This is a genomic window from Amycolatopsis sp. NPDC039088 (assembly GCF_055598845.1).
The window spans coordinates 173,241-288,583 of record NZ_JBVKAE010000004.1 but is presented as its reverse complement, the minus strand read 5'-3'; the positions used below and the strand labels follow the sequence as shown (position 1 = coordinate 288,583).

Here is a 115,343-nt window from a genome sequence, read left to right as displayed (position 1 = left end):
CGAACCGTGTCCATCGGGTTGGCCCGCTCGTGCTGATCATCGGTATGGCACCGGACGAGGCAGCGCAGTGCGGTGTCGAAATCGCCGTCCACGCACCGCAAGAAGGCTCTGTGCAGCAGGCTCTGCCGGTGCTCCCAGAAGCTCGTTGGGGCTTCGTCCGCCAGGTCCAGCTGCTCCTCGGCGGCCGCGAATTCCCCCTGGGCCACGAAGACTTCGGTCAAGGCGAGTCGCGGCAACGCCCACGCCCGGCCCGCCGCGAGTCCGGTCGCCGCGGCCGCCGAGGCCACCGCGCTGGGAAGATCACCGATGGCCAGCAGGATGTAGGTCCGCAGGGACTCCTCGTGGCAGCGCGGCCAGGCGGCGTCGGCAGGCCGGGCGGTGGCGAGCGCCGAAAGCGCCTCATGCGGACGGCCCGCCAGGTACAGCGCGCAGGCCGCGTCGATGACGCCCTCGTCCAGCTCCCCACCCGACGGGGGGATGGCGAGCGCGGCCCTGGCGATCCTCCGGACCTCCCACCCCGGCCTGCCCCCGATAATCGCGGCGGTGCTCAGTTTTCCGAGCAGGAAACGGTTCGCCGGATAGCCGACGCCGGGCGACTCGATGAGCTGTGCCCGCTCGAGTGCCGACCGGACGGTCGCCCCGTGGCCGAGGCCCGCGTTGAGCACCGCGCCTTGCCCGCGGGCTCGCAGTTCGGGATCGATCTCCGCGAGCCCGGCCTCCTTTGTGGACAACACGGCGTCGATGACCTCCGCCAGCCGCTCATAGGCCGCCGAACTCGGTGGAGCGGACAAGGCGGCTTCGACGAGCCAGCCCATGGCCGTCGCCCGCAGCTGAGCGGTTTCCACTCGGTCGACCACCCGGAGGAGGTGGTCCCGTGCGGACTCGGGATCGACCGCCGAGAGCGCTCTGGCCAACGTGAGGGTGGTGGGCACGTCGTCGGGTGAACAGGCGAGGGCACGGTTCAGCAAGCGGGCGGCTTCGGCCGGTTCGCCGGACCGCTCGGCGTCGACCGCGGCGTCCCACAGCGTCGCGGACATCCACGGTTCGTCGAGCGCCGGCAGTCGGGCGAGCAGATCGGCGACCTCGCGCGGCGGCCGTCCTTCGCAATGCAGCAGCCGCGCGCCGTGGGCACACAACCCGTCGAGTTCCTCGCTCGCGAGTTCGGCGAGAATCGCCCGCGATACGGCCTCGTGGGCGAAATCCCCTTGGCCAGACCGAAGGACGTGATGTTCGCGGAGGGAAGCCACTGCCGCCTCGACCGCGATGGCGGACAGGCCGAGCAGCGCACCGAGCACGGAAGTCCCGGCCGAGCCCAACAGGGCCACCCCGGCCGCGACCCGGCGGATCGGCTCCGGCCGGTCGCGCAGCCAGCCTGTCGCGGCGACGGCCAACGCGTCACCGCCGATGTCCTCGGCTTCCCGTGCGCCCCCGGCGTCCGGTGACAGTCCGTGCCGCTCGAACGCGTCGAGCAGTACGCGCAGTACCCGAGGGTGATCTCCGCCGAGTGCCAGGCAGACGTCGAGAAACGGCTGCTCGGGCGGGTTGCCGAGGCGTCTGCCGACGAGCAGGGCCACTTCGGGCTCACCGAGGGGGCCGAGATCCACGGTCGTGGTGAGGTCCCGCGCGGCCAGCGCCGCCAACGCCTGGGAGCGCTCCTGGGTCTCTGGCCGCAGGCTCAGTACGAGGAGCAGCGGGAGCCCGGCAGCTCGTCGACTCAGGAAGCCGAGCCAGCGCAGCGTACTCTCGTCGCAGTGCTCGGCGTCGTCGACGAACAGCGCGAGCGGGCTCTCGGCCAGCTCGCCGATGGCGAGCCTGGTCAGGTTCTCAAAGCTTGCGTAATCGTCCTGCGCTGCGGAGGTCAGCGCGGCCCGGAAATCGGACCGTCCCGAGAAGAACTCTCGGACTCCGTCGTACGGTTCCACGGGAGGACGCGAAGCGGTGTGCAGGACCGTAATACCGTCGGCGAGTTCGGCACGGGCCAGCGACAGCAAAGCCGTCTTGCCTATTCCAGCAGCACCGCTGATCACCACGATCCGCACCCCGGAAGTGCGCGCGTTGTCCGCAGCGGTGCATAGCACGCGGAGTTCCGCGACGCGTCCTACTAAAGGGGGATCGCACGCACGAAAAGCCGGGACGCCGGTCATCTTCGCGGCTCCCTCGGAACGGTCTTCCAGCCGAGAAGTGTCCGGCTCTCGCCCCTTACCCGCGATTCATGAGACGTTTTCATGAATCGGCCTCCTCCGGCGGCGCGACTTCTCACGAAAACGCGGCATCGTCGCCCCCTTTCGCCCCTCGCCGGAAACAATACTCATTCCGGGCCGGGCGATGCGAATTTGGGACGGACGACACGATCAAGATCGTCTTCGAAGTCGCCCCCGTCTCGCTGTCACGCGTGACAGGGGAACACGCCGGTCAAGAGACGGGGGCTATCGCGCTTTCCAGAATGCCGCCACGCGCGACGGCGCGGGCGGTCAACGCGGTCGACAGGATCGACAGGTCCCGCGCACTCGTCGGGTCCAAGCCGGTCAACTCGCGGATTTGACGCAGGCGATAGTCGAGCGTGCTGTGGTGCACCCCGATATCGACGGCGGCCTTGCTGCGATTGCCGTCCGCGGTCGCCAATGCCGTCACCGCGGCCCGCAATACGGGCCGGTCGGCGATCGGCTCGATGAGCGCACCGAGCCCGCGCAGCACCGACGGCTGCCGGACGACCGCGTACTCCACCGGAAGATCGGTCATCAGGTACAGACCGGGCGGTCGCCCGGCGGCCACGGCGATCGCCGCGATCTCGCGGACCTCCCGTTTCCCCTCCTGGAACCGCGTACGCCTCCGAGTCACGGCCACCCAGCCGGGAAAGGACAGCCGCCGGCTCAACTCTCCAGCGCGTCGCAGGCCGTCCTCGTCGTCTTCGGCCGGAATCAGCACATAACCGAGCGGGCCCGCGTCCACGCCGAGCAAACCGGGACCGGCGATGCGGACGAGTTCCTCCCGCAACCGGTCTTCGGACACTTCCGGCCCGCAGTGCACACCGATCAGCACACAAGCTTCACCGACACGGTCCACTGGCTCCATCGGCGCCTTCAACGCCTCGGATCCGGCCAAGTCCATATCAACCCCCTGGCGCCGATCGGCTCAGTTCATATTAGGCCGACCGAAAGCCGATCGCCATCGCGAAGCGAAACCTCGGTAAAATCCGGAACGAGCACCGGACAATTCCACCGGCTCACGAGCGAAGATTCGCTTTCGCGCCACACGTTCGCCATCGAAGACCGGTAGCCCCACCGGCACGGGGCCAAGAATGTCCCATATTCGTCTTTCGCAATACATCACGAGGCGGCGAGTCGACATTACGCCGGGAAGTGGCCGTCCTCACTTCACCACTTCACCGGACCGAACCAGCCACCCGTACCGACCGCGTCCACACCGAACCCGGCGCCCATCCGGACCACAAGGTTGACCCCGCGCCACCCAAGACACGTTGACCCGTCCGATCACACGTGATTAATCTTCACAGTGCACCACACCAGCAGGTCACCCGAATAATCCTGCCATTCAGGCCGATTTCCGGGCTCACGAAACTCTTCTTCCGCTGCTCTTCCCGTGAGCGGTACGGGCGATTCCGATTCCGTCCTCGCCACTCACGGGAACCTGCCGATCCGAAAGGGAGGCGGCCCTGTGCTCGAGGTCATCACCGACGATATCCCCGCACAGGAGAAAGACCGGCCACGGCCTGCCCCCCGCCCGGACGAGGCGGGAAGCATCGTCGTTCTGGCCGTCGGCCGGGTCCCGGTCGTTCTCGCCAGGCAAGCCGAACGGGTCGCCTCCGAGATCGTGCCGCTCTACCTGCAAGCACTTTCCAAGCCGGTGGAACTGACCGCCGAATGCCGGACCAGGCTCCGCTTGTCCGGGGAGTCGTGGTCGGCCAGCAGGCTGCCGCTCGAAGACGTGCTCGCCTCCTTCAGCGACCTCACCGGCGCAGTGACCGACCTGGTCCTGGCACGGGCTCGTCCGACGAACCGGCTGCCGATCAACGGCATCCTCGGCCTGACGAATCAAATCACCCGGGAGTTCTTCATCGGCGTCAGCGGTGCCCGGATGAGCGGACCGGCGCGCCACACCGAGCGCGAGACGCCGAATCCGGCGGCCGACCTGCTCGCGGGCAGGCGGCTGCCCGCCGACCTCGAATCGCGGCTCGCGGCCAGGTACGTGATCGCGATCGTCCGTCACGCATCGGACCTCGCTGGCTCCCGTGCGGTGCGCATGCTCCAGACCGCGGGCGGTGACGGCACGTTCGTCCTGCCCGGCGAGACCCGAACCGTCGCATTGATCCCCTGCCGTGGCCTGAAGGACAACCCGCGGATGGGCGAGGACCTCGTCCGGCTCTTCGCCGGGAAGGCCTGGATCGCCATGGCCGAACGGGAGCGGGCGAAGATCCCCGACGGTCACCGTGAAGCGGCCGACATCCTCGACCTGGTGTGCGCCGCCCAGCGCGAACCCGGGGTTTACCGGCTGGAGCACGTACTGCTGGAGTACGCCGTCCTGCACGAGGACGAGGCGGCGGACACGCTGTCCGCCGTCGTCGAGCCGCTGCTCGCGCATCCGGCGCTGTACGAGACCCTGACCGCGCTGGTCCGGTCCGATTTCAACCGCAACGCGGCCGCCAAGAACCTGTTCATCCATCGCAGCACCCTGGATTACCGGATCGACCGCATCCGTGAACTCACCGGCCATGACCCCATGAGCAGTTCGGGCGTCCGGATGTTCGGCATCGCGGCCACTCTCCACGCCGTGACGACCGCGACCAAGCGCCGGAAAGGCGCCGAACCGGCTCAGACAGCGCGGTAGGGACTTGTCAGTCCGTCCACGGCAGCGCGAAACCCGCTTCCTGGGCGAGAATCGCGGCCTGTACTCGCGAGTGCAGGCCCAGTTTGGCCAGCACCTTGGACACGTGGGTCTTCACCGTCGCCTCGCCGATGACCAGCCGGGAGGCGATCTGCGCGTTGGACAGCCCTCCCCCGAGACAGACCAGCACTTCCCGCTCCCGGTCGGTCAGTTCGTCCAGGCTCGCCAGGGCCCGGGGCGGTGGGCCGGATTCCTTCTCCTCGGCGAAGGCGCAGATCAGCTTACGGATACTGTGCGGCGCGAGTACCCCGTCACCGGACGCCACCGATCGCACGGCCTCGATCAGCCTCGCCGCGTCGACCGATTTCAGGAGAAATCCCGCCGCTCCGGCGCGAAGGACCTCGAACAGGTACTCGTCCACGTCGAAGGTGGTCAGCACGAGCACCTCGCACAAGCGCTCGGACACCAGGACCCTGGTCGCCGCGACGCCGTCCAGCACCGGCATCCGGATGTCCATCAGCGTCACATCCGGACGGAGCTCCCTCGCGAGGGCGACGGCCTCGGCTCCGTTCGCCGCCTCTCCCACCACCCGGACACCTTCGGCGTTGTCGAGCATCAACGCCAGCCCGGCTCGAACCGTCCCATGATCGTCGGCGACCAGAACCTCGATCGTCACGGGCCCACCGCCGCGGCCGGCAGGACCGCCCGCACCAGCCAGCCCGTCTCCGAGGGACCGGCGAAGAACGAACCGCCGACCGCGACCGCGCGCTCGCGCATGTTCAGCAGACCGGTTCCGGTGTCACGAGTGGTCCCCGGCTGTCCAGTGAGCGCGTTCGCCACTTCGACGGTGAGCGTGCCGTCCACGTGGCGGATCTCGACCTTCGCCGTGCTCCGGGGCGCGTGTTTCATCGCGTTGGTCAGCGCTTCCTGTGCGATCCGGTACGCGGTCAGATCCACCGCTGCCGGTACCGAGACCGACTCGTCGATCTCGATGCGGACCTCGATCTCCATCCCGCTCACCCGCGCCGAGGCGATCAGTTTCCCCAGATCCGACAACCTGGCGGGCGCGGCCGCCTCGTCCTGCGCCTCCCCGTCCGCCCGCAGCAACCCGATCATCGCGCGCATTTCCGTCAGCGCGCGCACGCTGCTCTCGCGTACCGCGGCGAGTACCGTCCACGCCGTTTCGACGTCGCCCCTCGCCGACAACGCGGCCTCCGACTGGATCGCGATCGCGGACAGATCCCCGGCGATCACGTCATGCAGATCGCGCGCCATCCGCGCGCGTTCCGCGGCCACCGCGGCCGTCCGGTCGAGTGCGCCGATCCGCACCACCTGCGCGGCGTTCGTGCGTTCCGCGTCCGCGATCTCGCGGTGCTGGCGGATCTTCGCCGCCCACCACACCGGGATCATGACGAACGGCAACACGACAAGACAGGCTAGGACGGTCTCCCGCCAGCCGGGCGCGAAGATCAGCGCCGCCACGACCGCGCCCACCGCGCCCATGGCCGCCATCGGGATCATGTCCTTGCTGAGCCGCCGCGATCCGTACAGCGTCGCCGCGTACAGCAGGTCGGCGAACACCGTCAGCATCGGCACACTCACCCCGAAAAAGCAGTCGACGGCGACCAACGCGCACCCGACCGCCAGCGCGAACGCGGGTGCCCGCCGCCGAAGCAACTCGACCAGGCAGATCGCGGTGAACAATGTGGGCCGCAACCAGCCGGGCGTCAGATCCGCGACCCCGGTCACATACAGCGGGGACATGCCGATCGAGTACATCAGGATTCCCGCCGCGACCGAACTCGCGACGATCAGCGCGTCCTGCTGCCATTCGGGCAGGTTCCGCAGCCGGGCCACGGCGAGGTTTGTTTCGGCGAACACATTTCATATCCCAGCACCCACCGGATCCCGCCGCATCCTCCGAATTGATGAGGCGGCTTTAGTTCCTTTCGGCGATGCGCGCGAAGAGTGCGCCGACCATCGTCGAAGAGGACAGTTCACCACACTGCCGAGATTGCCGGCAGCCGAAGGAAGAGCGGATCACAAGATGCGAATCGCACTGGCGGTCATGGCAACGGCGGGCGCGCTGACACTGAGTTCCTGCAAGGTCGCTTCGACGGCGCCCACCAGCGAAGAGAGCAAGCCGCCTGCCGACCAGAAGGAAGTCATCTGCACCGTCGCACGGTCCTGGATTTCGGCCGACCCGGCGGTCAAGAGCCAAATAGGCGTGAGCCTTTCGGCGTCGGTCCGGAAAGCCGAGCAGTTCATTCCGGAAGCCAACCGCTCCGAAGACTTGAAAGCGGTCATCGGGGCAGCCAAGGGACTACTCGGAAACAACGGCACCGACGTGACCGATGCCACGCGCACGATCGAGCAGAACTGCTGAGCGGACGTCAATCCGAAAAATGAGGAAAAACATGAGTGAAGGCAAGAAGAACGAGGGAAAATGGGCGCCGTGGTACATCTACGCCGTGCTCATCGCCGGGACCAACCTGGCCAAACAGGAGCTGATCGCGGACTCGGTGCCCGTCTGGGTGAACGCCGTGGCCACCCTCGCGCTCGTCGGGGCGATCCTCTTCGTGGTCACCGCCGTGTACCGGTCGATGTCCAAGACGGGACAACGACGGTAACGGGTTCCGGCTGCGGATGGTCGCAGGCTCAGTCCGTGAAGGACTCTTTGAGGGACTCTGGGTCCCTCAAAGAGTCCTTCACGGACTCGATGTCGGCCACGTTCGCCCCACCTGGCGTGCCGTACCCCTCAATAACGTGGCGATAGGGCGAACAGGGCGCACAGAACGTGGAGACGGGGGCCGACTCGCCAAATCGACCCAACCCCCTCACGACCAGCCCCACAGGACATCTTTCGCCGCAAAGTGCCCGTTTCGGGTGGTTTGCATGGTTTCGCGCGAGGGTCGTGAGTGCCGAGTAGCGTTCTATTTCAACCCTGCTTAGCACTCACGACCCCGATCCAAACCGCACATACAGGCAGCGATCAGACGCCTGGTCGGCGACAGGTGTCCCTTGTGGACATATAGGGCACGACTCGCCCCGTCACCCGGCCCAGAACCACACCGCGAAGCGAGACCACAGCCACTTCCCGCCGGTGCCCCCAGATTCGGCACCACCCTCCAAGACACCAGGGAAACGCGACCGCGCCACTGGCCGGAATGCCGCACCCTCAGCGGGAAACCCGCCGATAAGCCCGCATGCTCAACGGGACGAAGATCGCGATGATGACCGCGGAGCACAGCAACGCGTAGATCGCCGCGTTCTCGGCGGGCCAGCCGGACGACAACGGCGCCCCGACCGAAGTGGGGTTGCCGAACAGACCGCGAGCGGCGTTGATCACCGCCGTGATCGGGTTCCATTCCGCGACCACTCGCAGCGGCCCCGGCATCGAGCCGGCCGGTACGAATCCGGACGAGACGAAAGTCAGTGGTGTCAGCCAGATCAGTCCCGCGCTCTGCGCCACCTCCACGCTCGGCGCCAGCAATCCGATGAGCGCGCCGACCCAGGACATCGCGAACGCGAAAACGAGCAGGACCAGGTAGGCGAGCGCCGCGTCCAGCACGCTGCCCCTGATCCGCCAGCCGATCAGCAGTCCGCAGAGCGACATCACCAGCAGGGCCACCACACTGACCGCGAGATCCGAGAACGTGCGGCCGACCATCACGGCCGCTCTGGACATGGGCAACGTCCGGAACCGGTCGATCACGCCCTTGCCCAGATCCGTGGCCAGCCCGACCACGGTGAACGCGGAATTGAAGGCGAGGCTCTGCGCGATGATCCCGGCGAGCAGGAATTCACGGTAGGCGGCGCCGCCCAGCATGCCACCGAACACGAAGCCGAACAGCAGCACGAACATGATCGGCTGCACCACGGCGGCGAAGAGCCAGTCCATGCTGCGGCGGACGTGCAGGACGTTGCGCCAGGCGATCAGGTAGCTATCGGTGACTCCCTTGACGAGTGTGGTCATCGTCCGACCTCGTTCTTCCGGCCGCGGAACCATCGCCGCTTCGCTTCCTTGACTTCTTCTGACCGCGAAGGGGTTTCCGCGTCGGGTTCGGTAAGGCTCAGGAACACGTCGTCCAGGCTGGGCCGGTGCAGCGATACGTCCAGCACCCGTACCCCGCGCCTCTCCAGCCTGTTCAGTGTCTCGACCACCGCTCGCGTGCCCGCGTGCACCAGTACGTGCGCACGACGGAGGTTCTCGTCGACGACCGGTTCCGCGGCCCCCACCGCCTTGAGCGCCTCCCGCAGGGCCGGCAGCTCGGCGACCGAAGACACCACCAGTTCCAGCTTTTCGCCGCCTGTCCGTGCCTTCAGTTCGTCGGCGGTGCCCTGTTCGATCACCCTGCCCTGGTCGATCACCGTGATGGTGTCCGCGAGCTGATCGGCCTCCTCCAGATACTGCGTGGTGAGCAGGACCGAGGTTCCGTCGGTGACCAGTTCCCTTACCAGTTCCCAGGTGTCGATCCGGGAACGCGGGTCCAGTCCGGTGGTCGGCTCGTCCAGTACGACCACCGGTGGGCGCACCACCAGCGCGCCGGCCAGGTCCAGTCGCCGTCGCATCCCGCCGGAGTAGGTCTTGGCCAGCCGGTCGGTGGCGTGTTCGAGCCGGAACCCGGCGAGCAGTTCCCTCGCCCGTTCCGCGGCCCGCGTGCGGTTGAGGCCGTACAGCCTCCCCACCAGATACAGGTTTTCGTAACCGGTCAGGGTTTCGTCCACCGCCGCGTACTGCCCGGACAAGCCGATCGACCGGTGGACGTCTCTCGGCTCCGTGCGCACGTCGTAGCCCGCCACGGTGGCGGTGCCCTCGTCCGGTTCCAACAGCGTGGTCAGCACTCGCACCATCGTGGTCTTCCCGGCACCGTTCGGGCCGAGCAGACCGAGCACCGCGCCTTGGGGGACGACCAGGTCCACCCCGTCCAACGCGACATGATCGCCGAACCGTTTACGGATGCCCCTTGCCTCGATGGCGTATCCGACACGTGTTCGTTCTTCCCGCTTGACCAGGTCAACCGCGGTCATGCTGTCCCACCTTTCCCGGGGGAAAGAGCATGACGCGGATCGGTCCCGCGAACAGCCAGATCCCGGTCACCATCGCGAGCTGGAGCTGAAAGTTCCACAACGTCAGCGCGTTCGCGCTCTGTTCGGCCAAGAAGTACATGCACAGGGTCAGCGCCACGGAGATCATCAGCGCGGCGAGACATCGGCTCCACATCTTCCATTCGTCGCCGACGTTCCTGGACGACCGAGCTGGTTTCGGTCCGTTGTCGAAACGGTGGGCGAACCAGTCGTCGGCCCGTCTCACCAGTTCCGGTCCGAAAGCGACGGTCAACCCGAGATAGACCGCGGCGAGGCTGTGCATCAACCCCGCCGTGCCCCCGGTGCGCAGGTCGATCACGGACGCGGTGATCAGCACCAGGTCCACCAACGGCACGCACAGCAGGAGAGCCCCGCCCAAGCCCGGCCGGCGCAGGACATACCTGGCCACCAGTCCGGCCAGGAGGATCACCCAGAAGCCGATCTCGCAGGCCACGATCACGCCGAGGAGCACCGTGCTCCGTTGCCCGCTCTCCTGCGCCATCCAAGCCGCGAGGGTCACGACGCCGCGCCGACCGGTGGCGAGGGGGCCGGAGTCCCCGGGCGGTCACCGATCGCGTGGACGCCACCGTCCACGTGCACGATTTCTCCGGTGGTGGCGGGAAACCAGTCGGACAGCAGCGCCACACAGGCCCTGGCGACCGGATCGAATTCCTGGTCGTCCCAGCCGAGTGGCGCGCGGGCGTCCCATCGTTCGCCTTCGGTCCGCAGGGCCTCGCCCCCGCCCGCGCTGATCGCCTTCGCGGCCATCGTGCGCAGCGGACCCGCCGCGACCAGGTTCACCCGGATTCCCGCGCCGCCGAGGTAGGAGGCGAGATAGCGGTTGCAGGACTCCAATCCGGCCTTGGCGACGCCCATCCAGTCGTACTCGGCGAAGGCCCGGCACGCGTCGAAATCCAAGCCCACGACGGAGGAACCGCGACCGAGCATGGGCAGCACCTCCCGCACGATCGCCTGCATCGAGTAGGTGGAGATCTGGAACGCCGGCGCTACGTCCTGCCAGTGCGCGGTCATGAAGTTGCCGCCCATCGCCTCAGCCGGCGCGAAGGCGATGGAATGCAGCACCCCGTCCAGCTGCCCGACGTGCTCGGAAACCCGCTCCCGCAGCCGTGCGAGGTGTTCCGGGTCGGTCACGTCCAGTTCGATCACCGGCGCGGGCTGGGGCAGGCGCTGTGCCATCCGCTCCACCAGCCTCAGCCGTCCGTAACCGGTCAGCACCACCCGGGCGCCCTGTTCCTGCGCCATCCGCGCGACGTGGAACGCGATGGACGAGTTGGTGAGCACCCCGGTGACCAGGATGTTCTTGTCCTTCAGCAAATCCATCTCAACCCCTAATACGAGTGGTGCAGTGAGCCGATTTCCGCGGCGATCGCCGCCAGCACCTCGTTTTGGTGCTCGGCCAGGTAGAAGTGACGACCGTCGAACACGCGATGCGCATGCAGTTCTCCTTTCTTCGTCACCTCCGCCCAGGCTTCCGCCTGCGCCTCGCTGACGTCCTCGTCCTGCGCGCCACGGAAAACGGCGAGTGGCGCCAGCACCGGAGCGAGCTCCCCGGTCTCATAGGTCTCGATTAGCCGGTAGTCCGCTCTGATCATGGGCAGGAGCAGGTCCCGCAGATCGGGATCGTCCAGCGCGGCGTGACCGGTGCCCGAATGACGGCGTAGGTCGGCGACCAGCTCCTGGTCACTGCTCTGGTACAGCTTCTTGGGCACTCGTCGGTGCGGGGCGGGATGGCCGGAGGCGATCAGCAGTACGGGATGCCGTCCCGCCGCCTCACCGCGCTTGGTCACCTCGTACATCAGCGAGGCACCCATGCTGTGTCCGAAAAGGACGGTCGGCCGGTCGAAGAACGGCCGGATCACCTCGGTGACCGCGTCCGCCAGTTCGGTCATGGACAGGATGCACGGTTCGGCCAACCGATTCTCCCGGCCGGGATACCGCACGACGTGGACCTCCACGTCATCCGGCAGCCGGGCACCCCACTCGCGGTAGAAGCTCGGCGAACCTCCCGCGTGCGGCAGGCACACCAGATTCATCCGTGCGTGCGGTCTCGGCGTGCCGGTGTGAATCCAGTCGGACGCCGGGGAATTTCCCTTGTCGGCCATGGCCGTCCACCCCATCCATCGGGCTCGGTTACGCGCTCATCGCTTCGATGAGGCTCTTCGGTCGCATGTCAGTCCAGTTCCGCTCGATGAAATCGAGGCAGGCCTGCCTTGCCTCCGCCCCGAACGCGACGGTCCAGCCCGCCGGCACCTCGGCGAAGCTCGGCCACAGCGAGTGCTGGTTCTCGTCGTTGGTCAGCACGTAGTAGGAGCCCTCGGCGTCCTCAAAGGGGTTCGTCATCGCTTTCCTTCCTCCTTCACACGGACCACGGCTTCGTTGATCACCGCGGCTACGACGTCGAGCGTTTCTCGACGGGTCATTTCCTCGTGGTCGCAATCGGTCTCGTGCACCGTGACCGGTCCGTCCACGTAGGGGGCCCAAAGCCCGGGATCGCGTTTGCCCATCGGGTCGTCTGCCTTGAAGAGGATCAGCTCACCCCGGTAGGGCCGCGGGCGGTGCGCCAGCATCGCGCCGGTGTTGGCGAGGTAGTTCTCCAGCACGATTTCGGCCACCTCGTCGGTGACCCAGTCGTGGCCACCCAATTCCTGCCGGATGACCGCGAGCACCTGCTCTTTGCCCTGTGCGGTGTAGAGATCGGCAGCTTCGAGTCCCACGCCGCTGAACGCGTCGGCGAAGATCCGCTCACGGGTCACCGGGCCGATTCCGGAATCCGGATAGGAATCCAGCACGACCAGCAGGTCGACCTGTTCGCCTTTCTCCTGCAGCAGCACCGCGATCTCCTGGGCGAGATGGCCGCCGACCGACCAGCCGAGCAGGCGGTACGGACCCTGCGGCCGCACCGCGCGGATCTGTTCGACGAAGTCGGCAGCCTTCTCCGCGAGCGAGACCGGGGCCAGTGCATCGCGCGGATCCCGTGACTGCAGCCCGTACACCGGGATGTCCGGATCGAGCTCCCCGAGCAATCCGGCGTAACACCAGGACAATCCGGCCGCCGGGTGCGCGCAGAACAACGGCGGGGCGTCACCGCCTCGACGCAGCGGGAGCAGTACGTCCAGCGCGTCGCCACCGGGTTCGCCGCCCGCCAGCCGGTGCGCGAGCGCGGCAGGCGTCGGCGCTTCGAAGACGGTCCGCACACTCAGTTCGGTTCCGAGCAGCGAGCGTACGGTTCCGGCCAGCCGGGTGGCCAGGAGCGAGTGCCCGCCGAGGGCGAAGAAGCTGTCTTCGGCGCTGACCCGATCGATGTCGAGCACCTTGGCGAAGGCCTGGCAGAGCAGGTCTTCGGTGACCGTCCTGGCACCGCGGCCGGTGCTCGTGGTGATCTCCGGCGCCGGCAGCGCACGCCGGTCGAGTTTGCCGTTGACGCTCACCGGAAGTGCTTCGAGCATGACGAACGCGGACGGCACCATGTACGCGGGCAACGCCGCGGCGGCGAACTCGGCCAGTGCCTCCGCACTCGGAGCCGCGATCTGCGACGGGACGACATAGGCGACCAACCGCTGATCCCCCGGCCGATCCTCGCGGACGATCACGGCGGCCTGGCCCACCTCGGCATGGCGGGCCAGCACCGTCTGGATCTCACCCAGCTCGATCCGCTGCCCACGGATCTTCACCTGGTCGTCGACCCGGCCCAGATAGAGCAGCGCGCCGTATTCCGTCCACCGGGCCAGATCCCCGGTGCGGTACATCCGCGAACCCGCCGGGCCATACGGATTCGCCACGAACCGCTCCGCGGTGAGTCCGGCACGCCCCAGATAGCCACGGGCGAGCTGGTCCCCCGCGAGGTACAGCTCCCCCGGAACGCCCGGCGGGACCGGTCGCAGATTCGCGTCCAACACGAAGGTCTGCGTATTCCAGACGGGTTTGCCGATCGGGACCGCGGCCTCGTGCCGACGGCAGGCCCAGTAGGTCACGTCCACCGCGGCTTCGGTGGGGCCGTAAAGGTTGTGCAGTTCGGCGTCCAGCAGGTCGAGACAGGCGTCCTTGGCGGCCGGGGACAACGCCTCGCCGCTGCACACGATCCGGCGCAAGACTCCCCGGCACTCCACGGCGGTGGGTTCGCCGAGGAAGACCTCCAGCATCGACGGTACGAAGTGGACGGTCGTCACGTTCCGTTCGCGGATCAACCGGGCCAGATACGCGGGATCCTTGTGTCCCTCCGGCCGCGCCACCACCAAACCCGCACCCGTCATCAACGGCCAGAAGAACTCCCACACCGATACGTCGAAACCGAACGGCGTCTTCTGCAACACCCGGTCGCCGGCGGTCAGGCCGTACTCGGCCTGCATCCACTCCAGCCGGTTGACGATCGCCGAATGCGACACCCCGACACCCTTGGGTTTCCCGGTGGAGCCCGAGGTGTAGATCACGTAGGCCAGACCGTCCGGGGTGAGCGGGGCGCCTCGTTCCGCGTCGGTCACCGGCCCGGCGGTAACACTGTCCCAGTCGACGAGCAACGCGTGGTCGTCCAGTACCAGCAGCGGCGACTCCTCCGGCAACGCGGCGACGAAAGCGGTCTCGGTCACCACACACGCCGGCCTGGAATCCTCCAGCATCATGGCGATCCGCTCGGCAGGCAGTTCGGGGTCCACCGGGAGATACGCCGCGCCCGCGTTCAGCACCGCCAGCAACGTCACGACCAGATCGGCCGACCGCGGCAACGCCACCGCCACCAGCCGCTCCGGCCCCGCGCCTCGCGCGATCAGCAACCGCGCCAGCCGGTTCGCCCGCGCGTGCAGTTCGGCATAAGTCAGCGTTTGGTCCTCGGCGAGCACCGCGATGGCGTCCGGAGTACTCACCGCCTGCTCGGCGAGCGACGTCGTCAGTGTGCCGTCACTTCGCGGGTGGAGGGTGGCGTTCCACTCCCAGAGCACCCGATCCCGCTCTTGTGACGCGATCAGTTCCGCCGCACCGATCGGTGCGTCCGGCTCCTGGGCCACCCCTTCCAGCAACCGTTCCAGCCAGCCCGCCAGCCGGGAGACCAACGCCGGTTCCAGCACGTCCGGCCGGTAGTCGAGGCGGAACTTGAACCCGCGACCGGGGATCGCCAGCACGGTCAACGCGTAGTGCGTGGAGTCGCGGCCCTCCATCCCGACCGCCCGCACGCCGCCGGGCAGTTCGGCGGCTTCGTCGCCGAGCGCGTCCACCGGGTAGCTCTCGAAGACCAGTGTGGTGTCGAAGAGATCGCCGCGGCCGGCCTGGCGCTGGATCTCGGCCAGTCCGATGTGCTGGTGAGCGAGCAGCTCGGCCTGCCGCCGCTGCACCACGTCCAGCAACGCGGCCAGCGACTGCCCCGGCTCCCAGGCCACCCGCACCGGAAGCGTGTTGATGAACAGACCGACCATCCGCTCCACGCCTGCCAGTTCCGGGGGACGACCGGACACCGTGCCGCCGAACACCACATCCGAACGACCCAGCAACCGGCCCAGCACCAAGCCCCAGGCCACCTGGACAACGGTGTTCAACGTCCAACCCCGGGATCTGGCCGCAGTGGACAGACGCTCCATCAGCTCCTCGGACAGCTCCACGGTGTACGAGCGGGGCGCCAGGCCCGCGCCCCGGTCGGCGGAAGCGACCAGCGACGGTTCCACGCTGCCGTCCAGCACCCTGCTCCAGGCGGCCAGCGCGGCCTCGCGGTCCTGTTCGGACAACCAGCCGAGATAGTCCCGGAACGGTGTCACGCGCGGCATCCCCACCGGGCTCCCGCCGCGCTCGTAGAGTTCGAACAGCTCGTCCAGCAGTACCGGCATCGACCAGCCGTCGACCAGGATGTGGTGCAGCGTGAGCGAAAGCCGGAACACCTCACCGGGGAGCCGGAACAGCACGAACCGCACCAGCACGTCCTCGTCCAGTGCGAACCGCCGCAGCCGCTCGGCGTCGTAGCGGGCGACGAATTCCGCGTCCGCCACCGATTCGTCCACTGTGGACAGGTCGACGACGTCCCATGGCAGCTCGACCCCGGCCCGGATCACCTGCACCGGTTCGTCAAGACCGTCGTGGACGAACACCGCGCGCAGATTGGCGTGCCTGTGCAGCAGCGCCTCGGCTGCCGCGCGCAGGGCCACCTCGTCGACAGCGCCACACAGCTCGACGTAGAGCTGGACGGTGTAGAAGTCCAGTCCGTCGGTGTCGTAGAGCGCGTGGAAGAGCATGCCCTGCTGCAACGACGAGAGCGGGAGAATGTCCTCGATTTCGGATCGTGTCATGACTTTCGCCCTGCCTTCCGCAGCTTCGCCTCGAGTTGGTCGATCTTGTGCTGGGACAGCGACACCATCGAGACGTCGGACGGGGTGAGCCCGCCGGCCTCGGGAGCGCGGGCATGATCCGCCAGCGCGCCCAGTGCGGCACGCCACAGCTCGCCGAGTTCGGTGACGTCGATGTCGGTGAGCAACGCGGCAGGCCAGGCGAGATGCGCCACCAGCCGCTGTCCCTCCGGCGTGTCTTCGGTGACCGCGTTGATCTCCAGCACGTGCCCGAACGGCAGCGATTCGTCGCCGACCATGCCCTCCGCGAGCATGTCCGGCACCGGCGTCCAAGGCGCCTTGCCCGCTCCGGCCGTGGACATCCGGCCCAGGTAGTTGAAGCCGATCAGCGGATGCGCGCAGGCGGCGAGCTTGTCCGCGGTCTCCGGATTGAGATAGCGCAACAACCCGTAGCCGAGACCGTGGTCGGGGACCGCGCGCAGCGACTCCTTGACCCGCTTGAGCGCCTGCCCGACGGCCGGTCCCGAGCCGGTGACCTCGGCCCAGGACAACGGCGCCACGTCCAGCCGCACCGGGTGGAGCGCGGTGAACCAGCCGACCGTGCGGGAAAGGTCCATTCCCGGCGCGAACGACTCTTCGTGCCGCCCGTGTCCCTCCAGGTCCACGAGCAAGGCTCCGGAAAGACTCTCTCCCCGGACGGCCAGCCATTCCCGGACGGCGAGCCCGAGTCCGGTCAGCAGGACGTCGTTCACCCCGGCACGGAACGCGGCCGGGACCGTGGTCAGCAGTTCGGCGGTCCGGGCCGACTCCAGTTCGACGGTCACCACCCGAGCGGTGGCCACCGTGTCCCGACGCGGATCCAGCGGGCCGGAACCGAATCGCGGCTGCGCGGTGTCGACGACGTCCAGCCAGAACCGCAGCTGGTCGGTCCACCGGTCGCTCACCGAGGCCTCGGTGAGCGACCGGGCCCAACGGCGCAGCGAGGTGCGCACGGGTTGGAGGACCGGTTGAGTGCCCTCACGCGCCGCGGCCCAGGCCTCGGCGAGGTCGGGCAGCAGGATCTGCCAGGAAACCTCGTCCACCACCAGGTGGTGGGCCATCACCAGCAGCAGCCCCGGGTGCGCACCGGCGTCGAACCAGACCAGCCGGATCATCCGGCCCTGATCGGGGTTCAGTTCGCGCCGGGCTCGCTCGCCGTGCCGGGTCACCAGCTCGGCCAGTTCCGTCCCGGTGCTCCCGCGCACGTCCACCCGGCGCACCAGTTCGGCCGCGGACACCGATCCTTCGGGCAGGGTGGCCAACGACCAGCCCGCCTGGTCACCGCCGTCCCTGGTCAACCGCATGCGCAACGCGTCGTGGTGGGCCAGCACCGCGGCGAACGCGGTGACCAGGTCCTGTTCGGTCAGTTCGGCCGGGACATGGACCAGCTTGGACTGGTTGAAGCCGTCGATCGCGCCGCCGCCCGCCCGCAGCCATTCCGCGATCGGGGTCAGCGGCAACTCGCCGACGCCGTCCTGGGCGACCTGCTCGTCGCCGTCGAGCGGCTTGGCCACCTCGGCGAGGGCGCGCACGGTCTTGTGCTCGAACACATCGCGTGCGGTGAACACGAAGCCCGCCTTGCGGACGCGGCTGACGAGCTGGATGGAGACGATGCTGTCGCCGCCGAGGTCGAAGAAGCTGTCTTCGACGCCGACCCGGTCCAAGCCGAGGACGTCGGCGAACACCGCGGCGAGCACCTTCTCGGTGGCGGTGGCCGGCTCGCCGTCCCCGACGGTGGCCTCGCGTTCCGGCGCGGGCAGCGCCTTCCGGTCCACCTTGCCGTTCACCGTGATCGGCAGCGTGTCCAGTACCACGAACGCGGCGGGGACCATGTAAGCGGGCAGTGCGGCGGCGGCGTGTTCGCGAACGCCGTCGATGGCCGCGTCGGATTCCATGACCAGGTAGGCCACGATCCGACGGTCTCCCGGCCGATCCTCCCGGACCATAACGAAGGCCTGTGCCACCCAAGGATGTGCGGTGAGCGCGGCCTCGATCTCCCCGAGCTCGATCCGGAAGCCGCGCACCTTCACCTGGTCGTCGGCGCGGCCGAGGAACTCCAGTACGCCGTCGCTCCGCCGACGCACGAGGTCTCCGGTGCGGTACATCCGCGAACCCGGCGGACCGTACGGATCGGCGACGAACCGCTCGGCGGTGACCCCGTACCGGCCGTGATAGCCACGGCCGAGGCCCACCCCCGCGACGTACAGCTCACCGGGGACACCCGGCGGCACCAGTCCGAGATGGCGATCGAGCGCGTACACGCGGGTGTTGTCGCGCGGTGAACCGATCGGCACCACGGCGGGCACCGGCTCGTCCGGCCGCAGGAAGTAGCGCGTGACGAAAGCGGTGGTCTCGGTGGGACCGTAAGCGTCCACAATGGTCAGTTCGGGACAGTGCTCACGGACCCGGCTCACCGCGGCCGCCGGAACCGCGTCACCGCCCAGCCACAATTCGCGGACTCCGGCGAGGCTTCCCGGCGCCTCCTCGGCGACAAGCCGGAACAGGCCGGCCATGAGCAGCACCACGGTGAGTTCGTATTCGGAGACCATGCGCGCCAGGGTCGGGATGTCCAGCTCACCCCGCGGTGCCACCGCCACCGTGCCGCCACCGAGCAGCGGGATCCACAGCTCGTAGGTCGCGCCGTCGAAGGCGTGCGAGGAATGCAGCAGCATCCGCTCGTGCGCACCGGCGGTCACGGATCCGTCGGTGGCCATTTCCGCCACGTTGGCGTGGGTGACCCCGACTCCCTTGGGCCGCCCGGTGGACCCCGACGTGTACATCAGGTACGCCAGCTGGTCCGGGTCGATCGTCCGGCCAGGGGCGTGGTCGGGTCCGTCGCCCGGGTCGTGGAGTACGCAGCCGGGTGCGACCAGGTCCGCGGGCAGTTCCCGGTCGGTGATCAGCACCGGGGCCGCGACCTCATCGAGGATGAGGTTGAGCCGCTCCACCGGATACGAATCGTGCAGCGGGACGTAGACGCCGCCCGCCTTGAGCACTCCGAGCATCGCGATGATCAGCTCGGGCGAGCGGTCCAGCAGCAATGCCACCGGCGTCTCCGTACCGACCCCGGCGTCGATCAGCCGATGCGCCCACCGGTTCGCCAGCGCGTCCAGCTCCCGGTAACTCAATGCCCCGCCACCGTCCCAGCGAACCGCGACGGCCTCCGGCGTCCTGGCCACCCACTGCTCGAATCGATCCACAATGGACAGACCGAGCGCCGGGACCTCGGTGTCGTTCCAGGTCACCAGGAGCCGCTTCCGCTCAGCGGGGCTGAGCAGGTCGATCCGGCCGAGCGTGGTCTCCGGTCGCTCGGCGACCTGGTCGAGCAGCCGGGCCAGCCGATCGCCCAATGCCTCCACCGTCGAGCTGTCGAACAGATCGGTGGTGAAGCCGATGGTGCCCTCGATCCCGGCGGCCTCACCGTCGGCGTCGAAGGTTTCGTTGAGACTGAAGAAGAGATCGAACTTGGCCTGCCCCGCGAGGTCGAAGTCGGCGAGGTCGAGGGTCAACCCCGGCAGGTCCAGCTCGGGGTCCGGGGTGTTCTGCAGGGCCAGCATCACCTGGAAAAGGGGATGCCGCGCCAGCGACCGGTCCGGTTTGAGGATCTCCACCAGCCGGTCGAAGGGCAGATCCTGGTTGGCGAACACGGCGAGGTCGTCTTGGCGCACGCGGTGCAGCAGTTCGGTGAAGCTCGGATCCCCGCCGGTGTCCGTGCGCAGCACCAAGGTGTTCACGAAGAACCCGACCAACTCCTCCAGCGCCCGGTCGGTCCGTCCGGCCACCACCGTCCCGAGTGGAATGTCGGTACCGGCGCCGAGACGCGACAGCAGCGCCGAGATCCCGGCCTGCAGCGCCATGAACACACTCGCCCGGTGTTCCCTGGCCAGTTCGGCGAGCCGCCGATGGGTGCGGGCGTCCAGCCGCCAGCCGACACTCCCGGCACCGTGGCGGGCCACCTCGGGCCTGCTCCGGTCGGCGGGCAGTTCCAGCGCGTCCGGCAAACCGGCCAGCCGCTTCCGCCAGAAGTCGAGCTGCCGGGCGAATCCGCTCTCCGGGTCCTCTTCGGACCCGAGGAACTCCCGCTGCCAGAGGGTGTAGTCGGCGTACTGCACCGGCAACGGCGTGAACTCCGGTGCCGCACCGGCGATCCTGGCCCGGTAAGCCGCGCCGAGGTCCCGCATCAGCGGGGTGAACGACCAGCCGTCACCCGCGATGTGGTGCACCACGAGCAACAGCACATGCCGGTCCTCGGCCAGCCGGAACAGCCACACCTTGACCGGCAGTTCCCGGCCAAGGTCGAACCGGCAGCCCGAGGCCTCGGTCAACCGCACGCCGACCTCGGCTTCGGTGACGGTCGCGCTGACGACAGCCGAGGCCACCAGCTCGCGTGCCCGCTCGGTATCGAGAATCCGCTGACTCGGTTGACCGTCGGCCGTGGGGAACACCGTGCGCAGGGACTCGTGCCGCGTCACCACATCGGCCAGTGCTTCGGTCAGTGCCGGGGTGTTCAACTCGCCGGACAAGCGCAGGGCGATCGGAATGTTGTACAGGCCGCCGGCCTCGTCCAGCTGGTCCAGGAACCACAGCCGCCGCTGCGCGAACGACAGCGGCATGACCTCCGGCCGTTCCCGCGCCGCCAGCGCCACCCGTGCCGTGGCGGACTCGTCCACGATCCTGGCAAGCCCGGCCGGGGTGGGTGCTTCGAACACCGCCCGGATCGGGACCTCCACGGCCAAGGCGGACCGGATCCGGCTCACCAGCCTCGTAGCGAGCAGTGAATGCCCGCCCAGGTCGAAGAACCCGGCCTCCACCCCGACACCGTCGAGACCGAGCACCTCCGCGAACACCGAGCACAGCACCTCCTCGGTGCGGGTTCGCGGTGCCCGCCCGCCGGAGGTGTCCGCGAATTCCGGCGCGGGCAGCGCTTTGCGGTCCACCTTGCCGATCACGGTCAAGGGAAGGGTGTCCAGCACGACGAACGCGGCGGGAACCATGTACGCCGGCACCAGACCGCCCACGAAGGCACGTAATTCGGTCTCGTCCAGTCCGGCGCCGACCACGTAGGCGACCAGCTGCTTGTCCCCGAGCCGGTCCTCCCGGATCAGCACCAACGCCTGCGCCACCCGGGGGTGGGCGGTCAGGGTCGCCTCGATCTCGCCCGGTTCGATCCGGAACCCGCGCAGCTTGACCTGGTCGTCGGCGCGGCCGAGGAACTCCAGCGCGCCGTCCGCCCGCCGTCGCACCAGGTCTCCGGTGCGGTACATCCGCGAACCCGCCGCGCAGTACGGATTGGCCACGAACCGTTCCGCCGTCAACGACGCCCTGCCGTGGTAGCCGCGACCGAGCCCGGCACCGGCGACGTACAACTCCCCGGGAACGCCCTGCGGCACCAGTCCCAGCCGCCGGTCCAGCACGTAGGCGCGGACGTTGTCCAAGGGTGCGCCGATCGGCATCACCGCCGGCACGGGCTCGTCGGGCCGCAGGAGATGGCGGGTGGCGGCGACGGTGGTCTCGGTGGGGCCATAAGCGTCCACAATGGACAGCTCGGGGCAGTGCTCGCGGACCCGGGCCACCGCGCCGGCCGGGACCACGTCCCCGCCCGTCCACACCTCGCGCAAGCCGCGGAGGGAGGCCGGTGCCTCCTCCGCCACCAACCGGAACAGCCCCGCGGTCAACAGCAACGCGGTGACCCCGTGGTCGGCGATCACCCGCTCCAGCGTCGGGAGGTCCAGGTCGCCGGCCGGTGCCACGACGAGGGTTCCGCCGCCCAGCAGCGGTGCCCACAGCTCGTACGTGGTGGCATCGAAGGCGGGTGAGGAATGCAGCAGCACCCGTTGGTGCGCTTCGGCGGAGAAACACCGGTCCGTCGCGAACTCCACCACGTTGAAGTGGGTGATTCCGACGCCCTTGGGCCGCCCGGTGGATCCGGAGGTGTACATCAGGTACGCCAGCTGATCCAGCTCGATCTCGCGGTTCGGCGCGTGGTCCGGACCTTCGCCCGGGTCGCGCAGCACCTGCGCCGGCACCGCGAGCCCGGCAGGCAATTCGGCCCGGTCGGTGATCAGCACCGGGGCTCCCGAGTCGACGAGGATGAGGTTGAGCCGCTCCACCGGATACGAATCGTGCAGCGGGACGTAAACCCCGCCTGCTTTGAGCACGCCGAGCACCGCGGCGACCAACTCGGGAGAACGGTCCAGCAACAACGCCACCGGCGTCTCCGTGCCGACCCCGGCGCCGATCAGCCGATGCGCCCATCGGTTCGCCAGCGCGTCCAGCTCCCGGTAACTCAGGACCTCGGTGCCGGACACGACGGCGGGCGCGTCCGGTACGAGGGCGACCCGATCCTCGAACTGCTCCACAATGGACCGTCCGGAAAGCGGCGCCTCGTCGCTGTTCCAGAGCACCAGCTCCCGCTCCCGCTCGGTGGCGTCGAGCAGGTCCACCTCGCCGATGCGCGTGGCCGGTTCGGCGAGCACCGCGTCCAGCAGTCGGACCAGCCGGTGCCCCAGCGCCTCGACGGTGCCGTGGTCGAACAGATCGGAGGCGTATTCGATGCCGCCCTCGAGCCCGTCCGGCCGGCCATCGGGGTCGAACGATTCCCGGAGGTCGAAGGTGAGGTCGAATTTGACGGCCCCGGTCGAGGTGTCTTCGATCGCGATGTCCAGCCCCGGCAGGTCCAGGTCGGGCTCCGGCGCGTTCTGCACCGTCAACATCACCTGGAACAAGGGATGCCAGGCCAGCGAACGCTCCGGGTTGAGCACCTCCACCAGCCGTTCGAACGGCATGTCCTGGTGGGCGTAGGCGGACAGGTCGGTCTGCCGTACGCGTTCGAGCAACTCACGGAAGGTCGGCTCGCCCGAGGTGTCGGTCCGCAGCACCAGCGTGTTCACGAAGAACCCGACCAGGTCCTCCAGCGCCTCGTCGGTACGACCGGCGACCACCGTGCCCAGCGGGATGTCCGTACCCGCGCCCATCCTGGTCAGCAGCGCGGAAACCGCCGCCTGCAACACCATGAACACACTGGTCGCGCTTTCCCGCGCGACGGTGAGCAGCCGCTCGTGCAGGACGCCGCCGAGCCGCAGGTCCACCCGGTCACCCCGGGACGAGGGCACCGCGGGCCGCGGCCGGTCCGACGGCAGCGCCAGCACCGACGGCGCGTCGTCGAGTTGCTCGCGCCAAAAACGCACCTGGCGGGCGGCGAGACTGGCACCGTCGTCCTCGGTCCCGAGCAGCCCGCGCTGCCACAGGGTGTAATCCGCGTACTGCACCGGAAGCGCGGTGTACTCGGGAGTCCCGCCGTCCAGGCGGGCACGGTAGGCACGCTCCAGATCCCGCAGCAACGGCGTGAACGACCAGCCGTCCCCGGCGATGTGGTGCAGCACCAGCAGCAGCACCTGCTCGTTCGCGCCGAGGCGCAGTACGGAAGCCCGGATCGGCAGGTCGGTGGCGAGGTCGAATTCGCGGGCGGAAAGTCCACTGAGGACCCCGGGCAGTGCTTTCTCGTCGGTCTCGGAGTCCAGCCATTGCCCGGCGAGCAGGGACCGGGCCTCGTCCGCGTCCAGCACCCGCTGCCTGGGTTCGCCGTCGACCTCGGGGAACATGGTGCGGAGGGACTCGTGCCTGGCGATCACGTCTCCGAGCGAAGCCCGCAATACCGAGACGTCCAATTCGCCGGTGAGCCTCAAGGCGATCGGGAGGTGGTAGTTCTCTCCCGCCTCATCCAGCTGGTTCAGGAACCACAGCCGCTGCTGGGCGAACGACAACGGCAGCACCTCCGGCCGCGTCATCACCCCGAGCCCGTGCCGGGCGCCCTGCGCGGTTTCCACCTCGCGGGCCAGCCCCGCGACCGTGGGGGCGTCGAACACCGAACGGATGGACAGCTCGACGTCCAACGCCGACCGCACCTTGCTCACCAGCCGGGTCGCCAGCAGGGAATGCCCGCCCAGATCGAAGAAGCTGTCGTGGGCCCCCACCTCGTCGAGGCCCAGTGTCTCGGCGAACGCCGCGGCGACCAGCTCTTCGACCTGTCCCCGCGGGGGACGGCTCGCCGCGCCCGACGCGCCGGCGAGATCGGGGGCGGGCAGGGCTTTCCGGTCGAGTTTTCCGTTGAGGCTCACCGGAAGCGCTTCGAGCGCGACGAACGCGGTCGGCACCATGTACGCGGGCAACGCCGCGGCGGCGAACTCGGTCAACGCGGCCGGACTCGGCGCGGATCCCGGCGACGGGACGAAATAGGCGACCAGCCGCTTGTCTCCCGGCCGGTCCTCGCGGACGATCACCGCGACCTGACCGACCTCGGCGTGGCGGGCCAGCACCGCCTGGATCTCGCCCAGCTCGATCCGCTGCCCACGGATCTTCACCTGGTCGTCGACCCGGCCCAGGTAGTCGACCGCGCCGTATTCGGTCCACCGGGCCAGATCCCCGGTGCGATACATCCGTGAACCCGCGGGGCCGAACGGATTGGCCACGAACCGCTCACCGGTCAACCCCGGACGGCCCGCGTAGCCACGGGCGAGCTGATCGCCCGCCAGGTACAGCTCCCCCGGCACCCCCGGTGGCACCGGTGCCAGATTCGCGTCCAGCACATAGGCCTGCGTGTTCCACAGCGGCCTGCCGATCGGCACCTCGGCCGAATCGCGCTCGCAAACCCAATAGGTGACGTCGACCGCGGCCTCGGCGGGCCCGTAGAGATTTTGCAGCTCGACGCCCAGCAGGTCGAGACAAGCGTCCTTTGTGGCCGGAGACAGGGCTTCTCCGCCGGAGATGACACAACGCAGCACACCCCGGCACGCGGCGGCACCGGGTTCGGTGAGGAACACCTCCAGCATCGACGGTACGAAATGGGCCACGGTCACCCGCTGCTCGTGGATCACCCTGGCCAGGTAGGCGGGGTCCTTGTGGCCCTCCGGCCGGGCCACCACCAGCACCGCACCGGCGACCAGCGGCCAGAAGATCTCCCGGACCGACACGTCGAAACTCAACGGGGCCTTCTGCAGCACCCGGTCATCGGCGGTCAGCAGGTACTCGTCCTTCGCCGCCTCCAACCGGTTGACGATCGCGGAATGCGACACTCCGACACCCTTGGGCTTGCCGGTGGAGCCGGAGGTGAAGAGCACGTAGGCCAGCCCGTCCGGGCTGAGCGGGGCACTGCGCTCGGCATCCGTCACCGGTTCGCCCGGCATGGCGTCCCGCTCCGCGCGCACGGCGGAGTCGTCAAGCAGAAGCAGCGGCGCTCCCTCCGGCAACACGGCGGCGGAGGCGCTGTCGGTGACCACGCAGACGGGCGTCGCGTCGCCGAGCATCGTGGCGATCCGCTCCACCGGCAGACCCGGGTCCACCGGCAGATACGCCGCACCCGTGTGCAGTGCCGCCACCAGCGTCACCATCAGTTCGGCCGACCTGGGCAGGGCCACCGCCACCAGCTGCTCCGGCCCGGCGCCCCGCGCGATCAGCATCCGCGCCAACCGGTTCGCCCGCGTGTGCAGTTCGGCGTAGGTCAACGTGGCGTCTTCGGCGATCACCGCGAGCGCGTCAGGTGTGCGTACCGCCCGCTCCGCCAGCAACTCCGGCAACGTGGCATTACGGCGCGGGCGCGCCGTCGCGTTCCACTCCCGCAGCACCAGTTCGCGATCCGCCGGGGAGATCGACTCGACCGCGTCGATCGCGCGATCCGGTTCTTCGGCCACCGCCTCCAGCAAGCGTTCCAACCAGCCCGCCAGCCTGGAGACCAACGACGGCTTCAACACGTCCGGCCGGTATTTGAGGCGGAAGGTCAGCCGCTCGCCGGGCAGTCCCAGCACGCTGATCGGGTAATGCGAGGCGTCCAGGACCTCCAGATCGGTGATCCGCACCCCGCCGGACACCTCCGGCGCGGTCTCCGCGTCCACCGGATAGTTCTCGAACACCAACGCGGTGTCGAACAGCTCGCCCAGCCCGAGCCGCTGCTGCACCTCGACCAACCCGATCTGCTGATGAGCGAGCAGCTCGGACTGCCGCCGCTGCACCACGTCCAGCAACCCGGACAATGACTGACCTGGCTCCCAAGCCACCCGGACCGGCAGCGTGTTGATGAACAGACCCACCATCCGCTCCACACCGGGCAACTCCGGCGGGCGACCCGACACCGTGCCGCCGAACACCACATCCGAACGACCCAGCAACCGGCCCAGCACCAAACCCCACGCCACCTGAGCGACCGTGTTCACCGTCCACCCGCGGCTCCTGACCACAGTGGACAGACGATCCGTCAGCTCCTCGGACAGCACCACGGAAACGGTCTCCGGGATGGTCGAGTCGTGGCCGTGCGCGTCGGCACCGACGAGCGTGGGCTCTTCCAGCCCAGCCAACGCGGTGCCGAACGCGGTCAGCGCGGCCTCGTCGTCCTGCCTCTTCAGCCAGCCGAGGTAGTCGCGGAACGGTGTCACACGCGGCATTCCGGCCTGGCTGCCACCACGCTCGTAGAGCTCGAACAACTCTTCCAGCAACACCGGCATCGACCAGCCGTCGACCAGGATGTGGTGCAGTGTCAGCGAAAGCCGGAACACCCCACCGGGGAGCCGGAACAGCACGAACCGCACCAGCGGCGCCCTGCTCATGTCGAAGCGGTGCGTCCGTTCGGCCGCGGCCGCGGCGGCGAACTCGGCTTCCGGGTCGTCGTACCCGGTCAGATCGACCTCGCGCCACGGCACGGTTACCTCGCGGCGAACCACCTGCACCGGGTTGTCCAGACCTTTGTAGCGGAAGCCGACCCGCAGGTTCGCGTGCCGCCGCACCAGTTCGGCCGCGGCCGCGCGCAGGGTCTCGGTGTTCACCGCACCGGTCAGCTCGATGAGTACCTGGACCGTGTAGACGTCCAAAGCGTCGCGGTCGTAGAGGGCGTGGAAGAGCATTCCCTGCTGCAACGAGGTCAGCGGCAGGACGTCTTCGATGGCCACTTTCTTCTTTCCCGGCATAGCGTCTAGCCCTCGCCCTCGTACTCGTTTTCCTCGTCTTCCAGGAGGTCGATGTCCTCCTGGCTCAGCTCCACCAACGACAGGTCCGACGGGGTGAACCCACCGTGCCCGGCGTCCTGGGCGGCGAGCGCCCGCAACGCCTCGAGCCAGAGCTCCCCGAGTTCGGTGACCTCGGCTTCGGTAAGCAGTTCTCCGGGCCACGTCAGCGACGCGCTGAACCGCGGGCCATCCGCGGTGTCCTCGGTGACCGCGTTGATCTCCAGGACGTGCACCAGCGGCATCCCGTCGTCGCCGACCGCCGTGAGCTCCTCGGTTTCCGAATCGGGCAACCACAGTTGCGCCTCGCCCGGCGCGGACGTTTCGAACCGGCCGAGGTAGTTGAAGGCGATCTGTGGCGCACCCCGGGCCGCGAGCTCGTCACGGGTGACCGGGTTCAGGTATCGCAGCAGACCGAATCCCAGTCCGTTCTCCGGTACTTCCCGCAGCTGTTCCTTGACCCGTTTGAGGGCGTCCCCGATCCGGGAAGAGCCGGCACGGACCTCGTCCCAGCCGACCCGCCCGGGGTCGAGCCGCACCGGGTAGAGACTGGTGAACCAGCCCACCGTGCGGGACAGTTCCACCCCCGGGAGCACTTCTTCCCGGCCGTGCCCCTCGACTTCGAGCAGCACCGAATCGTCCCCGCCCAGCCCGCGCCGCTCCCGCCACTGCCCGACCGCGAGGGCGAGCGCGGTCAGCAGGACGTCGTTGACCCCGGCGCGGAACGCCGCCGGAACCGTGGTGAGCAGCGCGGTGGTGTCTTCGACCGGAAGCGTGACGCCGATCGAGCCCGCCCCGCCAACCGTGTCACGACCGGGGTCCAGCGCGCGGCGGCCCAGCATCGGGTCGGGTCCGTCGAGGGTGGCCGCCCAGAACGGCAGCTGCGCCACCCGCTCAGGAGCCCGCGAGGCCTCGGTGAGCGACCGCGACCAGCCCCGGTACGAGGTCCATACCGGTTCCGGCGCCGGCTTTCCGCCCTCGGCCAATGCCTGCCAGGCGGAAGCGAGATCCGGCATCAGGATCCGCCAGGACACCCCGTCCACCACCAGGTGATGGGCGAGGACGAGCAGTCGCCCGGCCTCGTCCGCGCCGGCGTCGAACCACACGAACCGCACCATGCGGCCCGCTCGCGGCGCCAGTTGTGCGCGCGCCGTGTCGGCTTCCGCGACGAGCACCGTGGCACGTTCCCCGGAGGGGAGGCCCGTGATGTCGACCCGGCGCACGCAGTCCTCAGCCAGGACGGTCCCCGGCTCGGAGACGTCCATCGCCCAGGTTTTCTCGTCTTCGCCCCGCAGACGCGACCGGAGAACGTCGTGGTGGTCCACCAGCGCCTGGACCGCGCCGAGCAGCCGTTCCCAGCCCAGATCGGCCGGCACATTGACCAGCTTCGCCTGGTTGAAGCCGTCCACCGGACCGCCCGCCGCCAAGAACCAGTGCATGACCGGCGTCAGCGGCAGTTCACCCACCCCGTCTTCCGCCGCGACCAGGCTCGTCTCTTCGAGCGTCCCGGCCACCTCGGCCAGCCCGGCCACCGTCTTGCGTTCGAACACGTCCCGCGGGGTGAAGACCAGCCCGGCCGCACGGGCCCGGCTCACCAGCTGGATGGAGACGATGCTGTCGCCGCCGAGGTCGAAGAAGCTGTCGTCCACCCCGACGGTGTCCAGACCCAGTACGTCGGCGAACACCCCGCACAGCGCTTCCTCGCGGTCGGTGGCAGGCGCCTGCCCGGACGACACCGCGGCGAAGTCCGGGGCGGGCAGCGCCTTGCGGTCGAGTTTTCCGTTGACCGTCAACGGGAATCGGTCCAGCGCGACGAACGCGGCCGGAATCATGTACTCGGGCAGGGCCTCGCGCAGTCCGGTCCGCAGAACGTCGGGAGCCGCCGCGCTTTCCGGTGTCACGTAACCGACGAGCCGCTTTTCCCCGGCCCGGTCCTCGCGGACGATCACCACCGCGTCGGCGACCGACGGCAGGGCGGCCAGCGCGGATTCGATCTCGCCGAGCTCGATGCGGAACCCGCGGATCTTGACCTGATCGTCGGCGCGGCCGACGAATTCGAGCTGCCCGTCGGCCCGCCACCGCACCACGTCGCCCGTGCGGTACATCCGAGTTCCGTTGTCACCGAAGGGATCGGCGACGAACCGCGTCGCGGTCAGCGGGGTCTGGCCGAGGTATCCCCTCGCCAAACCGGCACCGGCGACGTAAAGCTCACCGGCCGTGCCCGGCGGCACCAGGTTGAGGTGATCGTCAAGGACGTACAGCCGGAGATCGCCGATCCCCACCCCGATCAAACTGCCCTTGCCCGGCTCTGCGTCCTCCGCCCGCAAGGGCACATAGCTGACGTGCACGGTCGTCTCGGTGATGCCGTACATGTTCACCAGCACCGGGGCGTCGTCGGCGTGGCGGGCGTACCACGACGCGAGCCTGCCGAGGTCCAACGCCTCGCCGCCGAAGATCACGTAGCTCAGGGCGAGGTCCGTACCGGGTTCGGCGGCGTCGGCGGCGATGAGCTGGTAGAACGCCGACGGTGTCTGGTTGAGCACAGTGACCCGCTGCTCGCCCAGCAGCCGCAGGAACTGCTCCGGCGACCGGCTGATGTCGAAGGGCACCACCACGAGACGGCCGCCGTAGAGCAGCGGTCCCCACAGCTCCCACACCGAGAAGTCGAACGCATAGGAGTGGAACAGGCACCACACATCGGACTGTCCGAAGTGGAACCAGTGGTCGGTGGCGGAGAACAGGCGTTCCACGTTCTGGTGCGGCACCACCACGCCCTTGGGCTTCCCGGTCGAGCCGGACGTGTAGATGATGTACGCCGGATGCTGCGGCTTCAGCGGCGCGATGCGGTCCGCGTCGACGAGGTCGGCGTCCGGCTGCTCCGACAGTTCCGCCTCCGTGGCGGCCGAACCGAGGACGACCCGCGGCGTGTCCGACGCGACCGTCCGCACCTCCGGGGTCGTCACGGTGAGCACCGGCCGGGCGTCGAGGAGCAGATACGCGATGCGGTCGGCCGGATAGTCCGGGTCGATCGGCAGATAGGCGGCACCCGCCTTGAGCACCGCGAGCAGCGCGACGACCAGATCGGCCGAGCGCGGCAAGGCGAGGGCGACGACCGACTCCGGTCCGGCCCCGCGTCCGGCGAGCAACCGGGCGAGCCGGTTCGCCCGCGCGTTGAGCTCGGCGTAGGTCAACGACTCGCCGCCGCTGGTCACCGCGAGCGCGTCCGGGGTACGCGTGGCTTGCGCCTCGAACAGTTCGGGCAGGGTGTGCCCGCCCTCGGCGATCGGGGTCGTCCCGTTCCAGCCGGACAGGAGGTTGTGGCGCTCCTCGTCGTCGAGCAGTTCGACCCTGGACAGCGGCACGGCCGGATCCACGGTCACGGCGGCGAGCAGCCGTTCCAGCCGGCGGCCCAGCAGCTCCACCGTCCGGTCGTCGAACAGGTCGGTGGCGAACTCGATGACACCTTCGATCCCGTCCGGTGCGCCGTCCGCGGTGAAGGTCTCGGTGAGGTCGAAGGTCAGGTCGAACTTCGCCAGCCGGGTTTCGAGCTCGACCACCGCCGAGGTGAGACCGGGCAGGTCGAACTCGGGGGCCTCGGTGTTCTGCAGTACCAGCATCACCTGGAACAACGGATGCCTGGCCAGCGACCGATCCGGGTCGAGGATCTCCACCAGGCGGTCGAACGGCAGGTCCTGATGCGCGAACGCGGCGAGGTCGTCACGCCGGACGCGGTGCAGCAGTTCGGTGAAGTTCAGATCCCCGCCGATGTCCGTGCGCAACACCAGCGTGTTCACGAAGAAGCCGACCAGATCGTCCACCGCCCGGTCGGTCCGGCCGGCCACCACCGTCCCGAGTGGAATGTCGGTACCCGCGCCGAGCCGCGACAGCAGCGCGGACACCGCCGCCTGCACCACCATGAACACACTCGCCTGATGCTTTCGCGCCAGCGCGGCCATTCCGGCGTGCAGGTCCGCGCCGATCCGCCAGGACAGGGCGGCGCCCCGATGCGTGGCGATATCCGGCCGGGGCCGGTCCGCCGGCAGTTCGATGGCGTCCGGGATCCCGGCGAGCCGGTCCTGCCAGAAGCCGAGCTGCCGGGCGAACTCGCTGCCGGAGTCCACTTCGGACCCGAGCATCTCGCGCTGCCACAACGCGTAGTCCGCGTACTGGACCGGCAGCGGTACGAACAGCGGATGCTGCCCGGCCACCCGCGACCGGTACGCGGCGCTCAGATCGCGCAGTAACGGCGTGAGCGACCAGCCGTCACCGGCGATGTGGTGCACCACCAGCGCCAGCACGTGTTCGGTGGGGCTCAGTTCGAACAGGGACGCCTTGAGCGGAAGCTCCACGGCCAGGTCGAAGCGGGCACCGGCGGCCGTCCGCAGCCGGGCGGGCAGGTCGGTCTCGCTGATCGGGTCCACGGTGAACCCCTCGATCAGCTGCAGTACGGCGGCAGCGGCTTCGAGGACTTCTTGGACGGGTTGACCGTTCTGGTCGGGGAAAACCGTGCGCAGGGCTTCGTGCCGGGCGACCACGTCCGTGATCGCTTCGAACAGGGCCATCCGATCCAGTTCACCGGACAGCCGCACCGCGATCGGGATGTTGTACATCCCCCCGGCCCGGTCCAACTGGTTCAGGAACCACAGCCGCCGCTGCGCGAACGACAACGGCACGAGCTCGGGCCGCTGCCTGACCTCGATCCCTTGCCGCGCGGCGCCTGCCCGCCGGACGGCGCGGGCGAGCCCGGCGGGGGTGGGTGCCTCGAACACCGAACGGATCGGCAGTTCCACCTCCAGCGCGGACCGGACCAGGCTGATCAACCTGGTGGCCAGCAGCGAATGCCCGCCCAGATCGAAGAAGCTGTCTTCGACCCCGACGGTTTCCAGGCCGAGTATCTCGGCGAACACCGAACACAGCGCTTCTTCGACCTGGTCGGCGGGAGCACGTCCCCCTGTCGCGCCGACGGCGAACTGCGGCTCCGGAAGTGCCCGCCGGTCCAGTTTTCCGTTGGCGTTCAACGGGAATTCGTTCAGCACCACGAAGGCCGCCGGAACCATGTACCCCGGCAGCGACGCACCGGCGAAGGCCCGCACGTCGGTCATGTCCAGGCCGGTACCGGTCAGGTAGGCGACCAACTGCTTGTCCCCGCGCCGGTCCGCGCGCACCACGACGGCGACACCGTCCACATCGGAATGCCGGGACAGCACGGATTCGATCTCACCCAGTTCGATCCGGAACCCGCGCACCTTCACCTGATCGTCGGCACGACCGAGGTAGTCGATGTCCCCCGTGGCCGTCCACCGCACCAGATCGCCGGTGCGGTACATCCGCGATCCCGGGGCGCCGAACGGATTCGCCACGAACCGCTCGCCGGTCAACCCCGGACGACCGAGGTAGCCCCTGGCCAGTCCCGCGCCCGCGATGTACAACTCCCCCGACACCCCGGCGGGTACCGGACGCAGACCCGCGTCCAGCACGTAGGCCTGGTGGTTCGACAGCGGCTTGCCCGTCAACGCCGCCCGGGTGAGTTCCCCGTCCCCCGCCGACCGCCACTCCAGGCAGTACACCGTCGCCTCGGTCGGACCGTAGATGTTCGCGATCTCCGCGTCCGGAACCGACCTGCGCACCTGGTTGAACACCTTGGCGGGCAAGCCTTCGCCTGCCAGCACCACGGCACGCGCGTCCAGTTCCACCCCGGCGGCGAGCACCTGCGCGAACACCGACGGCACCCCGGAGACCAGACCGCCGGACCAGCCGCCCCGCTCCAGCAAAGCCGGCAGGTTCTCCACCAGCTCCACCCGGCCACCGGCCGCCAGCGGGGCGAACAGCTCGAACACCGACACGTCGAAGTTCAGCGAAGTCGACAGCAACACCGAGGCGAGCTGGTCCGCTGGGAAGTACTCCAGCGCCCAGCACACCAGGTCCACCACACCGCGGTGGTCGATCGTGACGCCCTTGGGCAGGCCGGTCGAACCCGACGTGTAGATGACGTAGGCGAGGTTGCCCGGCGACACCGGGCCACGACGGTCGGCGTCGGTCAGTGTCGAGGCGGACTGTCGCCGAAGTTCCCCGGCCAGCGCGGGATCGTCCAGCGCCACCAGCGCGGTTCGCTCGGGCAGCGGCGGAAGGTGCGCGCCGAGTACCGAATCGGTGAGCACGCACACCGGCTCGGCGTCGGCGAACATGAACGAGATCCGCTCCGCCGGATAGCCCGGGTCCACCGGGAGGTAGGCCCCGCCCGCCTTCAGCACCGCCAGCAACGCCACGACCGCGTCCGCCGAACGCGGCAACGCCACCGCGACCAGCGACTCCGGACCGACTCCGCGGTCCACCAGCACCCTGGCCAGCCGGTTCGCCCGCTCGTGCAGTTCGGCGTGGGTCAGCGAATCCTCACCGCAGACCACGGCGGTCGCCTCGCCGTGCCGAAGCGAAGTGGTCTCCAGCAACGCGGTCAGCGTGGTCAGCGGGAAGTCCCGTGCCGTGTCGTTCCAGGCGACGGTGATCCGTTCGCGCTCGGCGGGTTCGAGGATCTCCAGCGCGTCGATCGGGGCGTCGGGATGGTCGGCCACCGCGGTGAGCAACCGCTTCAGTCGCGCACCGAGTGAGCCGGCGGTCTCGGGATCGAACAGGTCGGCGGCGTATTCGATGGCGCCGGCCAGCCCGTTCGGCACACCCGAGTCGTCCCGGGTCTCCTCGATGTCGAACCAGAGGTCGAATTTGGACACGGTGGTGCGCATCTGCTCGAGGCTCGGCCGGAGACCGGGCAGGTCCAGCTCGGGCTCGGGGGTGTTCTGCAGCACCAGCAACACCTGGAACAGCGGATGCCAGGCCAGCGAACGCTCCGGGTTGAGCACCTCCACCAGCCGCTCGAACGGAACGTCCTGATGGGCGTAGGCGGACAGATCCGTCTGCCGCACGCGCTCCAGCAACTCACGGAACGTCGGCTCGCCCGAGGTGTCGGTCCGCAACACCAGCGTATTCACGAAGAACCCGACCAGATCGTCCAACGCCTCGTCGGTACGCCCGGCGACCGGAGTGCCGATCGGGATGTCGGTACCGGCGCCCATCCTGGTCAACAGCGCGGAAACCGCCGCCTGCAGCACCATGAAGACACTGACCTGCGACTGCCTGGCGAGCGCGGTGAGCCGGGCGTAGGTGTCGCCGTCCAGCGCCCAAGGCACCCGGCCGCCCCGGTAGGAGGCCACCGCGGGCCGCGGCCGGTCAGCGGGCAGTTCGAGGACGGACGGCAGTCCGGCGAGCCGATCCCGCCAGTACCGGATCTGCTCGGCCTGCACACTGTCCGGATCCGCGTCGGAGCCGAGCATCTCCCGCTGCCACAAGGTGTAATCCAGGTACCGCACCGGAAGCGGGGCCTGCGCGGGCGCGTCGCCCGCGAGCCTGGCCCGGTAGGCGACCTCCAGATCACGCAGCAACGGCGCCAGCGACCAGCCGTCCCCGGCGATGTGGTGCAGCACCACGAGCAGGACGTGTTCGTCGGCGGCCAGTTCGAACAGCCAGAGCTTGATCGGCGGTTCCGTGCCGAGGTCGAACCGGCACGAGGAGGCCGAAGCGAGCCTCTCGGCCAGCGCGGCCTCGGTCACCCGCTCGGTCGAGGTCGCCGCGGCCAACCGGGACACCGCGTCCTCGACGTCCAAGAGCAGCTGACCCGGTTCGCCGTTCTCCTCCGGGAACAGGGTGCGCAGCGGTTCGTGCCGGGCGAGCAGATCCCCGAACGCGGCGAACAGTGCTACTTCGTCGAGGTTTCCCTTGAGCCGCAACGGCAGCGGGATGTTGTAGACACCGCCCGCCTCGTCCAGCCGGTTCACGAACCACAGCCGCCGCTGGGCGAAGGACAACGGCGGCACTTCGGGCCGTTCCCTGGCGGTGATCTTGAGCCGGGCGCGTCCGGCGTTCTCGACCAGCCGGGCCAGCCCGGCGACCGTGGGCGCCTCGAACACCGATCGGATCGACAGCTCCACGTCGAGCGCCGAGCGCACCTTGCTGACCAACCGGGTGGCCAGCAGCGAATGCCCGCCCAGATCGAAGAAACTGTCGTCGACACCCGGCCCCTCGTCGAGACCCAGTACGTCGGCGAAGACCCCGACGAGCAACTCCTCGACCGGACCTCGCGGAGCGCGGCCGCCGGAGTCCGCCGCGCCACCGAAGTCCGGTGACGGCAGGGCTTTCCGGTCCAGCTTGCCGTTCGGGGTGAGCGGCAGCGCGGGAAGCACGACGAACGCGGCGGGAACCATGGAAGCGGGCAGCGCGGCCTCGGCGTGGGCACGCAGCTCCGAACCGTCGACAGTGTCCATTTCGGACTGTGGCGGCACGACGTAGGCGACCAGCCGTTTGTCTCCCGGCCGGTCTTCGCGGACCACGACGGCGAGCTGCGCGACGGCCGGATGGCGGGACAGGACCGACTCGATCTCGCCGAGCTCGATCCGATGCCCCCGGATCTTCACCTGATGGTCGCGGCGCTCCAGGAACACCAGCGCGCCGTCCGGGAAGGCACGCACGTAGTCACCCGTGCGGTACATCCGGGCGCCCGGCCGCGGGCTGTACGGGTCGGCCGGGAAAACCGCCGCCGTCCGCGCCGGATCGGCCAGATACCCGCGGCCGACACCGGTTCCGCCGACGTACAGCTCGCCGGGGCTGCCGATGGGCACCGGTCGCAGCCGGTCGTCGAGGACGTAAAGCCGGGTGTTGCGCAGTGCCTTTCCGATCGGCACGACGTCCGTGCCGACCACGTCCGGCCGGTCGATCACCGCGTGCGTGACGTCGTCGGAGCATTCGGTCGGCCCGTAGGCGTTCATCATCGGGATAGCCGGGTAGCGCTCCAGCCAGCGCGCGCACAGGTCGGCGGGCAACGCCTCCCCGGTCACCAGCAGCCAGCGCAGCTCCGGCAGCCCGAGCAGGCTCCCGTCGGCCTCCCAGGCGTCCAGCACCGCGCGCAGCAGCGACGGCACCACTTCGAGAATAGTGACCTTTTCCTCGGCGACGCGGCGGAAAAGGGCCCTCGGGTCCACGGCCAGCGCCCGGCGCACGACACGGGTGCGACCGCCGACGACGAGCGCGGCAAGCATCTGCCAGATGGAGATGTCGAAGGTGAGGGGTGCGTTCTGCACGATGACGTCGTCCGAGGTGAGGCCGCAGTCGTCCACCTTGGCCAGCAGGTGGTTGACCATGCCGCGGCGATGCACCATGGCGCCCTTGGGCTTTCCGGTGGAGCCGGAGGTGAACAGCACATAGGCCAAGTCGTCCCCCGCGCCGAGGACGGGCAGCAGGTCGGTGAGCTCGTCGCGGGAGCCACCGGTCACCACCACCTCGGCGGCATGCCCGGCCTCCGCGACGAGCGACTCGCCGTATCCGGCCAGCGCCGGTGAGCAGAGCACCAGCCGGGCGCCACAGTCTTGGAGAAGGGCGGCGGACCGGGCGATCGGGGCGTCGACGTCGATCGGCACATAGGCCGCGCCCGCGCCGAAAACACCGAGGACCGAGGTGATGAACCCGGCGCCCGGTTCGGTGGGCAGCGCGACCAGCGTGTCCGGCCCCGCGCCCGCCGCACGGAGCTCGCGGGACAGCGCGCTTGCCCTCGCGACAAGCTCGGCGTAGGTGGTTTCGCCGTCGTCGTCGACCACCGCGACCGCGTCCGGGGTGTGGCGGGCGAATTCCCGCACGCGTTCCACCACGTCGGTGAACTCCGCCGGTTTCGCGGTGTCGTTCCATTCGACGAGCATCCGGTGCCGATCGGCCTCGGAGACCAGATCGAACCGGGACAGCGGGACGTCCGGCTCGGCCACCAGCGCTTCGAGCAGCCGCAGCAGGGCCGAAAGGTGCGCCTCGATCTCCTCGTCCCGGTACAGCGACTCGTTGCCGTCGAAGTCGATCCGGACGCCGCCGCCGTCCATCCGGTCGTAGGCGGTGATCTCGATGTTGTCGAGGACCCCGTTGGACAGGTTGTGCGCGGTGACGGGATGTCCGCCGAAGGTGACGTTGTAGTCGAACGGCATGATGTTGACCACGACGTCGGCCAGCTGATCCGCGCCGCCGACCAGGTTCAGGTCCCGGAGGATGTCCTCCTGCCGGTACCGCTGGTGCTTCAACGTCTCGCGGGCCTCCCGGGTGGTCCTGCGCAGGACTTCGCCGAAGGTGATCGCGGGGTCGATGTCCAGCACCAGCGCCAAAATGTTGGACGCCATGATCGGCGTGGTCTTGAGGACCTTGCTCGTGCGCGCCGCCACCGGGAACCCGACGGGCACCACTCGCGCGCCGGTGAGCAGGTGCAGGTACACGCCGACGGCCGCGGTCAGCGCGACCGACCAGTTGCTCGCGTGCGCCCTGGCCACCGTGCGCAACCGGGCCAGCAGGTCCGGGTCGAGGTAGGCGGTGCGGCGCACCGGACGGGCGCTGGCGGGCGCGCTGCCTGCGGTCACCCCGACCGGCGACGGCCGATCGGCCAGCCGCCGCGACCAGTACCGCCGATCGCGTTCGAAGGCGGGCGAGGACCGGTATTCCGCCTCGTCGGCGAGGCACTCGTCCAGCGAGGCGAAGTAGGGCGCCCGGTACTCGGTGCCCGTGACCAGCGCGGTGTAGATCTCGGCCAGCCGTCCGGCGAAGATCCGGCCGCTGACACCGTCCGAGGTCAGGTGGTGGGTGCGCTGGTAGTACAGGAACTTCTCGTCGGCGACCTGGAACAACGCGTCCACCGCGAGCGGGACGTCCGGTTCGAACTCGCGGTAGAGGTCCTCCCGCATCCAGGCTTCCGCGTCGGCCGACGGATCGGCGTGGCCGCGGTAGTCGAAGCTGAGCAACGGCCCGTGGTCCACCGGGTACTGCCAGACCCCGTCGTCGTCCTCGACCACCCGGACCCGGGCCGTCTCCGCTTCGAGCGCGGTACGCCGCAGCGCCTCGTCGAACAGCTCCACGTCGATCGAACCGTGGATCTCGAGGTACTCGGACATCACGAAAAGGTTGTCCGGGTTCAGCTTCTGCGCGTACCAGATTCCGCGCTGGGCGGCTGAGAGCGGCCGAAGTCGACCTCGTGGAGCTTTCTGCATCGCTACGTTTCTCCGTCTCGCTTCTCCGGTTTCACCGACCACTTGCCGAGAACCGGCGAAGGCCGGTTCCGTTCGAGCTACCGCGTCCAGCGGCGCAGCACGACGACGGCGTTGTGCCCGCCGAATCCGAAGGAGTTGCTCATGACCACGTCCACGTCGTGCCGCTGCGCTTCGTGGGGCACGAAGTTCACCTTGTCGTCGATCGGCCGATGACAGTTGATCGTCGGTGGCACGATCCCGCTGTTGATCACCATCGCGCCGACCATCGCCTCCACCGCGCCGGCGGCGCCGATCATGTGCCCGGTCATCGATTTGGTGGAACTGATCGGGATCTGCTCGGCCCGTTCGGCGAACACCGCGCGGATCGAGTCCAATTCGGACTTGTCGTTCAGCAGCGTGCTGGTCCCGTGCGCGTTGATGTAGTCCACATCGGACGGTGCGATCCCGGCGTCCGCGAGCGCGCCGCGCATCGCCGCCCGCACCCCGCGGCCCGTCGGATGCGGCGCGGTCCAGTGATGGGCGTCCGAGGTCGACGCGTAGCCGAGCACCTCGGCGAGCACCGTCGCCCCGCGGGCCAGCGCGTGTTCGGCCGATTCCAGGATCAGCACGCCGGCACCGGCGCTCATCACGAAGCCGTCCCGGTCGGCGTCGAAGGGCCGCGACGCCTCGGTCGGCGTCCCGGTCCTGGTGGAGAGCGCCTTCGCGTTCCCGCTACCGGCCAGGTCGATCCGGGTCAGCACATGTTCGGCGCCGCCCGCGATCACCGCGTCCACCACCCCGCTCCGGATCCAGCGAGCGGCTTCCCCGATCGCGTCGGTCCCCGAAGCACAAGCGCTGCTCATCGCCCTGGTCGGCCCCATGACCCCGAACGCCAGGCTGATCTCGCCTGCCGCGCTGTCGATCGCACCGGTGATCGGGGCGAACGGGCTCACCGCGCGCGGGCCCTTGCTTTCGAGTTCGGTCACGTGTTTGACCATCGAGCTCATCGGCCCGTACCCACTGCCGATCAGCGCGCCCACCCGGGCGCCGTTCTCCTCGTCGATGTCCAGCTTCGCCATGCGGAGCGACTCGCTGGCCGCCGCGAAGGCGTATTGCGCGTAGGGATCCATGCGTCGAAGCTGTTTGTGCTCCAGATACCGCTTGGGGTCGAAGCCGGTGACCTCTCCGGCCAGATTCGTCGGCAGATCATCGGCCTCGATGCAGGTCACCGTGCCGATCCCGCTCTTCCCCGCGATCAGCGCCTGCCAGGTCTCGTCGGCGGTGAGGCCCACCGGCGTCACCGCACCCCAACCGGTGATCACGACCTTCCGGCCCGCTTCGTTGCCAGGAACGGACATCATCTGCTCCTTTCGGTAGATGGCCACTGCTCCGCCGCCTCGCCCGTCACGCCGGGCCGGACAGCACGGGAAAGTCGCCGCCTGCCTTGGCTCCGCCGAACATCGAGTCCGCCAGGCGGACGGGCATGTTGAGCACGACGGTTTCCCCGGCGGCGCAGAGCTTCGCCGCCTCCGTCACCTGGGAAACGAGGGTTTCCCGTTCGGCCACGGTGAACTGGCGCAGACCCGGCAGGTCCGGCGCGCCGACCCGGGTCATCGCTTGATCCACGAAAGAGGTCTCGGGGATCGGCTGATCGCGCTGGTCCAGTTGAGCCTGCAGCCAGCCGTATCCACCGTTACGCAGCACCACGTAGAGCACGCCCCGGTCCATCGCGGTCGGCAGGTCCGCGGCGAACAGGCCGAACGCCCCGTCACCGACGAAGGCGACCACCGGCCGGTCCGGCGCGGCCTCCTTCACCCCGATGGCGGCGGCGGCACCGAAACCGAGGCTGGTCTGCTCCGAAGGCACCACCGAGCTCGCCTCGCCGTCACAGGCGTAAAGCGGGAACCGATAGGACCACATGTCCTGCAAGCCGTTCTCCTGCACCAGGATCCGGTCGCCGGGCAGCACCGTGTCCAGCGCTTCGAGCAGCTCGGCGATCGCCGGTTCCGGCTCGGCGCGCAGCTTCACCAGCGCTTCCTGGTGCGCCGTACGCAGTTCCCGGTGGACCGCGCCTACCCGCTCGGTCCACGCGGTACCTCCGGCGCGTTCGGGCGCGTTCGCGAGCAGGGCGTCGATCACCGCACCCGCGTCGGCGAGCAGTGCCGGGCCGTCGAATTCGGCGCTCAGCTCCGCCGCGTCCACGTTGACCTGGATCACCGGGACGTCCTTGCCGATCCGCTCCGGCCAGCCGAAGGTCGCCGTCTCCTCCAGCCTGCTTCCCAGCGCGAGCACGCAGTCCGCGTCCGCCCACAAGGGACCGGACGGCTCCGGGGTGTACAACCCGGACAGTCCACAGTAGAGCGATGAAGTCTCGTCAACCACGCCGCGTCCACTCGCGGTACAGGCGATCGCGGCACCGAATGCCTCGGCCAGCCGCTCCACGCGGCGGTCGGCGTTCCGATGCCGCATCCCGCCGCCCACCAGCAGAATCGGCCGGGCCGCGGCGCCGAGCGCCGCTGCCACGGGCGAGTCACCGGCCAGCGTGATCGTGGCCGGGCGTTCCGGCTCCGCCCCCGCCACCACGGCCGGGAGCGGGATCTTCTTGGTCAGCAGGTGATCCGGCAGTTCCAGGTACACCGGACCCGGGGTGCCACCGCGCGCGACGAGTATCGCGCGGCGGAGCATCGGGATCAGCCGACCGGGATGATCCACCCTCGCGGCCCACTTCACCAGTGGCCGGACCACGGAGAGCTGATCCAGTTCCTGGAACGCACCACTGCCCTGGCGGTCGGTCGAAGTACCCCCGGACAAGACCAGGACCGGTGCGGCCGAACCGCGCGCCTCGAGCAACCCGGTCACCGCGTTGGTCACCGCGGGCCCCTTGCCCAGCACCGCCACGCCGAGGTCACCGGACTGGATGGCGTAACCGGTGGCCATGAACACGGCGTTGCGCTGATCGCGGCACAGGACGAACCGGATACCGGCGTCCGCCATCGCGCCCAGCGCGTCGAGATCGTCACCCGGCAGGCCGAAGACGGTCCGTACCGCCGACCCGCCGAGCGCGAGGGCGGCCGCGTTCCAGCAACCCTCGATCGTTCGGTCCGATGCCGCGCTCATCTGCCGCTCCCCGTGTTCCATGGCCGGCTCAAGCGATCTGCTCGGCCGCGATATCCGCTACGGACAGGTGGTCGGCCACCGCTTTGCTGAGCAACAACGGCTGCGCGTACCGCTTTTTACCGATGGCGGCGTAGTTGGCCCTGATCCCGGTGCCACCGAACGGGCTGTTGCCGCTCTCCACCTCGATCAGGGTTTCGTTGACGCTGACGGTGTGCCGACGGCGGAGCAGTTCCACGGTCTCCGGCATCCGGCCGAACACGGTGGCCGCCATCGCCCGCTCCTCGAAGTACGGGTGATCCACCATCTCGTGCAGCCACTCCTGCGAAGTGAACGGCACCACGTTGAAGATCGGCGCGAACAGTTCGGGCGGGTTCACCTTGGTGTCCGCCTGCCGGATCAGCACGGTCGGCCGGAGATGGTTGTCCACGAAGTTCACATCGCCGCCCGCGGCGAGGAACTCCCGGTTCTTGCGCAGGTATTCCAGCGAGGCGTCGAAGGCGTCCAGATAGAACATCGAACCGTACTCGGCGAGCGGATCCTCGAACCGGCCGTGGCGCAAGCCGGATACGCGGCGGCAGAGCAGATTGCAGAACTGAGCGCTGATCGAGGTGTGCACGAACACCACGTCCGGGCCGAAGCAATCCTGTCCGGAGTTGAGCATGCGTACCCGCAGCAAGCCGTCGACCGCCTTCGGAAGATCCGCGCCCGGGCCGACGATGAACGGGTTGACACCCTGTCCGAAGTAGAGGAACAGCTGATCGCGGCGCAGCCCCATCCGGATCTTTTCGGCGTTCTTGTACGTGCCGGTGAACACCAGCACGTCGGACCTGGCGCCCTCGCCGTTCAGGAACTCCGCCTGCTCGCTGTCGTCCAGCACGATCGGCAGACCGTGCGCCCCGGCGAGCAGTTCATGCAGTTTCCGGGTCTGGTCGTCGATCCGCCGGGACGGCCGGAACACCACTCGCTCGCTGTAGAGACTGGGGATCAGGAGGTACAGAACGTAGCTGTAGAGCGGAATGTTCGACGGCATCAGCACGCCGACCTGACCGATCGCGCGCGGCTCGTGTTCCGCCACTTCGGCCACCGCGCCTTCCAGCGCGCCGATCGAGGCGTCGACCTCTCCGTAGGCGGTCTTGTAGTTGCAGACCTCGGTGAGTACCTCGATCACCTCGGACCGCCGGTTCCGCAACACCTCCACCACCGCGGCGAGGCGATCGACCCGGTCGGGGAACGGGATCGACGACAGATCCTCCGCGGAAGCACCGACACGTCCCACTGAACGGAATCCTTTCACTCCTTCGAGCGCGACCGCGCTCGAAGCCATGTCTCTGAGCGCCTGCAAATCCACTTTGTCGTTGCTCTTCACCGGGAATTCCGGAAGGACCACGATCCGGTTCGGCCGCTCGTACTCGGCGAGGAACTTGCCCGTGGCCCGGCGCCAGTGCGCGACCGGCCGCTCGTCCGGATCCGCGACGAGCAGCACCAGCTGCGTCCCCCGCGCTTCGTTCTCCACCGGGACGAGCCGGACCGGTGCCCCGCAGTCACTGAGTTTGTCCGCGATCGCGTCCGGATAGAGGGTGTGCCCGAACCGGTGCACCGCCGACTTCCGGCCCAGTACCCGGAGGTTGCCTTCCTGATCCAGGAAGCCGATGTCGTCGGTGTGGTAATCGAGCTGGTCGACCGGGCGCACCAGCCCGCCGGGCTCAAGCGTGCCCGACATCAGGTCCGGCGTGCGCACGACCACCTCGCCGACCACGCCCGGCGGAACCGGCCTGCCGTTGTCCCCGAGCACCTGCACGGCGATACCGGGCAGCGGAGGTCCACAATGGACAGGGCAGTCCGGGCCCGCGATGGCGATGTTGCCGGCCTCGCTGCTCCCGTAACCGTCCAGCAACGGCTTGCCGACCCTGGCGGCGAAACGGCGCCGCAGGTCGTCTCCCAGTGGTTCGCCGCCCACGCACCACATCCGCACCGAATCGACGAACGAGGCCATGGACCTGCGCCCCTCCGTCATCCGGAGCATGGTGCGATAGGCGGCGGGGACCGCGTCCACCACCGTCACGCCTCGCCGGGTGATGGACTCCAGCGCCCGGTCGATCCGGTTGCTGGGCACCACGGTCAGCGTGGCGGCGGAACGCCACCACAACAGCAGCATGGAAAGCCCGTACTGGTGAGTGAAGGGCAGCAGCGGCAACAGCACGTCGTCGGCCGTGTACCCCATCCGTTCGTGAGTCCGCCGCACGTTGTTCAGCACCGACGCGCCGCCGCGGAAGATCCCCTTAGGCACACCCGAACTGCCGGAACTCCACACCAGCAACGCGTCCGGCCGGGCGGCCCAGCGTTCGAAGGTGAGCTCGTCACCGCGCTCGATCTCGTCGCCCGACTCGTCGAGTGCCTTGGCGCGCGCACTCAACTGGTCAAGGGGCAGCCAGCCCTCCTGGATCTCGCCGAAAGCGGGGTCAAGCCGGCTGTGGTCGGAGAGGAACCAGCGGGCACCTGACTCCGCGACCAGCTGGGCGCACGCCGCCTCCGGGATCTTCCGGTCGATCAGCCCGACCGAGACACCCAGCTCCATCAGCGCGAACAGGGTCAGGACGAACTCGGCGGAGTTTTCGGCCGACAGGACGACACGGTCCTTTTCGGACACGCCGTGCTCACGCAGTACGTGGATCAGGGTGAAACAATCCCGCACTGCCCGGGTCGACGAGATCTCCTGATCTTGCTCGTTGACAAGCATGGCTAATTCGACTCCCGATGCCTCGTACTGACAGTGGATGGCACTTCGCAACAGAGCGGGCAAAGGACGCGAGTCCGACCTTCGGCACCACATCGATTTCGGCGAGATCGTTACTTCCGCAGAACTACGACCTTCGGATGAGGACCACCTACCGGTGTCCCACGAAAGGAGGATAAATACAGCCAAGATGGGGTGTCAAGACACTTATTGCAATTTTTTCCGCTCATCGCGCAGACCGCAAAATGCGGAAAAACGCCAATGGCCGCAATTATTTCGGGCAGCTTCAGCCACCCGAAACAATCACGACCACCAGTACGCGCGATTCGGCGCGCGCCACCTCAAACCACGTTGCCGTAGACCTCTTCCACCCATTCACTCCGGTACACCGTGCCGAGATAATGTGTTCCGAAATCCGGGGAAACCGCGACCGTCACCAAGTCCCCGCCGTCCCACCGGTCCAGCCAGGACAGTGCTCCCGCGACCACCGTTCCGGTGGAGCCGCCGAACAGGAACCCCTTTCCGGCCAGCCGGCGGCACATGCGCACGGTGGCCACCTCGTCGACCACCACCACGTCGTCGACCAAGGACTCGTCGAAGATGCCCGGGCGGATCCCATTGCCGAGTCCCGGAATGGCACGGGGCTTCGACGGCCCTCCGAACAGCGTCGAGCCGACGACGTCGATCGCGACGATCTTGGTCTGCCGCCTGAATTCCCGGAAATAGCGGGCACACCCCATCAGCGTCCCGGTCGTCCCGGCGCCGACGAAGAGCACATCCAGGTCGGGGAACTGTTTGGCGATCTCCGGTCCCGTGCCGGTGAAATGCGCACCCCAGTTGTCGGGATTCCCGTACTGGTTCAGCCACACATAGCCGGTGTTCCGCGCACACAACCGGCGGACGAGATCGATCCGCGCGCCGACCAGGCCCCGTTCGCCGTCGGGCTCGGTCACGACATGCACCTCGGCGCCCAAGGCGAGCATCTGCAGACGCATCGTCTCGTTGCACCGGGAATCGGTGACACAGATGAACTCGTAGCCCCGGCTCGCGGCGATCATGCTGAGCGCGACACCGAGGTTTCCCGAGGACGACTCGATGATCGTGGAACCGGGCCCGAGCAGCCCCCTGTCCTCCGCCCCGTTCACCATTTCCTGCGCGGCCTTGAACTTGATGGAACCTGCGAAGTTGAAGCCCTCGCACTTCAGGTGCAGGGACCGGCCCAGCGCGTGCCCGAGATCGATGTAGAGGTCATTGGCGTTGAAGTCCTCCGCACGAGTAATGAGTGTCACCCCTGCCGCCTTCTCTTGTAGTCGTCACTGAACCCGCGTCCGCCTCGCGCCCCCTCAGCCATGGCGGCTGAGTTCGGAGAAGAATCCGTCGATCGGCGTGAGGCGACCCGCCGTCTCGAGTTCGCCATAGACGTACCGGCCGACGGCGAGGTCCAGGACGCCGAGACCGAACGGCGAGAAGACCACCGTCCCGTCACGGGGTACCGAGAGGCTCCCGGTGAGTACGTCATGGAGCGTGCCGCCGAGGAAGTCGCGGTGCTTCAGCCGCTGTTCGAGCAGGTGGACGGAGGTGTTCGCCTTGAGGCAGTGCTCGATGTCGTCGACCACGTTGAACGAGGACTCGATGACCTCGGGCGACAGGTCGCGCAGGGAGATGTGCAGCACGAGGGGGTGGTGGTCGAACCAGCTCGGGTCATCGAGGTACGGCTCGGCCGCGGTGGTCGTGAGCACGACGAGATCGCTGGCCCGGATCAGCTCCTCGCTCGTCTCGTACACGGTGGTGGTGCCGCCCGGCCCCGACCGCTCGAGATAGTCACGGAAACCGGTCGAGTACTCCGGGACCTGGTCGTGCACGCCCAGTTCGGCGAAGGACCAGCCGGTGTCCACCAGGTATTGGTGGACGTACCTGGCGATCAGCCCGGCACCGAGGAAACCCACCCTGGCCGGACGTGACCGGTCCTTGCTCAGCACCTCGGCGGCCAGCACCGCGGACGCGGCCGTGCGTGCCGCGCTGATGATCGAGGACTCCATGCAGGCCAAGGGATATCCGGTCACCGGGTCGTTCAGTACCAGTACGGCCGACGCGCGCGGAATCCCCTTTTCCAGGTTGTCGGGAAAGCTGGAAATCCACTTCATCCCGTCCACGGGCTCGGCTCCACCCAGCGACGCGGGCAAGGCGATTATGCGCGCGTTGGGACGGTCCTCGAACCGCAGGAAATATGAGGGCGGATTGACCGTTTCGCCGCCTCCGTGCAGCCGGTAGGCATTCTCCACCACCGAGGTCAGCGCCTTCGCCTTGCCCTCGAGAGCCCACTGCACCTGGACACCTGGCACCACTACGAAGGCGGGGACTTCCACCGGAATCGAGTTCAAAGGAATGCCTCCACACTGTCCGAAAAAACCGTTCGAGAAGAAGAACGCAGCACAATGCCCGCTCCGCCGCTCTTGATCGGACGCGCCCTCTCGACAGGCCCTGCCCGTGTTGTTCCGCCATCGCCGAAGCGGCGTCTCGAGCACGAGTCAACCGGAACCGACAGCGCATCGCCACTGGCCGAAATTCACCCAACCAAGGGATAGCGAGACCATTTCGATGCACACAGCGTCACTCCAATGTCTGCTTCGGTGACACTCAAGGGTCATCCGACCCGAAGCTCTCGTCCAGGCGGTTTACACGCTCCGTATTCGAGGGAAGAGGTGAAGATCCGCCCACAATGGCATCTTCCACACGGATTCGCCGGAGCCAGGGGAGCGCTCCCAGCGTTCATCATCACAGAGCGCTACCATCGGCCGCGTAAAGATTCCGCTAACGCCGTGAATTGCGCAAACATGCGACAGTCAAGTCACCGACTCCGCTCGCAGACCCCGGTTTCCTAAGAAGTCGGAGGCCTCGTCACCGCGAATATCGGAATCCGATATCCCGATCGCGCGGCACGGACGAGCGCTGTGCATTCCGGCCGAAAGGATTTAGAATTCGACCGTGATCGAGCAAACGTTCATCGGCCTGCGGTTGCCGCCGTTCACCACCGGAGTCGACCGGGATCGAGTACACCGGTTCGCCCTCGTGATCGGCGAGAACGACCGGGTTTTCCACGACCTGGCGGCGGCCCGCGCCGCCGGGCACCCGGATATCCCGCTGCCGCCGACGCTGCTCTTCAGCGCCGAACTGGACCGGCCGGGCGAGGGCATACTGGAATTGCTGGGCGTCACGGTGGAGCGGGTGATGCACTCCGAGCAACGCTTCACCTATCACGCGCCGGTGCACGCGAACGAGGAACTGACCTTCGCCACCACGGTCACCGACCTCTACACCCGGTTGGGCCGGACCTTCCTCGTGCAGGAAACGGCGATCACCCGCGCCGGCGAACCGGTGGCCGACCTGCGCCAGGTGCTCATGGTCTCCCCGGCGGAGGTGACGTCTTGAACGATTTCCCCTCGGCAGGCGAGGAGCTCCCTCCGCTGTCCGCGCCACGGGTGAGCGAAGAGAAACTCGCGGAATTCGCGGCGGCCTCCGGCGACGACAACCCCATTCACCTCGACCCGGCGGTCGCGATCGCGGCGGGACACGAAAACGTCATCGCGCACGGAATGCTCGCGATGGCCTACCTCGGCCGGTTCGTCGGCGACTGGGCCTGCAGGGACCGGATCCGTTCCCTGCAGGCGAGGTTCGTCGCGCCCATCCCGCTCGGCTCCGTGCCGACCTGCACCGGACGCGTGCTCAAAGTGACCGACGGCGAAGGGGAACGCCTGGTCAGGCTCGCACTCACGGTGATGGTCGAGGACGGCACCACCTCGGTCCGCGGTGAAGCCGTGGTGGCCTTTCCCCTGGCGGTGCCGTCAGTCGCTCAGTGACAGAGGCCGCCGTCGACAGCCAAGACCGCGCCGTTGACATAGGAGGCCTCTTCCGAGGCGAGGAAGCGCACCGCGGCGGCGATCTCGGCCGGATCCGCGTAACGACCGGCCGGGATCTCGGCGAGTAGCCGCTGTTTCCGTTCCTCACCGACTTCTTCGAACATGTCGGTCTGGACGCATCCCGGCGTGACGACGTTCGACGTGATGGCGCGCGAGCCCAGCTCCCGCGCCAACGACCGCGAGAAACCGATCAGCCCGGCCTTGCTGGCGGCGTAGTTCGCCTGGCCCGCCGCGCCGCTGAGCGCGACGACCGAGGAAATGAACACGAACCGGCCCCATTTGCCGCGCAGCATGCCCCTGGCCGCGCGTTTGGCGACCCGGTAGGCGCCGGTCAGGTTCGCGTCGACGACCCGTTCGAACTGGTCCTCGCTCATCCGCACCAGCAGCGTGTCGTCGGTCAGGCCCGCGTTCGACACCACGATCTCGACCGGGCCTTGATGCTCCTCCACGAGCGTGAAGGCCTCGTCGATCTGTCCGGAGTCGGTGACGTCCGCCTTGACGCCGAACAGGCCGTCCGGCACACCGGAACCGCGGTGGGTGACGGCCACCTGATGGCCCTGAGCCGCGAGATCCCGGGCGATCGCCAACCCGATACCCCGGTTTCCGCCGGTGACCAGAACCGACCGGCCCATGACCAGCTCCCTTCGCCGCGGACCCCCGTCCGCTCCACCGCTACCGTCCACTGTGGCCGGACGTCCGGTCAATCACTCACGGCCCGATGTTGTGGCCGGACCGCGAGAAGGTTCGGTCGATGCGGTGCGCTTGGGTTCCCCAAGTACGGTCACGCCCCCTGTTGACACCTACCCTCGGTTCGCTATAGCTTCTAACTGCAGATAGAGCTTGTAACCGACCTGAGGAGAAAGCCCATGCTCGGCATCCACTCGACCTCCCGTCGCCGGACCGGCGCCCGCGCCGCACTGCTCGCGGTACCACTGGCCATCGCCGGGATCCTCGGCACCACGACGCCAGCGCAGGCCGCTCCCGCTCACGACAGCAGACCGGCTTCGCTTACCTGCCAAGGCAAGGGCATCGATCCGGCCGCCAAGGTGCACTACCGGACCGAGACGTTCATCAAGGCGCCGCTGCGCACCATCTGGAACCTGCAGACCGACGTGGAAGCCTGGCCGTCCTGGCAGAACCCGGTCATCCCCATCACCATGAAACGCCTGGACCACGGCCCGCTACACAAGCACTCCCAGTTCCAATGGACCATTCCCGTCCCGCCCGGCACCCCCTACCCGCCCGGTGACGTCGTCATCGTCTCCACCGTGCGGCAACTCCAGCCCGGCAAATGCCTTCGCTGGACCGGCCCGCTCGACGGCCCCGGCGGAACGCATATCGACGGCGTGCACGTCTGGAACTTCGTCAAGATCCCGGGCGGGGTCATCGTCCGCACCGAAGAGAGCCACACCGGACCCCAGGTGGACAAGGACGTGCCCAACTCCACCGAGATGCTCGGTCAGGGCCTCGAAATCTGGCTGAAGGACCTCAAGACCGCGGCCGAGTCCGATCCTTGCCGCTGACCGCCCGGGTCGCCTCCCCGCCGCCCGGCGCTCATGTCGTGAAAGCTACTTTCGGGACACCACATGTCTCGAAAAGTGGCTTTCACGACACGGCGGGCGGCATGGCTCCGCTAGCGGAGGTTCCGAACACGCCAGACCACGCCGAGACCGGGGTCCTCGGTGGAGCTCGGCTCGATCCGCTCCACCGTGAAGCCCTCGCGCTCATAGAAGGCACCTGCGCGCTCGTTGGCCACGAAATGCTCGATGTACAGCCGCTCGGCGTCCGGGGGGAGCTGGCCGATGAGAGCGTCGAGCAGCCGCGGACCCAACCCGCCACCACGATGCGCAGGGTGCACGTAAAGTTTGTAGATCACGTGGTCGTCGCCGTCGCGTCCGCGCTGTCCGACACCGACCAGCCGCCCGCCGTCCTCGGCGACCACGACCGAACCTCGGGCCACGGCCCCGCCCACGTTCGTCTCGTGCCACCACATCCGCACCTGCTTGGCCGCGGCTTCCGCGCCGATCAGTGGCGTGTAGTGGCTTCGGACATGGACGTCGCCGAAACGGCAGATGGCCATGACGTCGTCTCGCTGGGCGTTCCGTACGACCGGTCCGGTTCCCATCGCGCCGCCTTTCCCGCACCTTTGGCCTGATCTGTCGTTCCCGGCGGCCCATTCGGGCAGTTCCTGATCACCGGGGTTGCCCTGGTTCCCACGCGGTGGTACCGATACGAAGCGAACCAGCTCGCGGCCGATCGTGAAAGCTTCGCAGGGGTCCGCGGCGAACCCCCCTTCGTGCCCGAACCGAGCCAAGGCGACGCATGCAACCCAATTTCGACGCAGGTGAGGACTTCGCGCTCCTTCTGGAGCGAGAGGCCAAGAAACTCGAAGAGAAAGCCAAGGCACTGACCGCGGCGTTCACCGCCTCGGCGTCCACGGTGCAATCCCCCGACGGGTCGGTGAAGGTGACGGTCGAGGCCAACGGCTCGCTGAGCGCCATCGAGTTCGGCAACCGGGCGACCGCACTGGGACCGGCCCGGCTCTCCTCGCTCGTCATGCAGACCGTGCGACAGGCGCAGCGCCAGACCGTCGAGAAGGTCACGGAGTCGTACACCGAGATCAACGGTGAGGACGAAGCCGCCCAGCTGGTCCGTACCTTCCTGCCGAAGGTGGAGGAAGAAGAAGGCGCCCCGGAGAACCCCGAACAGAACAAGTGGGCCCCGGAGGCACACGACGAGGACCCACGTTCGCAGGCCGGGTACCGGACACCGCCACCACCGGCCGGGTACCGGCCCCCGCCGCCGTCGGGCTTCCCGCCGCCACCGCACCCGGGCCGTCCCGCACAGCCGCCTGCACCCCGGCCCCGGCGGCCTGCCACTCCCGACGACGATGAAATGAGCCCCTGGTGAGCGGATTCGGTGTCAAGACAGAGGCCATGACGGAGTTCGCCAGTCACCTCGACAAGCTCGAGGACGCGCTGCGGAAGAGCGCCGACATGGTGGGCAGCTGCGTGGCGGACCCCGGCATCTTCGGCATCTTCGGCGGCCAGATCTACGGTGCCGGCGCGAGCATGCACTGCGGGAAGGCTCGGGACCACCTGAACAAGTATTCGGAGAACGTGAAGGAGTTCTCCGACAGGGTGCGCGAGGCCGCGAAGAAGTACGACGCCAACGAAGCGGAAACGGAGAAGCTGATCAACGCGGCGGGCGACGGCATCGAGGAGGTGAAGGTCAAGTGAGCGACGAGTACCACCGGGGCGACTTCGGGAACGGCAGCGGCACCAAGGCCGAAGACTTCAAGGACGAGAAGAACAACTTCCTCGCGGGCAGTGGCGACACCGCGGGAGCGGGCTTCTTCGATTCGGCGTTCGCGCTGAAAAAAGCCGTCGACTCCGGCGACCAGCTCAGCGTCGGCCTGGCCTCGGCCGGGATGGCGATCGAAATCCTCGGCATGGTCGTCGATCCGATCGGGTCGTTGCTCACCGCCGGGATCGGCTGGCTGATCGAGCACATCGTCATCTTCCGCTGGCCGCTGGACTTCCTGCTGGGTGACCCGAAGGGCATCGAGGCGGCCAAGACGGCGATCTACAACGAGGGCAAGGCCGTGAAGGAGTGGTCGGACGACCACGCGGCCGCCACCAAGAAGTTCATGGAGCAGTGGGACGGCGAGGCCGCCGACCGCTTCCGCTCCGACATGGAGGGCGTCACCGCCCAGATCGACGCGCTGTCGGAGTACCTGAATCTCGCCGGCAAGCAGATGGGGATCGCCGGTGCCATCATCGGCGCCGTCCGCGGGATCGTCCGAGACATCATCGCCATGACCTTGGCGGGCATCCTCAAGGCCGCGATCGTGGCGGTGGCGCTCGCGCCCGTCACCTTCGGCGGTTCGATCATCGCGGCGATCACCTCCATCATGACCACGGTCGGCGTGGCGATCGCCAAAATCGCCAAGGCCATCGCCGACTGCGCCAAGAGGCTCGGCGAGATGATCAAGATTCTCGCCAAGACGCGCGGGGCGGCCGACGACGTCGTCAAGCTGACGCTCGGTGGCGGCAAGGTCAAGCTGCCCCAGCCGAAACCCAAGCCCAACCCCGGCGCGCACCCGATGCCCGGCGGCAAGAAGCCGATCGAAGGCCCGCCCGGCAAACCGGCCGACGGCACTCCGGACGGCGGGAAACCCGAGGTTCCACCGGGCGGCAAGCCGGAGAAGCTCAGCGACATGCCACTCAGGGTCGTGCGCGAGAAGCTGACGAAGTCGCTGGAGAAGCTGTCCAAAGCAGACCGGGACGCCATTCTCGGGAAATTCGACTACTGGAACGCCTTCCCGATCGGCGACCTGCACAGGAAGTACCCCAAGGTCGCGGACGCTCTCGAGAAGACGGTCAAGGTGCTCAGCGACCCGACTTACGGCGCGTCGGGCATGGCCGGGAAGACCATCGTCGAGCTGACGAAGAACATCCCTCCGGCCGCGAACGAAAAGCCGCCCGAGGGCGAGGAGTGATCTCCAGGTACCGAAGATCGACGACTCGCTACTGACTGTCCATTAGGGACACTCCTCGCGAAAGTCACACGTGTCGTGGCGTGGGGCCGGTGTCGCTCCCGTGTACGCGTTCTTCTGGTCGTGAAGGCCTCCTTGCCTACTCTGACGGTAGGGAAGGTGGCTTTCGCTACCGTCGGATGTGATCCCTGGTGACAGCGGGACGGCTGCGACCTCGGGTGAAGTACTCCATCGCCAGAGCGGGACAAGGCGAACGGACTCGGCGGGAGCGGGCTCACGCAAAGGGCCCTCACCTGGCTCTTGACTGTCCATAAGGGACACTTTCGAGACAAATGTGTCCGATTTGGGCGAGTTGCGGGGTTTCACGAGGGGGTCGTGAGTGATTTGGGTCGTTCTATTGAGGGGTAAGTCAAACGTGTCGTGTCGCGGGCTGTGGTCGCTGCTGCCTACGCGTTTCCCTGGTGGTGAAGGCTTCCTTGCCTACGCTGACGGTAGTGAAGGAGCCCTTCACTACCGTCAGGCGTGATCCCTGGTGACAGTGGGACGGCTGTGACATCAACGTCCCGTCTTGAAGTCCGTGAAGGCCTCCTTGAGGGACCCAGAGTCCCTCAAGGAGGCCTTCACGGACTTACCACCCACCACGCCACCTTTGCCTTACCCCTCAATAACCCTCATCAACACTCACGACCCCGCGCAGAAACGTATATAGCGACATCAATTGGACACTCGATCGGCTGGCGGTGTCCCTTGTGGACACTGAAGCCCGACTGGCGTCCAGAATCACGCCTGCCCTACCTCGGCTCGCCCTTGATCAACCTCCACCACCGGCACATCCGGCCCCGCGACAGTGCAGGAATAGTCGACTGACCTGCAAGATCGCGATTTTGCCGGGACCCTGACCTTGAGAGTAGGGAAGGAGGCCTTCACGGCCACGCCACGCGACGCTCGACCTCCACGAACGACATCAGCCGGGCTTCAGAGAGACTGATCAACTACCTCCCGAACGAGCCGACCAGTGTTTCAGGTGTCTCGCGGGTGGCGTAGAGCTTCCAGAAGGCGTCCGCGAAGACGTCCGGATGGATCACCTCGGGTTCGAAATCCAGCGGGCCCGCCGTCAGTGTCCGATGTGGAACGCTGCCCTCGATCAGCGCGCCGACATTGACGGCTCCCACGTAGACGCCCTTCTCGGCGAGTACCGAGTTCAGGTTGTGGAAGTAGTTCCGCAGCGCGGCCTGTGCCATCCCCGCGTTGCCGAGGAACGGCGCCGGGTGAAGACCGGATTGCCCGGCGGTGAACAGGATCGCGCCGTCGCCGCGTTCGGTCATGGCAGGCAGTACGGCCCGCACCAGCGCCACCGCGGACACCACGAACCGGTCGAGGATCAGCCGCAGGTTCTCCGGATCGACGTCGAGCACCGACGCGATGCCCTCGCCCATGTTCCCGCCGCCGGGATTGAAGGCGACCGCGTCGATCCGGCCGATGGCGGCGACGGCGGTCGCGATCTGAGCGGATTCGTAGACGTCGGCGACGAACCCGCTCGCTTCGATGCCGTCGCCGTCGAGTTCGGCGACGAGCGCGTCGAGGTTTTCGGTGGTCCGCGCGACGAGGGCGACGCGGAAGCCCTCGCGGCCGAAACGGCGGGCGAGCGACAGCCCCAACACCGGTCCGGCGCCGAAGATCGCGAGCGTCTTGGTCATGTGTCCTCCCAGAAGGATAAAGTTGAGGGTGTCCTCAACTTCTTCGAAGGTACACACAACTTGAGGCCACCTTCAACTTGGCTAGGATGCCGTCATGCCCAAACCCCTGCGGAAGGACGCCCAGCGCAACCGGGACCTGCTGGTCGAGGCCGCCAGGGGGCTCTATGCGGCGCGCGGCCTCGACGTCGCGCTCGAAGAGATCGCCAAGACCGCCGGCGTCAGCATCGGCACGCTGTACAACCACTTCCCCCGGCGCGCGGATCTGGTGAGCGCCGTGTTCGCCGACCGGACCGAGACGGTCGTGAGCATCGCCGAACACGCGCTGAGCCTCGACGACGCGTGGGCCGGGTTGACGTCTTTCGTGGAACGGATCTGCGAGCTGCAGGCCGCCGATCGCGGCTACAACGAGCTGGCTTCCACCCGGCCGCCGCAGACCGGGGATCACGAACGCGGGTACGAACTGATGACCCGCGTCGTCGAGCGCGCCAAGGAGAGCGGGGCGCTGCGCCCCGACTTCACCCTCGAGGACATGGCCTTCGTGACCTGGGGAATCGCGCGCACCGTGGAGGCGACCGCGGGCGTCCGGCCGGAGGTCTGGCGCCGCCATCTCGCCCTGCTGTTCGACGGGATGCGCGCTTCCGCCGCGAGCCCGTTGCCGGAACCGCCGCTGGGCCGCGAAGAGCTGGCGCGGCTCATGGGAAATTGCGACTGAAAGCAGGCAACCCCCAGCCCCTCCGGAACGTGTTTCCCGCGAGAGGGGAGATTCGATGAAGACGAAACTGCTGCTTGTTGCCCTGGTGGGGGCCCTGTTCACGACGGCGGCCTGTTCCGGCGAGCCGACGGCGGCACCGGCCACGGTCACCGTCACGCCGCCGTCCTCGGCGCCGGCTTCGCCCGCCGCGCCGGACACCAAGACCGTAGCGTGGCTCGACGGGGTGTGCGGCGCGGTGTACGGCTACCTGAAGGCCAGCAACGACTACACGACCAGCACGCGGTCAGGCACGGAAGTGACACGCGCCTCGATGAAGGAAGAGCTCGGAATCCGCGCGGGATTCGCGGGCAAGGTCGTCGACGAGCTGACCGCGCTGCCCCCGTCGCCGATTCCCGGCGGTGACGCGGTGAGGAAGTCCCTTGTGGACCGATACACCGCGGCGAGGGACGCGGCGGCCGCCGGGAAGCAGCGACTGGAGAAGTCCGGGAACCAAGCGGCCATGGACGCCGCGATCCAGGCGATGGACGCCACCCAGAAGCCGCTCTCGGAAACTTCGGATCTCATGCCGTCACTCAAAATCGAGACACAGGAACTGATGGCCGCCGCCGCGGCCGCCAAGAAGTGCGTTCCCGCCTGAACTCAGCCGGGCGGCGTGAACCCGGGCGGCATCACCATCGGCCGCCCGGTGTTCAGTCCGCCGTCCACGAGGACGGAAGTCCCGGTCAGATAGGCGAACTCGGGTGACGCCAGCGCGAGCACGGCCGAAGCGATCTCCGTGGCCTCCCCCATCCTCGGCAGGCCATGGACGTTCAGCGGGCCCCAGGCCTGCTTGAACCGCGCCCACAGGTCCTCCGGGATACCCGGCGGGCGCACCAGCCGGGTGTCGGTCGTGCCAGGGTCGATCGACAGCACCCGGATCCCTTTGGCGCCGTAGTCCAACGCGGCCGCGCGCACCAAACCCTGCACGGCGCGTTTGCTCGACGTGTAGGCGGCGTGTCCCGGCCTGGTCTGTTCGGCCTGCGCGGACGCGGTGCAGACGATCACCCCTCCACCCGCCTTCAGCAGATGCGGCACCTCGTACTTGATCGAAAGGAAGACGCCGCGCGCGTTGGTGCGCTGGACGTCCTCCCACTCGTCGATCGTGATCTCGTGCAGCGGTTTGCCGAGGTGGATCCCGGCGTTGTTGAACGCGATGTCGAGCCTGCCGTACCGGCGGGCGACGTCGTCCACGAACGCCTGGACCTGCTCGGGCACCCGGACATCCGCCTTGAGGTAGGTCGCTTCCCCGCCCGCTCGCCGGATCTCCCGCTCGACCTCTCGGCCGAGTTCTTCCCGCCTGCCGCAGAAGCCGACTTTCGCGCCGGCCGCGGCAAAGGCGATGGCCGCCGCCCTGCCGATCCCCGAGGTCGCCCCGGTGATGATCACGACCTTGCCCGCGAACCGCCACTTGCTTCGCTGGGCCTCCTGCGCCGTCGCGGTATTCGCGGCCAGCATCGCCACACCGGCCGCAGCCGCGCCGCCGAGCACCGCGCGTCTGCCCACTGCCTCGCCCACAATCCCTCCAGATGGATAGTTTTACTTCCCGAAACAGAAAGTAGAACTATCCATCTGAGAGAACTCTCAAGAACGGGGGAAGGGCTCGATCTCCGGGGCGATCCCGCCGGCCGCGGCGAGCGCGCGATGCAGGGCTAGCTCCGCCGTCGGCCCCTCGGCCAGCACGATCCCGGTGCAGGACCGCTGGTCCGCGAGGTGCCGGAGCTCGTCACCGGGGCTCGCCGTCGGATACCACTCCGGCGCGCCCGGGAGGCCGGGAAGCCTGTCGAGCCCGGACCAGCCCTTCAGCACGCCTTCCGCGGCCGGATAGGACAGGACGAACCCGATCCCGGGCCCACCACCGACTTCCTGGGTGAGCAACGCGGGTTCCTCACCCAGCGCCATCGAGATCATCGCGGAATAGACGTTGGTGCCCAACGACCGGCACAGCGCCTCACCGAGCATCGCCCCGCCGATCCGGATGTTGATTTCGACGACCTCCGGCCCGTCGGCGGTGAGGACGAACTCGGTGTGCGCGAAGCCTTGTTCGTGTCCGGCGGCCTTGAGCACCTGGCCGATCCAGTCGGCCAGTCCGGCTTGCTCGGGATGCGGGAAGGCAACCGGGAACGCGGCGGCCTCCTCACGGCGCACGGGTTCCGGCGACAACTGACGGGACAGGATCCCGAGCAGCCGGGTCCGTCCTTGCCAGGTGACGGTTTCCGCGCTGTACAGCGGCCCGGCGAAATAGGGCTCGGCGATCAGATGCCCCTTGAGCGGCGTGTCCTTCGCTTCCAGCCTGGCTCGCTCCAGTTCGGCCGCGTCGCGGACGAGCCATACTCCGCGTGACGACGTTCCCGAGGAATCCTTGACCACCAAGGGAAAACCGAGTTCTTCGGCGACCATGACCGGTACCGGACGGCCTCGGGTGAGCCCGTGTTCGTACAGCAGATCGCGCACCGCGCCCTTGTCCCGCAGCACGCGGACGGCCGCCGCGTCGGGGCCGGACAGGCCGAGCCGGGCGGTGAGTTCCGCGCCCGGCAGTGCCCAGGTGTCGGTCGAGTTGATGATCCCGGCGAGGTCCGGGATGGCACGCAACGCGGCTTCACAGGTTTCGATGTCGGTGGTGTCGATGTCGACGACCTCGACCCTGCCCGGCGCGAGCGTGCCGAGTTCGTAGCGGTAGATGTCCCGGTTTCCGGTGAACAGCACCAGCTTCCGCCCGGCTTCCGCCGCCGCGTCGGCCAGCCTGCCGAGGCCGAAGGTGAGTGCTTCCAACAGGACGACGCTCATGACGCCCGCTCCTTCCCGTACAGCGACTGTGTGGGTATGCCGAATCGGCGGCGGTTCCAGTCCATCGCCGCCCACGGCGGTGCCAGGTCGTCCAGTGACGCGATTTCGCGCGGTGCGAGGCCCGCCGGGTCGAGTGCCTCTCGATGCCGGGCGAACACCCTTGCCGTGTAACGATGTCCGGTGTCGGCACCGATCACGACATGGGTCCGGTCCGGATTCCGGGCGGCCTCCCAGCCCGCGACGAGATACGCCGCACCGGTGGAGAGCCCGGCGAACACCGCGTGGTCGCGCATCAGGCCGATGGTCGCGGCCATCGCGTGCACGAAGTCCAGCCAGTGGATCCGGTCGTACAGCTCGTGATCGACGTTGTCGAACGGGATGGCCGAACCGATACCCGCGATGATCGCGTCCGGATCGGTGAACCGTTCGCTGCCGAAGGTGACGCTGCCGAACGGCTGGACGCCAGTCAGGCGGACGTCCGGATCGCGTTCGCGCAGCGACCGCGCGATCCCGCCGGTCGAGGCGCCGGTGCCGACGCTGCCGACGACGGCCAGCGGCCCGGACGGCAACGCGCGGGCAACGAGGTCGGCGACCTCGCCGTAGCCCAGATAGTGCACGGGATCGTGGTACTGGCGCATCCAGTGCATGTCCGGATGGCGCTCCAGCAATTCGTGCACGCGTGCGACGCGGCGGCGCTGGTCGAGCCGGAGGTCCTCCGACGGCGGCATCTGGTCCACGGTCGCGCCCAGGATCTCCAGCTGTGAACGCAGGGTGAGATCGACGGTGGTGGACGCGACGATATGGCAGCGCAGGCCGTGCCGGTGGCAGGCCATCGCCAGCGCGAGCGCGTAGATCCCGCTGGAACTGTCGATCAGCGTCTGTCCTTTTCGGACGACGCCGTCGGCGAGCAGCGAGCGGACCGCGCCGAGTGCCGCGTAGACCTTGAGGGTTTCGAACCGGAGGAGTACGACGTTGGGCGCGAGCCGGATGAGGGCCGGGGTCTTTATCGCGTCCGTGACGTGCTCGTGGACCAGCGGGACCGTCTCGACGGGCATCGCGTTCACCGGCCGATCGAGCGCAGGTAGGTGGCCAGCGACTCGGCGCCTCGCGCGTTGCGCGGACCGCTCACGAGGTCGCCGTAGGAAATGACGTGGAACCGGTTGTCCCGCACCGCCGGCGTGTTCTTCAGTTGCGGCGCGGATTTGATGAAGGCGATCTTGTCCTGCGCCGGCTGGTCGGCGTAGTCCACCACCACGATCACCTCGGGCTCGGCCTTCACCACCGCTTCCCAGCCGACGCTGCCCCAGCCGTCTTGGAGGTCGCGGAAGACGTTCGTGCCGCCCGCCGCGTCGATGATGTCGTTGGGAGCGGCGTGTTTCCCGGAGGTGAAGGGCTGGTCGGTCCCCGAGTCGTAGACGAACACCTTGGCGGGCGGGGTCTTCGGCGCTCCGGCGCGGACCTTGTCGAAGCGCCCCTTGAGTTCCGCGACCAGTTCGTCGGCACGCTGCCGGACACCGAAGATGTCGCCGAGGTTGCGCAAGTCGGTGTAGAGCGCCTCCAGCGGAGTCACCTCGGCCTTCGCGGTGGGGTATTCCCAACAGGTCTCGGTGTGCAGATAGCTGCGGATACCGACCTGGTCGAGCAGTTTCGGGGTGATCCCCCGTTCCTCGCTGAACCCCGAGTTCCAGCCCGCGATCACCCAGTCCGCCTTGGCGTTGACGAGGATCTCGCGCGTGATCCGCGAGGTGCCGAGCCGTTCGACCCGCCCGTAGTCGTCTTTCCACGGCGATCCGGCGATCGAGGGGTCGCCGAGCGAGTTCATGACGTAACCCCGCATCCGGCCGGCGAGGCCGAGCGCGAACATCTTCTCGGCACCGGAGACGTCGTAGGCCACCGGACGCTGCGGCGCCGGGAAGGTGACCTGCGCGCCGCAGTTGGTCACCGTGGCCTGCGCGGCCGCGGCCGGGCCGGCCTCGACCTGGGCACCACAGGCACTCAAAAGCAGTGCCGCGGCAAGGAGCGCGGTCACCCTGGACGGCTTCATCGTGAGATCCCCTCGGTTTCTTCGGCGGGAAGGTCGTAAAGCAGCTGGAGCGCACCGGTCACGGGATGGGTCACCTGGGTGACCTCGACGCCGAACACCGCGCGGACCGTTTCGGGCGTGAGCACTTCGGCCGGGGTGCCGCAAGCGGCGAGGGATCCGTCGTGCAATAACGCGATCCGGTGACAGACTGCGGCGGCGAGGTTCAGGTCGTGCAACGCGACGAGCACGGTGAGCCCGCAGTCACGCAGGAACTTCAGCAGTTCCACCTGGTGGCGGACGTCGAGATGGTTGGTCGGCTCGTCGAGGACGAGCACCTCGGGTTCCTGGACGAGCGCCCTCGCCACCAGTGCCCGCTGGCGCTCGCCGCCCGAGAGCGTCAGCACGCTGCGCTGGGCGAGATGGGTGATGTCCAGGCGCCGCAACGCTTCCCGGCACACCGCGCGTTCGCGAGCCGAGAGCCGGAGATTGCCGCGCTGATGCGGCGACCGGCCGAGCGCGACGACCTCCTCGACGGTGAAGTCCAGATCCGCGCGGCTGTCCTGGGTGAGCGCGGCGATCCGGCGTGCGGTGTCGCGCAGGCCCTGTTCCGCGAGGTCGGCGCCGTCGAGCAGGACCGCGCCGCCGGACGGCGTCAAGGCCCGGTAGACGCAGCGCAACGCGGTCGACTTGCCGCTGCCGTTGGGCCCGAGCAGGCCCACGACCTCGCCCGCGCCGACGTTCAGGTTCAGCGCGCGGATCAACGTCGACCCCGCGACCTCGACCGACAGTTCACGCAGCGACAACATCAGCGGCCCCCGAACGCGTAGCCGCGGCGCCGCATCACCACGAGGAACACCGGAACTCCGATCAGCGCGGTGATCACGCCGAGCGGCAGTTCCTCCGGCGCGACGAGGGTGCGGGCGAGCAGATCGACCCATACCAGGAAGACCGCGCCCACCAGCGGCGCGAGCGCGAGCACGCGGCGGTGTCCCGAACCGGCGACCATCCGCACCACATGCGGCAGCACCAGCCCGACGAACCCGATCGATCCGCTCACCGCCACCAGCAACCCGGTGACGATCGCGGTGAGCAGGAAGAGCCAGCGGCGCAACGCGGCCGCGTCGGTGCCGAGGCTCATCGCGGTCTCGTCGCCCATGGACAGGACGTCGAGCGCGGTGCCGTAACGCAGCAGGACCACGACCGCGACCGCCACCCCGAGCGCGGCCAGCGGCAAGGACGCCCAGGTCGCCGCGCCGAGGCTGCCGAGCAGCCAGAACAGCACGGTTTGCGCGGCCTGACCGTTCGGCGAGAGGTAGACGAGCACGCTCATCACCGCCTGGAAGGCGTAGGTGAGCGCGACCCCGGTGAGCACGAGACGCAACGGCGTCAACCCGAATTTGCTGCGGGCGGCGAGGTAGACCAGCGCCGTCGCGCACAGTGCCCCGAGGAACGCCGCCGTCGACAGCGCCAACACGCCGAGGCCGGCGAACAGGCCGAACACCACGACCGCGGCGGCACCGACCGAAGCGCCGGAGGAGATCCCGAGCACGAACGGATCGGCGAGGGCGTTGCGCACCAGCGCCTGTACCGCGACCCCGACCACCGCGAGCCCCGCGCCGACCACGGCCGCGAGCAGCACGCGCGGGGTGCGGACCTGCCAGACGATCGAGTACCCGGTGACCTCCTCGCCGGAAATGGTGCCGCCGGTGATCGCTTTTCCGAGGTAGCGCAGGACATCCGGAAGGGCGACGGTCGTCGGGCCGAGCGCGATGCCCGCGACCAGGGAGAGCAGGAGCGCCGCGGCCAGCAGGATCACCGGGCCGGTGAGCCGGAGCGAACGGGCCGTCTCATCGTCGGGCTCCGCGAAGAGGCGGAGAGACTCAGACGGCACGTTCACCACGCACGATCAGGCGGCGCGCGTGGTCATCGTACGGCGAGCCGTCGAAGTCACCGAAACACTCGACGCCGGTGAAGCCCGCCGTCTCGAACAGCGTCTTCAGTTCCGCGGCGCTGTAGAGGAAGGACAGAATCGACGCCTGCTTGGCTTCGCCGCCGCGGACCAGCGTCCAGTCGGTCCTGAGGCGGGTCCAGTCGTCGAGAATGGTGTCGCGCATGAACACCGTCCCGCCGTCGATGTCAACCGCTTGGGGGCGGCCGACCCACCCGGCCAGCACCTCCTTGCCGAGCACGTCGATCAGCAGCCTGCCGCCGGGCGCGAGGCTGCTGAAGGCGTTGCGCAGCACCGTGAGGTTGTCGCCGGGCTCGGTGAAGTAGCCGAACGAGGTGTACATGTTGATGATCAGGTCGTACGCGCCCGGCTCGACGTACTCGAGCATGTCGGCCTGGATGAGTTTCGCGGCGACTCCGGCGCTTTCGCAGGCCTCACGCGCGCGTTCGAGCATGGCCGGGCTGAGGTCAACGCCGGTTACGTCGGCGCCCCTCTTCGCCAGCGGCACGACGTGGATCGCCGGGCCACAGGCCAGATCGAGCACCTTCGTACCGTCGGTGACCTTGAGCAGCAACGACGTGGCCATCAGGCGTTCGGCCTCGCCGGCCCGGCTGGGCGGGAACATCACGTCCGCGAAGCCGACCCACAGGTCGTCGTCCTCGTACCAGTGCATCTCTCTCCGCTCGCCCAGTCGCATGATTCAGCCCCACAAGTCGTCGAGAAGCCGTCCTCGGTTCCCGGCGTTCCGACCTTTCTCGTGGAGTGATCACGAGGGGTCGGTTCGCCACGCTGCGTGCACCGCTGCGAGGTGAAGGTGTCCCCGACGCTGCGTCGGCCGGCCACGAGGGTCACCGCGTTTAGTCCTCTAAATGCGGAATTCCGCACGGTAGCCGTGTTACTTGGCGACATCACCCTTCAGTGGTCAATGCGACCGGTTCATTGTCGCTTAAAATTACGAACACACGTTCGATCAGATTTGGTATTATCGAGAGGTGTCCGAGACCTTCCTTCCCGAACTCCCGCAGGAGTTGTGGCGTGCCGGCAAGTTGGAGCTTGGCCATGGCGTGCAGCAGTCCTTGCAGGTGATCCGGGTGGCTTCCGCCGCGTTGGGGCGGTTTCTGGCGGAGATTGAGTCTCGCGGTCCGAAAGACTTGTACGGCTATGGTTCCACGGTGTCGTGGTTCGCCGATGTCGCGGGATTGACCCGAGGTGAGGCGGGTCCGATCGTGCGTCGCGCGATCGCACTGAACCCGACCCGCGCCTTGGACGGTACGGAAATTCCGGCGTTCGCGCCCGCCACCGCCGCGGCCGCTGCTGATGGGGCGATCGGAAAACACCGCATCGATCAGATCCTGGAGTTCCTGAAGAAGATCCCGGCGGAGGTGTCTCCGGAGGATCGGGAGTGTGCGGAAAAGATCCTCGCTGATCTTGCTCGCGAGGCCGGGCCGAGACAGCTCAGACAGGCCGAAGAAAACCTGCTGGCCTGGCTCGATCCTGACGGCAAGGAGCCGAAGGATCCCGAACCGGCCCAGCCCGCGCGGGAAGTCACGCTGGAACGCCGCAAAGACGGCTTCTGGAAACTGACCGGCCTGCTGGATGACGAACTCGGTGCCCGCACCGCTGCCGTTCTCGATGCCTACGCCAAACCACGCCCGGTCGACGAGTTCGGCCAAGCGGACCCGCGCACCAAACCGGAGCGCCAGGGTGACGCCTTCGCCGAGATCTTGGATCTGGCGATCGCGTGCCCGGATCAGCCCGGCACCTCCGGGTATCGGACGATGGTGCATGTCACTGTCGGTCTTGAGGAGTTGAAGTCCGGGATCGGGACCGCGTGCCTGGACTTCGTCGGCCAGATCACCGCCCGCGAAGCACGACTCGCCGCCTGCGACTGCCTGATGCTGCCGGTAGTGATGAGTGCCGCTGGTGAACCCCTCGACATGGGGCGCTTGAGACGGTTTGTCACTCCCGGGCAACGACGAGCGCTGAACATCCGGGATCGAGGCTGTGCCTTCCCCGGCTGTCATCGGCAACCTAAGCACTGCCACGCTCACCATATTGATCACTGGGCAGACGGGGGACACACCGACCTCCGGAATCTGACCCTGCTGTGCGGCTTTCACCATCGCTTGATTCACCATGGGGATTGGGAAGTCCGGATGGCCCCCGACGGCCTACCGGAGTTCACACCGCCGCAGTATTTGGATCCGTTACGAAGACCCAGGCGCAACACGCTTCATCGCGCCGCCGCCTAACCCCGCATCACCCGAGGAGCCCGCCAGCCACGTAGGCGACGGGCCCCTCGACATGCCCACAGACCGTCACCGAGCCATGTGCCATTATTCGAGACAGTGCGAAATCTGGGGTCCTTTATGGACGTTCTATTATCGAGTGGTAAGGCAAAGGTGTCGTTGCCGACACCTCGACGGCACATTCTCCCGAAGCCGTCTCTGCCGCTGCTACTCATGTCGCGAGAGCCACTTTCGCAACACCTCGTCGAGGCCCCCCGACCGATATGCCCAGTGCTCGTCGATCGAGAACACGTAGCCGAGTCCCCCGGACCAGCCCAGCTCATCACCGGCCCCGATCGACCCAGCTCGCTAACATGCGACGCATGGCCATCAAACTCGAGAACGTCGGCATCACCGTTCACGACCTCGAAGCAGCGATCTCCTTTTTCACCGACCTCGGTCTCACGGTCATCGGCCGTGACACGGTCAGCGGTGAGTGGACCGACACCGCCGTCGGCCTTGACGGCAACCACGCCAAAATCGCGATGCTCCAGACTCCAGACGGGAACGGTCGCCTGGAGCTCTTCGAGTACATCCACCCCGACGCGATCGAGACCGAGCCCACTCGCCCCAACGAGATCGGCATGCACCGCGTCGCCTTCTCTGTCGACGACATCGACAAAGCTCTTGAGATAGCCGCGAAACACGGATGTCATCCGCTTCGCGGCGTGGCCACCTACGAGGATATCTACAAGCTCACCTACCTCCGCGGCCCCAGCGGCATCCTCGTGATGCTCGCCCAGGAGCTGAAGAAGAACTGACCAATTAAGCCGGAGGTCGCCCGCCCGGCCGGGCAGATCGAGGCCCACCCAGTCACCGGAGACCAGCACGAGCCGTAGCGAAGGGACCGAAGGCGCGACGACCAGCAGCATGTCCAGCAGCGCGGGCACGGTGTTCCAGATCGTCACCCCGTGCTCGGTCACCAGCTCGTGCCAGCACCGCGCGTCGCGGCGGGCGTCCTCGTCGATCGTGACGATGGCGCCACCCGCCGACAGCAGGCCGAAGACGTCGTACACCGAAAGGTCGAAGTCCAGCGCGGACACCGCGAGCCCCCGGTCGTCCCGGCCGACGTCGAAGCGTGCGTTGAGGTCGTCGATGGTGTTCAACGCCGCCCGATGGGTGATCTCGACCCCCTTCGGCTCGCCGGTCGAGCCCGACGTGAAGATCACGTACGCCAGTTCGTCGGGATCGGGGATCGCCGGGGCGGAGAGCGGCGCGAACGACATCGCGGCCGTCGGCACGACGGCGACGGCCGTGCCTGCCCGCGACGTGTCGTCGGTGATCGCCAGCCGGGCGTCCGCCAGTTTCAGGATGCGGTTGCGTCTCGCGGGTGGCTGGTCGACGTCGATCGGCACGTACGCGCAGCCCGCGGCGAGCACCGCGACGATCTGCTCCGGGCCCTTCGGCAGGACGACCGCGATCCGGTCGCCGGGTTTCGCTCCCTGGGCGATCAGCGCGGACGCCATCCGCAGAGCACGCTCCGCGAACCGGCCGACGCGATGAACACCGCGGCCGACCGCGGCTGAGGAATAATTCCCGGCGAACGATGTCCGGTCGTGTCCGGTGGCTCCGACGTCTCCGGTGAGAAGGCACCGAGGCGGTGCCTGCCGAGAGGAGAAGCCATGAAGTACATGATCATGATGTTCGGGTCGCAGCACGATCTCGAAACCATCAGCGGCAGCTGGAGCGCCGACGACGTCACCGCGCTGCACGAGTTCATGGCCAAGTGGAACAACGACCTGGTCGAATCCGGCGAGTTCGTCGACGCGCAGGGCCTTTCCCAGCCCGCCCACGCCCGCCGGATCTCCCTGCGCGACGGCGCGCCCGTCGTGACCGACGGACCGTATGCCGAAACTCAGGAGGTCCTGGTCGGTTACACGACCGTCGACTGCGCGAGCTACGACCGCGCGACCGAGATCGCGGCCAAGCTGGCGGCCACCCCGTATCCGGAAGGCACCGACCTCGGCCGGGCGTGGTACGTCGACATCCGGCCGTGCGCCGACAGCTTCGAAGAACTGGAGCTCTAGTGCCGGACAGCGGCGTCGAGGGTCTGCTGCGCGAGTTGTCGCCGCAGGTCCTCGGCGCCCTCGTCCGCCGCTACGGCCATTTCGACCTGGCGGAGGACGCGACGCAGGAAGCACTGCTCGCGGCCGCGACGCAATGGCCGGGCGAAGGGCTGCCGGACAATCCGCGGGCGTGGCTCATCACAGTCGCCTCACGACGGCTGACGGATCTGCTCCGCGCCGAGCAGGCACGGCGCCGTCGCGAGGACACCGTCGTCCAGTGGACGTTGCCGGAGGAGCACCTCGCCCCCGCGGCGGACCGGCGGGCGGCCGACAGCGACGACACGCTCATCCTGCTTTTCCTGTGCTGCCACCCGTCCCTGTCGCCGGCGTCGCAGATCGCGCTGACCCTGCGGGCGGTCGGCGGTCTCACCACGGCGGAGATCGCGCGGGCGTTCCTGGTCCCCGAGTCGACGATGACCCGGCGGATCAGCCGCGCGAAGACCGGCATCAAGACCAGCGGTGTCCCGTTCGGCATGCCGCCGGACGCCGATCGCGCGGCGCGGCTCGACGCGGTGCTCCACGTGCTGTACCTGATCTTCAACGAGGGCTATGCCAGCACGTCGGGACCGGACCTGGTGCGGAGCGAGCTTTCCGCCGAAGCCATCAGGCTGGCCAGGGTCGTCCACCGGCTCTTGCCGGACGACAGCGAGGTCACCGGGCTGCTCGCGCTGATGTTACTCACCGACGCCCGGCGTCCGGCGAGGACGGCTCCGGACGGCACACCGATCCCGATGTCCGAACAGGACCGAAGCCGTTGGAACACCGAGTACATCGGCGAAGGTGTCGCGCTGTTGTCCGAAGCGCTGCCACACGGGCCGACCGGACAATTCCAGATCCAGGCGGCGATCGCCGCGCTGCACGACGAGGCCCCGCGCGCCGAGGAGACCGATTGGCCGCAGATCGAGGCCCTGTACGAACTTCTGCTGCGGCTCTCCGACAATCCTGTGGTGGCGCTGAACCACGCCGTCGCCGTCGGGATGGCCCGAGGTGCGCGAGACGGGCTGGCGGCAGTGGAAAAACTCGGCGACCGGATCTCCGACGACCACCGGTTCCACGCCGCGAGAGCGCATCTGCTCGAAATGGCCGGAGACACCGCCGAGGCCGTCGAGTCCTATGTGGAGGCCGCGCGACGGGCGACCGGCCTGCCGCACCAGCGTTATCTTCATGGCCGCGTCGCCCGGCTGCGCGAGATCGTGAGTGGCGATCCGGGTTATTGAGGGGTAAGTCAAATGTGTCGTGGCGTGGGGCCGGTGTCGCTCCCGTGTACGCGTTCTTCTGGTAGCGAAAGCCTCCGGTCGTGAAGTACATGAAGGCCCCCTTCCTTGCGCTAGGCACCAACGAAGGGGGCCTTCATGTACTTCGGCAACACGCTAGATCCGGGTCAGAACCCGAATCGCCCCTCACGAGGTGCCTAGCAGCTGAGCAGGAGCCCGGTGATCGCGGTGCAGGTCGACGACGCGGTGTTGTTGGCCGCGTTCGGGTCGGCCACGGAACTCTGCACGATCTTCGCGGTCGTCTTGACCGGTCCGAGGGTCAGCAGTCCGGCGGCCACCGAGAACTTGGCCGTGGCGCCGGCACCGACCGCGAGCGACGAGAAGTCACAGTTGACGACCTTCGTGCCGCTCGGGTTCGAGCAGGTGGACGAGCCGGTGAAGCGCAGCCCGTTGCCGAGGGTCGACGCCACCCGGATCCCGGACGCCGTCGCCGGGCCCGCGTTCGTGACCTTGACCGTGTACTCGACCGACGACGTCAGTATTCCGCGCGGGGACGCGGTCAGCGTGACGCCGAGGTCCGCGGTGCTCGGGACGTCGGTGATCGTCAGCACGGGACCGTCGAGGATCTCGAAACTGTAGTTGTCACCGACGAACTGGTGCTGCAGGGTGACATTGCCCAGCGGCGCGTCGTCCTTGACCCGGAAGGTGAACAGCACGGTCTTGCTCTGACCGGGCGTCACGGTGCCGACCCCGCCGCGGATACTGCCGCCGAGCATGTCGCAGGCGAACGCGCCGGGACAGGACACCAGGTCGACGATTCCGGGCAGCGAGGATTCCTTGCCGTAGAGCGTCGCCTTGCCACCTTCGATGGTCGACGTCGCGTCGGCGTTGTAGACGGTCTGCGAAACGGCGAATGTCTGTCCACGTTGGATAGTGGTCGGCGAGACCTCCACCGCGCTCGTCGGCGGGGCCGCGAGAGCGGAGGACGGCGCAACTAGCATGATCGTGGCCACAGCGGCCACCAGAGACAGAAGTGAGGCTCTTCGAAGCTTCATCGGTTCTCACTATTCCGGTCGGGGGGCGTCGCGCCGATCGGTGCGGACAACGATCAGTCGCCGAGGAACGGACATTCGTTACCGCTGTCCCCGCCAAGTGGGCCCGAAGGCCTCACCCGCTCGGAGTAACGGCGTCACATTTCCCTCGAGAATCCCCCCGAGATCGTGAGCGGGGAGGCGCACCCATCTCCAGCAGGTCCAGGTCGGTCATGGCGACATCGTGCCGGCTCCACGCAGTGCCGGAAGCAGATTCGCCTCCTCGTAAGCGAAATGCTCTTCGAGTCCCTTCGCGACCCGTTCGAACTCCTCGCGCAGGGCGGCGCTTTCGAGTTCTCCCTCGCCCTGAAGCAATTCATCGAGGTCGAGCAGCGCACGGGACACGGCTTTGTGCTCCTCGCGCAGCCTGTTCAGCGCCGGCGCGAGTCCGGGATGGGCCTTTTCGATCGCGGTGAACGCACCGTCCTCGCGGATGTGGTGCATACGCAGGCCGTTGCAGAAGGTCACGCAATGACCGAGCAGTTCGCGCCGCAGCGCCTGCCGTTCCGCAACCGGCCCGCCGTCGAGTTCGGCTCGCGCGTCCGCGAGCGCCTTGCGAAGTTCGCCGTGATGGACGAGCAGCTGATCGGCGATCGCCCGCCCACGGGCGGCGTCGATCTCCAGCGGATACAGCGCGACACCCCGCTCCCGGCCGTCGAACGGCACGGCACGCGCGGCCTGCGGGACCTCGTCGACCTCGAGTGTCGCTTGTGGACTGACCAGGAGGTCGTCGTACCACCGCGAATCAGCGTCCGACGCCGACACCAGGTACCGGCTCCCATCTCGCCGATAGGTGACAGTGGTCGTACGCGGACGTCCCGTCTCGGCGTCCGCGGTGGTGATCAGCAACTTTTTCACGGCACTCCCCAGGTATCATCACACCGAAAGCTATTTTGCTTTGCAAGCAAAGCCTCTTTGCTCGCAAAGGTATCCAGGAGGGTGCCCGGTGTCAACCGAGGACATGGAAGTCGACGACGCCGTCCGGGCCTTGCTGCTGCTCATGCCGCGGATGGTCGGACGCGCGAAGCGGATCAAGATCCCCGACGAGCTCCAGTCGCTGTCACTGGCGCCGCGTCATCTCTCGCTACTGTCGTACCTGCTCTTCGACGGACCGATGACGGTGAACGAACTGGCCGAACGGCTCGAAGTGGCCCCGACGACGGTGAGCCTGATGGTCGGTGAACTGACGAAAAAGGACGTTCTCGACCGGCGCGAGGACGAGGCCGACCGGCGTCGCCGGATCGTCGGCATCACCGAGCGGATGCGGCCGGCCATCGACGGATGGCTCGCGCGGGGCGCCAGGGCCTGGCAGAAGGCACTCACCCCACTGACCCCGGCGCAACGCCGTTTGTTCATCGATACGCTGCGGGCTTACGAAGACGGGCTCGCCGATTAGAGGCCGATCTCCGCTCGCGAACCGTTTCAGCCGGTGATCCGCACGGTGACCTGGTTGTCGGCGTAGGTATAGGCCACGTAATCGAATTCGACGCCGGTACGTTCGACGTATTCCAGCCACGCCTTGTGTTCGTGACGCTGCCAGCCGGGATAATTGAAGAACTCGTCGAAGTGCACGATGCTGCCCGGTCGCAGTCGCGGACCGGCCAGGTCGAGCACGGTTTTCGCCGAACTGTACAGATCGCCGTCCACGTGCAGGAAATCGACGACGCCTTCGTGTTTTTCGAGAAAACCGGGCAACGTGTCGGCGAAGAGGCCGACGACGAGTTCGGCGCCGGGGACGTCCGGCAGGTCGTCACGCGCGAACGAACCGGCGGGCATCCCGTTGAGCCAGTTCTCCGGCAGCCCCTGGAACGAGTCGAAGCCATAGGTCTCGGCTCCGCCGCGCGCCTTGGCGATCACGCGGAGCGTATTTCCCGTCGCCACACCGAATTCGAGGGCCATTCCCCCCGACGGGGCAAGGGAAAGCGCGTATGCGAGAGTCTCTTGTGGACGGGCGAAGTGCCGGGTCCCGGTCAGGTGTTCACGAGCGAACCGGTTGCTGTCCCGCGCCGCGTCCTGATCGCCGGCGTAGATGATGTCGCGACGGCTCCGGATTTCGAACTCGATGACGCGGTCGTAACAGCGATCCCCTTGCCGGACGATCTCCGCGCGTAATTCCGCGGCGACCCGGTTCAGTTCATCGGTATAGGGATCGTGGAATCGCCGGGCAAGCCGGTGCAGGCCCCGGCCGAGTGTGCCTCGAGCCGATCGACTCAAGGTCTTCAGGGCCGAGTGAGGTACCAGGTGACGCATTCCGGGACGATACACCAGCACCATTCGAGTGAACGGGTCCAGAACACCGGAGCCGGTTTCGTTGCGGTAACCGAGGGGTCCGCTCCTACCATCGCGTTCGTCGCCGGTGTTCGAGGGCCGGCGCGGAAAAAGGAGTGCGATGAGCAGGATCGTCATCTTCGGGGCAGGCGGACGTGGCGGACGCCGTGCCGTCACCGAAGCCGTCAGCCGAGGGCACCAGGTGACCGCCGCCGTCCGGGATCCCCGCCGCCACGCGGATCTCGCCGGGGACAACGTCACCTTGATCGCCGCCGACGTCACGGTCGCGGACGACGTCGCGAAGGCCGCCGCCGGGCACGACGCCGCGATCAGTTCCATCTACCGCGCGGATCTCCCGTCCCAGGTGTACTACCCGGCCGCCGCACGCGCGCTGATCGACGGCCTCGGGCGGGCGGGGGTCGCGAGACTGGTCGTCGTCGGCGTCGGATCGGCGCTGGAGATCGCACCGGGTGTCGCGTTCCACGACCAGCCGGGCTGGCCGTCGGCGCACCGCGAGTTCTCCCTCGGGCACACGGCGGAACTGGAGGTCCTCCGTACGTCCGGCGACGGGCTGGACTGGGTGGTCATCGCGCCGCCGCCCGCGATGATCGACGAACACGCCGACCGCACGGGCGAATACCGCACCGGGGACCACCGGGTGCTGCCGCGCGCGGAGGACGCGGGACCGTTCTCCTACGCGGATCTCGCGGTCGCGCTGATCGACGAGATCGAACGGCCGGAACACTCGCGGTCGATGGTCGCCATCGACCACTGACCTGATGCGCGTGAAGGTCCCCTTCCCTCGGCTGACCCCAGGGGCCCGGCAAAGTCGCATAACTGCTGGTCGGCTCCGCCGCTAGAGCGGGACAGGGCGAACGTGCCGTGGTGGCCCCGGCGGGAGCGGGCTCACGCAAAAGGCCTCACCCGGCTTCTGACCGTCTATAAGGGACACTTTTCGAGTCAAATGTGCCCGATTTGGGAGACTTGCACGGTTTTGAGAGGGGGTCATGAGTGATTTGAGTCGTTCTATTGAGGGGTAAGGCAAAGGTGGCGTGGTGGGTGGCAAGTCCGTGAAGGCCTCCTTGAGGGACTCTGGGTCCCTCAAGGAGGCCTTCACGGACTTCAAGACGGGACGTTGATGTCACAGCCGTCCCACTGTCACCAGGGATCACGCCTGACGGTAGTGAAGGGCTCCTTCACTACCGTCAGCGTAGGCAAGGAAGCCTTCACCACCAGGGAAACGCGTAGGCAGCAGCGACCACAGCCCGCGACACGACACGTTTGACTTACCCTCAATAACCCTCATTATCACTCACGACCTCGCGCCGAAACGTACATAGCGGCATCAATCGGACATCTCATCGCCCGGTGGTGTCCCTTGTGGACATTGAAACCTCTCCGGCGTCCAGAACCAGGCCTGCCCTACCTCCGCTCGCCCTTGATCCACCACCGATGCGTCCGGCCCCGCGACAGTGCAGAAATAGTCGACCCACCTATGCGACTTTGCCGGGCCCCTGCGGCTGACCCGAGGGAAGGGGACCTTCACGCGCTTGGGGGCCTGAGCGCTACCGCTCGGGCGTGTCGCCACCGTTCTGCTGCTCGGCGAGGAAGCGCTCGAACTGGGTGCCCAGCTCCTCCGCGGTCGGCATGTGCTCGACCGACTCCGCGAGCAGGCTCTCCTTGCCGGACGCCTCCATGAACGTGTCGTACTGCCGCTCCAGCGCGCGCACGACGTCGGCGACCTTGTCCGACTCGGCGACCTGGCGGTCGATCTCGGCGTCCGCCTCGCGCGAGGCCTCCCGCAGATCCTCGTCCGGCAGGTTCAGCCCCGTCGCCCTGGCGACCGCCTCGAGCAGGTGCAGCGCCGCACTGGGGTACGTCGACTCCGCCAGGTAATGCGGCACGTGCGCGGCGAACCCGGCCGCGTCGTGCCCCCACTCGCCGAAGCGGAACTCCAGCAACGCGGCGACGCTGCCCGGCACCTGCATCCGGTTGGGCAGCGGACGGTGTTCGCCGACCAGTTCGTCCCGCGTCGCGTGCGCGGTCACGCCGAGCGGGCGGGTGTGCGGCGCGCCCATCGGGATGCCGTGGAAACCGGTGGTGAGCCGGACGTCCCAGCGTTCGACCAGCCCGCGCACCGCCGCGCAGAACCGCTCCCAGTCGTGGTCCGGTTCCGGGCCGGTGAGCAGCAGGAACGGCACGCCGTCGGCGTCGTGCAGCAGGTGGACGACCAGTTCGGGGGCGTCGTAGGCCTCCCAGTGGTCGATGGCATAGGTCATCATCGGGCGCCGCGAGCGGTAGTCGATGAGGCGGTCGACGTCGAAGCGCGCGATCACGCGGTGCTCGGAGGAGTTCAGGAGGTGCTCGGCGACGAGCTTGCCGGCCGAACCCGCGTCCATGAATCCGTCGAAGTAGTGCAGGAGCACGGCCCCGCCGAGGTCAGGGACGTCCGAGTCCACCTCGTACAGGTCCTCCGGGTCCAGCGCCACCAGATCCTCCAGCTTTCGTGGTTACAACCGTCTATGGGTGGCAACGCCCCGATAGGGGGCATCCATTCCGCCGTTGGTGGCCGAGATCCTATCCGGGCCGTGACGGTTGTCGTGGGCAGTCCGCCTCGGGGTGGGGCAGGGTGGAGGGGTGACAGAGGAGACAGCACCGCCTGAACGGCTCACCCTGCGCCCGCCCGCCAACCGGGTCAGCCGTCGCGCCATCGGGTACTGGACCGTGTGGGCAGCGGTCGGCTGGGCCGTGCTCATCGGCGTCCAGGCGGTGTTCGTGCTCACCAGCGACGACGCGCCGACGTGGCTCACGGTGACGCTGCTGATCTCGTGCGTGCTCGCCCCGCTGCATCTGCTGGTCATGCCGCAGTGGCGGTACCGGATCCACCGCTGGGAGGTCACCGGCGAGGCCGTGTACACCCAGGAAGGCTGGCTCAAACAGGACTGGCGGATCGCGCCGATCTCACGGATCCAGACCGTCGACATCGAACGTGACCCGGTCGAGCAGCTGTTCCGGCTGGCGAAGATCACCGTGACCACGGCGTCGGCCTCGGGTCCGGTGAAGATCGCCGGTCTCGACCACACCGAAGCGCTGGCGCTGGCCGCGGAACTCACGAAGACCACTCAAGCCACCCCTGGCGACGCGACATGACCATCGACACGGCTCCGGAAGCCGAACTGGAGCAGTGGCATCGCCTCGACCGCCGGATGCTGCTGATCCGGCCGGTGCTCGACGTCGTCAAATCGCTGCCGGTGCTGATCGGGACGGTGATCCTCGGCCGGGGCAACGGCTGGGAGTGGATCGGGCTGGGCATCACCGCGGTGACCGTGCTGGTCGGGATCTCGCACGTGCTCACGTCGCGGTATCGCGTGGCCGACGGCCAGGTGGAATGGACGACGGGCCTGCTGCTGCGCAAACATCGCGCCATCCCGCTGGACCGCGTGCGCACGGTCGACGTCACCTCGGAACCGAAGCACCGCCTGTTCTCCCTCAGCGCCGTGCGCATCGGCACCGGACGGCATTCGCACGGCCAGGGCTCCGACCAGCTGGTGCTCGATGCCGTCAGCGCGACCGAGGCGCACCGGCTGCGCACGGTTCTCCTGCACCGCAAGGAAGTCGTCACCGAATCCGAGTCCTCGCCGCCGCCGGAGCAGGTCGTGGCGGAGGTGGACCGGAAATGGCTTCGGTACGCGCCGTTCACGCTGTCCGGGCTCGCCGTGGTGGGCGCGGTGTTCGCCACGGTCTGGCATTTCGCGCATCAGCTGGACATCGCGCCGGAGAACGTCGGCCCGCTGCGGGAACTCCTCGACGGGCTGGCCGGTACCGCGGTCTGGCTGATCGTCGTCGTCGCGGCGGCCGTCCTGCTGGTCGTCGTCTCGCTGCTGTCCATTGGCGGCTACGTCCTTTCGTTCTGGAACTTCAAGCTCACCCGGGAAACGGAGGGCACCTTGCACGTCCGGCGCGGGCTGATCACCACGCGTTCGGTGTCCATCGAAGAGGACCGGCTTCGCGGCGTCGAGGTGAAGGAACCGTTGCCGCTGCGGATCGCGGGCGGGGCGCGGCTCATCGCGATCGCGGGCGGGCTGCGCGAGGGCAAGGGCGGGGACAAGGGCGGCGGTCTCCTGCTGCCGCCCGCGCCGGTCGGCCGGGTCCACGAGGTCGCGGCCGAGGTGCTGCGGGAGAACTTCGACCCGGCCACCGTGCCGCTGAACCGGCATCCGAGGCGCGCGCTGACCCGGCGGCTCACCCGGGCCGTCGGCGGCGTGCTGATCCTCGCGGCGGCGCTGTTCGGCCTGGCGTGGATCGATTTCCTGCCGGGCTGGATGTGGCAGGTCGCGCTCGGCCTGGTGCCGTTCGCCGCGCTCGTCGGCTGGGATCGCTACCGCAATCTCGGCCACGCGATCGTCGGGCGGTACCTGGTCAGCCGCTCCGGTTCGCTGGCGCGGGCGACCGTGGCGATCCGGCGCGAAGGGGTCACCGGGATCGTCGTCAGCCGCTCGTTCTTCCAGCGTCGCGCCGGGTTGATCACCGTGACCGCCCCGATCGCGGCGGGCAGGGGCGGCTATCAGGTGGTCGACGTCGGCGAATCGGCCGGACTGGCGATGGCGGAGCAGGCCGCGCCAGGCCTGCTCACGCCGTTCCTGCGACGCACGGCTAGCGATAACCGGTGACGTCCGCCGGTTTGCCCGGGTCCTGGACCTCGACGAGATAGCGCCAGCAGTCGGGACGGCTGCCGTCGAGGTCGGTGAATCCGTATTCCTTCGCCAATTCGCCGCTGGAAACCGATTTCCCGTTCCGGCGGGTCACCTCCGGGTCACCGGCCAGTGCCGCGACCGCCCGGCCGACGAACGCCGGGCTTTCAGAAATGGCGAAATGCGGCTGCACCTTCGTCGCGTCCCGCCAATTCTCTTCGGTGACCCGATAAGCGTCGAGCATCGCCTCGGAACGCAACCAGCCCGGCGTGACCGCCACCGCGGTACCGCCGTACGGTTCCAATTCGTGGCCGAGCGCGAACGCCATCCGATTCACCGCGGTCTTGGCGAGATCGTAGAAGAACGAAACCCGGTAGTTGCCCGAGTTGTACTCGGTGGTCCCGTCGTTGACCTCGACGACCAGCGCGCCCGGTTCCCTGATCATGAGCGGGAGCGCGAAATGGCTGGTGATGGCGTGCGTGTCGATGGCGAGCCGCAAGGTCCGCAACCCGGTGTCCAAAGTGGACTCCCAGACTGTTTTGTTCCATTCGACGGGTGCCCCGTAGATGTCGTTGACCAGGACGTGCAGCGCGCCCTGCTCGGTGTCGATCCGTGCCACCAGCTCACGGACTTCCACTGCCTCCAAATGGTCTACCGCGACCGCGATCCCACGTCCGCCCGCTTCGTCGACGAGCGCCGCGGTCTCCTCGATCGTCTCCGGGCGGTTCATTTCCGATCTGCCCGGTCAATGGCTTTTCCATGATTCGAACCTAGCAAGAAGTCCGCTTGTTCATGGACCAAAGACCCTGGTCCGCAATTCACACAATGTGCTACTTTCTTGACTCTTTGTGATTGCCCCGGCGAGAGGTCGAGATGACGACTGCCGCACGATCCCTGGACGCCACCACTCCCCCGAAACGCACCCCCGGCGCCAGCAGTTCACGCAAAGTCCTGCAACTCCTGCTTTCGTTCTCCGAACGCCGCTGTGACGCGAGCGTCGCCGAACTCGCCGAGAGGATCGGCACCCCGGTCGCCACGACGTACCGTTATGTCGCGCTGCTGAAGGAACTCCAGCTTCTGGAGGAGGGCAAGACCGGCCGTTATCACGTGACGAGCCAGGTGATGCCGCTCGCGCGGGCCGCCCAGCTCGCCAACGACCTCGCGCGGCTGGCGCGTCCGACGATGGAAGAAGCGGCGCGCGAACTGGGCGAGACGGTCCTGCTGTTCCAGCATTTCGGCGATTCGGCGGTCTGCGCGGACCGGGTCGAATGCGAACGCGCGATGCGGTTCACGTTCCAGCCCGGCCATTCCGTCCCGCTCGGCGCCGGCGCGTCGGGCAAGATGCTGCTCGCCATGCTGCCGGAAGGCGAACGCGAGAGACGGCTTTCGTCGATCACCCAGCGTCGCGGCCCGAGTGTGCGGGAAGAGGTCAAACGCGCCGGTGTCAACCGATACGCGGTCAGCTGGGGCGAACTGGACGACGGCGTCTGGTCGTGTTCGGTGCCGATCCCGAGCACCGGGCACCGGCCCGCGGTGCTGAGCCTCGCCGCCCCGGCCACCCGGATCGGCGACGACGCGAAACGCGCCGCCATCGTCAAGCTCCAGTCGTACGCAGGCAGGATCCACCGGGCCGTTTCGTCGTTTTCCCTCTGACGCGGCGATAATTCGCGCGCGCCCGGTGACGGCGGCGAGTAGAACTGGAGCCGTGGTCCGACTCGCCGTCCCCGAAGACCTGCCCGCGCTCCAGGAGATCGAACGCGCCGCGGGCGAACCGTTCCGCGCGCTCGGCATGGCCGCGATCGCCGACGACGACCCGTTTTCGCTCGCGGAGCTCGCGGTCTACCAGAACGACGGCCGGGCCTGGGTCTGTGACGGCGACGACGGACCGGTGGCGTATCTCCTCGCCGAGGTCGTCGACGGCCACGGCCATGTCGAACAGGTGTCGGTCCATCCGGACCACGCGCGGCAGGGCCTCGGACGGCGGCTGATCGAGCACGCCGCGGACTGGGCGGCACGGGAAGGTCTCGCGGGGCTGACGCTGACGACGTACGCCGAGGTGCCGTGGAACGCGCCGTACTACTCCCGGCTCGGCTTCGTGACACTCGGCGAACAGGATCTCACCGACGGATTGCGGGCCATCCGCGCCCACGAAATCGCCCGTGGGCTGGACGCCTGGCCGAGGGTGACCATGCGGCGATGACGGCTCGGCCACACTGAATCCATGGATTACGTCGGCCAGGTGCCCGCCCCGCCGCTCGACCGGTTCATCGACGACATCTACTGCCTGACCGGGGTCCCGCGCCATCGCCGGATGAACGTCCCGCCCATGCCGTCGGCCCATCTGTTCCTCAATCTCGGCGAGCCGGCAGGCCTGTGGGATTCCGATCCGTCGGTGCCGTCGGCCGTGTTCTCCGACGGATGCTTCATGGGCGTGTGGACCAGGCGTTTCCTCGTCGAATACCCGGCACGGGTGCGGCTCGTCGGGGTGCATTTCAAACCGTGGGGGATCTCGCCGTTCGTCTCCGTGCCGCCCGCCGAACTGCGGAACCGATGGGTGCCCGTCGACGCGGTCTGGCGACGCTCCGTCGACCGGATCGGCGACCTCGTCTCGCCGACCGCGACCTTGCGGGCGGTGGAAGACGAACTGCGATCGCGACTCGCCGAAGCACCTTCACGCGGCCTGGAACTGGTCCAGCACACAGGCGGGCGGTTGGAGACCTCCCACGGCGCCGTCGCGGTCGGCGCGCTGACCGAGGCCGCCGGAGTGAGCGTCAATCACCTGGCCGCGCAGTTCAAGGCTCATGTCGGGATCACACCCCGAAGCGGCTGGCCCGGAGCTACCGGTTCGCCCGGTTGATCAATTCCGTGGACACCCTGCGCCCGATCGACTGGTCGGAGTACGCCCACGCGGCGGGATACTTCGACCAAGCCCACTTCGGCAAGGAGTTCAAGGACTTCACCGGCCACACCCCGACGGAATACCTGGCCCTGCGTCGCCGACGAGCCGGAAAGATCGGAAGCGAACACGCAAGAGACTCGAGGAGACGCTGTGGGCTCGGTAATCATGCACAACGTGGTGTCGGTGGACGGCTTCATCGCCGACAAGAACGACGACGTCGGGTCACTCCACGAGTGGTACTTCAACGGGGACACCCCGATCGAGGGTGACGACGAGTTCGACCATTCCGGATCCGGGAGCCCCTTCAAGGTTTCGAAGGCGTCGGCCGAGTACGTCCGGTCGACGTGGACTGCGATCGGCACGATCGTGATGGGCCGCACCTTGTTCGACCTGGTGAACGGCTGGGCGGGGCGGCCGCCGACGGGCGACCACGTGGTCGTGGTGTCGCACCGGCCCAAACCCGAGGGCTGGCACCCCGAGGCGTCCTACCATTTCGTCGACGACGTGACGGCGGCCATCGACAAGGCACAGGAGCTCTCAGGAGACCGGCTCGTCGCCGTGAACGCCGGCGACGTCGGCGGTCAGATCCTCGCTGCAGGCCTCGTGGACGAAGTGGCGATGGACGTGGTGCCGATCGTCTTCGGCTCGGGGAAGCGCTACTTCGGCCGCATCGACGGTCAGCATCTGCTGGAGGATCCGCATGTGGTCATCCAGGGCGAAGGGGTCCTCCACCTGCGGTTCAAGGTGCGCCGCTGACCCAGGGATACCCCGGGCGGGGGACTCGATTGGCCACCTTTATCGAACATGTGTTCTACTGTGCGCGCCGGCCCCGGAGGGGGAAGCTCCGCGGGCCGGCACCGGAACGACAGGAGGCACGGATGGCGGTCAAAATCACCCATCTCACCAATGGCCAGCAGGTCCGCTTCGCCAACGCGGACGGCGCCCGGCGCTACGCCGAGATCATCGGTGGCGGGGTCGACAAGTGGCGGTTCACCGTGGTCGGCGGGCATGAGTTCCCGGAAATGTCGGGGCGGGTCGTCAACGTGCCGGTATGGCGGATGACTTCCAGGTGATGCCGCCCCGCCGCGTTTCGTCCTCTGATCGCGGTACTTGCACACGCAAGGACTCTGGGCGGGACTTGCGGCGGCCTAAACCAGCCGGTCCAGTGCGCGAGGCAGGGCCGAGGCGAGCAGGTCCAGTTCGGCCTCCCCCGCGATCAACGGCGGTGAGACCGCGATCCCCTTCGCCAGGTTCCGCACGAGGACACCCTCCTCCCGAGCCGTCCGCTGCAGCCGGTTCGGCGCGCCGGCGTCGGAGGAGAGGAAGTCGCTTTTCAGTTCCACCGCGGCGAGGAAGCCGAGCCCGGCCCGCACCTCGGCGACCAGCGGATGCGACGCCAGTCCGGAAAGCGCGTCCGCCAGCGGTTTCTCCAGTTCCCGGCCGCGTGGGATGAGCCCGTCACGCTCGTAGATGTCCAGCGTCGCGTTCCCCGCGGCGCAGGCGACCGGATGTCCCGCATACGTCGCGCCGTGCCGCAGCACCGGCGCGCCCGGCTTGCCGGTGAAGAACGGCTCGGCCACCCTCGGCGCGACGATCAGCGCGCCCAGCGGGATCGTCCCGCCGGTGATGCCCTTGGCGGTGGTGATCATGTCCGGTTTCACGGCCCACCGGTCGATCCCGAACCAGGTCCCCAGCCGCCCGAAAGCGGCGATCACGCAGTCCGCGACGAACAGCACGCCATGCTTGCGGCAGATCTCGGCGACCGTCTCGATGTACCCGTCCGGCGGCAGCAGGACCCCGCCCGCGCCGATCACCGGTTCGCAGAAGAAGGCCGCGACCCGCTCCGGACCGACCCGCTGGATCTCCGCTTCGAGCGCTTCGGCGCTGTCGTACGGCACGTGCGAGATGTCCCCCGGCAGCGGCCCGAAGCCCGCCGCGTTGGCGGCGATACCGCCGACGGCCGTGCCGAAACCGTGGGTGCCGTGGTACCCCTGCGTCCGCCCGATGACGTGCACCTTCTCCGGCCGCCCGGTGTGCGCGAAATGCGACCGGGCGATCTTGACCGCGGTGTCGATGACGTCACCGCCACCCGAACCGAAGAACACCTTCGAGCCCGGTTCCGGTGCCAGCGCGGAGACCCGCTCGGCGAGTTTCAGCGCGGGCTCGTTGGCGTTGTAGCCGAACAGGTTGTACGAATCGAGCGTCCGCAACTGGTCCGCGACGGCCCGCGCGATCTCCTCGCGCCCATGCCCGAAGTTCGCGTACCAGAGCGAGGCGGTCGCGTCGAAGTACCGCTTCCCCTCGTCGTCCCAGACGTAGGAACCCTCACCGCGGGTGATGACCAGCCGGTCGCCGTCGACCGCTCCCATGTCCGCGAAAGGGTGCCACAGCGGATTGTGCGCGGATGCCGACGACACCATGTCTTCCTCCTTGTGTTCGTGCCCCCATCCTCACCCGGATCCGGCCGTGACGCGAACACTCCATCGTGCACACTTCGCGCCGCGAACCTGTCCGGTCTGTCACCGGCGGTCGTAAGCCGCCAGCAACTGCTTCTCCGCGTCCCGTAGGTACTTCTCCAGCGCCGTCTCGGCGGGCCCGAACCGGCCTCGTTCCAGATCGCGCACGATCCGCTCGTGCCGCTCCAGGAACGGCTCGAAGAACGCGCGCGTGTTCTCCGCCAGCACGAAGAAGAGCCGCGTCTCCGCCAGCACCTGACGCATCGTCGTACTGACCCGCTCACTGCCTGCCAGATCGCCGAGCGCCTGATGGAACGCGATGCTCGCGGTCCCGACGGCCTGCCAGTCTCCTTCGTCCGCCGCGGCATGACCTTTCCGTACCGCCTCCACGACGTCGGAAAGATCCACAGTGGACAGTTCGGACGCGCGGCGCAACGCACCGCATTCGGTGACCCGCCGCATGACGTAGAGATCCGAAATGTCCTGCGCGGTCAGCTCCCGGACGAACACGCCGCGGTTGAGTTCGTGCACCGCGAGCCGCTCGTGGGCCAGCAACTGGAACGACTCCCGCAAAGTGTTGCGCGAGACGCCGAGCGCGGCGCTGATCGACGGCTCGGAAAGCCGTGACCCCGGCGGGAAGACACCTTCGGTGATGCGCTGGCGAAGGATCTCGGCGACCCGTTCGGCTGTCCCGCTCCGTTCGAGCAGGGGCCGGTCACGGGCCAGCGTCTCCTCGGCGGCAGGAGTGGGCATGGCGTTACCTGACACCGAGTTCGAAGTCGAGACTGTACCGGTTTCCCGGCATGGCACCGGCGGCCTTGGCGCCGTCGATCGGGAGCGCGACCCCGTTGATGAACCGGGATTCGTCGCTCGCCAGGAAGACGACGGCCTTCGCGACCTCCCACGCCTCGCCGACCCGCGCGGCCGGGGTGCTCGCGGTCAGCTGGTGTTGTTTCGCCTCGAATTCCTCCGGCGAGGCAAGGACTCCGCGCAGCATGTCGGTGTCGATCGCGCCCGGGTTGACCGTGTTCGCGCGGATCCCTTGATGCGCGTGCGCGACGGCGATCGATTTCATCATGCCGACCAGCGCGTGTTTGGTGGCGTTGTACACCGGGTCGCCGGGGCGGCCCATCACGCCGCCGTTGGACGACGTCGTGACGATGCTGCCTGCCTTCCGCTCGATCATATGCGGCAATACCGCCCGCGTGCCAAGGAACGCGGCGCGGACGTTCACCGCGAAGATGTTGTCGAATTCCGCGAGCGTGGTGTCGGACAGGGGCTTCCCCAGGTGGATGCCGACGTTGTTGAACAGTACGTCGATCCGGCCCGCCTCGGCGAGCACGCCGCGTACGAAGTCGTCGACCTGTTCTTCGTCGGTGGCGTCCAAAGTGGAATGCCGGACGTCTTCGACGGGCTCGGCGAGTTCGCGGATATCGCTGGAGAACACGGTCGCGCCCTCGGCGACGAACTCCTTCACGGTGGCGAGACCGATACCCCTCGCCCCGCCGAAGACCACCGCGACCTTACCGGCCAGCCGACCCATGCTCATTTTCTCCCTCTCGACGAAACCGCTGTGTAGTCCTCCGGAAGCCGGACCAGTGCTCCGGGTTCTCCGTGATAGGTGACTTCGACGCCGTACAGTTCGCGCGCGGCTTCCACGGAGACGTAGCCGTCGACGACGTCGGCGAGTACGGCCTCCGGCTCCCGTTCGAACGGGTCGCCGTACCCACCACCTCCGGGCAGGATCACGTCCACGACGTCGTCCGGCCGCAGGCTCACCCGGCTCTTCGACGGCAGGTCGGCTCCACCGGAGAGCCCGAACCGGCCCGCGGCCCCATCATGCCCCGAGTCCACTCCGGACGCCGGTCGAAGCACCCGATCGACGTTCCCGTTGACACTCCATGTGATCTCGCCGCGGGCTGCCATGGTGGTGCACTGGCCGAGGCCGCCGCGCCACCTTCCCGCACCGCCGGAGTCCGTGCGCAGCACGCGCTCGCGCTGCACCAGCGGCGCCATCGTCTCGATGACCTCCGTAGGCGTCGACCGCAGACCGCTGGGGAAACCGGTGGTGTTCAGTCCGTCCTTGGTGGCCCGTGCGCCGATTCCCCCGGTCTGGAAGACGTTGAGCATGAACTCCTCACCCGCCGCGCCGACGCCGCGCCAGATGGTCATCCACAACGCGTCCGCGCTGTGCGCCAAGGCGTTGCCGGGCAACGCTTCGTGCAGCGCGGAGAGCAGCAGGGACGGCAGAAAATGCCCGATCAGATGCCGGGACGCCACCGGAGCGGGCGGGGTGCAGTTGAGCACCGATCCCTCTGGCGCGGTGACGTGCACCGGCCGGAACGAACCCGCGTTGTGCGGCACTTCCGGGGAAATCGCCGCCTTGACGGCGAACGAGGCGTACGCCCGCGTGTAGTTGAGGACGACGTTGATCCCGCGACGGCTTTGCGGTGACGATCCGCCGAAGTCGAGGTGGATGTCTTCGCCGTCGATGGTCACGGTGACCTTGAGGACGACTTCTTCGTCGTCGAAGCCGTCGGTCACCAGTTCGCTGGTGTACGTGCCGTCCGGCAGTTTCGCCAGAGCGTCCCGCAGTGCGCGCTCGGAGCGGTTCATGATCTCCGCGGCGACGTCGTCGAGCGAATCGAGGCCGAATTCCTCCAGTAGCCGCACCAAACTCGCGGCGCCGACCTCGTTACCGGTGACCTGCGCGTACAGGTCCCCGATGGTCTCCTCCGGGGTGCGGACGTTCGCCCTGATCACCGATTCCAGATCCGCGTTGACCTCGCCCGCGCGGAAGAACTTCATGATCGGCAGGCGCAGGCCCTCTTCGAAGACCTCGCTGGCCTCGGCCGAGACCAGCCGTCCGCCGATATCCGGTGCGTGACAACAGGAAGCGAACCAGGCGACCAGCCGTCCACGCAGGAACACCGGCGTGGCCACGGTGATGTCGTTGATCTGCCCCGCGGTCTGCCAGGGATCGTTGGTGAGCAGGACGTCGCCCGGCTCCAGCGTCTCCGGCGGATAGGCGGCGACGAAGTGGTGCATTCCGGTCGCCATCGCGTTGATGTGGCCGGGGGTCCCGCCGACGGACTGGCCGATCATCTCGCCACGCGAGTCGAACACCGCGCAGGCGAGGTCGAACGATTCCCGCACCACGGAAGAGAACGCCGTGTTGACGAGCGCGTTCTGCTGTTCGGCCAGGATCGAATGCAGCCGGTTTCCCAGCACTCCCACCAGAATCGGGTCGACGCTCATACCGTCACCACCAGACTGGCGTCCTCACCGACCACGCACCGAGCACCGGGCGTAACGACCACAGTGGACTCACGTTCCTCGACGATGGCCGGACCCTCGACGCTGTCACCGGGCTTGAGCCGATACCGGTCGAACACCGCCGTGTCGACATAACCACCCGAGGCCGGGAAATACGCCGGACGGCTCCCCTTGCGCGCGTCTCCCCCGGCCACCGTGCCCGCGAGTTTCAAGGTGACTTCGGGTGCCGGGCCGGTGGAGACGACCCGCCAGTTGAGCACCTCGATCGCGACGTCCGGGCCAGTCCGTCGATATAGCTTCCGGTAGGTCTCGGTGAACGCGTCGATCAGCGACTCCGGCCAGTTCCCGCTCTCGACCGGTACGCGGATCTCGTAGCCCTGACCGGAATACCGCATTTCGGCGACCCGTCGATGTGTCACCTTCACACCGTCCACACCGGACTTCTCCAGCAGTTTCGCGCCCTCGGCCTCCATCTCGGCGAACAGTGCCTCCACTTGCTCCCAAGAGAGATCGAGGACCGCCGCGCGCGCCGAACGGACGAAATCGAAGGCCAGTGGCGCGGTGAGGAAACCCGCCGCGCTCAGCACTCCGGCCGCGGGTGGCGCGACGACTTCGGGCGCGCCGAGCGCTCGCGCCACACCGACGCCGTGCACCGGCCCGGCACCACCGAAGGTGAACATCGGCAGCTTCGCCGGATCCTTGCCGCGTTCGACGGCGTGCACGCGCGCCGCGTTCGCCATGTCCTCGTTGACGCTGGTGTGAATACCCCAGGCGGCCTCTTCGACACTGACTCCGAGCGGTCCGGCGATCTTCGACCGGATGGCTTCGCGCGCGGCCACGGCGTCCAAAGCCATTCCGCCGCCGAGGAAATACGCGGGATCCAGATAGCCGAGCACGAGATCGGCGTCGGTCACGGTCGGCTCGGTGCCGCCTCGTCCGTAGCAGACCGGGCCCGGTTCGGAACCTGCCGAATCCGGGCCGACGGTGAGCAGGCCGAGCGCGTCGATCCGGGCGATCGAGCCGCCGCCGACGCCGATCTCGATCATGTCGGTGACCGGGACCTTGACCGGCAGCCCGGAGCCCGGCAGCAACCGGTACTTCCGGTCCACTTCGAACTCGTGCGTCACCAGCGGCGCGCCGCCGGAGATCATGCACAACTTGGCCGTGGTGCCACCCATGTCGAAGGCCAGTAGATCCTCGACACCGGCAGCGGCACCGATGGCGGCCGCGGCGAGCGCCCCACCCGCGGGACCGGATTCCAGGATGCGGATCGGGTAGCGCGCGGCGGTGTCGACGGTCGCGATCCCGCCGTTGGACAGCATGATGTGCGGCGACGGCCGCACCCCCGCCTCGTGCAACCGCCGTTCCAGGTCACGCAGATAGCGTTCGGTGAGGTCCTGAACGTAGACGTTCGCGACGGTGGTGGAGGTGCGTTCGAACTCGCGGATCTCGGGGACGACCTCGCTCGACAGCGCGATCCGCAGTCGCGGTGCGACGTCTTGGAGTACCTCGGCCGCCCGTCGTTCGTGCGCCGGATTGGTGAAGGCGTGCAGGAAACAGATCGCCACCGCGTCGATCCCGCGGGCGTCGAGCTCGCGGCCGAGGCGCGCGACATGCTCTTCGTCCAGTCCGGTGTGGACGATCCCGTCGGCGAGGATCCGCTCGGGGACGTCGAACCGCAGGTGCCGCGGGACCAGCGGGGCGGGAAGTTCGATGAGCAGGTCGTACAGCTCGTACCGATGTTCGCGCCGCATCTCCAGCACGTCACGGAAGCCGGCGGTCGCCAGCAGGGCGGTGCGGGATCCCTTGCGTTCGATCAGCGCGTTCGTGACGAGCGTGGTGCCGTGCACGAACTGCTCGACGTCGGCCGCGGCCAGCCCGGCGTCGGCGAGTGTCCTTTTCAGACCCTCTTCGACCGCGCGGGCGGGCTCGTCGTGCGTCGTCAGCACCTTGCCGACGGCGACGACACCGGTTTCGTCGAGCACGCAGAGATCGGTGAACGTCCCGCCGATGTCCACGCCGACCCGGAGCCCGGTCACGAAGATTCCTTGCGATACCACCGAGGAGACGTGTTGAGCGGCGGTGTCATCTTCGCCCGGACGACCAGCACGTTCGGCTCGTCGGACTCGACGAACTCGCCGAGCAGCCGCCGGAAAGCGCGCCCGAAGCCGGAGACGCGGTCCGCGTGGACCCCGAACGAGCGGGCGAGACCGACGAAATCGGGGCTGTCCCAGTCGACGCCGCGTCGAGGCAGCCCGGCCCTGTCCTGGTCGTAGCGGAGCATCCCGTAGCCGCCGTCGTCGACGATGATCACGGTGACCGGCAGCTGTTCCTGCGCCAGCGTGGCGAGGTCACCGCAGGCGAACAGGAAACCGCCGTCCCCGCTGACACAGATGGCGCGGCCGGCGCCGGCCGCCCCGGCCCCGAGCGCGGCCGGGAACCCGTAGCCGAGTGTGCCCCAGCCCATCGGATAGGCGAGCTTGCGCGGGGCGCGGACGCGGTGGAAGCCGCCGATCCAGTATCCGGCCACGCACATGTCCGCGACCACGACGGCGTCCTGCGGCAACACCTCGTCCAAAGTGGACAGCAGATCCGCCGCCTGCGGTTCCTCTTCCTTGATCCGCCGCCGGACCCGCGCGGAGACCTTGGCGAGCCTGCCGACGAGGGCCGCGATACCTGGCCGTTCCTCGACTTTCAGGGCCTCGGTGAGCGCGCGGGCGTCGCCGACCAGTGTGATGTCCGGCTGGTAGTTCTTGGCCGCGTCGTCGGGGTCGACGTTGATCGCGATGAGCTTCTTCGGCTTCGGCATCAACCAGTTCTGCGTCATCAGCCCGTCGAAGTCGGTGCCGATGGCGAGGACGACGTCGGCCTCGTCCCACAGGGCGCCGACCTCCGGCGCGTGCACCGGGTTCGGAGCGAGACAGGGGTGATCGACCGACAGGAGCCCGCGAGCCCCGAACGTCGTGAGCACCGGCGCGGCCAGCCGTTCGGCGAGTTTGCCGATCACCTCACCGGCCTCGGCCCGCAACGCGCCGCCGCCCGCCCAGATCAGCGGCCGCTCCGCGGTGGCCAGCAACGCCTCGGCCTCGCTGAGATCCGGGATCTCGGGCGGTCGCGCGTGCGACCGGGGCGGACGGCGGGCCGGTGTCCGCTGCGACAGGAAATCGGTCGGGATACCGACGTAGACCGGGCCGCTCTGCGGCTGGAGCGCGAGCCGGGCCGCGCGGTGCAGGGTGGCGGCGACCTGGTCGGCACTCTGGACGGTGAACCCCGCCTTCGTGACCGGCGCGAACATCGCCTGCTGATCCGACGTCTCGTGCAGGACGCCGCGGACCACGCCGGGACGCCGCAGCGTGGACGGGATGTCCGTCGCGATGACCAGGATCGGCGCCGCGGAGGCCATCGCCTCGCCGACGGCGGCGAGCGTGTTCGCCGCGCCGGGCCCCGTGGTCACCAGCGCGACGCCGAGTTTCCCGGTCGCGCGGGCGTAACCGTCGGCCGCGTACCCGGCCGTCTGCTCGTGCCGGACCCCGACGAGCCGGATGTCCGTATCGGCCAGCGCCTCCCATAACGGCAGGTTGTGCACCCCGGGGAGACCGAAGACGACTTCGGTCCCCAGAGCGGTCAGCGCGTCGGCGAGATGCTGGGCTCCGGTGGGTGAAGGCACCCCGCCGATAGTGCCAGATCGTTCAACGATCCAGCAACCATCGCTCGCGGTGTCAGTACAAACCGGCCGAGTAGGCGGCGGGAGCGTAGTAGGCCTCCAGCTCAGCGATGCTGTCTTCCGGACGCTCGAAGGTCTTGGAGATGACCGCGCGGGACGGCATCGCGTCGGGCGTCCACGTCTCGGGCTCCCAAAGCTTCGACCGCATGAAGGCCTTCTGACAGTGGTGGAAGACCTCGTCGATGTCGACGACCAGCGCGAGCTTCGGCCGGTTGCCCTTCACGATCATGTCGTCGAAGAACGGCGCCTCCCGGACCAGCCGCGCCCGTCCGTTGATCCGCAGCGTGTCCCCGCGCCCGGGAATGAGGTAGATCAGCCCGACGTGCGGATTCGACAGCACGTTGTGGAAGCCGTCGGCGCGACGATTGCCGGGGCGCTCCGGGATCGCGATCCGCGTGTCGTCCAGTACCAGCGTGAACCCGGCGGGGTCGCCCTTCGGCGAGACGTCGCAGGTGCCGTCCGCCGCCGACGTCGCGATCAGCACGAACGGCGACTCCGCGAGCCACCGCCGGTCCATGTCGTGCAGTTTCGGCCGCGCCTTGTTCGCGGTGCGCTCCAGCGGCGGCGGCAGGATCTCACGCAGTTCCGCCTCGGTGGTGACCTCGACCATTCCCTCAGACAATGTTGTGCTCCCTCGTCACGGCCCGGACGTCGGCGAAGCGCCGGACGTCGAGCGCGGTGATGTCGATACTCGGGGCCCTCCCCAGGTAGAGGTCCCGCACGATCTCCCCCACGGCCGGGCCCATCTGGAACCCATGCCCCGAAAACCCGGTCGCGTAGAAGAACCTCGACACCTGGACGCTTTCGCCCACGATCTGGTTGCGGTCGGGGGTGACTTCGTACAGCCCCGCCCAACCGCTGCGGATCCCCGCGCCGAGCACGGCGGGCACCCGCCGCGCGGCGATCTCGGCGAGCTTCGGCAGCCAGTCGCCCGGCTGGTACCGGGTGTCGAAACCGGGGTCGCCGTCACCGTCGCAGAAGGACATCGCCAGACCGAGGCCCTCGCGGTGGAAGTAGAACGCCGACGGCATCTCGATGGTCAACGGTACGGACACGGGCAGGTCCGCGATCGGTCCGGTGAACACGACCTGCCGCCGGAACGGCCGGACCGGGAGATCGACGCCCGCGAACTCGCCGACCCGCCCCGACCAGGCGCCCGCCGCGCAGACCACGGCGTTCGTCGACACGATGCCGTCGCTGGTCCGGACGCCGGTGATCTCGTCGCCGTCGCGTTCGATCCCGATCACCTCGACGCCGGTCTTCAGCACCGCGCCGTGCCCGCGGGCCGCCCGCGCGTAGCCCTGGACCGCGGAGTCGGGCGTGGCCTTCGCGTCCTCCGGCGACCACAGCGCCGCGACCACGCCTTCGGTGTCGATCAGCGGGGAGAACCGCCGCGCTTCGGCCGGTTCGACGAGCCTGCTGCGGACGCCGTAGGAGTTCTGCAGGTCGACACAGCGCTCGAATTCGGGCAGGTCCGCGGGATCGGTGACCAGATACAGGTACCCGTCGCGACGGAAGTCGATCTCGGTCCCGTACGTCTCGGCGAAGGAGGCGTACTCGGCCAAGCCGCGTAGCCCGATCTCGATGTTGACCCTGGTCGTGAACGACGACCGGATCCCGCCCGCCGCCTTCGCCGTCGAGCCCGCGCCCAGGCTGTCGCGTTCGAGCAGCAGCACCGAGACCCCGGCGGCGGCGAGCCGGTACGCGCAGGCGACCCCGATGATGCCGCCGCCGATCACGACGACGTCGGCGCGTTCAGGAAATGGCTCCATCCGTGTCCCCGATCCGTTCGTCCTCGGGCGGCGGTCCCGGCGGTGTGCCGTCGCCGAACGGGCGCCCGCCCAGCTGCTCCCGGTGATGCGGGGCCGCCCAGCCGGACAGGTCCGGTCCCAGTGGGACGATCCGCGTCGGGTTCACCTGCTCGTGCACCGCGTAGTAGTGCCGCTTGATGTGGTCGAAGTCGACGGTGTCACCGAAGCCCGGCGTTTGGAAGAGGTCGCGGGCGTACGCCCACAGCACCGGCATTTCGGCCAGTTTGTTCCGGTTGCACTTGAAATGCCCGTGATAGACCGGATCGAACCGGACGAGCGTGGTGAACAGGCGGATATCCGCTTCGGTGATCGTGTCGCCGACGAGGTAACGCTGCCTTTCGAGTCGTTCGGAAAGCACGTCCAGCATGGTGAAGAGGCGATGGTACGCGTCCTCGTACGCGGACTGCTTGGTCGCGAAACCGGCCTGGTAGACGGCGGCGTTGACGTCGGTGTAAACGCCCGCGTTGACGGCGTCGATCTCGTCGCGCAGCCGCTCGGGATACAGCTCCGGCGCGCCGGAGCGGTGCAGACTGGTCCATTCGGTGGAAAGATCCAAGGTGATCCGCGGATAGTCGTTGGTCACCAGCCGCCCGCTTGGAATGTCCACAATGGCCGGAACGCTGATCCCGCCGAGGTAGTGCGGGTCGGCGGCGTGGTAGGCCTCGGCCAGGTACTTGATGCCCAGTACCGGATCCCGGTCATCGGGATCGAGGGTGAACCGCCAGCTCTTGTCGTCCTGGATCGGGTCGGCGACGGCCACACTCAGCGCGGACTCGAGGCCGAGGAGCCGCCGGACGACCAGCCCGCGGCTCGCCCAGGGACAGGCCCGGCTCACCACCAAGCGGTATCTTCCCGCCTCGACCGGCCAGCCGTCGCGGCCGTCGGCGGTGATGCGCGCGTCGAAATGGTTGGCGGATCGACGGAACTCGCCCGTCTCCGGATCGGTCGGGATCGTCATGTGAGCCACCCTAAAGCGTGAGATGGTGGTTTCGGTGTGCGTAGACTCTGGCACCCGGCGTGCTCGCACGCCGCCGCGCGGAAGGTGGTCCGACGATGCCGTTCATGCCCGTGACCGACTCGATGTTCCTTCTCGTGGAGACGCGCGAACATCCCATGCACGTCGGCGGACTGCAACTGTTCAAGAAACCCGAGGACGCCGGCGACGACTATCTCCGTGACATCCGGCGGAAACTGCTCGATTCCGACAACATGCGCTCGGTGTTCCGGCGCCGTCCCGCCCGGCCGGTCAACACCGCGGGTCACCTCGCCTGGTCGACCGACACCGATCTCGAGCTCGATTACCACTTCCGCCATTCGGCACTGCCCCAGCCCGGCCGGATCCGCGAACTGCTGGAACTGACCGGGCGCTGGCACAGCACCCTGCTCGACCGGCACCGTCCGCTCTGGGAGATCCACCTGGTGGAGGGTCTGCAGGACGGCCGGTTCGCGATCTACAGCAAGATCCACCACGCGCTGATGGACGGTGTTTCGGCACTGCGGCATCTGCAGGGCACGCTGTCGGACGACCCGTTCGACCTCGACTGCCCGCCGCCGTGGGGGTCCCGGCCCAAACCCGAGGGCAGCCGCGACGGCAAGGCGTCCCCCTCGATGTTCCGGACCGTCGGCAAGACGTTCAACCAGCTCGCCGGCATCGCGCCCGCCGCGGTGAAGGTGGCGCGAGAGGCGTTCCAGGAGCACACCCTGACGCTGCCGTCGCAGGCGCCGAAGACGATGTTCAACGTGCCGATCGGCGGTGCCCGGCGGTTCGCGGCGCAGTCGTGGTCGCTCGACAGGGTGCGCAAGATCGCCACCGCGGCCGGGGTGTCGCGCAACGACGTCGTGCTGGCGATGTGCTCGGGCGCGCTGCGCGACTACCTGATCGAACAGAACGCGCTTCCCGACGCGCCGCTGACCGCGATGGTCCCGGTGTCCTTGCGGCGTAAGGACACCGGCGACGCGGCGGGCAACAACATCGGCGCGCTGCTGTGCAACCTCGCCACCCATCTGACCGACCCGGCCGCGCGGCTCGCGGCGATCAACGCGTCGATGCGCAACGGGAAGAAGCTCTTCTCGGAACTGACGCCGCTGCAGACGCTGCTGCTGTCGGGGATCAACGTCGCCCAGCTCGGCGTGTCCCCGATCCCGGGTTTCGTGAACAACACGAAACCGCCGTTCAACCTGGTGATCTCCAACGTGCCGGGGCCGCGCAAGCAGATGTACTGGAACGGCGCGTCGCTCGACGGCATCTACCCGGCTTCGGTGCTGCTCGACGGGCAGGCGCTGAACATCACGCTGACCAGCAACGGGGACAACCTCGACTTCGGCATCACCGGCTGCCGCCGGAGTGTCCCGCATCTGCAGCGCATCCTGACCCACCTCGACACCGCGCTCGCCGAACTAGAACACTCGGTGCGCGTTTAGTCCTCTGAATGCGGTGGTTCGACGCTGAACTACCGCATTCAGAGGACGAAATGCGTCAAGCTCAACTCCCGCCGGGGCTAGCTGCCGTCGGAGACGTAGATGGCGCTCGGCGTGATCGTGTACAGCTGGCCGTCGGGCCCCGCGACCTCGTCACGCGTACGGCCGAGGTTGGTCCAGAGCTTGCCGCCGTTGCCGCTGAGGTCGAGCTTGTAGGTGCCGCCCTTGAGCGAGGCCATGTACAGCGAGCCCTTGTAGGCCGCGAGCCCGCTCGGTGTCGCCGAGGACGTCGGCCAGGCCTTGACCGGGTTCGTCATCCCCGCCGTGTTGCACGGGCCTTCGCAGGTCGGCCAGCCGTAGTTCTTGCCCGGCTCGATCTTGTTCAGCTCGTCGAGCTTGTTCGCACCGATGTCGGAGTTGTACAGCTGCCCGTTCACCCAGGTCAGCCCCTGGACGTTGCGGTGGCCGTAGGAGTAGACGCGGCTGTTGAACGGGTTGCCCGGCGCGGGCGCGCCGTCGGTGGTGATCCGCAGGACCTTGCCGCCGAGGGAGTTCTTGTCCTGCGCGTTGGCGCCGTTCTGGCCGTCGCCGGTGCCCGCGTAGAGATAGCCGTCCGGGCCGAACCTGATCCGCCCGCCGTGGTGGTACTGCGAACCGCGCGGGATGCCGGTGACGATCGGCGTCGGCGGCTGCCCCAGCTTGAGCTTGGCGATGCGGTTGTCGGAACTGGTCGTGTAGTAGATGAAGACCGTCTGGTCGGTGGCGTACTGAGGCGAGACGGCGATGCCGAGCAGGCCGGCCTCCGCCGTGACGCTCACCCCGGGAATGGTCTGCACCGTGGTGACCTTGCCCGCCTTGTCGATCTTGCTGATCGTCTTGGCGTCCTTCTGTGTGAAAAGGCCGGTGCCGTCGGGGAGGAAGTCGATCGACCAGGCCTGGTTGAGCCCGCTCGCGAGCTGTCTGATCGCCTGGACGGACGGCGCTTCGGCGGCCGCCGCCGGAACAGCCGCGATCGACACGGCCGTCGCGGCGGCGAACGTGGCGGCGAGAGTACGACGTAGGGACATGGGGACGCCTCCTTCAGCTACACCCCTGGAGCCCGGATGGCGGCGGATGACGGGCGGTCGGGGGACACCCGTAGGGTTGGATACAAACACACCACGGGACGAAACGGGCACCACTGGACGGGCTAAGGCAAGCGCTTTCCGTTAACCGTTGTGTGCGCCGAGCGTGACCGATCGGAGGGCTCGATCGGCCATAGGTAGGAAACTTTACAAAACCCGCCCGGAACTTGGCTCTTACGTCTGGTCAGAATCGGCGGCCCGCTTCTAGGGTGACGGGGCTCGGCCCTGTTCGATCCCATGTGGACGTTAGGAGCGGAAATGACCGAAACCATCGAGGTATGGACCACCCCCGACTTCGTCGAGTACGAAACCCCCATGGAGGTCACCGCTTACGCGGCCCGCATGGAGGACTGATTTCGCATCCGGTGGTGGGGGCCGTCCCCCACCACCGCGCCGCCGTCCCGATCAGCGAGCCGTTGGAGGCAGCACGGTGTCCCTCATGTCGTCGTCGGACTTCATCGCGGCCTTGCGCGGGCTTTCGCACCGTTATTGGGGCACGCATCCCTTCCATCAGCGGATGCACGGCGGCGAACTCTCCGAGTACGAGCTGAAGATCTGGGCCGCGAACCGGTGGTACTACCAGTGCGTCCTCCCGCAGAAGGACGCGGCGATCATCAGCAACTGCCCGCTGCCGGAAATCCGCCGCGAGTGGCTGGACCGCATCGTCTATCACGACGGAGTGAAAGCCGGAGACGGCGGAATCGAGCGTTGGCTCCGCTTGTGCACCGCGGTCGGGCTCGACCGCGAAGAGGTTCTAGATCAGCGGCACGTCGCCCCCGGCGTCCGGTTCGCCGTCGACGCCTACCTGAACTTCGCGCGTACGAAACCTTGGCTCGAAGCGGTCGCTTCGGGGCTGACCGAAATGTTCGCCGGCCATCTCATGCAACGGCGGGTCGCCGACATGCTGGCGAACTACTCATGGATCGCCAAGGAAGACCTCGCCTACTTCACCGATCGCATCGACAAGGTCTCGGGCGAAGGCAAAGGAACGCTCGACATCGTGGTGCGGCACGCCGTCACCCGCGAGCAACAGGACAAGGCGATCGCCGCGCTGTCGTTCAAGACCGACGTGCTCTGGTCCATGCTCGACGCCATCGAGCGCGCCGCGGCCGAGGAGCGGCGATGACCACCATCACCACCGGGTCCGTGCCGCGGCTGCGGCGCGGAGTCCGGCTGAGCTATGACCAGACCAGGGAGACACACGTCCTGCTCTTCCCGGAAGGTGTGCTCGTCCCGAATCCGACGGCGGCCGCCGTACTCGGGCTTTGCGACGGCGAGGCGGACGTCGCCGCGATCGCGGCCGCGCTGCGCGAGCGTTATTCCGGTGTCCGCGAGGAAGAGATCCTGGACGTCCTGTCCCGGCTGGGAGATCGGCGGATCGTCGAATGGACCTGAACACCTCCACCGCCGCGCCGCCGCTGGGGATGCTGGCCGAACTGACCCATCGCTGTCCGCTGCATTGCCCGTACTGCTCGAATCCGGTCGAACTGCTCGCCCGCGAAGACGAACTGTCCACAGAGGATTGGCTGTCCGTGCTCTCGCAGGCCCGGGAACTCGGCGTACTCCAGGTGCACATGTCCGGCGGCGAACCACTCGCCCGGCCGGATCTGCCCATCCTGGTCGAGCACGCCACGAAACTGGGTTGCTACGTCAACCTGGTGACGTCCGGTCTCGGGCTCACGGAGTCCAGATTGGACGATCTCGTCGAGCGTGGCATCGCCCATATCCAGCTGTCCGTCCAAGGCGCGACAGCCGAACGCGCGGACCGGCTCGCGGGCGCACGGGCCCACGACCGGAAACTGGTCGTCGCCGGACTGATCAAGAAGGCGGGTCTGCCGCTTTCGGTGAACGTCGTCCTGCACCGGCAGAACCACGACCAGCTGGCCGGGATCATCGCGCTGGCCGAAGAAATGGGTGCGGACCGGCTCGAACTGGCCAACACGCAGTACTACGGCTGGGCCCTGCGCAATCGCGACGCCCTGATGCCGAGCAGACGCCAGCTCGACGAGGCCGAGCCGATCGTGCGCGCGGCCACCGAACGGTTGCGCGGCAGGATGGAGATCATCTACGTCGTCGCCGACTACTACGAGCAGTACCCGAAGCCGTGCATGTATGGCTGGGGCGCACGGCAACTGACCGTGGCCCCCAACGGGGACGTGCTGCCGTGTCCGGCATCGACCGCGATCGAGACGCTGGAATTCGACAACGTGCGAAACATGCCGCTGGCCCGGATCTGGTACGAATCCAGTTCCTTCAACGCCTACCGCGGCGAGGACTGGATGCCGGACACCTGTGGGACCTGTGAGCGGCGCTCGATCGACTTCGGCGGCTGCCGGTGCCAGGCGTTCCAGCTCACCGGTGACGCCGCCGCGACGGACCCGGTGTGCTCGCGTTCCCCGCATCGCGACGTCGTCGATCTCATTCTCGCCACTCCGCCTCGCACGGACGAACTGGTCATGCGGGCGCCCCGATGAGGGTGATCCTGCTCGGTACCGCGGCGGGTGGCGGGTTCCCGCAATGGAACTGCGCCTGCGCACTGTGCACTTCGGACGCTCCGCCCCGGACGCAGGACTGCGTCGCCGTGAGCGCGGACGGCAAGGGCTGGTACCTGCTCAACGCGTCCCCCGACATCCGCGCCCAGATCCTCGCCACGCCGCCGCTCCGTGCCGGGCCGGGGCCGCGAGAGATCCCGCTGCGCGGCGTGCTGCTCACCGACGCGGAGCTCGATCATTCGCTGGGTCTGCTCATGTTGCGGGAAGCCGGCGGACTTCCGGTGTGGGCGCCGGAAGCGGTGCTTCACGCGCTGTCCGGGCAATTCCCCGCACGGTCGATCATCGACGGCTACGGGGGTTGGGACTGGTTGCCGACGTCGGAGATCGCCATCGACGGACTCCGGGTGAGCGTGCTTCCGGTGAGCGACAAACGACCGAAGTACGCACGGTCGTCCACGGAGGACGGTCCCTGGGTGGTGGCGTACCGGATCGAGGACGTCCGGACCGGCGGCGTCTTCGTGTACGCGCCCTGCCTGAAGAACTGGCCGGACGGGTTCGACGAGTTCACGCGCGACGCGGGTCTGGTACTGCTGGACGGGACCTTCTACGCGCCGGACGAGATGTCGGGGGCCACCGGCGCCAAGGTCGGGGACGGCGCGCAACTGGCGATGGGGCATCTGCCGATCACCGGCAGTCTCGCGAAACTCCGGCCTGGTCCGCGTTGGGCCTATACACATCTGAACAACACGAACCCGGTCGTCGACCCGTCCTCACCGGAGCACGCCGCCGTGCTGGCCGGCGGCGCCTCACTTCCCTTGGACGGTAGCGAGTTCAAGCTCTAAGCGATGCCTTCCGGGCTCGCGCCCGACACGGGGACGGCGTCGGCGGTGAGCCGGTCGATCTCCGCGAGCTCGTCCGCGGTCAGGTCGACATCGGCCGCGGCGAGGCTGGCTTCGATGTTGGCCGCCTTGCGCGCGCCCACGATCGCGACGTGCACGCCCGGCTGGGCGAGTGTCCACGCGATCGCGAGCTGACCGACCGAGATCCCCTTGTCCGCGGCGAATTCCTTGAGCCTGTCGACGACGGCGAGATTGCGCCGGAAGTTCTCTCCGGTGAACGCCGAGGATCGCGAGCGCCAGTCGGTCTTCTCGAATGTCGTCTCCGGGGTGAAGGCCCCGGTGAGCAGGCCACTCCCCAGCGGGCTGTAGACGAGCACGCCGATGTCGTTCTCCCGCGCGTACGGCAGCGGGTCGGTCTCGATGTCCCGGCGGAACAGGTGGTACGGCGGCTGCAGGGTTTCGACCGGGCGGGTCTTGTCGAAGGCGGCGAGTTGCGCGGCGTCGTAGTTCGAGACACCGATGTGCCGGATCTTTCCCGCGTCGACGAACTCCTGGAGAATCCCCGCGGTCTCCTCGGCGGGCGCGTCGGGATCGGGCCAGTGGATCTGGTAGAGGTCGATGTGGTCGACGTCGAGGAAGCGGAGGCTGTCCTCGATTCCTTGCGTCAGCCACTCGCGCCGGGAGTCGCGTGAGCGTTCGGAACGCGGCTTGATGCCGCCCTTCGTGGCGATGACGATGTTGTCGCGGTCGCGTTTGAGTTCCTCGCGCAACGCCTTCCCGAGCAGCGCCTCGGATTTCCCGAAACCGTAGGCCTGGGCGGTGTCGAAGAAGTCGACCCCGAGGTCGCGGGCGTGGTGGATGGCGGCTATCGCCGCGTCCTCGTCGAAGGAACCCCAGTCCCCGCCCAGCTGCCAGGTGCCGAAGGCGATCCTCGACACCTCGAGACCGCTCCTGCCCAATGTCGTCGTACGCATACCTCCAGCACAGCACAGACGTCGGTGCGCCGCACCGGACCTCCCGGCCAACGAAACCCCCAAATAACTGTTTGCCGGTTGGCGTCCCGGCAGTCGATACTCTTACCCATGCCGGATTCCCCGAGCCTCGAAGGGCTTCGCGTCCTCGCGCATCCCGTACGGCTGCGCATTCTGTCGCTTTTGACCGGTGTCGCGATGAGTGCGGCCGAAGCCGCCCGCGAACTCGGCGAGACACAGGCGAATGTCAGCTATCACTTGCGGCGGCTGCACGAGGCCGGACTGCTGGACGTCGCCGAGGAGGTCCGGATCCGGGGCGGGCTGGCGAAACGCTACCGGCACGATCCGGATTCCGGCACGCGGTTCGCCTCGACGAATCCGCGGGAAGAACAGCTCCTCATCGGGGCCATGGCCGAAGAACTCAAGCGTCGCAGCGAATTCCGGGTCACCGGGGAACGCGGTTCGATGACCGACGCGGAGATGTGGGTCGACCGCGAGACCTGGGAAAAGGCGCTCGGGCACGCGCGCGAACTGAGCAGGCTCCTGCACGCGGCCGCGCGGCCACCCCGGACTCGCGGCACGATCCCGGTCAGCGCGACGGTCGCGATGTTCGAAATGACGGCATCGTGACATCACTGCGCGAACCCCTGCGCCACCACAACTTCCGCTGGCTGGTCGGCGGCCGTACGTTCGGCGAGTTCGGCAACGCCGTCGCGCCGCTCGCGCTGGCGTTCGCCGTGATCGACCTGACCGGTTCGGCCGTCGACATCGGCATCGTCGTCGGCGCGCGATCGGTGGCGAGCGTGCTGTTGCTGCTGTTCGGCGGGGTACTGGCGGACAGACTGCCGCGATCGGTGATCCTGCAGGGCACCGAACTCGCCGCGACACTGACCCAAGCGACCATCGCGGCGAGTGTCCTTTGTGGATTCGCCTCCATCCCGTTGCTGGTCGCGCTGAGCGTGGTCAACGGCGCGGTGGCCGCGATCTCCGCACCCGCCTCGGCGTCGCTCACGCCGTTGACGGTGCCCGTCGAACTGCTGGCGCCGGCCAACGCACTGGGCAGGTTGCTCTCGAACTCCGGCCGGATCGCCGGCGCCGGACTCGGTGGCCTCCTGGTCACCGCGGTCGGCCCCGGCTGGGCGCTCGGCGGGAACGCGCTGCTGTTCCTGGGCTCGGCCCTGTCCTACCGGCGGATCCGGCTCAACCGCCGGGAACGGATCCCCGGCAGCCGTCCACTGGCGGAGCTCGCCGAAGGCTGGCGCGAGTTCCGGTCACGGACCTGGGTGTGGGTCGTGGTCGTCCAGTTCATGGTGGTGAACGCCGTCATCGCCGGCGGGATCGCGGTACTGGGCCCCCTCGTCGCCGACGACACCTTCGGCCGCTCCGGCTGGGGATTCGCTCTCGCGGCACAGACGATCGGCTCGCTGGTCGGCGGCGTCCTCGTCGCCCGCTGGCAACCGCGGCGCGCGTTGTTCGTCGGAGTCGCGGTGATCCTCTTCGAGGCTCCGCCGCTGATCCTGCTCGGCCAGGCGCCCTTGCTGCCGCTGCTGCTGGCGGCCATGTTCGTCTCCGGCCTGGCGATCGAGCAGTTCGTGGTGGCGTGGGACGTCTCCCTGCAGGAGAACGTGCCCGAGGACAAACTCGCGCGCGTCTACTCCTACGACATGCTCGGTTCCTTCATCGCCCTGCCGCTGGGGCAGATGGCGGCGGGACCGGCGGCGCAGCACTTCGGGATCGGCACGACGTTGCTCGCATGCGCCGGGCTGGTCGTGGCCGCCACCTGCCTCGCCCTGTGCAGCGGGCAGGTGCGGGGCCTGGTCCGCAAGACCCACGCGGCCCGGCCCTGACCGCGCGGCCTCACGAGCGATAGCAAAGGTCCCTTGCTCCCTTTCCGCAGGTCACGGCCAGGGACGGACCTCCTCGAGGAGTTTCGCGACCGCGAGCACCAGGTCGTCGGAGTGCCGGGGGCCGACGATCTGCAGGCCGACCGGGAGACCACTGGAGGTGCGGCCCGCCGGAACGCTGATGGCGGGCTGCTGGGTCATGTTGAACGGGTAGGTGAACGGCGTCCAGTCCGGCCAGCCGCTCAGTCCGCTGCCCGGCGGCACCTCGTGTCCGGCTTCGAAAGCGGGAATCGGGAGGGTCGGCGTGATCAGCACGTCGTAACGCGTGTGGAACTCGCCCATCAGGATGCCCAGCGCGGCCCGCTCGGCGTTGGCGCCGAGGTAGTCGCTCGCCGAGAAGGTCTTGCCGAACTCCCAGACCTTCCGCAGCCCCGGGTCGACCTTGGTCTCCGAACCGGCGGGGAAGGTGTCCAGCCACTTGGCCGCACCCGTCGACCACAGGATGTCGAAGGCGTCTTTAGGGTCACTGAAGCCGGGATCGGCCTCTTCGATGTGCAGGCCCGCGTCACCCAGCGACTGGACCGCCGACTTGACGATCTCCGCGACCTCCGGGTCGACGTCGACGAAACCGAGCGTCGGCGAATAGGCGGCGATCAGCCCGCGCACGTCCCGGCGGACGGCTTCGCGGAAGGTCGAGACGGGCGGAGCGAGCGCGGCCGGGTCGCGGTAGTCGGGCATCGCGAGGACGTCGAGGAGCAGCGCGGTGTCGTCCACCGAACGCGCCATCGGACCGGCGTGCGACAGGGGGCCGAACGGGCTCGCCGGGAACAGCGGGATCCGGCCGTGTGTCGGTTTGAGGCCGACGATTCCGCAGAACGAGGCCGGAATCCGGATCGAGCCACCGCCGTCGGTGCCGACGGAGAGCTCACCCATGCCTGCCGCGACGGCCGCGGCGCTCCCGCCGCTGGATCCGCCCGCCGTCTTCGACGGGTCGACCGGATTGCGGGTGACCCCGGTCAGCGTGTTGTCGGTGACCCCCTTCCACGCGAGTTCCGGTGTCGTGGTCTTTCCCAGCAGTACCAAGCCGTTCTCACGCAGGCGCGCGGTGACCGGGCTGTCGACGTCCCATGGCTGATCGGGGTCGATGCACCGCGAACCACGCAGCGTCGGCCAGCCCTGCGTCAGGAACATGTCCTTGATCGAGGCCGGGACACCGTCGAGCCAGCCGATCGGATTACCGTCGCGCCAGCGGACTTCGGACGCTTTCGCCTGCTCGAGCGCGCGCTCGGGATCGACCAGGCAGAAGGCGTTGGTATCGCCGTCGCGTTCTTCGATGACGCGCAACGCGTTCTGCGTGGTCTCGACCGGCGACAGTTCTCCGGTGGCGTACGCGGCGACCAGCTCGCTCGCGGTCAACTTGGTGTCGTTCATCCGGCCCCTAACCTTGGCGAAGCGTCTCCGACGGCACGTATCCGAGCCGCTTGTCCACGACGTTGCGCAGTGGCTCCCCCGCGCGCCAGCGACGGAAGTTGTCCGCGAACACCTCTACCAGAGTATTACGCCAGCCGACGAAGTCGCCCGACATATGCGGCGAGATCAGCACCTTCTCCATTGTCCACAAAGGACTTTCGGAGGGTAGCGGCTCGGTGTCGAAGACGTCGAGCGCCGCACCGCCGAGCGGTCCGTCCCGTAATGCGCCGACCAGGTCGGCGGTGACCACCAGTTCGCCGCGGCCCACGTTGACGAACCGCGCGCCGGGCTTCATCGCGGCGAAGGTCTCGGCGTCGAACATGCCCTTCGTCTGCTCGGTCAGCGGCGCGACCGCGACGACGTAGTCCGCCTCGGGAAGGTGGCGCGTCAGCTCCGAGGACGCGTACACGTCACCGAAGTCGGGATCGTCCTCACGGGCACGGCGTCCGACGCCGGCCACCGACATCCCGGCCGCCCGCAGCAGCCGCGCGATCGACCGGCCGATCGGCCCGGTACCGACCACGAGGACCCGGCGGCCGTCGATCCGTTCGCTTTCCCGGTGCCGCCATTCCTTCCGCCGCTGCAGATCCCACGAACGGATGAAGTCCTTGGCGAAACTGAGGACGACACCGAGGACGTACTCGGCGATCGCGCCGTCGAACACACCGCGCGAGTTGGTGAGCACGACGTCGCTCTCCTGCAGCCCGGGGAAGAGCACGGGATCGACGCCGGCGCTGGCGATGTGCAGCCAGCGCAGCTTGTCCGCCGCATGCCAAGCGCTGGGAACGGCCGTCGAAAGGAAGTCGTAGACGAAGAGCGCGTCCGCTCCGGATAACGCATCGGCCAACCCGGCCTCGTCGGTGTAACGAACCACCGCTCCGGCTTCGATAGCGCGCATGTCCGGTGGGCGTGCGTCTCCGCAGAGCACCGCCAGCACTGGGGTCTCCGAGGCGATCACGTTGACACCGTAAAAGTGGCTCGTATGATTGTCAACAATCCGAGGAACGACCCCCGGAGCACCGGACTGTGACTGCAGAAGTTTCCGGAGGCTGAGACTTGGATTTCGACTTACTGGAGTTCGAAGGGCCCTTGGCGCAACGCGGCATCGGCGTGATCGCTCCCTTCGACCTGGCCCTGGAACGCGAGCTGTGGCGCTGGGTGCCCATGGAGGTCTCCCTCCATCTGGCACGGACGCCGTACGAACCCGTGCCCGTCAGCATGGAGATGGCCCAGCTCGTCAGCGACAGCCGTCACCTCGCCGCCGCCACGAGGGACGTACTCCACGTCGAGCCCGAAGTCGTCGCGTATCTGTGCACCTCCGGCAGTTTCGTCAACGGTGTGGACTACGAACGGTCCTTGACCAAGGCGATCTGTGACGCGGGCGCCCCGGACGCCGTCACCACCTCCGGAGCACTGGCCGAGGTCCTGCACCAGCTCGACCTCCACCGGGTCTCGGTGCTGACGCCCTATGACGGTGACCTGACCGGGAAGCTGCACGACTTCCTGGCCGAACTCGGTGTGCGCACCGTCTCGAGCGATCACCTCGGCCTGGGCGGCGGCATCTGGAAGGTCAGCTACCGGACCATCGCCGAACGCATCCTCGCCGCCGACCACGCCGACGCGGACGCCATTTTCGTCAGCTGCACCAACCTCCCCACCTACGATCTGATCGAGCCGCTCGAAAGCGCGCTCGGCAAACCCGTCCTCACCGCGAACCAGCTCACGATGTGGGCCTGTCTCCGGCGGATGAACCTGCCGATCGTCGGCCCCGGCAAGTGGCTCCGCGAGGTCGATTGACCTCTTCCCCTACGATTGTCGACAATCTGCCTCCGGAGGTCCCGTGCCCATCACGCCGCTCACCCCGCCCGAGCCGCCGTCCGAGACGACCACGATCGGGTTCATCTACCCCGACCACGCCGCCGAAGACGACTACCCGCTCGCGGAGCAGCTCCTCGGCGGAGACATGGCCGGGATCAAGCTGCCGGTCGAGCACATCTACGGGACCGATCTGCACGCCGTGCCCGAACTCTTGGACCTCGGCAGCGAAAGCCGTCTGGCCGACGGTGCCGCGCTACTGGCCAAGCACGAACCGGACGCGGTGGTGTGGGCGTGCACCAGCGGCAGCTTCGTCTACGGCTGGGAAGGCGCCAGGGACCAGGCCGACCGGCTGGCCGCCGTCGCGGGCGTCCCGGCGTCGAGCACCTCCTTCGCCTTCGTCCACGCCGCTCAAGCGCTCGGTGTCCGGCGGGTCGCGGTCGCCGCCAGCTACCCGGACGACGTCGCCCGGCTGTTCGTCGACTTCCTCGGCGCCGGCGGGATCGAAGTGATCTCGATGGGCAGCGCGGACATCGACACCGCCGCCGAGGTCGGCGGACTCAGCCCGGAGGCCGTGGTCGAACTCGCGGTGAGCCGCGACCACCCGGACGCGGACGCACTGCTCGTCCCCGACACCGCCATGCGCACCCTCGGCGAGATCAACACGCTCGAGACGCGTCTCGGCAAGCCGGTGCTGACCGCCAATCAGGTCACCGTCTGGGAGGGCCTGCGGCTCACCGGGAAATCCCCGCTCGTCCGCACCCTGGGCGCGCTGTTCGGGCAGAGAGGCAACTGAACCATGTCCTTGCCGGATATCGAGCCGGTCAGCCGGGAATCGACCGCCGGGATCATCGCGCGCCAGTTGCGGGACGCGATCATGACCGGCGCTCTTCCTCCCGGCACCCAGCTCGGTGAGACCGAGCTGGCCTCCCGATTCCAGGTCTCGCGAGGGCCGTTGAGGGAGGCGATGCAGCATCTCGTCTCCGAAGGGCTCCTGCGCAGCGAGCGCCACCGCGGCCTGTTCGTGATCGACCTCGAACCCGGTGACGTCTACGACATCTATTCGGCGCGCTCGGCCATCGAACGCGCCGCGATGCTGCGGGCGCTGCGCGGCGACCGGGAGAAGGTCGCCGCCGAACTCGAACAGGCCGTGAGCGCCATGGCCGTCGCCGCCGGCGACGACGACCCGACCGCGCTCTCCTGGGCCGACCTCCGGTTCCACGAAGCACTGATCGCGGCCTCCGGCAGCAAGCGGCTCGTGCGGATGGCGCGCACCCTGCTGATCGAGACGCGGATGTGCCTCACCGCGCTGCAGGGGACCTATCAGCGGGTCGAAGAACGGGTCACCGAACACACCCGGATCATCGAGGCCCTGCGCGCCGGCGACGAGGAGACCGCGCTGTCGCTGCTGGAAGCCCATATGGAGGACGCCGTCCAGCGGCTGGCGCCGGGGACCAGCCTGCGGGTGGGCGAGGCTCCCGCGGTTCCTTAGGGATTCAGCCACGGCCACGCGCTCCCAGCACCGGCTGCCCGCCTGTCCCACCGCGAAACTCCCTGTCCCACGGCCAGTTCCCGTGCTCGTCCTGGTAAACCAGTTGCAGGGCACGGAAATCGGGGCCGTACAGGAGGACTGCGGTGAGCAGGTGCGCCGACGGTGAACCGAGTGAAACAACCTCGAACGCCGGCCAGCCGACCTCCGCCGCCAGCATCTCACCGGCTTCCGGCGGGCCCGACCGGACGATCCGCTGAGCGAAATAGTTCAGCAGCTGCCCGGATCTTCGCTCTCTCAGCCCGGTGACGACGAGTTCCGGCAGCCCGGCGTCGGTGAGCCCGACCGTGTACGCGAAGCCGGGTTGGGCGTACCCACGCTCGACGGTCTGGACCATCCAGCCGTACTTCCGGATCAGCGGACGGACCTCCTCGGCGAGGTAGTCGTCGCGCGTCTTCCCGGGGTTGTCGCAATGCCAGCACATCGGCACTCCTCCAGTCGTCGAATTCGGTGATCGACACTGTGCACCGGGGCACCGACAAAAACCGACGGCTCGGAGTTCGAGCTTCACTTCTGACTCGACCGGCGACGTCGTGAAGGCCTCCTTCCCTACTTTGAGCGCAGGGAAGGAGGCCTTCACGGACTCTCGGCCGACCCCGCAGATGCCATGAACGGGACTTTCATCGCGAATTTCGCAATGAAAGTCCCGTTCATGGCATTACTGGCGAGAAATGTGCCGCGTGGGACTTGACACGCCTCTATGGGGATGGTTCAAGATAGAGCGGCGACCACCGCGGACCCGAGTTCGGCGGTGGTGGACTTCCCGCCGAGGTCAGGGGTCTGCACGGCCCCCTCCTCCAGAACCTTCTCCACCGCGGCGTGAACATCTTGTGCCGCAGCGGTTTCCCCGAGATGGTCGAGCAGCATCGCCCCCGCCAGGATCTGCGCCACCGGATTCGCGATGCCCTGTCCGGCGATGTCGGGAGCGCTACCGTGCACAGCCTCGAACATGGAAGGAAACTCCCCGGAGGGATTGATGTTGCCCGAAGGCGCCATTCCGAGCCCGCCCGTCACGGCCGCCGCCAGGTCGCTCAGGATGTCGCCGAAGAGATTGGAAGCGACCACGACGTCGAGCCGGTCCGGCGCCTGCACCATCCGCGCGGCGAGCGCGTCGACATGACATTGTTCGGCACGCACGTCCGGATATTCCGAAGCGATTTCGAGAAAGACCTCGTCCCAGAACGGCATCGAGTGAATGAGCCCATTGGACTTCGTCGCCGAGCAGACCCGGCCCGTCCGCGTCTTCGCCAATTCGAAGGCGTAGCGGATGATCCGCTCGACCCCGACCCGCGTGAACACGGATTCCTGTAAGACGAACTCGTTCCCCTGCCCACGATTGTGCCTGCCGCCGATCTCCGAGTATTCGCCCTCGGAGTTCTCGCGGACGATCACCATCTCCAGTTCTTCGGCGCTCCGGCCGGCCAGCGCCGAAGTCGTCCCCGGCAGCAACCGGACCGGCCGGAGGTTGACGTACTGAGTGAACGCACGCCGCACCGGAATGAGGAGGCCCCACAACGAGACATGGTCCGGGACACCGGGAAAACCGACGGCACCGAGAAGGATTCCGTCGAACCGGGAGAGCTGGTCGATGCCGTCGTCCGGCATCATCGAGCCGGTCTTGGCGTACCGCTCACAGCTCCAGTCGAATTCCTGCCACGACAAGGAGAAACCGTGCGATGTCGCCACACGGTCGAGGACCTTACGGGCCTCGACCGTGACATCGACACCGATCCCGTCGCCGGGAATGCTGGCGATCCGATAAGAGGTTCCTGCTTGAGATGTCCCTGCGTGAGATATCCCTGCTTGAGACATCACAGAGCCACCGCGATGTACTTGGTCTCGAGGAACTCGTCGATGCCGACAGAGCCGCCTTCGCGGCCGAGCCCGGACTGCTTGATCCCGCCGAAGGGAGCCGCCGGGTTCGAGACCAGCCCTTGGTTGAGGCCGATCATGCCGGCTTCCAGCCGTTCCGAAACCCGCAACGCCCGCTTGAGATCGGAGGTGTACACATAGGACACGAGACCGAATTCGGTGTCGTTCGCCGCCGCGATGGCCTCGTCCTCGCTGTCGAACGGAGTGATCGGGGCGACCGGCCCGAAGATCTCCTCCGAGGCGAGCCTGGCTTCCTTGGGCACGTCGGTGAGCACCGTGGCCTGATAGAAGTTACCCGGACCGTCCACAGTAGACCCACCGGTGAGAACGCGTGCTCCTCGATCGACGGCGTCGGCGACGAGGCCGCTCACCTTCTCGACCGCGGGTTCGTCGATGAGCGGGCCGACGACGACACCTTCCTCGGTGCCCCGTCCCATCGGCAGGGCCTCCATGCGTTCGGTGAGGCGGCGGGAGAACTCGTCGACGATGCCTCGCTGGACGTAGAAGCGGTTCGCGGCCGTGCAGGCCTCGCCGATGTTGCGCATCTTCGCGGTCATCGCGCCTTCGATCGCCGCGTCGAGGTCGGCGTCTTCGAAGACCAGGAAGGGGGCGTTGCCGCCGAGCTCCATCGAAGTGCGAAGCACCTTGTCCGCGCACTGTTCCAGCAGTTTCCGCCCGACGCCGGTCGAGCCGGTGAAGGACAGCTTCCTGGCCCGGCCGTCCCGGATCAGCGGCTCCATCACGCCGCCGGAGTCCGACGTCGTGAGCACGTTCAGCACACCCTCCGGCAACCCCGCTTCGGCGAGGATCGCCGCGAGGGCCAACATCGAAAGGGGGGTTTGAGCAGCGGGTTTGATGACCATCGTGCATCCGGCCGCGACCGCGGGGCCGATCTTGCGGGTGCCCATCGCCATGGGGAAGTTCCACGGCGTGATCAGCAGTGACGGTCCGACGGGCTGCTTCGTCACCAGGAACCGGCCGGCCCCGTTGGGCGCGACGGCATAGCCACCGTCGATCCGGACGGCCTCCTCCGCGAACCAGCGGAAGAACTCGGCCGCGTAGGTGATCTCGCCCTTCGACTCCGCGAGCGGCTTGCCCATCTCGAGGGTCATCAGCAGCGCGAGTTCGTCGGCGCGCTTCACGAGCAGCTCGTAGGCGCGGCGAAGGATCTCGCCACGTTCCCGCGGGGCGACGTTCGCCCAGTCGGCCTGCGCGGCGACGGCGGCGTCGAGTGCGCTGACACCGTCCGCCGGTGACGCGTCGGCCACCTCGCACAGGGCTTCACCTGTCGAGGGATCGAGAACGGGGAAGGTCTTCCCGTTCGCGGCGGGCACCCACTTGCCGCCGATGAACAGTTCCTTGTCGACCGCCGCGACTACGCCGGCCTCACTGATCGAGCTCATCCCAACGCTCCTCCATGTTGTCCCGAACGCCATGCTATGGATATTGTCAACAATCGACAACAGCTCAGCCGACCTAGGAGCGCAGCCCATGGCCCAGCTATCACCGCTGCTCAAGCAGGCAACGCCGGTCGTGGTCGACCACGGTGAAGGGGTGTACCTCTACGACACCGATGGCAAACGTCACCTGGATTTCACCGCCGGTATCGGCGTGACCAGCACCGGCCACTGCCACCCGCACGTGGTGAGCGCCGCGCAGGAGCAGATCGGCAAGCTCATCCACGGCCAGTACACGACGGTCATGCACAAGCCGATGCTGGAGCTCACGGAGAAGCTGGGCAGTGTCCTGCCGCAGGGCCTGAATTCCCTCTTCTACGCGAACTCGGGCAGCGAGGCCGTCGAGGCGGCGCTCCGGTTGTCGCGGCAGGCGACCAAACGTCCCAACGTCATCGTCTTCCAAGGCGGGTTCCACGGCCGGACGGTCGCGGCGGCGACCATGACGACCTCGGGGACCCGGTTCAGCGCCGGGATCTCGCCGCTCATGTCCGGCGTGCACGTCGCACCCTTCCCCTACGCCTTCCACTACGGCTGGGACGAGGAGACCGCGACGAAGTTCGCCCTGCGGGAGCTCGACTACCTGTTCGCGACGGTCTGCGCGCCGAACGAGACGGCCGCGTTCTTCATCGAACCGGTGCTCGGCGAGGGCGGATACGTCCCGGCGAACCCCGAGTTCCTGGCCGGCCTGCGGGAACGTGCCGACAAGCACGGGATCCTGCTGGTGATGGACGAGATCCAGACCGGCTTCGGCCGGACGGGCAAGTTCTGGGGTCACGACCACTTCGGGGTACGACCGGACATCGTGCTCATCGCGAAGGGGCTGGCGAGCGGATTCCCGATCTCGGGCATCGCCGCGTCGGAGGAGTTGATGGCGAAGGCCCTTCCCGGTTCTCAGGGCGGGACCTACGGCGGGAACGCCGTGGCCTGCGCGGCGGCGATCGCCACGCTCGAGGTGATCCAGCGGGAAGGTCTGGTCGAGAACGCCGCCGAACGCGGACGGCAGCTGCTCGAAGGTGTGCGGGTGATCGCGGACAAGTCACCGTCGATCGGCGACGTCCGCGGGCTGGGCCTGCTGGTCGGTTCCGAATTCACCACCCCGGACGGCGAGCCGGATACCGCGAAGGCCCAGGCGGCGCAGAAAGCCGCGTCCGCCAACGGGTTGCTGCTGCTGACCTGTGGCGCGTACATGAACGTCGTCCGGATGGTGCCGCCGCTGATCGTCAACGCCGAGCAGGTCGACGACGCGCTGCGCATCTGGGGTGACGTCGTGGCGGGGGTCGAGTGATGGCCCGCTACATCACGATCACCCTCGACAAGCGCGGGGTGTCCTGCCGGGCGCGGCTGCTCGACGCCGAAGCCCCGCGGACCTGCCGTGCGGTGTGGGACGCGTTGCCGCAGAGCGGTTCCGCCTACCACGCGAAGTACGCGCGGAACGAGGTCTACACCCTCGTGCCGCCCTTCGCCGAGCCGAAGCCGGGCCGTGAAAACCCCACGGTGACCCCGATTCCGGGTGATGTCGTGTACTTCGGCTTCGAAGCTTGGGAGATCGGCAACCCGGCGTACGGCTACGACGAGGACAGTGAGGCGCACAGCGATCAGGGTGCGACGGACCTCGCGATCTTCTACGGCCGGAACAACCTGCTGATCAACGGCGACGCGGGCTGGGTACCCGGCAACGTGTTCGCGACGATCGAAGAAGGACTGGCCGAAATGGCGGAAGCCGCACAGGACCTCTGGCTGCGCGGCGTCGAGGGCGAGACGCTTTCGTTCGCACGCGCGTGAACCTCGCGGGTGGTGCGGGCCGTTCGAATCCGCACCACCCCGAGGCCGACACCTCTCAGCCCGCCTCCATGCCTCCGGGCGAAGCGAACATGAAAATGATTCATGGCCATCGCCGCCCGCGACGTACTACGCTTCGGTAACCAGGCAAGGACGCGTGAGGAAGGGCTGTCGATGGGCGATGTTGCGGCACGGTTCGCCGAGATCGTCGGGGACACGAATCTGCTGACAGGCGAGGCGATCCCCGAGGACTACGCACACGACGAGGCGTTGACGACCGCCCCGCAGCGGCCCGCTTACCTGGCGAAACCGGGCAGTGCCGAGGAGGTCGCGGAGCTGCTCAAAGCGGCGACCGAACACGGCGTGCCGGTCACCGCGAGAGGGTCGGGCACGGGGCTTTCGGGCGGCGCGCGGCCGAGCGAGAACGGCATGGTGATCTCTTTCGAGCGGATGAACGCGGTGTTGGAGATCGACGTCGAGAACCATGTCGCCGTCGTCCAGCCCGGCGTCACACTGTCCGAATTGGACGAAAAGACCACCGAGGCCGGACTCGGTTACACCGTCCACCCTGGCGAACTGAGCGCGAGCGTCGGCGGCAACGTCGGGACGAACGCGGGCGGGATGCGCGCGGTCAAGTACGGCGTCACGCGGCACAACGTCGTGGGCCTCCAGGCGGTGCTGCCGACCGGCGAGATCATCCGTACCGGCGGCAAGACCTCGAAGGTGTCGACCGGGTACGACCTGACCCAGCTGATCATCGGCTCGGAAGGCACGCTCGCGATCGCGACCGAGGTCATCGTGAAGCTGTACCCGCGCCTGCCGCACGGCGCCACGGTGCTCGCCCCGTTCGAGACCTTCGACGAGGTGATGACCGTCGTCCCGAAGATCATCTCCAGCGGGCTCGCGCCGCACATCCTCGAATACATCGACAACCTGACGCTCGCCGCGATCAGCTACAACGAGAAGCTCAGCCTCGGCGTCCCGGACGACATCCGCGACTCCGCGCAGGCGTACCTGGTGGTGGCGCTGGAAAACCGCGACAACGACAGGCTGCACGCCGACATCGAGGAACTCGGCGGACTGCTGAGCGATGTCGGCGCGATGGACGTGTACGTGCTCGAGGGCGGTTCAGCACGCAAGCTCATCGAAGCCCGCGAGAAGGCGTTCTGGACGGCCAAGGCGGCGGGCGCCGATGACGTCATCGACGTGGTGGTCCCCAGGTCCGCGATGCCGGAATTCCTGCGCCGCGCCAGGGAAATGGCGTTGTCGCGCGAAGCGGGCGCACTCGGCTGCGGGCACGCGGGCGACGGGAACGTCCATCTCGCCATCTTCTGCAAGGACGCGGAGAAGCGGAAGAAGCTGCTGACCGACATGTTCGCGCTCGGTATGGAACTCGGCGGCGCGATCTCCGGCGAGCACGGCCTCGGGCAGGCCAAGTCCGCCTACTTCCTCGACCTGGAGGACCCGGCGAAGATCGCGCTGATGCGCCGGATCAAGGAAAGCTTCGACCCGGCCGGGATCCTCAACCCCGGCGTTCTTTTCGCTGAGAGGGCTTGAAAGTGAGTGAGATGAACGGCGCCCAGTCCCTGATCCGCACGCTCGTCGACAGTGGTGTCGATGTGTGCTTTTCGAATCCCGGCACCTCGGAGATGCATTTCGTGGCCGCGCTCGACACCGTGCCCGAGATGCGCGGCGTGCTCGGCCTGTTCGAAGGTGTCGTCACCGGCGCGGCGGACGGTTACGCGCGCATCGCCGGGAAACCGGCGGCCACGCTGCTGCACCTCGGCCCGGGTCTCGGGAACGGGCTGGCGAACCTGCACAACGCCCGCCGCGCGCACACCCCGATCGTCAACGTGATCGGCGATCACGCGACCTACCACAAGCAGTACGACGCCCCGCTCGAATCGGACATCGAGGCCGTGGCCGGTTCGCTCGAAGGCTGGATCCGGCGCTCCGAGCACACGAAGGACGTCGGCGCCGACGCGGCCGCGGCCGTTGCCGCGTCGCAGGACGCACCCGGACAGGTGGCGACGCTGATCCTCCCGGCGGACGCGTCGTGGGGCGAGGGCGGTGAGACCTGCGCGCCCATCCCGCCGCGGATCCCACAGGTCGTCGACGCGACGAAGGTGAAGAACATCGCCGACGTGCTGACCAGTGGCGAACCGGTCGCGCTTCTCGTCGGCGGCAGTGGTTGCCGCGAGGCAGGCTTGCTCGCGACCAGCCGGATCGCCGCCGCGACCGGGGTGAAGGCGTTCATCGAGACGTTCCCCGCGCGACTGGAGCGCGGCGAAGGCCTGCCGACGATCGAGCGGCTGGGCTACCTCGCCGAGCAGGTCGCGTACCAGCTCGACGGGATCAAGCACGTGATCATCGCCGGGACGAAAGCGCCTGTGTCGTTCTTCGCGTACCCGGGCAAGGCGAGCGACCTGGTTCCCGAAGGCGCGCAGGTTCACGTGCTGGCCGACGTCGGGCAGGACGTCCCGCGCGCGCTGAACGACATCGCGGAGCTGGTCGCGGCCGAGACGGAGCCGGTGCTGCAGCAGGCATCCCGGCCCGCGCTGCCGTCCGGGCCGCTGACCCCGCAGAACTGGGTCGACGTGATCGGCGCGCTGCTGCCGGAGCGCGCGATCATCGCGGACGAGGCGAACACCTCCGGTCTGCTGCTGCCTGCCGCGACCGCGGGGGCGCCGCGGCACGACGTACTGACCCTGACCGGCGGCGCGATCGGCTACGGAATGCCTGTCGCCACCGGTGCGGCCGTCGCCGCGCCGGACCGGCCGGTGATCAACCTGCAGTCCGACGGCAGCGCGCTTTACACGATTTCGGCGTTGTGGACCCAGGCGCGGGAGAACCTCAACGTCACCACGGTCCTGCTGAACAACCGCGCGTACGCGATCCTGCGGCTGGAGTTGCAGCGTGTCGGCGCGGACGCCAGCGGTCCCAAGGCGAACGAACTGCTCGACCTTTCGCGGCCGGACATGGACTTCGTCAAGATCGCCGAGGGGATGGGCGTCCCGGCGACGCGGGCGACGACCGCGGAGGAACTCGCCGAGCAGTTCCAACGCGCGCTCGCCGAGCCGGGACCGCACCTGATCGATGCGATCGTTCCGACGCTGTTCTGAGCCGAGCGCCGTTAGCGCGCTAGGAAAGGTCCTTTCCTTGCGAAATTTGCGAGGAAACGACCTTTCCTAGCGCGCGCGGGGGTTAGTGGGCCGAGGCGACCAGGGGTTTCGGCTGGCGCTGCTTCGGGACGAAAGCGGTCAAGGCGAGCCCCAAGAGAGCCGCGCCGGCGGCGACCAGGAAGCTCAGCCGGAACCCTGTCGCGGACGGAACGGAGACACCGCCGACGGTGATCGCCAGCGAGGCGAGCATGGTCGCCATCACCGCGCTGGACGTCGACGTGCCGACGGAGCGCATCAGCGAGTTCAGCCCGTTCGCGGACGCGGTTTCGGTCACCGGCACCGAGCCCATGATCAGCGCGGGCATGGCCGCGTAGGCGATGCCGACCCCGCCGCCGATGATGATCGACGCCACGATCAGCTCCAACGCGTTGTCCATCAGCACCGTCGCGAAGAGGTACCCGGCCGCGATGGTGGCGGCCCCGGTCATCAGCGTCGTACGCGGGCCGTAGCGCTCGATGAGCCGTGCCGAAACCGGCGACAACATGAACATGACCACGCCGTTCGGTGCCAGGCAGAGCCCGGCCTGCACCATCGTCAGTCCGAGTCCGTACCCGGTCGACGAGGGAGCCTGCAGCAACTGCGGGAACGACAACGCCAACGAGTACAGCGCGAACCCGATCATGATCGACGCGAGGTTGGTGAACAGCACCGGACGCCGCGCGGAGACCCGCAAGTCCACCAGCGGATCGCGGCGTCGCAGCTGGTAAAGGCCCCAGACCAGCAGGACCGCCACCGCGACACCGACGAAGCCGAGTGTCCGGACGCTTCCCCAGCCCCATTCACGGCCCTTGACGATCGGCAACAGCAGGCAGACCAGCCCGGCCGTCAGCCCCAGTGCACCGAGGTAGTCGAACGGCGCGGGCGTCTTCAGCGGCGACTCCGGTATCACGAACAGGATCAACAGGCCGCAGACCAGCCCGAGCCCCGCCGACGCCCAGAAGAGGACGTGCCAATCGGCGTGCTGCGCGACCAGCGCCGACACGGGCAGCCCGATCGCGCCGCCGACGCCGAGCGTCGAACTCATCACCGAGATCGCGGCACCGACGCGTTCGGGCGCGAGTTCGTCGCGCATGATGCTGATCCCCAGCGGGATCGCGCCCATCGCACAGCCTTGCAGGCCACGGCCGACGACCATCAGCGCGAGCGAACTGGTCACCGCGGACACCACCGAGCCCGCGACCAGGAAGCCCAGGCTGATCAGCAACAACCGGCGCTTACCGTAGAGATCGCCGAGCCTGCCGCTCACCGGCATCACCACGGCCCCGGCGATCAGGGTCGCCGTCACCACCCACGACGCGTCGGCCGGGGTCGTGTTGAGCAACCGGGGAAACGCCGGGATGAGCGGGACGACGAGCGTCTGCATGAACGAGGCCACCAGACCGCAGGTGGCGAGCACGACGACGAAGAGCCGGGGCGAAGGTGCCCGACCGGCCGGATTCACCATGTGCGTCCCATGATCCGACCTTACACAGCACCTCCCTTCTCAGTGAACGGTTCACCGACGGGATCACAACCAGCTGCGGACCCCGCCGTGGCCTGAGCAGGTTCCCCGCCGATTCTGGCTGTAGCTATAGGAACCGTCCTTGCAGAGGGCGGTCGCGCCGTCGGCCGCGCCGGGCCCGCTCGCGGGACGATGGACACAGACGCCGTCGGTATTGCGGTAATAGTCGCTTCCGCACTCCGTCAGGGCCGGCGCCTTCGCCGTGGGTGTCGTCTTCGGGCTCGTCTTCGACGGCGGCGGCTGAACCGGGGTGGGTACCTCGACCGAGGTCGGGGTGGACTGGACGAGTGGCTCGGGTGTCGGCGCCGACGTGGGTGGCGCCCAGCTACTGGTCGGCGTCGGCGTCGTCCGGACGGTGCTGCTCTGCGGCGTGACCCGCCCGCTGGGCACGGTCTCCACCCCACAGCCACCGGCGACCAGAAGACCGATCGCCAGTGCGATGCCCAGTTTCGTCGTTCTCTTCGGCAAGACGGCCTCCCCAGCACTTGGTAGTGCCGCGTAGTCGGGAGATCGTTCGCCGGTGTTACCGCCGCCGGAAGGTCAGTCGACCATCGTGCCGCAACTGATGTTCAACGCCGTCGCCGTCATGCTGCGCGCGTGGTCCGACGCGGCGAAGGCGGCGACCCGGGCCACGTCCTCCAACGAGGCCGTCCGCTTGAGCATCGTCGAGTCGACCATGTCACGGATGGCGTCGTCGAGTCCGGCGCCGTCGGGGATCGTCTCCGGGATTCCGCCGGTCCGCAGGGTCACGACCCGGATGCCGTGCGGGCCGAGTTCGCACGCCAGCCCTCGTCGCAGCGCTTCCATCGCGCTGAACGCGACCTGCAGCCCGCCGAGATGGTATCCGGGCAGCGGATCACCGTCGCCGCCGAACATCAGGATCACCCCGGAACCCTGTCCGATCATGTGCCGGGCGGCCGCCCGCGCGGTCAGGAAGTTGGTGCGCACCGCCGTCCGGACCGGGCTTTCGAAGTCCGCCAACGACATCTCCACCAGCGGAGTGCCCTGAACGTCGTTGTGCGTGATCACGTTCATCGAGATGTCGACACTGCCAGCGGAAGAGGCCACCGAAGCGGCATGCTCGTCGATGGCCGTTTCGTCGAGCGCGTCGAACTCCGCCGTCTCCGCTTTCCCTCCCGCGGCACGGATTTCGTCTGCCAGTGCGTCGAGCTTCTTGAGCGTGCGGCCGGTGAGATGGACTGTCGCGCCCTCTCTGGCGAACCCGCGGGCCACCGCGCCGCCGATCCCGCCCGCGGCTCCATAGATGATCGCGTTCCTGCCTTCGAGCACCATCGGACCCTCCTACTTCCCATCGATCGTGATGAGTCCTTCGGGCATTCCTTCCAGGTGCACCTCGGTCCACAAAGGAAGCCAGTCGTCGATCTCGTGGAACCGGCGCAGTTCGGCCACACCGCTCAGCCAGCCCATCCACGAGCCGTAGGGCGGCTTCTCCTCGGAGAATCCACTTTGGACGAAGGTCAGCTTCGTCCCGCCGTCGGAGTC

At 68.1% G+C, this 115,343-nt stretch carries 91 protein-coding genes and 2 pseudogenes (2 of these 93 cut by a window edge); 39 read left to right on the top strand and 54 right to left on the bottom strand.

Going from position 1 to position 115,343, the window contains the following annotated elements; all coding sequences use genetic code 11:
* On the bottom strand, positions 1 to 2,144 hold the 5' portion of the coding sequence (locus tag ACZ7KI_RS07670) for a helix-turn-helix transcriptional regulator (RefSeq protein ID WP_470272386.1). Its footprint begins 598 nt before the window's first position; 2,144 of the gene's 2,742 nt are visible here — the first part of the coding sequence; it begins with the start codon at positions 2,142 to 2,144; the stop codon falls past the left edge of the window.
* A 268-nt stretch (positions 2,145 to 2,412) separates the two neighbouring features.
* Positions 2,413 to 3,108 carry a helix-turn-helix domain-containing protein gene (locus tag ACZ7KI_RS07665; protein WP_470272385.1) on the bottom strand — a complete coding sequence of 232 codons (696 nt, stop codon included), beginning with the start codon at positions 3,106 to 3,108 and terminating at the stop codon, positions 2,413 to 2,415.
* Between the two features lie 567 nt (positions 3,109 to 3,675).
* Here ACZ7KI_RS07665 and ACZ7KI_RS07660 point away from each other — a divergent pair.
* Positions 3,676 to 4,845: a PucR family transcriptional regulator gene (locus ACZ7KI_RS07660; RefSeq protein WP_470272384.1), complete on the top strand. Its 1,170-nt coding sequence runs from the start codon at positions 3,676 to 3,678 to the stop codon at positions 4,843 to 4,845.
* Between the two features lie 7 nt (positions 4,846 to 4,852).
* Here the strand turns inward: ACZ7KI_RS07660 and ACZ7KI_RS07655 are convergent, their stop codons facing one another.
* Entirely contained in the window at positions 4,853 to 5,518 is a 666-nt protein-coding gene (locus ACZ7KI_RS07655) for a response regulator (RefSeq protein WP_470272383.1), read from the bottom strand.
* Complete coding sequence (locus ACZ7KI_RS07650; RefSeq protein ID WP_470272382.1) at positions 5,515 to 6,723, bottom strand: sensor histidine kinase; 1,209 nt, start codon at positions 6,721 to 6,723, stop codon at positions 5,515 to 5,517. The genes ACZ7KI_RS07655 and ACZ7KI_RS07650 overlap by 4 nt, the downstream gene beginning before the upstream one ends.
* Before the next feature lie 166 nt (positions 6,724 to 6,889).
* On the opposite strand from ACZ7KI_RS07650, the gene ACZ7KI_RS07645 reads away from it, so the two are divergent.
* Together ACZ7KI_RS07645 and ACZ7KI_RS07640 are read left to right on the top strand one after the other, a co-directional pair.
* Positions 6,890 to 7,228, top strand: a complete 339-nt coding sequence (locus tag ACZ7KI_RS07645) for a hypothetical protein (RefSeq protein WP_470272381.1) — start codon at positions 6,890 to 6,892, stop codon at positions 7,226 to 7,228.
* A 31-nt stretch (positions 7,229 to 7,259) separates the two neighbouring features.
* Positions 7,260 to 7,472: a hypothetical protein gene (locus ACZ7KI_RS07640; protein ID WP_470272380.1), complete on the top strand. Its 213-nt coding sequence runs from the start codon at positions 7,260 to 7,262 to the stop codon at positions 7,470 to 7,472.
* Between the two features lie 548 nt (positions 7,473 to 8,020).
* On the opposite strand, the gene ACZ7KI_RS07635 is transcribed toward ACZ7KI_RS07640, so the two are convergent.
* The 14 genes from ACZ7KI_RS07635 to sbnB all read right to left on the bottom strand — a co-directional run bounded on the left by ACZ7KI_RS07635 (position 8,021) and on the right by sbnB (position 46,512).
* A complete protein-coding gene (locus tag ACZ7KI_RS07635; RefSeq protein ID WP_470272379.1) occupies positions 8,021 to 8,818 on the bottom strand; it encodes an ABC transporter permease in 798 nt (265 codons plus the stop codon).
* Positions 8,815 to 9,873: an ATP-binding cassette domain-containing protein gene (locus tag ACZ7KI_RS07630; RefSeq protein WP_470272378.1), complete on the bottom strand. Its 1,059-nt coding sequence runs from the start codon at positions 9,871 to 9,873 to the stop codon at positions 8,815 to 8,817. Before ACZ7KI_RS07630 ends, ACZ7KI_RS07635 begins: the two co-directional genes overlap by 4 nt.
* Positions 9,860 to 10,432, bottom strand: coding sequence for a hypothetical protein (locus ACZ7KI_RS07625; RefSeq protein ID WP_470272377.1), 573 nt, complete (start codon positions 10,430 to 10,432; stop codon positions 9,860 to 9,862). The genes ACZ7KI_RS07630 and ACZ7KI_RS07625 overlap by 14 nt, the downstream gene beginning before the upstream one ends.
* A gap of 14 nt (positions 10,433 to 10,446) precedes the next feature.
* Positions 10,447 to 11,271 carry an enoyl-ACP reductase FabI gene (gene fabI / locus ACZ7KI_RS07620; RefSeq protein ID WP_470272376.1) on the bottom strand — a complete coding sequence of 275 codons (825 nt, stop codon included), beginning with the start codon at positions 11,269 to 11,271 and terminating at the stop codon, positions 10,447 to 10,449.
* 8 nt (positions 11,272 to 11,279) lie between these two features.
* Positions 11,280 to 12,053: a thioesterase II family protein gene (locus ACZ7KI_RS07615; RefSeq protein WP_470272375.1), complete on the bottom strand. Its 774-nt coding sequence runs from the start codon at positions 12,051 to 12,053 to the stop codon at positions 11,280 to 11,282.
* Positions 12,054 to 12,081: 28 nt separating this feature from the next.
* The gene (locus ACZ7KI_RS07610) at positions 12,082 to 12,291 is read right to left on the bottom strand and encodes an MbtH family protein (RefSeq protein ID WP_470272374.1); all 210 of its coding nucleotides are present in this window, start codon (positions 12,289 to 12,291) and stop codon (positions 12,082 to 12,084) included.
* Positions 12,288 to 16,214 carry an amino acid adenylation domain-containing protein gene (locus ACZ7KI_RS07605; protein ID WP_470272373.1) on the bottom strand — a complete coding sequence of 1,309 codons (3,927 nt, stop codon included), beginning with the start codon at positions 16,212 to 16,214 and terminating at the stop codon, positions 12,288 to 12,290. Before ACZ7KI_RS07605 ends, ACZ7KI_RS07610 begins: the two co-directional genes overlap by 4 nt.
* On the bottom strand, positions 16,211 to 27,184 hold the full coding sequence (locus ACZ7KI_RS07600) for a non-ribosomal peptide synthetase (protein WP_470272372.1): 10,974 nt from the start codon (positions 27,182 to 27,184) through the stop codon (positions 16,211 to 16,213). The genes ACZ7KI_RS07605 and ACZ7KI_RS07600 overlap by 4 nt, the downstream gene beginning before the upstream one ends.
* A gap of 23 nt (positions 27,185 to 27,207) precedes the next feature.
* Positions 27,208 to 38,295: an amino acid adenylation domain-containing protein gene (locus ACZ7KI_RS07595; RefSeq protein ID WP_470272371.1), complete on the bottom strand. Its 11,088-nt coding sequence runs from the start codon at positions 38,293 to 38,295 to the stop codon at positions 27,208 to 27,210.
* A gap of 77 nt (positions 38,296 to 38,372) precedes the next feature.
* Positions 38,373 to 39,635, bottom strand: a complete 1,263-nt coding sequence (gene fabF / locus ACZ7KI_RS07590; protein ID WP_470272370.1) for a beta-ketoacyl-ACP synthase II — start codon at positions 39,633 to 39,635, stop codon at positions 38,373 to 38,375.
* A 43-nt stretch (positions 39,636 to 39,678) separates the two neighbouring features.
* Positions 39,679 to 41,391, bottom strand: coding sequence for a thiamine pyrophosphate-binding protein (locus tag ACZ7KI_RS07585; RefSeq protein ID WP_470272369.1), 1,713 nt, complete (start codon positions 41,389 to 41,391; stop codon positions 39,679 to 39,681).
* 28 nt (positions 41,392 to 41,419) lie between these two features.
* Positions 41,420 to 44,128, bottom strand: coding sequence for an aldehyde dehydrogenase family protein (locus ACZ7KI_RS07580; protein WP_470272368.1), 2,709 nt, complete (start codon positions 44,126 to 44,128; stop codon positions 41,420 to 41,422).
* A gap of 338 nt (positions 44,129 to 44,466) precedes the next feature.
* Positions 44,467 to 45,414: a 2,3-diaminopropionate biosynthesis protein SbnA gene (gene sbnA / locus ACZ7KI_RS07575; protein ID WP_470272367.1), complete on the bottom strand. Its 948-nt coding sequence runs from the start codon at positions 45,412 to 45,414 to the stop codon at positions 44,467 to 44,469.
* A 54-nt stretch (positions 45,415 to 45,468) separates the two neighbouring features.
* Positions 45,469 to 46,512 (bottom strand): 2,3-diaminopropionate biosynthesis protein SbnB, encoded by a 1,044-nt coding sequence (sbnB, locus tag ACZ7KI_RS07570; protein ID WP_470272421.1) that lies wholly within the window; start codon positions 46,510 to 46,512, stop codon positions 45,469 to 45,471.
* A 598-nt stretch (positions 46,513 to 47,110) separates the two neighbouring features.
* Between sbnB and ACZ7KI_RS07565 the strand changes: the two genes are divergently transcribed.
* Together ACZ7KI_RS07565 and ACZ7KI_RS07560 are read left to right on the top strand one after the other, a co-directional pair.
* Positions 47,111 to 47,554 (top strand): FAS1-like dehydratase domain-containing protein, encoded by a 444-nt coding sequence (locus ACZ7KI_RS07565; RefSeq protein ID WP_470272366.1) that lies wholly within the window; start codon positions 47,111 to 47,113, stop codon positions 47,552 to 47,554.
* Positions 47,551 to 47,982, top strand: a complete 432-nt coding sequence (locus ACZ7KI_RS07560; RefSeq protein WP_470272365.1) for a MaoC/PaaZ C-terminal domain-containing protein — start codon at positions 47,551 to 47,553, stop codon at positions 47,980 to 47,982. Before ACZ7KI_RS07565 ends, ACZ7KI_RS07560 begins: the two co-directional genes overlap by 4 nt.
* Here the strand turns inward: ACZ7KI_RS07560 and fabG are convergent.
* Entirely contained in the window at positions 47,976 to 48,674 is a 699-nt protein-coding gene (fabG, locus tag ACZ7KI_RS07555) for a 3-oxoacyl-ACP reductase FabG (RefSeq protein ID WP_470272364.1), read from the bottom strand. The two genes, ACZ7KI_RS07560 and fabG, sit on opposite strands and share 7 nt — an antisense overlap.
* A gap of 234 nt (positions 48,675 to 48,908) precedes the next feature.
* On the opposite strand from fabG, the gene ACZ7KI_RS07550 reads away from it, so the two are divergent.
* Entirely contained in the window at positions 48,909 to 49,565 is a 657-nt protein-coding gene (locus tag ACZ7KI_RS07550) for an SRPBCC family protein (protein WP_470272363.1), read from the top strand.
* 110 nt (positions 49,566 to 49,675) lie between these two features.
* Here the strand turns inward: ACZ7KI_RS07550 and ACZ7KI_RS07545 are convergent, their stop codons facing one another.
* On the bottom strand, positions 49,676 to 50,167 hold the full coding sequence (locus ACZ7KI_RS07545; RefSeq protein ID WP_470272362.1) for a GNAT family N-acetyltransferase: 492 nt from the start codon (positions 50,165 to 50,167) through the stop codon (positions 49,676 to 49,678).
* Positions 50,168 to 50,364: 197 nt separating this feature from the next.
* On the opposite strand from ACZ7KI_RS07545, the gene ACZ7KI_RS07540 reads away from it, so the two are divergent.
* From ACZ7KI_RS07540 to ACZ7KI_RS07530, 3 genes are read left to right on the top strand one after another with little or no spacing between them, the layout of a single operon-like run.
* A complete protein-coding gene (locus tag ACZ7KI_RS07540) occupies positions 50,365 to 50,952 on the top strand; it encodes a YbaB/EbfC family nucleoid-associated protein (RefSeq protein ID WP_470272361.1) in 588 nt (195 codons plus the stop codon).
* Complete coding sequence (locus tag ACZ7KI_RS07535; RefSeq protein ID WP_470272360.1) at positions 50,949 to 51,281, top strand: type VII secretion target; 333 nt, start codon at positions 50,949 to 50,951, stop codon at positions 51,279 to 51,281. The genes ACZ7KI_RS07540 and ACZ7KI_RS07535 overlap by 4 nt, the downstream gene beginning before the upstream one ends.
* The gene (locus ACZ7KI_RS07530; RefSeq protein ID WP_470272359.1) at positions 51,278 to 52,543 is read left to right on the top strand and encodes a WXG100 family type VII secretion target; all 1,266 of its coding nucleotides are present in this window, start codon (positions 51,278 to 51,280) and stop codon (positions 52,541 to 52,543) included. The genes ACZ7KI_RS07535 and ACZ7KI_RS07530 overlap by 4 nt, the downstream gene beginning before the upstream one ends.
* 989 nt (positions 52,544 to 53,532) lie before the next feature.
* Here ACZ7KI_RS07530 and ACZ7KI_RS07525 read toward each other — a convergent pair.
* Positions 53,533 to 54,237 carry an SDR family NAD(P)-dependent oxidoreductase gene (locus tag ACZ7KI_RS07525; RefSeq protein ID WP_470272358.1) on the bottom strand — a complete coding sequence of 235 codons (705 nt, stop codon included), beginning with the start codon at positions 54,235 to 54,237 and terminating at the stop codon, positions 53,533 to 53,535.
* Positions 54,238 to 54,331: 94 nt separating this feature from the next.
* On the opposite strand from ACZ7KI_RS07525, the gene ACZ7KI_RS07520 reads away from it, so the two are divergent.
* Together ACZ7KI_RS07520 and ACZ7KI_RS07515 are read left to right on the top strand one after the other, a co-directional pair.
* Positions 54,332 to 54,949 carry a TetR/AcrR family transcriptional regulator gene (locus ACZ7KI_RS07520; RefSeq protein WP_470272357.1) on the top strand — a complete coding sequence of 206 codons (618 nt, stop codon included), beginning with the start codon at positions 54,332 to 54,334 and terminating at the stop codon, positions 54,947 to 54,949.
* A 55-nt stretch (positions 54,950 to 55,004) separates the two neighbouring features.
* A complete protein-coding gene (locus tag ACZ7KI_RS07515) occupies positions 55,005 to 55,586 on the top strand; it encodes a hypothetical protein (protein ID WP_470272356.1) in 582 nt (193 codons plus the stop codon).
* A gap of 2 nt (positions 55,587 to 55,588) precedes the next feature.
* On the opposite strand, the gene ACZ7KI_RS07510 is transcribed toward ACZ7KI_RS07515, so the two are convergent.
* From ACZ7KI_RS07510 to ACZ7KI_RS07480, 7 genes are all read right to left on the bottom strand, one after another.
* Positions 55,589 to 56,503: an SDR family NAD(P)-dependent oxidoreductase gene (locus ACZ7KI_RS07510; protein WP_470272355.1), complete on the bottom strand. Its 915-nt coding sequence runs from the start codon at positions 56,501 to 56,503 to the stop codon at positions 55,589 to 55,591.
* A 66-nt stretch (positions 56,504 to 56,569) separates the two neighbouring features.
* Positions 56,570 to 57,772, bottom strand: a complete 1,203-nt coding sequence (locus ACZ7KI_RS07505) for an ATP-grasp domain-containing protein (protein ID WP_470272354.1) — start codon at positions 57,770 to 57,772, stop codon at positions 56,570 to 56,572.
* A complete protein-coding gene (locus ACZ7KI_RS07500) occupies positions 57,769 to 58,827 on the bottom strand; it encodes a cysteine synthase family protein (protein WP_470272353.1) in 1,059 nt (352 codons plus the stop codon). Before ACZ7KI_RS07500 ends, ACZ7KI_RS07505 begins: the two co-directional genes overlap by 4 nt.
* Positions 58,828 to 58,832: 5 nt before the next feature.
* Positions 58,833 to 59,816, bottom strand: a complete 984-nt coding sequence (locus ACZ7KI_RS07495; protein WP_470272352.1) for an ABC transporter substrate-binding protein — start codon at positions 59,814 to 59,816, stop codon at positions 58,833 to 58,835.
* Positions 59,813 to 60,601, bottom strand: coding sequence for an ABC transporter ATP-binding protein (locus tag ACZ7KI_RS07490; RefSeq protein WP_470272351.1), 789 nt, complete (start codon positions 60,599 to 60,601; stop codon positions 59,813 to 59,815). Before ACZ7KI_RS07490 ends, ACZ7KI_RS07495 begins: the two co-directional genes overlap by 4 nt.
* A complete protein-coding gene (locus tag ACZ7KI_RS07485; protein WP_470272350.1) occupies positions 60,601 to 61,695 on the bottom strand; it encodes a FecCD family ABC transporter permease in 1,095 nt (364 codons plus the stop codon). Before ACZ7KI_RS07485 ends, ACZ7KI_RS07490 begins: the two co-directional genes overlap by 1 nt.
* Positions 61,676 to 62,416: a class I SAM-dependent methyltransferase gene (locus ACZ7KI_RS07480; RefSeq protein ID WP_470272349.1), complete on the bottom strand. Its 741-nt coding sequence runs from the start codon at positions 62,414 to 62,416 to the stop codon at positions 61,676 to 61,678. Before ACZ7KI_RS07480 ends, ACZ7KI_RS07485 begins: the two co-directional genes overlap by 20 nt.
* Before the next feature lie 319 nt (positions 62,417 to 62,735).
* On the opposite strand from ACZ7KI_RS07480, the gene ACZ7KI_RS07475 reads away from it, so the two are divergent.
* The gene (locus ACZ7KI_RS07475; RefSeq protein WP_470272348.1) at positions 62,736 to 63,995 is read left to right on the top strand and encodes an HNH endonuclease signature motif containing protein; all 1,260 of its coding nucleotides are present in this window, start codon (positions 62,736 to 62,738) and stop codon (positions 63,993 to 63,995) included.
* 359 nt (positions 63,996 to 64,354) lie between these two features.
* Positions 64,355 to 64,792, top strand: coding sequence for a VOC family protein (locus tag ACZ7KI_RS07470; RefSeq protein WP_470272347.1), 438 nt, complete (start codon positions 64,355 to 64,357; stop codon positions 64,790 to 64,792).
* A gap of 84 nt (positions 64,793 to 64,876) precedes the next feature.
* On the opposite strand, the pseudogene ACZ7KI_RS07465 reads toward ACZ7KI_RS07470, so the two are convergent.
* A pseudogene (locus ACZ7KI_RS07465) lies at positions 64,877 to 65,497 on the bottom strand (AMP-binding protein); the annotation flags it as partial.
* 156 nt (positions 65,498 to 65,653) lie between these two features.
* Between ACZ7KI_RS07465 and ACZ7KI_RS07460 the strand changes: the two are divergent.
* Together ACZ7KI_RS07460 and ACZ7KI_RS07455 are read left to right on the top strand one after the other, a co-directional pair.
* The gene (locus ACZ7KI_RS07460) at positions 65,654 to 66,058 is read left to right on the top strand and encodes a YciI family protein (protein ID WP_470272346.1); all 405 of its coding nucleotides are present in this window, start codon (positions 65,654 to 65,656) and stop codon (positions 66,056 to 66,058) included.
* The gene (locus tag ACZ7KI_RS07455) at positions 66,058 to 67,314 is read left to right on the top strand and encodes an RNA polymerase sigma factor (RefSeq protein ID WP_470272345.1); all 1,257 of its coding nucleotides are present in this window, start codon (positions 66,058 to 66,060) and stop codon (positions 67,312 to 67,314) included. Before ACZ7KI_RS07460 ends, ACZ7KI_RS07455 begins: the two co-directional genes overlap by 1 nt.
* Positions 67,315 to 67,508: 194 nt before the next feature.
* On the opposite strand, the gene ACZ7KI_RS07450 is transcribed toward ACZ7KI_RS07455, so the two are convergent.
* Both ACZ7KI_RS07450 and ACZ7KI_RS07445 read right to left on the bottom strand, forming a co-directional pair.
* Positions 67,509 to 68,324 (bottom strand): hypothetical protein, encoded by an 816-nt coding sequence (locus ACZ7KI_RS07450; protein ID WP_470272344.1) that lies wholly within the window; start codon positions 68,322 to 68,324, stop codon positions 67,509 to 67,511.
* A 249-nt stretch (positions 68,325 to 68,573) separates the two neighbouring features.
* Positions 68,574 to 69,260 carry a nitroreductase/quinone reductase family protein gene (locus ACZ7KI_RS07445; protein ID WP_470272343.1) on the bottom strand — a complete coding sequence of 229 codons (687 nt, stop codon included), beginning with the start codon at positions 69,258 to 69,260 and terminating at the stop codon, positions 68,574 to 68,576.
* A 103-nt stretch (positions 69,261 to 69,363) separates the two neighbouring features.
* Here ACZ7KI_RS07445 and ACZ7KI_RS07440 point away from each other — a divergent pair, with 103 nt between their 5' ends.
* Positions 69,364 to 69,798, top strand: a complete 435-nt coding sequence (locus ACZ7KI_RS07440; RefSeq protein ID WP_470272420.1) for a MarR family transcriptional regulator — start codon at positions 69,364 to 69,366, stop codon at positions 69,796 to 69,798.
* Positions 69,799 to 69,824: 26 nt separating this feature from the next.
* Here the strand turns inward: ACZ7KI_RS07440 and ACZ7KI_RS07435 are convergent, their stop codons facing one another.
* The gene (locus ACZ7KI_RS07435; protein ID WP_470272342.1) at positions 69,825 to 70,808 is read right to left on the bottom strand and encodes a class I SAM-dependent methyltransferase; all 984 of its coding nucleotides are present in this window, start codon (positions 70,806 to 70,808) and stop codon (positions 69,825 to 69,827) included.
* On the opposite strand from ACZ7KI_RS07435, the gene ACZ7KI_RS07430 reads away from it, so the two are divergent.
* Complete coding sequence (locus ACZ7KI_RS07430; RefSeq protein WP_470272341.1) at positions 70,792 to 71,445, top strand: NAD(P)-dependent oxidoreductase; 654 nt, start codon at positions 70,792 to 70,794, stop codon at positions 71,443 to 71,445. The genes ACZ7KI_RS07435 and ACZ7KI_RS07430 overlap by 17 nt on opposite strands.
* Before the next feature lie 790 nt (positions 71,446 to 72,235).
* On the opposite strand, the gene ACZ7KI_RS07425 is transcribed toward ACZ7KI_RS07430, so the two are convergent.
* Complete coding sequence (locus ACZ7KI_RS07425; RefSeq protein WP_470272340.1) at positions 72,236 to 73,159, bottom strand: proteasome assembly chaperone family protein; 924 nt, start codon at positions 73,157 to 73,159, stop codon at positions 72,236 to 72,238.
* Between the two features lie 106 nt (positions 73,160 to 73,265).
* Here ACZ7KI_RS07425 and ACZ7KI_RS07420 point away from each other — a divergent pair, with 106 nt between their 5' ends.
* On the top strand, positions 73,266 to 73,820 hold the full coding sequence (locus ACZ7KI_RS07420; RefSeq protein WP_470272339.1) for a PH domain-containing protein: 555 nt from the start codon (positions 73,266 to 73,268) through the stop codon (positions 73,818 to 73,820).
* The gene (locus ACZ7KI_RS07415; protein WP_470272338.1) at positions 73,817 to 75,340 is read left to right on the top strand and encodes a PH domain-containing protein; all 1,524 of its coding nucleotides are present in this window, start codon (positions 73,817 to 73,819) and stop codon (positions 75,338 to 75,340) included. The genes ACZ7KI_RS07420 and ACZ7KI_RS07415 overlap by 4 nt, the downstream gene beginning before the upstream one ends.
* Here the strand turns inward: ACZ7KI_RS07415 and ACZ7KI_RS07410 are convergent.
* Positions 75,324 to 76,100: pseudogene (locus tag ACZ7KI_RS07410) on the bottom strand (SDR family oxidoreductase); the annotation flags it as partial. The gene ACZ7KI_RS07415 and the pseudogene ACZ7KI_RS07410 overlap by 17 nt on opposite strands.
* A 134-nt stretch (positions 76,101 to 76,234) precedes the next feature.
* Between ACZ7KI_RS07410 and ACZ7KI_RS07405 the strand changes: the two are divergent.
* From ACZ7KI_RS07405 to ACZ7KI_RS07385, 5 genes are all read left to right on the top strand, one after another.
* Positions 76,235 to 77,014, top strand: coding sequence for an IclR family transcriptional regulator (locus tag ACZ7KI_RS07405; RefSeq protein ID WP_470272337.1), 780 nt, complete (start codon positions 76,235 to 76,237; stop codon positions 77,012 to 77,014).
* A 52-nt stretch (positions 77,015 to 77,066) separates the two neighbouring features.
* The gene (locus ACZ7KI_RS07400; protein WP_470272336.1) at positions 77,067 to 77,561 is read left to right on the top strand and encodes a GNAT family N-acetyltransferase; all 495 of its coding nucleotides are present in this window, start codon (positions 77,067 to 77,069) and stop codon (positions 77,559 to 77,561) included.
* Between the two features lie 21 nt (positions 77,562 to 77,582).
* Positions 77,583 to 78,218 carry a DUF6597 domain-containing transcriptional factor gene (locus ACZ7KI_RS07395; protein ID WP_470272335.1) on the top strand — a complete coding sequence of 212 codons (636 nt, stop codon included), beginning with the start codon at positions 77,583 to 77,585 and terminating at the stop codon, positions 78,216 to 78,218.
* Positions 78,219 to 78,410: 192 nt separating this feature from the next.
* The gene (locus tag ACZ7KI_RS07390) at positions 78,411 to 79,016 is read left to right on the top strand and encodes a dihydrofolate reductase family protein (protein WP_470272334.1); all 606 of its coding nucleotides are present in this window, start codon (positions 78,411 to 78,413) and stop codon (positions 79,014 to 79,016) included.
* Positions 79,017 to 79,138: 122 nt separating this feature from the next.
* On the top strand, positions 79,139 to 79,333 hold the full coding sequence (locus ACZ7KI_RS07385) for a hypothetical protein (RefSeq protein WP_470272333.1): 195 nt from the start codon (positions 79,139 to 79,141) through the stop codon (positions 79,331 to 79,333).
* A gap of 75 nt (positions 79,334 to 79,408) precedes the next feature.
* On the opposite strand, the gene ACZ7KI_RS07380 is transcribed toward ACZ7KI_RS07385, so the two are convergent.
* The 9 genes from ACZ7KI_RS07380 to ACZ7KI_RS07340 form a co-directional block, all read right to left on the bottom strand.
* Positions 79,409 to 80,680: an aminotransferase family protein gene (locus ACZ7KI_RS07380; RefSeq protein ID WP_470272332.1), complete on the bottom strand. Its 1,272-nt coding sequence runs from the start codon at positions 80,678 to 80,680 to the stop codon at positions 79,409 to 79,411.
* A 99-nt stretch (positions 80,681 to 80,779) separates the two neighbouring features.
* Positions 80,780 to 81,469, bottom strand: a complete 690-nt coding sequence (locus tag ACZ7KI_RS07375) for a GntR family transcriptional regulator (RefSeq protein ID WP_470272331.1) — start codon at positions 81,467 to 81,469, stop codon at positions 80,780 to 80,782.
* Positions 81,470 to 81,473: 4 nt separating this feature from the next.
* Positions 81,474 to 82,259 carry an SDR family NAD(P)-dependent oxidoreductase gene (locus ACZ7KI_RS07370; RefSeq protein ID WP_470272419.1) on the bottom strand — a complete coding sequence of 262 codons (786 nt, stop codon included), beginning with the start codon at positions 82,257 to 82,259 and terminating at the stop codon, positions 81,474 to 81,476.
* Positions 82,260 to 82,261: 2 nt separating this feature from the next.
* The gene (locus ACZ7KI_RS07365) at positions 82,262 to 83,974 is read right to left on the bottom strand and encodes a hydantoinase B/oxoprolinase family protein (RefSeq protein WP_470272330.1); all 1,713 of its coding nucleotides are present in this window, start codon (positions 83,972 to 83,974) and stop codon (positions 82,262 to 82,264) included.
* Positions 83,971 to 86,031 (bottom strand): hydantoinase/oxoprolinase family protein, encoded by a 2,061-nt coding sequence (locus ACZ7KI_RS07360; RefSeq protein ID WP_470272329.1) that lies wholly within the window; start codon positions 86,029 to 86,031, stop codon positions 83,971 to 83,973. Before ACZ7KI_RS07360 ends, ACZ7KI_RS07365 begins: the two co-directional genes overlap by 4 nt.
* Positions 86,028 to 87,659: a thiamine pyrophosphate-binding protein gene (locus ACZ7KI_RS07355; RefSeq protein WP_470272328.1), complete on the bottom strand. Its 1,632-nt coding sequence runs from the start codon at positions 87,657 to 87,659 to the stop codon at positions 86,028 to 86,030. The genes ACZ7KI_RS07360 and ACZ7KI_RS07355 overlap by 4 nt, the downstream gene beginning before the upstream one ends.
* Positions 87,660 to 87,711: 52 nt before the next feature.
* Positions 87,712 to 88,338: an MSMEG_1061 family FMN-dependent PPOX-type flavoprotein gene (locus ACZ7KI_RS07350; protein WP_470272327.1), complete on the bottom strand. Its 627-nt coding sequence runs from the start codon at positions 88,336 to 88,338 to the stop codon at positions 87,712 to 87,714.
* A complete protein-coding gene (locus tag ACZ7KI_RS07345) occupies positions 88,331 to 89,488 on the bottom strand; it encodes an NAD(P)/FAD-dependent oxidoreductase (RefSeq protein ID WP_470272326.1) in 1,158 nt (385 codons plus the stop codon). The genes ACZ7KI_RS07350 and ACZ7KI_RS07345 overlap by 8 nt, the downstream gene beginning before the upstream one ends.
* Positions 89,472 to 90,485: a glutathione S-transferase family protein gene (locus tag ACZ7KI_RS07340; protein WP_470272325.1), complete on the bottom strand. Its 1,014-nt coding sequence runs from the start codon at positions 90,483 to 90,485 to the stop codon at positions 89,472 to 89,474. Before ACZ7KI_RS07340 ends, ACZ7KI_RS07345 begins: the two co-directional genes overlap by 17 nt.
* Before the next feature lie 95 nt (positions 90,486 to 90,580).
* Between ACZ7KI_RS07340 and ACZ7KI_RS07335 the strand changes: the two genes are divergently transcribed.
* Positions 90,581 to 91,948 (top strand): WS/DGAT/MGAT family O-acyltransferase, encoded by a 1,368-nt coding sequence (locus ACZ7KI_RS07335; protein ID WP_470272324.1) that lies wholly within the window; start codon positions 90,581 to 90,583, stop codon positions 91,946 to 91,948.
* A 77-nt stretch (positions 91,949 to 92,025) separates the two neighbouring features.
* On the opposite strand, the gene ACZ7KI_RS07330 is transcribed toward ACZ7KI_RS07335, so the two are convergent.
* Complete coding sequence (locus ACZ7KI_RS07330; RefSeq protein WP_470272323.1) at positions 92,026 to 93,012, bottom strand: PQQ-dependent sugar dehydrogenase; 987 nt, start codon at positions 93,010 to 93,012, stop codon at positions 92,026 to 92,028.
* A 315-nt stretch (positions 93,013 to 93,327) separates the two neighbouring features.
* On the opposite strand from ACZ7KI_RS07330, the gene pqqA reads away from it, so the two are divergent.
* The 5 genes from pqqA (at position 93,328) to pqqB (ending at position 96,403) form a co-directional block, all read left to right on the top strand.
* On the top strand, positions 93,328 to 93,423 hold the full coding sequence (gene pqqA / locus ACZ7KI_RS07325) for a pyrroloquinoline quinone precursor peptide PqqA (RefSeq protein ID WP_043848360.1): 96 nt from the start codon (positions 93,328 to 93,330) through the stop codon (positions 93,421 to 93,423).
* 85 nt (positions 93,424 to 93,508) lie between these two features.
* Positions 93,509 to 94,195 (top strand): pyrroloquinoline-quinone synthase PqqC, encoded by a 687-nt coding sequence (gene pqqC / locus ACZ7KI_RS07320; RefSeq protein ID WP_470272322.1) that lies wholly within the window; start codon positions 93,509 to 93,511, stop codon positions 94,193 to 94,195.
* Positions 94,192 to 94,464 carry a pyrroloquinoline quinone biosynthesis peptide chaperone PqqD gene (gene pqqD, locus ACZ7KI_RS07315; protein ID WP_061982360.1) on the top strand — a complete coding sequence of 91 codons (273 nt, stop codon included), beginning with the start codon at positions 94,192 to 94,194 and terminating at the stop codon, positions 94,462 to 94,464. Before pqqC ends, pqqD begins: the two co-directional genes overlap by 4 nt.
* Complete coding sequence (gene pqqE / locus ACZ7KI_RS07310; RefSeq protein WP_470272321.1) at positions 94,455 to 95,543, top strand: pyrroloquinoline quinone biosynthesis protein PqqE; 1,089 nt, start codon at positions 94,455 to 94,457, stop codon at positions 95,541 to 95,543. The genes pqqD and pqqE overlap by 10 nt, the downstream gene beginning before the upstream one ends.
* Complete coding sequence (gene pqqB / locus ACZ7KI_RS07305) at positions 95,540 to 96,403, top strand: pyrroloquinoline quinone biosynthesis protein PqqB (protein ID WP_470272320.1); 864 nt, start codon at positions 95,540 to 95,542, stop codon at positions 96,401 to 96,403. Before pqqE ends, pqqB begins: the two co-directional genes overlap by 4 nt.
* Here the strand turns inward: pqqB and ACZ7KI_RS07300 are convergent.
* Entirely contained in the window at positions 96,400 to 97,374 is a 975-nt protein-coding gene (locus ACZ7KI_RS07300) for an aldo/keto reductase (RefSeq protein ID WP_470272319.1), read from the bottom strand. The two genes, pqqB and ACZ7KI_RS07300, sit on opposite strands and share 4 nt — an antisense overlap.
* A gap of 108 nt (positions 97,375 to 97,482) precedes the next feature.
* Here ACZ7KI_RS07300 and ACZ7KI_RS07295 point away from each other — a divergent pair, with 108 nt between their 5' ends.
* Both ACZ7KI_RS07295 and ACZ7KI_RS07290 read left to right on the top strand, forming a co-directional pair.
* A complete protein-coding gene (locus ACZ7KI_RS07295) occupies positions 97,483 to 98,001 on the top strand; it encodes an ArsR/SmtB family transcription factor (protein ID WP_470272318.1) in 519 nt (172 codons plus the stop codon).
* On the top strand, positions 97,998 to 99,218 hold the full coding sequence (locus tag ACZ7KI_RS07290) for an MFS transporter (RefSeq protein WP_470272317.1): 1,221 nt from the start codon (positions 97,998 to 98,000) through the stop codon (positions 99,216 to 99,218). The genes ACZ7KI_RS07295 and ACZ7KI_RS07290 overlap by 4 nt, the downstream gene beginning before the upstream one ends.
* Before the next feature lie 51 nt (positions 99,219 to 99,269).
* Here ACZ7KI_RS07290 and ACZ7KI_RS07285 read toward each other — a convergent pair whose 3' ends face one another.
* Complete coding sequence (locus ACZ7KI_RS07285) at positions 99,270 to 100,646, bottom strand: amidase (RefSeq protein ID WP_465503890.1); 1,377 nt, start codon at positions 100,644 to 100,646, stop codon at positions 99,270 to 99,272.
* Between the two features lie 7 nt (positions 100,647 to 100,653).
* Positions 100,654 to 101,643 (bottom strand): D-2-hydroxyacid dehydrogenase, encoded by a 990-nt coding sequence (locus ACZ7KI_RS07280; RefSeq protein ID WP_470272316.1) that lies wholly within the window; start codon positions 101,641 to 101,643, stop codon positions 100,654 to 100,656.
* 98 nt (positions 101,644 to 101,741) lie between these two features.
* On the opposite strand from ACZ7KI_RS07280, the gene ACZ7KI_RS07275 reads away from it, so the two are divergent.
* The 3 genes from ACZ7KI_RS07275 to ACZ7KI_RS07265 are packed head-to-tail and all read left to right on the top strand — an operon-like array spanning position 101,742 to position 103,992.
* Entirely contained in the window at positions 101,742 to 102,482 is a 741-nt protein-coding gene (locus ACZ7KI_RS07275; protein ID WP_470272315.1) for a maleate cis-trans isomerase family protein, read from the top strand.
* Between the two features lie 43 nt (positions 102,483 to 102,525).
* On the top strand, positions 102,526 to 103,296 hold the full coding sequence (locus ACZ7KI_RS07270) for a maleate cis-trans isomerase family protein (protein ID WP_470272314.1): 771 nt from the start codon (positions 102,526 to 102,528) through the stop codon (positions 103,294 to 103,296).
* Positions 103,297 to 103,299: 3 nt separating this feature from the next.
* A complete protein-coding gene (locus ACZ7KI_RS07265; protein WP_470223567.1) occupies positions 103,300 to 103,992 on the top strand; it encodes a GntR family transcriptional regulator in 693 nt (230 codons plus the stop codon).
* Between the two features lie 4 nt (positions 103,993 to 103,996).
* On the opposite strand, the gene ACZ7KI_RS07260 is transcribed toward ACZ7KI_RS07265, so the two are convergent.
* The 3 genes from ACZ7KI_RS07260 to ACZ7KI_RS07250 all read right to left on the bottom strand — a co-directional run bounded on the left by ACZ7KI_RS07260 (position 103,997) and on the right by ACZ7KI_RS07250 (position 107,324).
* Positions 103,997 to 104,473, bottom strand: a complete 477-nt coding sequence (locus tag ACZ7KI_RS07260) for a DUF4262 domain-containing protein (RefSeq protein ID WP_470272313.1) — start codon at positions 104,471 to 104,473, stop codon at positions 103,997 to 103,999.
* 287 nt (positions 104,474 to 104,760) lie between these two features.
* A complete protein-coding gene (locus ACZ7KI_RS07255) occupies positions 104,761 to 105,861 on the bottom strand; it encodes a tartrate dehydrogenase (protein WP_470272312.1) in 1,101 nt (366 codons plus the stop codon).
* Positions 105,861 to 107,324, bottom strand: a complete 1,464-nt coding sequence (locus ACZ7KI_RS07250) for an NAD-dependent succinate-semialdehyde dehydrogenase (RefSeq protein ID WP_470272311.1) — start codon at positions 107,322 to 107,324, stop codon at positions 105,861 to 105,863. Before ACZ7KI_RS07250 ends, ACZ7KI_RS07255 begins: the two co-directional genes overlap by 1 nt.
* Positions 107,325 to 107,412: 88 nt before the next feature.
* Between ACZ7KI_RS07250 and ACZ7KI_RS07245 the strand changes: the two genes are divergently transcribed.
* The 4 genes from ACZ7KI_RS07245 (at position 107,413) to ACZ7KI_RS07230 (ending at position 112,279) form a co-directional block, all read left to right on the top strand.
* A complete protein-coding gene (locus ACZ7KI_RS07245) occupies positions 107,413 to 108,663 on the top strand; it encodes an aspartate aminotransferase family protein (protein WP_470272310.1) in 1,251 nt (416 codons plus the stop codon).
* Positions 108,663 to 109,160 carry a DUF3830 family protein gene (locus tag ACZ7KI_RS07240; protein ID WP_038508763.1) on the top strand — a complete coding sequence of 166 codons (498 nt, stop codon included), beginning with the start codon at positions 108,663 to 108,665 and terminating at the stop codon, positions 109,158 to 109,160. The genes ACZ7KI_RS07245 and ACZ7KI_RS07240 overlap by 1 nt, the downstream gene beginning before the upstream one ends.
* Before the next feature lie 171 nt (positions 109,161 to 109,331).
* The gene (locus ACZ7KI_RS07235) at positions 109,332 to 110,714 is read left to right on the top strand and encodes an FAD-binding oxidoreductase (RefSeq protein WP_470272309.1); all 1,383 of its coding nucleotides are present in this window, start codon (positions 109,332 to 109,334) and stop codon (positions 110,712 to 110,714) included.
* A gap of 11 nt (positions 110,715 to 110,725) precedes the next feature.
* Positions 110,726 to 112,279 (top strand): acetolactate synthase large subunit, encoded by a 1,554-nt coding sequence (locus ACZ7KI_RS07230; RefSeq protein ID WP_470272308.1) that lies wholly within the window; start codon positions 110,726 to 110,728, stop codon positions 112,277 to 112,279.
* 82 nt (positions 112,280 to 112,361) lie between these two features.
* On the opposite strand, the gene ACZ7KI_RS07225 is transcribed toward ACZ7KI_RS07230, so the two are convergent.
* The 4 genes from ACZ7KI_RS07225 to ACZ7KI_RS07210 form a co-directional block, all read right to left on the bottom strand.
* Complete coding sequence (locus ACZ7KI_RS07225) at positions 112,362 to 113,783, bottom strand: MFS transporter (RefSeq protein ID WP_470272307.1); 1,422 nt, start codon at positions 113,781 to 113,783, stop codon at positions 112,362 to 112,364.
* A 63-nt stretch (positions 113,784 to 113,846) separates the two neighbouring features.
* On the bottom strand, positions 113,847 to 114,308 hold the full coding sequence (locus ACZ7KI_RS07220; protein ID WP_470272306.1) for a DUF3761 domain-containing protein: 462 nt from the start codon (positions 114,306 to 114,308) through the stop codon (positions 113,847 to 113,849).
* A gap of 72 nt (positions 114,309 to 114,380) precedes the next feature.
* On the bottom strand, positions 114,381 to 115,133 hold the full coding sequence (locus ACZ7KI_RS07215) for an SDR family NAD(P)-dependent oxidoreductase (protein ID WP_470272305.1): 753 nt from the start codon (positions 115,131 to 115,133) through the stop codon (positions 114,381 to 114,383).
* Between the two features lie 9 nt (positions 115,134 to 115,142).
* Positions 115,143 to 115,343: the 3' portion of an SRPBCC domain-containing protein gene (locus ACZ7KI_RS07210; protein WP_470272304.1), read on the bottom strand. Its footprint extends 693 nt past the window's final position; 201 of the gene's 894 nt are visible here — the last part of the coding sequence; the start codon falls outside the window, past its right edge; it ends in the stop codon at positions 115,143 to 115,145.

What these genes read in the sequence shown, in the direction of transcription:
- ACZ7KI_RS07545 (WP_470272362.1), bottom strand. Translation starts at nt 50,167, where the DNA reads ATGGGAACCGGACCGGTCGTACGGAACGCCCAGCGAGACGACGTCATG.
- ACZ7KI_RS07580 (WP_470272368.1), bottom strand. Translation starts at nt 44,128, where the DNA reads ATGCTTGTCAACGAGCAAGATCAGGAGATCTCGTCGACCCGGGCAGTG.
- ACZ7KI_RS07500 (WP_470272353.1), bottom strand. Translation starts at nt 58,827, where the DNA reads ATGCCCGTCGAGACGGTCCCGCTGGTCCACGAGCACGTCACGGACGCG.
- ACZ7KI_RS07430 (WP_470272341.1), top strand. Translation starts at nt 70,792, where the DNA reads ATGAGCAGGATCGTCATCTTCGGGGCAGGCGGACGTGGCGGACGCCGT.
- ACZ7KI_RS07440 (WP_470272420.1), top strand. Translation starts at nt 69,364, where the DNA reads ATGGAAGTCGACGACGCCGTCCGGGCCTTGCTGCTGCTCATGCCGCGG.
- ACZ7KI_RS07380 (WP_470272332.1), bottom strand. Translation starts at nt 80,680, where the DNA reads ATGGTGTCGTCGGCATCCGCGCACAATCCGCTGTGGCACCCTTTCGCG.
- ACZ7KI_RS07215 (WP_470272305.1), bottom strand. Translation starts at nt 115,133, where the DNA reads ATGGTGCTCGAAGGCAGGAACGCGATCATCTATGGAGCCGCGGGCGGG.
- ACZ7KI_RS07330 (WP_470272323.1), bottom strand. Translation starts at nt 93,012, where the DNA reads ATGTCCCTACGTCGTACTCTCGCCGCCACGTTCGCCGCCGCGACGGCC.
- ACZ7KI_RS07300 (WP_470272319.1), bottom strand. Translation starts at nt 97,374, where the DNA reads ATGCGTACGACGACATTGGGCAGGAGCGGTCTCGAGGTGTCGAGGATC.
- ACZ7KI_RS07285 (WP_465503890.1), bottom strand. Translation starts at nt 100,646, where the DNA reads ATGAACGACACCAAGTTGACCGCGAGCGAGCTGGTCGCCGCGTACGCC.
- ACZ7KI_RS07470 (WP_470272347.1), top strand. Translation starts at nt 64,355, where the DNA reads ATGGCCATCAAACTCGAGAACGTCGGCATCACCGTTCACGACCTCGAA.
- fabG (WP_470272364.1), bottom strand. Translation starts at nt 48,674, where the DNA reads ATGGGCCGGTCGGTTCTGGTCACCGGCGGAAACCGGGGTATCGGGTTG.
- ACZ7KI_RS07235 (WP_470272309.1), top strand. Translation starts at nt 109,332, where the DNA reads ATGGGCGATGTTGCGGCACGGTTCGCCGAGATCGTCGGGGACACGAAT.
- ACZ7KI_RS07540 (WP_470272361.1), top strand. Translation starts at nt 50,365, where the DNA reads ATGCAACCCAATTTCGACGCAGGTGAGGACTTCGCGCTCCTTCTGGAG.
- ACZ7KI_RS07415 (WP_470272338.1), top strand. Translation starts at nt 73,817, where the DNA reads ATGACCATCGACACGGCTCCGGAAGCCGAACTGGAGCAGTGGCATCGC.
- ACZ7KI_RS07665 (WP_470272385.1), bottom strand. Translation starts at nt 3,108, where the DNA reads ATGGACTTGGCCGGATCCGAGGCGTTGAAGGCGCCGATGGAGCCAGTG.
- ACZ7KI_RS07230 (WP_470272308.1), top strand. Translation starts at nt 110,726, where the DNA reads ATGAACGGCGCCCAGTCCCTGATCCGCACGCTCGTCGACAGTGGTGTC.
- ACZ7KI_RS07345 (WP_470272326.1), bottom strand. Translation starts at nt 89,488, where the DNA reads ATGGAGCCATTTCCTGAACGCGCCGACGTCGTCGTGATCGGCGGCGGC.
- ACZ7KI_RS07645 (WP_470272381.1), top strand. Translation starts at nt 6,890, where the DNA reads ATGCGAATCGCACTGGCGGTCATGGCAACGGCGGGCGCGCTGACACTG.
- ACZ7KI_RS07435 (WP_470272342.1), bottom strand. Translation starts at nt 70,808, where the DNA reads ATGACGATCCTGCTCATCGCACTCCTTTTTCCGCGCCGGCCCTCGAAC.
- ACZ7KI_RS07630 (WP_470272378.1), bottom strand. Translation starts at nt 9,873, where the DNA reads ATGACCGCGGTTGACCTGGTCAAGCGGGAAGAACGAACACGTGTCGGA.
- ACZ7KI_RS07240 (WP_038508763.1), top strand. Translation starts at nt 108,663, where the DNA reads ATGGCCCGCTACATCACGATCACCCTCGACAAGCGCGGGGTGTCCTGC.
- ACZ7KI_RS07615 (WP_470272375.1), bottom strand. Translation starts at nt 12,053, where the DNA reads ATGGCCGACAAGGGAAATTCCCCGGCGTCCGACTGGATTCACACCGGC.
- pqqC (WP_470272322.1), top strand. Translation starts at nt 93,509, where the DNA reads ATGTCGTCGTCGGACTTCATCGCGGCCTTGCGCGGGCTTTCGCACCGT.
- ACZ7KI_RS07550 (WP_470272363.1), top strand. Translation starts at nt 48,909, where the DNA reads ATGCTCGGCATCCACTCGACCTCCCGTCGCCGGACCGGCGCCCGCGCC.
- ACZ7KI_RS07610 (WP_470272374.1), bottom strand. Translation starts at nt 12,291, where the DNA reads ATGACGAACCCCTTTGAGGACGCCGAGGGCTCCTACTACGTGCTGACC.
- ACZ7KI_RS07225 (WP_470272307.1), bottom strand. Translation starts at nt 113,783, where the DNA reads ATGGTGAATCCGGCCGGTCGGGCACCTTCGCCCCGGCTCTTCGTCGTC.
- ACZ7KI_RS07385 (WP_470272333.1), top strand. Translation starts at nt 79,139, where the DNA reads ATGGCGGTCAAAATCACCCATCTCACCAATGGCCAGCAGGTCCGCTTC.
- pqqE (WP_470272321.1), top strand. Translation starts at nt 94,455, where the DNA reads ATGGACCTGAACACCTCCACCGCCGCGCCGCCGCTGGGGATGCTGGCC.
- ACZ7KI_RS07635 (WP_470272379.1), bottom strand. Translation starts at nt 8,818, where the DNA reads ATGACCACACTCGTCAAGGGAGTCACCGATAGCTACCTGATCGCCTGG.
- fabI (WP_470272376.1), bottom strand. Translation starts at nt 11,271, where the DNA reads ATGGATTTGCTGAAGGACAAGAACATCCTGGTCACCGGGGTGCTCACC.
- ACZ7KI_RS07395 (WP_470272335.1), top strand. Translation starts at nt 77,583, where the DNA reads ATGGATTACGTCGGCCAGGTGCCCGCCCCGCCGCTCGACCGGTTCATC.
- ACZ7KI_RS07405 (WP_470272337.1), top strand. Translation starts at nt 76,235, where the DNA reads ATGACGACTGCCGCACGATCCCTGGACGCCACCACTCCCCCGAAACGC.
- ACZ7KI_RS07625 (WP_470272377.1), bottom strand. Translation starts at nt 10,432, where the DNA reads ATGGCGCAGGAGAGCGGGCAACGGAGCACGGTGCTCCTCGGCGTGATC.
- ACZ7KI_RS07265 (WP_470223567.1), top strand. Translation starts at nt 103,300, where the DNA reads ATGTCCTTGCCGGATATCGAGCCGGTCAGCCGGGAATCGACCGCCGGG.
- ACZ7KI_RS07460 (WP_470272346.1), top strand. Translation starts at nt 65,654, where the DNA reads ATGAAGTACATGATCATGATGTTCGGGTCGCAGCACGATCTCGAAACC.
- ACZ7KI_RS07250 (WP_470272311.1), bottom strand. Translation starts at nt 107,324, where the DNA reads ATGAGCTCGATCAGTGAGGCCGGCGTAGTCGCGGCGGTCGACAAGGAA.
- fabF (WP_470272370.1), bottom strand. Translation starts at nt 39,635, where the DNA reads ATGATGTCCGTTCCTGGCAACGAAGCGGGCCGGAAGGTCGTGATCACC.
- ACZ7KI_RS07245 (WP_470272310.1), top strand. Translation starts at nt 107,413, where the DNA reads ATGGCCCAGCTATCACCGCTGCTCAAGCAGGCAACGCCGGTCGTGGTC.
- ACZ7KI_RS07255 (WP_470272312.1), bottom strand. Translation starts at nt 105,861, where the DNA reads ATGTCTCAAGCAGGGATATCTCACGCAGGGACATCTCAAGCAGGAACC.
- pqqA (WP_043848360.1), top strand. Translation starts at nt 93,328, where the DNA reads ATGACCGAAACCATCGAGGTATGGACCACCCCCGACTTCGTCGAGTAC.
- ACZ7KI_RS07585 (WP_470272369.1), bottom strand. Translation starts at nt 41,391, where the DNA reads ATGAGCGCGGCATCGGACCGAACGATCGAGGGTTGCTGGAACGCGGCC.
- ACZ7KI_RS07365 (WP_470272330.1), bottom strand. Translation starts at nt 83,974, where the DNA reads ATGAGCGTCGACCCGATTCTGGTGGGAGTGCTGGGAAACCGGCTGCAT.
- ACZ7KI_RS07260 (WP_470272313.1), bottom strand. Translation starts at nt 104,473, where the DNA reads ATGTGCTGGCATTGCGACAACCCCGGGAAGACGCGCGACGACTACCTC.
- ACZ7KI_RS07335 (WP_470272324.1), top strand. Translation starts at nt 90,581, where the DNA reads ATGCCGTTCATGCCCGTGACCGACTCGATGTTCCTTCTCGTGGAGACG.
- ACZ7KI_RS07490 (WP_470272351.1), bottom strand. Translation starts at nt 60,601, where the DNA reads ATGTTGTCGCTGCGTGAACTGTCGGTCGAGGTCGCGGGGTCGACGTTG.
- ACZ7KI_RS07525 (WP_470272358.1), bottom strand. Translation starts at nt 54,237, where the DNA reads ATGACCAAGACGCTCGCGATCTTCGGCGCCGGACCGGTGTTGGGGCTG.
- pqqD (WP_061982360.1), top strand. Translation starts at nt 94,192, where the DNA reads ATGACCACCATCACCACCGGGTCCGTGCCGCGGCTGCGGCGCGGAGTC.
- ACZ7KI_RS07640 (WP_470272380.1), top strand. Translation starts at nt 7,260, where the DNA reads ATGAGTGAAGGCAAGAAGAACGAGGGAAAATGGGCGCCGTGGTACATC.
- ACZ7KI_RS07520 (WP_470272357.1), top strand. Translation starts at nt 54,332, where the DNA reads ATGCCCAAACCCCTGCGGAAGGACGCCCAGCGCAACCGGGACCTGCTG.
- ACZ7KI_RS07605 (WP_470272373.1), bottom strand. Translation starts at nt 16,214, where the DNA reads ATGACACGATCCGAAATCGAGGACATTCTCCCGCTCTCGTCGTTGCAG.
- ACZ7KI_RS07375 (WP_470272331.1), bottom strand. Translation starts at nt 81,469, where the DNA reads ATGCCCACTCCTGCCGCCGAGGAGACGCTGGCCCGTGACCGGCCCCTG.
- pqqB (WP_470272320.1), top strand. Translation starts at nt 95,540, where the DNA reads ATGAGGGTGATCCTGCTCGGTACCGCGGCGGGTGGCGGGTTCCCGCAA.
- ACZ7KI_RS07480 (WP_470272349.1), bottom strand. Translation starts at nt 62,416, where the DNA reads ATGCACTGGTACGAGGACGACGACCTGTGGGTCGGCTTCGCGGACGTG.
- ACZ7KI_RS07505 (WP_470272354.1), bottom strand. Translation starts at nt 57,772, where the DNA reads ATGAGCGTCGTCCTGTTGGAAGCACTCACCTTCGGCCTCGGCAGGCTG.
- ACZ7KI_RS07595 (WP_470272371.1), bottom strand. Translation starts at nt 38,295, where the DNA reads ATGCAGAAAGCTCCACGAGGTCGACTTCGGCCGCTCTCAGCCGCCCAG.
- ACZ7KI_RS07515 (WP_470272356.1), top strand. Translation starts at nt 55,005, where the DNA reads ATGAAGACGAAACTGCTGCTTGTTGCCCTGGTGGGGGCCCTGTTCACG.
- ACZ7KI_RS07495 (WP_470272352.1), bottom strand. Translation starts at nt 59,816, where the DNA reads ATGAAGCCGTCCAGGGTGACCGCGCTCCTTGCCGCGGCACTGCTTTTG.
- ACZ7KI_RS07370 (WP_470272419.1), bottom strand. Translation starts at nt 82,259, where the DNA reads ATGGGTCGGCTGGCCGGTAAGGTCGCGGTGGTCTTCGGCGGGGCGAGG.
- ACZ7KI_RS07340 (WP_470272325.1), bottom strand. Translation starts at nt 90,485, where the DNA reads ATGACGATCCCGACCGATCCGGAGACGGGCGAGTTCCGTCGATCCGCC.
- ACZ7KI_RS07295 (WP_470272318.1), top strand. Translation starts at nt 97,483, where the DNA reads ATGCCGGATTCCCCGAGCCTCGAAGGGCTTCGCGTCCTCGCGCATCCC.